We start from the raw sequence: 115343 nt of genomic DNA, 5'->3' as shown, positions 1-115343 counted from the left end.
CAGCCCCATGCCGATCCCCATGGCGAGCATGCCGGGAAGAACGGAGAGGTAGCCGCCGTCGACGGAGACGAAAGTGGCCATGAGGGCGAGACCGGCGCCGGCCAGGAGGATTCCCGTCGCCATGGTGGACCGGCTGCCGATGCGTGCGGCCGGCCGGGGGGCGAGGCCGGAGGCCATCATCATGAGCACGGCCATGGGCATGAGCGCCAGGGTGGACAGCAGACCGGACCAGCCGAGCACGGCCTGGAAGAACGGGAAGAGGACCACGAAGATGCCCGCCTGGACACCGAAGACCACCAGGAGCGTTATCGAGCCGCCGGCCAGAGAGCGCTCGCCGAAGAGGCGCATGTCCAGGAGCGAGGCATCCCCGCGGCGCAGTTCCCAGGCCACGAAGCCGACGGCGGCGATGGCACCGACGACGAGACCGAGCAGGGTCACGGGGGCGGTCCAGCCTCGCTCGGGTCCCTCCTGCAGGACGAAGATGAGGCCGGCCACCGCGACGATGGAGGTCAGCGCGCCGACGGTGTCGAAGGTGTGCCCGGACTTCTCCTGGGAGTTGGGCACGGATCGCACCGCCATGACGAGGGCCACGACGACGAGTGCGACGGGCAGGACGAACAGCCACCGCCAGCTCGCCACGTCGACCAGGGCGGCCGAGAGGAACATGCCCAGGATGCCGCCGCCTCCGGCGACGCCGGTCCACACACCGATCGCCCGTCCGCGCTCCTCCTCCGGGAAGGTCGAGGTGATGACGGCGAGGGTGATGGGCATGATCATCGCCGCGCCCACGCCGCTGAACAGGCGTGCGGTGAGCATGACCTCGGCCGACGGGGCGAGGCCCGCCGCCACGTTGGCGACGCCGAAGATGGTCAGGCCGGCGAGCAGCATGGGCTTGCGGCCCCAGCGGTCGCCGATCGCGCCCAGCGGCAGGAGCAGCGCGGCCAGGCTGAGGGTGTAGATGTTGATGATCCACAGGATCGTGCTCTGCGAGGCGCCGAAGGCGACAGCGAGATCGGGCTGGGCGACGTTCAGCCCGGACACCGAGGCGATGACGGCCATCAACGCGATACAGACGGCCACCAGGATCGTGCGACGCCGGCGCGCGTCCGGCACGCCCTCGCCGGTGGCCCCGCTCGTGTGGGCGGCACTCACCTGTGGAAGCTGGTTCGTACTCATGGATTCCTCTCGAAAAGGGCATGCGGAGATCAGCGCCGGAGCAACAGCCAGGCCAAGGTGATGGGCCGGGAGCCAGGACCGCGCGGTCCTTCCGGGGGGCTGCGTTCACGACGCTAAACACCCCTTGCGGTGAGGGCATACGATGTTGCCTATGACGCAAGACAATGGCGAGCTGGACAGCCTGGTACGCAAACGGATCCGCGCCCTGCGCGTGGCCCAGGGCTGGTCACTGGAGGAACTGGCCGCCCGTGCCCAGGTCAGCCAGTCCACACTCAGCCGCATCGAGAACGGCCGGCGCCGCCTGGCCCTGGACCAGCTCGTCACCCTCGCCCGAGCCCTGGACACCTCCCTGGACCAGCTCGTCGAGACCGCCAGCGACGACGTCGTCACCAGCCCGATGATCGACGGAGCCCATGGGCTCATGCGCTGGCCCGTAAAGGCGGACCCCGGCATGACCGTCATGCGCCAGCGCATGACGAACCCGCCGCCCGACAGCCCTTCACGTATGCGCGCCCATCCGGGCCGCGAATGGCTCGTCGTCCTGTCCGGCACCGCGGTCCTGCTGCTGGGCAACCGGCGCATTCGTGTGGAGACGAACCAGGCGGCGGAGTTCCCCACGATGCTGCCGCACGCCATTGGGGCCGAGGGCGGGCCCTGCGAGATCCTGGGGATCTTCGACCGCGACGCCCGCCGCAGCCACCAGCGCGGTGACGACGCCTACGACAGCGGCAGACCCCGCCGGTGACGCACCGGACGCCCACTCCGCGGGATCACGCCGAGAGGCGGTGCCTCGGCATGCGCTGCCCTCTCCCCAGAGGCAGCCGCTTGCGCGTCCGGCAGTTCATCGGGCCAGTGTCTTGCGTAAACCGGGATCCATGATGCCGCGACGGCATGGTCCTCTTAACGTCCCCTCATGACCCAAGCCTCCCCGCACGCGGCACACGATGGCGCGCACCCCGTTCCCCAGCTCACCCCGGACTCCGACGGCCAAACGGAGATCCTCGACCTGGACGCCGAAGTGCTCGCCGAGCACATCGCCTCCATCACCGCATGGCTGCCCATCGAGAGGGGTCCGCGCCACATCGTGGACCTGGGATGCGGGACGGGGGCCGGCATCTTCGCCCTGCTCGCGCGCTTCCCCGAAGCGGAGGTGACCGCCGTCGACGCGTCGGCCGGTCATCTGCACCGCCTGCGGGAAAAGGCCGAGGCGCTCGGTGTGGCCGACCGGGTGCGTACGGTGCCGGCCGATCTCGACGCGGACTGGCCCGACCTCGGCCGGCCCGAACTGGTGTGGGCGTCGGCGTCGATGCACCACATGGCCGACCCCGGCCGCACCCTGCGCAGGGCCCACGATCTGCTCTCCCCCGGCGGACTGTTCGCCGTTGTCGAGCTGGCCGGCTTCCCGCGCTTCCTGCCCGACGACGCTCCGAAGGAGCGGCCCGGCCTGGAGGAACGCTGCCACGCCGCTCTCGCGCACCATCACGCCGAGCACGTGCCGCACCGCGGTGCCGACTGGGGCCCCAAGCTGGCCGCCGCCGGGTTCACCGTCGAGGGCGAGCGCACGATCACCGTGAACGTCGACGGCTCCCGCAGCGAGGCGGTCGGTCACTACGCGCTCAGCGGCCTGAAGCGTCTGCGCGGCAGCGCCGCCCACGCCCTTACCGCTGACGACCTCACCGTCCTCGACCAGTTGCTCGACACCGAAGGCCCCCTCAGTATCCTGCGCCGCGGCGACCTCGCGGTCCGCACCGAACGCACCGTATGGGCCGCACGCCGCGCCTGACCTGAGCGAGTCGGCGTCGCCGGCCGGCGGCGCCGACGAACGGCTGAGGGCTGCCCCCGGGCAGTCCTGACGGCCAGGAAGCGATCTCAGAGAAGATTGAGGGCGGACACGCCGCCGACCCCGCCCAGCAGCATGAACACCGGCATCAGCACCTTCAGCTCCACCCAGCTGCCGGCCCGGAACCGCATGGCCTTCGGCGGGCCTATCGGGTACCAGCGCTTGCGGCCCAGCGGTATGGGCCAGAGGATCGGGCAGCCCGACACCGTCAGCGCGTCACCGATGTCGTGCACCAGCGCGCCGAGGACGATCGGCAGACCGAGCCAGAGGTACTCCTGTCCCGGCGCGTCGAAGAGCCAGTCCGCGCCGTTGCCCGGCTTGTCCAGGACGCCCGCCAGGATCCAGGCGCTGGTCGCCCCGAGCAGCCAGACCAGGACATCGCTGGAGACCCGGGCGGCCCGCCACAGCAGGCCCTCCACCGCGAGCACCAGATGGACGAAGAGGATCGCGAGCACCCCCCAGCGCCCGGCGGTGATCGCCAGCAGCGACGCACCGCCGCCGATCAGCACCGCCCACAGCCAGGTATGGGTCAGGGTGCGGTGGCCGCCGGTCCTGCGGGGGTCTCCGGGCTTCCTGGTCGCCTTGTAGACGGCGAAGGACAGCTTGTCGACGATCTCGCAGAGCGCCTTGGACACCGGCCCGAACGCCCGGGAGATCGTCGCGGCCTTGTGGTCGAGGTCGGGGGCGAGCGCGGCGCCCGCGGTGATCAGCGCCCCGACCACCAGGACGGGCCACGGCATGGTGTGGCCGGCGGCGGCCGCGGCGGCACCCACCCCCAGCCAGGCCGCTGCCCCTGACAGAGAGTGTGCCGGTCCCATCATGGTCGTACCCGTCCCAGTGCGGTTGTGGTGAAGGCCAGTGTGGCAAGGCCCAGTTGACAGGCCAGCGTATCGTCCGTGATCTTCGGCCCGACGTCCGGTTCCCTGATCGGGGCGGAAGGCAGGCAAGATGGGGGCGTGACCCTTATCGATCAGCTGCCGCCGGATGCCGACCCCGATGCCCTCTTCGAGGCTTTCTCCTCCTGGGCCGAGGGCCAGGGCATCACGCTCTATCCGGCTCAGGAGGAGGCGCTGATCGAGGTGGTCTCCGGGGCCAACGTGATTCTGTCCACCCCCACCGGCTCCGGAAAGAGCCTGGTCGCGGCGGGTGCGCACTTCACGGCGCTGGCGCAGGACAAGGTCACCTTCTACACCGCCCCGATCAAGGCGCTGGTCTCCGAGAAGTTCTTCGACCTGTGCAAGCTCTTCGGCACGGAGAACGTCGGCATGCTGACCGGCGACGCCTCCGTCAACGCCGATGCCCCGGTGATCTGCTGTACGGCCGAGGTGCTGGCCTCCATCGCGCTGCGCGACGGCAAGCACGCCGATATCGGCCAGGTGGTGATGGACGAGTTCCACTTCTACGCCGAGCCGGACCGCGGCTGGGCCTGGCAGATCCCCATCCTGGAACTGCCGCAGGCGCAGTTCATCCTGATGTCGGCGACGCTCGGTGATGTCTCCCGCTTCGAGGAGGACCTGACCCGTCGCACGGGCCGGCCCACCTCCGTCGTACGGTCCGCGACCCGGCCGGTCCCGCTGTCGTACGAGTACCGGCTCACCCCGATCACCGAGACGCTGACCGAGCTGCTGGAGACCAGGCAGGCACCCGTCTACATCGTGCACTTCACGCAGGCCGCCGCCGTCGAGCGCGCGCAGTCGCTGATGAGCATCAACATGTGCACGCGCGAGGAGAAGGACCGGATCGCCGATCTCATCGGCAGCTTCCGCTTCACCACCAAGTTCGGCCGCAATCTCTCCCGCTATGTGCGCCACGGCATCGGGGTGCACCACGCGGGCATGCTGCCCAAGTACCGGCGGCTGGTGGAGAAGCTCGCCCAGGCCGGTCTGCTGAAGGTCATCTGCGGTACGGACACGCTCGGGGTCGGCGTCAACGTCCCCATCCGTACGGTGCTGTTCACCGCGCTCACCAAGTACGACGGCAATCGCGTCCGCACCCTGCGCGCCCGGGAGTTCCACCAGATCGCGGGCCGGGCGGGGCGGGCCGGATTCGATACGGCGGGGCTGGTCGTCGCGCAGGCGCCGGAGCATGTCGTGGAGAACGAGAAGGCGCTCGCGAAGGCGGGCGACGATCCGAAGAAGCGCCGCAAGGTGGTGCGGAAGAAGGCCCCCGAGGGCTTTGTGGCCTGGTCGGACACCACGTTCGAGAAGCTCATCGGCTCCGATCCCGAGCCGCTGACCTCCCGTTTCCGGGTCACCCACACCATGCTGCTGTCGGTCATCGCGCGGCCGGGCAACGCCTTCGAGGCGATGCGCCATCTGCTGGAGGACAACCACGAGCCGCGCAGGCAGCAGCTGCGGCACATCCGGCGGGCCATCGCCATCTACCGCTCGCTGCTGGACGGCGGGGTGGTGGAGCGGCTGGCGACCCCCGACGCCGAGGGCCGTATCGTCCGGCTCACCGTCGATCTCCAGCAGGACTTCGCGCTCAACCAGCCGCTGTCCACCTTCGCGCTGGCCTCGTTCGAGCTGCTGGACCCCGAATCGCCGTCGTACGCCCTGGACATGGTCTCCGTCGTCGAGTCCACGCTCGACGATCCGCGGCAGATCCTCGCCGCCCAGCAGAACAAGGCGCGCGGCGAGGCGATCGGCGCGATGAAGGCGGACGGGATCGAGTACGAGGAGCGGATGGAGCGGCTCCAGGAGGTCACGTACCCCAAGCCGCTCGAAGAGCTGCTCGTGCACGCGTACAACACGTACCGTACGAGCCATCCCTGGGTCGGCGACCACCCGGTGTCACCGAAGTCGGTGATCCGTGATATGTACGAACGGGCGCTGTCCTTCACCGAGTTCACGTCCCACTACGAGCTGGCCCGCACCGAGGGCATTGTGCTGCGCTATCTCGCGGGCGCGTACAAGGCCCTGGAACACACCATTCCGGACGACCTCAAGTCGGAGGATCTGGAGGATCTCACGGCCTGGCTCGGCGAGATGGTCCGGCAGGTCGACTCCAGTCTGCTCGACGAGTGGGAGCAACTGGCCAACCCCGAGGTGGAGACCGCCGAACAGGCACAGGAGAAGGCCGACCAGGTCAGGCCGGTCACGGCCAACGCCCGCGCCTTCCGGGTCCTCGTACGCAACGCGATGTTCCGCCGGGTCGAGCTGGCCGCGCTGGACCAGGTACGCGAACTGGGCGAGCTGGACGCCGAGTCGGGCTGGGACGAGGAGGCGTGGGGCGAGGCGATGGACGCGTACTGGGACGAGTACGAGGACCTGGGCACCGGTCCCGACGCCCGCGGGCCGAAGCTGCTCTCCATCGAGGAGGACCCGGCGCACGGCCTGTGGCGGGTCCGGCAGACCTTCGCCGACCCGAACGGCGATCATGACTGGGGCATCAGTGCGGAGGTCGATCTCGCGGCCTCCGACGAGGAGGGTCTCGCGGTGGTGCGTGTCACGTCCGTGGGCCAGCTCTGAGATTCGCACAGTACCGAGAACGGGAGAACACCGCGCCATGACAAACCCCGCCGAGAGACTGGTCGATCTGCTCGACCTGGAGCGGATCGAGGTCGACATCTTCCGCGGGCGCAGCCCCCAGGAGTCCCTGCAACGGGTCTTCGGCGGGCAGGTGGCGGGCCAGGCACTGGTGGCGGCCGGCCGGACCACGGACGGGGACCGCCCGGTCAACTCGCTGCACGCGTACTTCCTGCGGCCGGGCCGCCCGGGTGTCCCGATCGTCTACCAGGTCGAACGGATCAGGGACGGCCGGTCCTTCACCACGCGCCGGGTCACGGCCGTCCAGCAGGGCCGTACGATCTTCAATCTGACGGCCTCCTTCCACCACCCCGAGGAAGGGGGCTTCGAGCACCAGTTGCCGCCCCGGCTGGACTTCCCCGACCCCGAGTCGCTGCCCACGGTCTCGGAGGAGGTACGGGAACATCTGGGCCAGCTCCCGGAGCCACTGGAGCGGATGGCACGGCGCCAGCCGTTCGACATCAGATACGTGGAGCGGCTGCGCTGGTCGCGCGAGGAGATCAAGGACGCGGACGCGCGCAGCGCCGTCTGGATGCGCGCGGTGGGCCCGCTGGGCGACGACCCGCTGGTGCACACCTGCGCGCTGACGTACGCGAGCGACATGACGCTGCTGGACGCGGTGCGCATCCCGGTCGAGCCGCTGTGGGGCCCGCGGGGCTTCGACATGGCGTCGCTGGACCACGCGATGTGGTTCCACCGTCCGTTCCGCGCGGACGAGTGGTTCCTGTACGACCAGGAGTCGCCGATCGCGACGGGCGGCCGGGGGCTGGCCCGGGGCCGTATCTACGACCGCGAGGGGCGGCTGCTGGTGTCGGTGGTGCAGGAGGGGCTGTTCCGCAAGCTGGCCAGCTGACCTGCGACGATACCGATGGCCGCGCGGCACGCCGTCGGACACCCATGTGACACCACCGGCCGCACACGGCCCGTTGCAGAGGCCCGAGCCTGGAACCCGGGGCCTCGTTGGGGACGGTGAGGTGGGCGGGGGTGTAATCGGCTTTGTGCGGGGCGGCGGTGTGGGCCGTCTGGGAGGTCATCGTCGATCCATGGTTCCGGATCTGTGCCCGCACCTGTGCGCGTGCCTCCGTCCCGGCCAGTGCTTCATCAGCCGTACCACCCGAAATGGCGACGCGTTGCAGCGCTGACCAACGTTCTTTCGTCGTGTGCATCCCGAACACGCTCCCGTGCTGCCGGAAGTGGCTTGACGCACGACGTGCCCGCTGTCGTAGGCCGCGGCTAGGATTCACCACGTCTGTGACGTGACAGAAACGGCACGTAGAGACACGAACGGACAGTGACCGGGGACAGAAGAACCAAGAAGCGGGGACGGCGCATGCGGGAAGGCCGGTGGAGCACGGTCACCGAGTCCGAGTTCGACCACGAGCGCCGTGGCCTGGAAGCCATCCGGGAGAAACTGCCGGACGCCGATCCCTGGCGGGCGTGGTCGAACTTCACGTTCACCGCCCACACCGGTCACGTCCGGGAGGTCGACCTCCTCGTCGTCGCCCCCGGCGGCGTGTACATGATCGAGCTCAAGGACTGGCACGGCTCCGTGACCAGTGAGAACGGCACCTGGGTCCAGACCACCCCCGGCGGTCACCGCCGCCCGCACGGCAACCCGCTCCACCTCGTCAACAAAAAGGCGAAGGAGCTGGCCACGCTGCTCGGCCAGAACGGCAGGCGGGTGTGGGTGGGCGAGGCCGTCTGCTTCACCGACGGCGGCCTGCGTGTCCGCCTGCCCGCCCACGACCAGAACGGTGTCCACAGCGTGGACGAGCTGGTCACCATGCTGAAGCAGCCGCCGCGTGACGAGCGGCGGCGCATCACGGCCGTTGAATCCCGTGAGATCAAGACCGCCCTGGAACGGATCGGCATCCGGCGCAGCGACGCCGAGTACAAGGTCGGCCCGTATCAACTGGACCGAAAATCCTTCGACTCGGGCCCGACCTGGGCCGACTACCAGGCGAACCACAGCGAGCTGCCCGAGGTGGCCCGCGTCCGGGTCTACCTGAGCGAACGCGGATCGGAGGCGTCGATCCGGCGGTCGGTGGAGAACGCGGCCCGTCGTGAGGCGGCGGTACTGCAGCGGTTCAAGCATCCCGGCGTCGTCCAGCTCAAGCAGTACTACCCGTCCGGGCACTCCGCGGGTCCCGCCCTGATCTTCGACTACGACCCGCGCACGCTCCGCCTGGACGAGTACCTGCTCCAGCACGGCAAGGCCCTCGACATCCTCGGTCGGATGGCGCTGGTCCGCCAGCTCGCCGAGACGATACGTTCCGCGCACTCCGCCCGCATCCACCACCGGGCGCTGGCAGCCCGCGCCGTTCATGTGGTCCCCCGCAACCGGGGCCGCCGCGGACAGACGGTCGGGGAGGACGCCGCCTGGCTCACTCCCCGCCTGGAGATCTCGGACTGGCAGATCGCCACCCAGCGCCCTTCCGGCACCGAAGGCGACAGCGGGCAGGGCATGACCCGCTTCGCGCCGACCGCGCTCTCGGCGATGCACCTGGCGGAGGGCTCCGACCCCTACTTCGCACCGGAGCTGACCGCCCTCAAGGCCGACCCGGTCTACCTCGACGTGTACGGCCTCGGCGTCCTGACCTATCTGCTGGTCACCGGCAGGGCCCCGGCCGCGAGCCAGGCCGAGCTGCTGGCACGGCTGGAGGCGGGCGAGGGGCTGCGGCCCAGCTCGCTGGTCGACGACCTCTCCGAGGACATCGACTTCCTGGTGCAGGCGGCGACCGCCTACCGGCCCGGACAACGCCTGTCCTCGGTGGACGAGTTCCTGGAGATGCTGGAGATCGTCGAGGACGGCCTGACCGCCCCGGCCTCGGCGCCCGACCCCGAACCGGCCGAGGACCCCGAGAAGGACCCGCTGGAAGCGGTGGCCGGCGATGTGCTCGGCGGCCGCTGGGAAGTCCGCCGCCGGCTCGGCACCGGCTCCACCAGCCGGGCCTTCCTCGTCCGCGACCTCCAGGCCGAAGCCCGCAAGACCCGGCCGCTCGCCGTCCTGAAGGTGGCCCTCTCGGACAGCAGGGGCCAGGTACTGGTCCACGAGGCCGAGGTGATGAACCGGCTGCGCCCCGACTCCCGGGTGATCCGGCTCGTCGAGCCGGAACCCCTGCGGATCGGCCCCCGTACGGTCCTCGCCCTGGAGTACGTGGGCGACGAACGTGAGGCAACCGATCAGGGCGCCGAGACCGCCGACTCCGGCACCGGCACACGCACCCGCCGCCGCGAGGAGACCGTCGCCCGCCAGCTGCGCGAGCACGGCCGGCTGAAGATGGACCAGTTGGAGGCGTACGGCGACTACCTGTTCGGCGCCGTGGACTTCCTGGAGGGCGAGAGCGTCTGGCACCGCGACATCAAGCCGGACAACATCGCCATCCGTATCCGCCCCAACCGCACTCGCGAGTTGGTCCTCATCGACTTCTCCCTGGCCGGCTATCCGGCGAAGGACTACGAGGCGGGCACCGACGGCTACCTCGACCCGTTCATCGGCACCCTGACCCGCACCGCGTACGACTCGCACGCCGAGCGGTACGCCATCGCCGTCACACTGCACCAGATGGCCTCGCGCGAGCTGCCGAAGTGGGGCGACGGCTCGGTGCCGCCCCGGATGACGGACCCGAAGGAGTTCCCGTACCCGACGGTCCAGGCCGACGCCTTCGAGCCCGCCGTACGGGACGGTCTGGTCGCCTTCTTCCGCAAGGCCCTGCACCGGGACGCGGCGAAGCGCTTCGCCGAGCTGAAGCCGATGCGGGACGCCTGGAAGAAGATCTTCCTCGACGCCTCGCAGACGGTGCCGTCCAGCCACCGCTCCCGCCACCCCGAGCCCGCGCCGCAAGAAGCAGTGGCGGGTGAGCACGCGGCGACGATCGCGGACGCCGAACCGCTCACCGCCGACGAGCAGCGCGAACGCCTGGCGGCAGTGGTCACCCGCGACACCCACCTGTCGGCCGCCGGTCTCACTCCGGCCGCCGAGTCCTTCCTCTACGGCCTCGAGATCACCACCGTGGGCGGCCTCCTCGACTACAGCCGGAGCAAGCTCCTCAACGCGCCGGGCCTCGGCACCAAGACCCGCACCGAGGTCCAGCGCCGTCAGCGCCAGTGGGGCAGGCTGCTGCGCGAGGCACCGCTCTCTCCGCTCACCCCGAAGGGCCGCGCGGAGGCGAAAGAGGAACTCGCCCAGCTCACCGCCACCGAGTCGGCGGTCGCCGGGGCCCTGGCCTTGAGCGAGGGAGCGGCGGGTCTGAGCGAGTCCGCGTTGCGCTCGGTGAGCCTCGACCTCCTCGCCACGCTCTTCGTCCCGGAGCTGAACAACAACCGCTCCAACAGCAACAAGGTCGACATGGTACGGCTGTTGCTGCGCCTGCCGGACGAACGTGGTGAGCTGCCCGGCATCGGCGTCTGGCCCAAGCAGAAGGACGTGGCGGAAGCCCTCGGCCTGTCCGCCGGGCGCATCCCGCAGATGCTGAAGGAGGAGCGCAAGCGCTGGAAGAAGCACCCGGCGGTCCAGGCGCTGCGGGACGAGATCGTCGGTCTGCTGGTGGGCCTCGGCCGGGTCGCCTCCGCGGTGGAGATCGCCGATGCCCTCGCCGTACGGCGCGGTACGCAGCTGGCGGGACGCGAACAGCGGCGCGCGCTGGCTCTGGCGGCGGTACGAGCTGTCGTGGAGGTGGAGCAACTCCAGCCGGAGGTGGCGGAGTTCCAGCACCAGGCCAACCGCAAGGCCACGGAGGACGTCCTGGCGGCGGGCCTGCTCGCGCTGGACGTGCGGGAGGACGACGCTCCGGACACCCCGACGGCTCCGGGGCTTCTCGACTACGCGACCCGCCTGGGCAAGACCGCCGACCGCCTGACCCGCCTGGAGACCTTGCCGACGGCCACGACGGTGCTGAGCGAGCTGGGCGCGCTGACCCCGCCGCCCGGTGTCGTGGACTGGGACGAACGGCGACTGGTCGAACTGGCCGCCGCCGCGTCCGTGAACGCGGCGGCCACGCCCCGCCTGGAGATCTACCCGCGTGACCTGCCCCTGGTACGGGCCCTGCGCCTCACCCAGGCCGGCCTGGTACGGCTGATCCCGGGCGTTCCGGAGGCACGGCAGCCCGGTCTGACGGGCGAGGACGTCCACGAGCGGGTACGGGCCCGCTTCCCGGAACTGGTCATCAGGGACGGCCGGGGCACCAGCACGCACGAGCTGCCGACCGGCGGCCCGCTGACCAAGGCGCTGCGCGAGGCCGGCTTCGACCTCACCCTGTCGACGCGCGAGGGCACCGGGACGCTCCGGTATCTGCCGACGCGGATGGACGACGCGTCCACCTATCTGACTCTGCCGGGCGGGAGCTGGCGCCAGTCGACGCAGGCCGGCACAGTGACACGCTACTCCGACGACCCACTGGTGGCGGGCGGGGTCCGCGCGGACGAACGGCTGCTGGCCTCGGCCCGGCGGGACGGCTACCGGGTCCTGACCGTGCACCACGCCCGTACGGCCGAGGCGATACGGAGACTGGCGGGACACCGCATCGGCGCGCAGGCGGTGTCCGTGACCGAACTCTTCCTGGAGTCGATGCACGCCCTGGTCCCCCCGGGTACGAAGCCGACGTGGGAGACGCTGCTCAAAGCGGATGTGGCCGAGCCGGGCTCACGGGGCGCGCTGAAGTTCGGTGAGTACGCACGGACCGCGTGGGGCACGGTGGAGCCGCGGGTGCGGGAACTACTCGCCCCGGGCGCCGGTTCGGGCCCTGTCCTGCTGAACGAGGTGGCAGTGTTCGCCCGGTACGACGGGATGGGCGTCCTCGACCGGCTGGCGGAGGCAGCCCGCCAGGGCGGGCGCGGACTGTGGCTGCTGGTGCCGCAGGCGGACCCGGCGCGTGAGCCGAAGCTGGGACACACGGCGGTGGCGTACCAGGCCGGCCTGGGCGAATGGATCGACCTGCCGGACTCGTGGGTGAAGAAGGACTACCTGTCCGGTGTGACGGACGTGGGTGTCGTGGGTGTGAACGGTAACGAGGGAGACGACAAGTGATCGACCGCAAAGCCCTGTTGGAGGACCTGAAGCAACAGGTCAAGGCGGTCGAGACCGACCTCGGCAAGCAGGTCAAGGTGGTGGCCGAGGGCGAGAAGCTCCGCGCCGAGTACGACCGTGCGCGCAAGCTGGGCCGTACGGCCGCCACCTGGAACTCCTGGCTGGACGAGCGGGTCACGCAGGTCGCGGTGGCGTGGGTGCTGGGGACGGTCTTCGTCCGCTTCTGCGAGGACAATGGCCTGATTCCGGAGCCGTACCTGACGGGGCCGGAGGGCGATCGGCGTGACCTGGCGCTGGCTCGCTTCGAGGAGTACGTCGCGCGGTCGGAGGATCCGACGTACCGGGGCTGGCTTGAGCAGGCGTTCGAGGAGCTGGGAGCAGGGCAGGCGGGGCGGCTGCTGTTCGACCGTCGACACAACCCGCTGTTCCAGATCCCGTTGTCGCACGACGGTGCACGGGAGTTGGTGGACCTCTGGCGCAGGCGGGATGAGCACGGTGTTCTCGTCCACGACTTCACGGATGCGTTGGAGGAGGACGGGGACGGTACGCGGGGGTGGGACACTCGGTTCCTGGGCGACCTGTACCAGGACCTGAGCGAGGCGGCCCGGAAGACGTACGCGCTGCTTCAGACACCGGAGTTCGTGGAGGAGTTCATCCTCGACCGGACGATGGACCCGGCGGTGCGGGAGTTCGGCTACGAAGGCTTGAAGATGATCGACCCCACGTGCGGGTCGGGGCACTTTGTGCTGGGGGCGTTTCGGCGGCTGGTGCGGCTGTGGGGGGAGGGTCGGCCCGGTAAGGACGTGCACGAGCGGGTGCGGGAGGCGCTGGACTCGGTCCACGGGGTGGACTTGAACCCGTTCGCGGTGGCTATTGCTCGGTTCCGGTTGCTGGTGGCGGCCATGGCTGCCAGTGGGGTGCGGACGCTGGGGGAGGCGGCCAAGTACGAGTGGCCGATCCATCTGGCGGTGGGCGACTCGCTCATCAAGCACCGGCACAAGCAGGGGAACCTGTTTGACGGCTTGGAGGAGGAGGGGGCTGATGAGTTGGCCGACTTCAAGTATGAGACTGAGGATGTGCACGAGCACCCGGATATTTTGAAGCCGGGGCGGTATCACGTGGTGGTGGGGAATCCGCCGTATATCACGGTGAAGGACAAGAAGCTTAACGAACTCTACCGGGGGCTGTACGACGCGTGTTCAGGGACGTATGCATTGTCCGTGCCGTTCGCCCAGCGGTTCTTCGAGCTCACGAAGGTCGGGGACTCGGAGAGCGGGCTCGGGTACGGCATGGCGGGCCAAATCACAGCGAATTCATTTATGAAACGAGAATTCGGCACACAACTAATTGAATCTTACTTTGGTCACGAGATAGAGCTGACCGAAATCATCGACACGTCTGCAGCACACATCCCTGGACACGGCACGCCAACTGTCATCCTAGTCGGGAGACCACGAGGCGGACAGCATCGTTCTCAAAGCATTCGAACCGTACGAAGCATCCAGGGCGAACCCTCAGCTCCGAAAAATGCAGAAGACGGGTTCGTCTGGAGAGCAATTGCAAACCAGGTCGATGATCCTGGGTCTCGCACCAAATGGGTATCAGTTGATGATCTAGACCGCAAGAATTATTTCAGCCGACGCCCTTGGATTTTGGCGGACGGCGGCCTAGAACTAGTTTCAGCGATCAAGATTGGCTCAACCGCCTCCCTTGGGGAGATTGCCCGATCAATTGGCGCGGGAGCAGTGACTCGCGAGGACGATGCTTACATGATCGGTGCCGGATACGCACGTCGAAGCGGCATCCCGGCAGGAGAACTGCGACCGATTGTTGAGGGGGTGCAGGTACGCGACTACTCGCTATGGAACCCCATCACTTCGATCTGGCCATACAAGGAAAGCACCTTGAAGGCGCACGCCTCGGAACCCACTCAGCGTGTTCTATGGATGTACCGTAAGACGCTACAAGAAAGAGTAGCTTTCAGTAAGACGCAACTAGAGCGTGGCCTCACCTGGTTCGAATATTCCATGTTCTTCACCGACCGCTATAGAGCACCACTCTCCCTCACCGTCCCAGAGACCACTACCGTCAACCACTTCGTACTAGACCGAGGCGGAAAGGTTTTCAAAGACACAGCTCCAGTTATCAAACTTAACGAAAACGCAAGCGAAGAGGAATATCTCAAGATCCTGGGGGTCCTGAACAGCTCGACAGTCTGCTTCTGGCTAAAGATGAACTGTCACGACAAGGGCAGCCAGTCCGGGACAGGCGGATTTATGCATGATGAGTGGGAGAGATTCTACCAAATCAAGGGAGCAAACCTGGGACGCATTCCGCTCCCTAAGCCTTCCTCGACTTCCATGCCCTCTACCCTTGATACCTTGGCTCGCGAGAACCTCGACCACCATCCCACTGCACTTGCGGCCACGACCACCCCCACAGCCGCTTCCCTCCAAGCCGCTCGCTCAAAATGGCACTCTAACCGAGCCCAGATGATCGCCATCCAAGAGGAAATGGACTGGTTGGTCTACTCGCTGTACGGTTTGCACTCTGAAGACCTAAGCACTGAAGACCTCGCCATCGTCCCGGAACTTGCTCTAGGTGAGCGTGCGTTTGAGATCGTTCTGGCCCGACGAGAAAGCGCAGGAACCACAGACACCGTGTGGTTCGAACGTCACGGATCCACACCCATCACCCATATCCCCATCCACTGGTCGGCCGCTTACCGCGAGGTCGTCCAGAAGCGGATCGATGCCATCGAGTCGTCCCGGGCCATCGGCATGGTCGAGCGGCCGGAGTACAAGCGACGTTGGGCCACTGAAGGGTGGGACTCGCTCCAGGAGAAGGCGCTGCGGGGCTGGCTGCTCGACCGGATCGAGGACCGTGCGCACTGGTTCGACGAGAACGGGATGCCCTCCCTCGTCACCCTCTCCCGCCTCACCGACAACCTCTCTCGCGACGAGGACTTCGTCTCCGTCGCCAAGATCTACGCGCCCCACAAGGAACTGCCCTCCGTGGTCTCCGAGTTGATGACCGACGAGCACGTTCCCTTCCTCGCCGCCCTGCGCTACAAGCCCGCCGCCCTCAAGAAGCGCGCTGACTGGGAGAACGTCTGGGATCTTCAGCGGCAGGAGGACGCCGCTCCGGACGAGCCGGCCAAGCGGAAGATCCGGGACACCATCCCCGTACCGCCCAAGTACACCTCCGCCGATTTCCTGCGCCCCTCGTACTGGCGAGCGCGCGGCAAGCTGGATGTGCCCAAGGAACGCTTCATCTCGTACGCACGGGCCAACGTGGCCACCCCCGACCTGTACGGCTGGGCAGGTTGGGACCACCGGGAGCAGGCGCTCGCGCTCGACACGTACATCGCCACTCACGAGGGCCTGACCACCGAAGAGGTCACGCCGCTCCTGGCCGGGCTGCTGGAACTCCAGCCGTGGCTGAACCAGTGGCACAACGAGCCCGACCCACTCTTCGCCCCGACCCCCGCCAAGTTCTTCGACGGCGACCGACAGATGGAGCAGGGCAAACACGGCCTCACCGACGACGACCTGCGTGCCTGGCGCCCGGCCGCCGCGACCAGAGGTCGCCGTACCACCAAGAAGTAACCCGCCAACTACGCCAACGGCCCCGCGATCAGAACGGATCGCGGGGCCGTTGCCTTGCCTGATCAGTGGCTCAACTGCCCGCCCGCCACTGCCGAGACGAAGGATGTCCACCCGCCAGCAGCGAACACAAGCACCGGCCCGTGGGAAACCTTGCTATCCCGCACCGGGACGACAGTGGCGAAGTCGTCAGAGACCTCGACGCAAGCGCCACCATCCGAGTTGCTGTATGAGCTCTTGCGCCATTTCACGACACTCAGGTCGATGGATCGCACGGCACTTCCTCCAACATGCGCAGGACGAACTTCCGCGACTCGGCCGGGGTCAGCGCCAGGTCACGAACTGCATCGTAAGCACCTTGCAGCTTCTCGACCGCCGCGCTGTCTTCGATCAGGTCGCCGCGGTGCGCGTTCTCCGTGTATGCCACCGTACGTCCCTGCGGCAGACGTAGAAACCACACGTCAGTGCTATCAAGCCCGTAAGGGCCAGCGCTGAACGGCAGCACGTGGACGACGATGTTCGGGCGTTCCGCCATCTTGGCCAAGTACTCCAACTGCCCGTGCCACTCAGCAGTGTTCAGCAACGCCGTGCGCAGGACCGCCTCAGAAAGAATGGTCCGGAACCGGGGCGCATCCTCGCCCTCCAGCAACTCCCGCCGCCCCATCCGTGCCTCGACCTGCTGCTCAAGCTCCTTCCCCTTGAGCCCGCCCGCCGCCAGCACCTCCCGCGCATACCCCGGCGTCTGCAACAACCCCGGCAGGACGCTCACCGCGAAGTGCCACAAGCTCACCGCCTCCGCCTCCAGCGCCATGTACCGCCGGTATCGCTCCCGGAACTGCGTATGGTCCCCGGCGGCCAGCTCCCACAGCGCCAGCAACAGCCCCGGCGTCCCGTAGTGCGTGTCGAGGGCCTGGACGACCTCCGGGCTGCCCAGCGTCTCGCCCTTCTCCATCTTGCCGAACAACGACCAGTCCCAGCCCAGCCGTTCGCCGAGCGCCCGCAGGCTCGTCCCACTGCCAGTTCGCAGGGTCCGCAGTTCCTCGGCGAACCGCTGACGGGGTTCCTGGCTGCGGCCGGTGATGACGCGTCGTTGCGGCATGCCGCTCCTTCCGGGACGTTCGTGCGTTCGTGCGTTCGTGTGAGCGACGTGGAATCAGTGGAACCACCTCCGCGCGGCGGTGAACCACGGTCCCGTCCACAGCGCGGTCACCCACATCCGGCCGCATCCTCGTAACGACCGGACTACGCAGCGTAATTCACGCAGCACAATCAGGTCATGGAAACAGCGGAACCGTACCGACAACCGCACCGACGAGGACCCATATGACCCCCACGCCGCACGTTCCCCGCACCTCCAAGTTCCAGGAAGCCCTCGATGCCCGCGACGCCCTCGCCTCCGCCCTCTCCCAGGCCGGCATCCAGCTCCCCGCGATGGACATCCGCACCCCCTGGGCCGACGACCGCAAGGCCGAAGCCCAGTACGCGCTGGTCCACCTCGGCGTGTGCTCGGCCCCGGTCGCCCTCCTGCTCGCGGACGTGATCACGAAGGGGATCGCCGGGTGACGGAGGACACCGACGGGCCCCCCACCGTCGGCGAGACCGTCCACGACAGCGCGCGTAACCGCGTCGGACGGGTCATGGACCACGTGGGCCCGTACATCCAGTTGCGCCCACTCGCCGGTGGCCGTGAATGGGACGCCGACCCCGACCACCTCCGCGCCCTCACCCGGGCCGAGCTGTTGAGCGCCCTCGTCGCCGAAGCGAACGCCCGGAGCAGGCACCGCAGATGACGGTGCCACTCCCCGTCCGAAGCCGTGCCCCGACACCCACCCGCCCCGGCTTGGCCGACTCCGTGCCGATCCCCTCCCCCGTGATCAACACCCTCATCTCAGGGTCTCTCGTAGGATGGCGGGAACCAATCTCAGCGGCCCGACGGGCTTCCTGATCCGCCTCGCGAGAGCGCACGGCGGACCTCGAAGGACATGCCCCCACCCGCACGAGTTTTCTTCGTGCTGCCTGGGGGCATCTCCTTGCTGTTCCGTGAGTCCGCGGCGTCCGTGGCCGCCCGCATCCTCGAAGGGTCGCTGGCGCTGCATCTGACCGAGAACTTCGTCCATCTGCACGGCCGGAACGCCGGACAGTCGGAAGTCACGTCCTGGGAACGCAGCCTCCCGGCCCTCGTCAACGCCCTCATGGACGCGGGGCTCGGCGATGTCGAGGTGCTTATCGAGTACGGCCTGCCCCTCACCAGCAAGCGCGCCGACGCCGTACTCGCCGGCGTCCATCCGACCACGGGCGAGCCGTCGTATGTCGTGGTCGAACTCAAGCAGTGGAGCGCGGCCTACCCGGAGGAGGACGAGCCGCTGCTGTGCCGGATCGACGCGTACGCGAACGCCGTGCTCAACCCGATCGAGCAGGTCCGGGGCTACTGCGAGTACCTGCTGTCGTTCAACGGCGCGCTGGAGCGGATGCCGAAGTCGCTCGCCGGAGTGGCGTTCCTGCACAACGCCACCGAAGCCCGTATCGCGGGTCTGCGAGGCGTCGAGGAGCACCAGCACGGCCGCCTGTACACCGGCGAACAGCGCGGCGCCTTCCTGGACTTCCTGCGCTCACGGCTCGCCTCGAAGCCGGGCGCCCAGGCCGCCGACGTACTGCTGGGCGGCAAGATCCGGCCGTCGAAGCAGCTGATGGCCGTCGCGGCGGCGGAGATCCGCGACCGTGAGCAGTTCGTGCTCATCGCCGAGCAGCGGGTGGCCTACGAGAAGGTGATGTCCGCCGTACGCAAAGCCAAACGGTCCAACCACAAGCAGGTCATCGTGGTGACCGGTGGTCCCGGCTCCGGCAAGAGCGTCGTCGCGCTGTCGGTGCTCGGCGAGCTGTACAGGCGCGGGGTAACGGCTCTGCACGCCACCGGGTCCGCGTCGTTCACCAAGACCATGCGCAAGGTCGCCGGGGCGCGGAAGCCCGCCGTGCAGAAGCTGTTCATGTACTTCAACAGCTTCATGGATGCCGAGCCGAACGACCTCGACGTGCTGATCTGCGACGAGGCCCACCGGCTGCGCAAGACCTCCGCCAACCGGTACACCAGGGCGGAGCTGCGCACCGGCCGTCCCCAGGTGGCGGAGCTGATCGACGCGGCCCGGGTGCCGGTGTTCCTGCTCGACCAGCATCAGGTGGTGCGGCCCGGGGAGATGGGCACCAGGGCGGAGATCCAGCGGGCCGCCGCCGCGCAGGGCCTCGACTGCACGGTGGTGGAGCTGGACGGGCAGTTCCGGTGCGGTGGCAGTGACGCGTACGAGAAGTGGGTCGTCGACCTGCTCGGGCTGGAGGGTGGCGCGCCCGGCCCGTGGGAGCCGGACGGCAAGTTGGAGCTGCGGACCGCCGAGAGCCCACAGGAACTGGAGGACTTCCTGGTCGCCCGCCGGGCGGACGGCTACGGCGCGCGGATGTCGGCCGGCTACTGCTGGAGGTGGACCACCAAGGTCACCCCGGACATGACCGAGCTGCCCACGGATGTCGTCATCGGGCAGTGGGCACGGCCCTGGAACGTGTATGGCGACCGGTCCGTCCTCGGCGCCCCGCCCGCGCCCCTGTGGGCCACCGAAGCGTCCGGCTTCGGGCAGGTCGGCTGCGTCTACACCGCGCAGGGCTTCGAGTACGACTGGTCGGGCGTGATCATCGGGCCCGATCTGGTGTGGCGTACGGACCGTTGGGTCGTGGACCGGTCGGCGTCGAAGGACCCGATCTTCACGAAGGCGACGCCTGACAGCGAGATCGACCGGCTGATCCGCAACACCTACAAAGTGCTGCTGACGCGTGGCATGGTCGGCACGATCATCTACTCGACGGATCCGGAGACGCGCGACAAATTGCGCTCGCTCGTGCATCCGGCGTCCGGGGCGCGGGCGCCGGCTCTCGTGTAGCCGGGCATATGCGGAAAGTGGTTATCCGTTGTCAGTGGTACGCCATACGATCGGACGAGTCCGCGCAGCCGCCCGTCGGAGAGTGATCGTTCATGGTCCAGCAGCCGCCCCTGCTCCGCGATGTCATCGACATCAAGGAGTCCATCTCCACGTCGGACTTCGTCCTCCAGCTCTCGGAGGCGACGACCCCTCAGGGCGCCGAGCGCGCGCTGCGGGACTACGTGGTCACGGAACGGCTGCTGGAGAACTTCGACGAGGCGCTCGGGCTGATCCGGGCCGCACTCGACGGGCACACCTCGAAGGCGGCCTACCTGCACGGGTCGTTCGGTTCCGGTAAGTCGCACTTCATGGCGGTGCTCCACGCGCTGCTCAGCGGGGCCCCGGCGGCCCGCGGGCGGACGGACCTTGACCCGGTGCTCACCCAGCACGAGTGGCTCGGCACGGAAGGGAAGCGGTTCCTGCTCGTGCCGTACCACATGCTCGGGGCGAAGGCCCTGGAGCAGCGGATCCTCGGCGGGTACGTCAGCCACGTCAAAAAGCTGCACCCCGAGGCGCCGACGCCTCAGGTGTACCGGACGGACGCCCTGTTCGAGGACATCCGGGCGATGCGGTCCCGTATGGGCGACCAGGCGGTGATCGGTGGCCTCACCTCGGTGGACGGCGGTGACGGCGCGGCCGACGAGGAGGACGAGTGGGGCGAGGCGTTCGGCTGGACGCCTCAGTTGCTCGACACCGCCCTCGGCGCCGAGGAGGTCCACGAGGGCGGCCAGGCGCTCAACCTGGTCAGTCCGTCGACGCCTGCCGAGCTGCGGGCGCGGCTGGTGCAGGACGCGAGCACGCACCTGCTGCCGGGCTTCGCGAAGAACGCGGCCGAGGACGAGCACGGGTTCGTCTCGCTCGATGCCGGTCTGTCCGTGATCGCCGAGCACGCCAAGGCGCTCGGTTACGACGGGCTGATCCTCTTCATGGACGAGCTGATCCTGTGGCTCGCGACCCTCATCCACGACCAGAAGTTCGTGGCCCGGGAAGCCGGCAAGATCACGAACTTCGTGGAGGGCGGCGACGCCCGCCGTGCCGTGCCGGTGATCTCGTTCATCGCCCGTCAGCGCGACCTGCGCGAGTTGGTCGGCGAGGAGGTGTCGGGGGCAGCCGAGGCGTCCATCCAGGACACGCTCAACCTCGCCTCCGGCCGGTTCGACAAGATCACGCTGGAGGACCGCAACCTTCCGCAGGTCGCCCATGCCCGCCTCCTCAAGCCCAAGGACGACGAGTCCGCCGCCCTCGTCACCGCGGAGTTCGAGAAGACCCGCAGGATCCGCCAGGAGGTGTGGGACACGCTCCTGGGCTCCGACCGCGGTGCGGACGGCGTCGGCGCGGACGAGGAGAGCTTCCGGCTGACGTACCCGTTCTCGCCCGCGTTCATGGACACCCTCGTGCACGTGTCGTCCGCGCTCCAGCGCAACCGGACCGGCATGAAGCTGATGGGGCAGCTGCTCGCCGACCACCGGGCGGAACTGCGGCTGGGCGACCTGATCCCGGTCGGCGACCTGTACCCGCTGATCACGGCGGGCGGCGACAAGCCGTTCACCGACAGTCTGAAGGTGGTCTTCGAGGCGGCCGACAAGCTGTACCGGACGAAGCTGCGGCCGTATCTCATCCTCACCCACAACGTGTCGGAGGAGGTCATCGAGCAGTACGCCCACCGGCCCGACAGCATCACCGACCCGGACCTGCGCACCCGGATCAAGCAGTTCGTCGGTGACAACCGGATCGTCGGCACGCTGCTGCTGTCGGCGCTCGCCCCGAGCGTTCCGGCCCTGTCCGACCTGACCATCCGCCGTCTGTCCGCGCTCAACTACGGCTCGGTGGTCGCCCCGATCCCGGGCCGCGAGTACGGCATCCTGAAGAACAAGGTCGCCGAGTGGGCGGGCCGCTTCCCCGAGATCAAGGAGACCGGCACCGAGACCAACCCGGGAGTCCGGCTCGAACTGTCCGGCGTCGACGTCGACTCGGTGATCGCCAACGCCAACGTCAACGACAACCCAGGCAACCGCGAGGCCCTCGCCAAGCGGCTCCTCGTCGAGGAACTCGACATCGATCAGTCGCAGTTGATCAACGAGTTGCACTTCGCGTGGCGCGGCACCGAGCGTGGGGTCGAGGTGGTGTTCGGCAATGTCGCCGACGAGGACGCGCTGCCGGATCATGACCTCATGCCCCAGCAGGACGGGCGCTGGCGGATCGTGATCGACCTCCCCTTCGACGAGAGCGAGTGGGGGCCGCGCGAGGACGCCAACCGGATGCAGCGGCTGCGTGAGCGGCAGGGCGAGCCGTCCCGCAGTGTCGCCTGGCTGCCCACCCACCTCTCCAGCCAGCGGTACGCCGACTTCCGCCGCCTCGTCGTCATCGACAAGGCCCTCTCCGACAACCAGCGGTTCGACGGCCAGTACGCGGGCCACCTGAGCCCCGACAACCGGGCCCGCGCCAAGGGACTCCTGGAAACCCAGCGGGAGTCGCTGCTCAAGAACGTGAAGGCGGCCTTCAAGCAGGCGTACGGCCTCGCGGACAAGAAGGCCACCGACGTGGAACTCGGCTTCGGGGACCACCTGCAGTCGCTGCGCGAGGTCGAGGGGCTGACCCTGTCCTTCGGCCAGTCGCTGCGGGACGGCATCCGGCACATCGCCGGCAAGCTGCTCGCGAGCCAGTACCCGGACCACCCGAATTTCGACCCCGACGGCAACGGCCCCGCCGTCAAGCCGGCCGACGCCAGGAAAGTGTTCACGCATGTACGGGCCGCCGCCGAGGCCCGCGACGGACGCGCCGAAGTCCCCGCCCCCGACCGGAGCCTGATGCGGCGGGTGGCCACTCCGCTGCGCCTGGGGCAGCAGAAAGAGGCGTACTTCGAAGTGTCGGAGTACTGGGCGGATCATTTCCGGCAGCTCGCCAGTGGTCAGGGCGTGACCGGCGACCTCAGCCTGATCACGCTCACCGACTGGACGGACCGGCCGACACCGCGCGGTCTGCCCGGCTTCCTCGCCCGGCTTGTCGTGGCCTCGTTCGCCGAGATGGACGACCGGGTGTGGGTGCGCGCGGGTGCGTCGCTGGACCCGGCACCCGCGCTGAACGAGATCAAGGACCATGACGCGCTGCGCAGCCAGCCGCTGCCCTCGGAGGAGGACTGGTCGGCCGCCCGGCAGCGGTTCACGGCGGTTTTCGGCGTGCCGGCCCCCACGCTGCGGCGTGGCCGCATGGTCAACCAGCTCGCCCGGCAGATCGCCCAGCAGGCGGGCGCCCACGTGGAGTCGGCCCGTGAGCTGGTGACCCAGCTGGAGAGGCACGCCGGCTTCCTCGGGCTCGACGAGACCGCCGAGGGTGGGCGTCTCGCCCTCGCGCGGCGGGCCGTCGAGCTGCTCCAGGAGCTCACGCGCTCGACCGGTCAGGGCGCCGCCGGAGCCCGGAAGACCGTCGAGGCCCTGGCTTCCTTCGACTTCGGCGAGGTCGGCGCGGACCGGTTCGGGACCTCGGTCAAGCAGGCCCGTGCGGTGGCGCAGGCTCTGGACTCGGCGTCCTGGACCACTCTCGACCTGGCCACCTCGGAAGGTCCGGAGGGAGAGGCGCTGCTGGAGTCCCTGCGCAACGCCGCGCACAGCGACCAGCGGACCAACGACCTGAAGGAGGCGCTGGCCCGGACGCAGCGCGAGGTGCTGGCGCTGGTGAAGCGCAACCGCGCGACGCCGGCTCCGCCGCCCGCTCCCCCGGCCCCGCGTCCCGGGGACGTGCCGCTCGACACGCCGACGAGTCACCCGCCGGTCCCCGAGCAGACACCGAGCGCGGGCCCGTCCGCGTCGGGACGAGTGAAGCGCTCGGGCGGCGGACGGACGACCGCTGCAAGGGCGGTGGCCGAACTCCAGGCGGAGATCGCGGAGCTGGCGGCACGCGAACCCGGTACCGCGGTGGAGATCACCTGGCGGGTCGTCGAAGGATGAGCACGGCGACGACCAGCACGGTGGCGGCGCGGCTCAACCTCGCGACGATCACCCAGTACCTGTCGGCCCAGAGTTCACTCGCCGACACCCTCGCGGGCCGGGACCAGCGGCGGGCCGTGCTGCTGCGCTCCGCGCCGCAGTGGGACGGACCCGCCGAACACGGCTGGGACGACGGGCTGTCGGCCCGGGTCGCCGCGGCGCCCTCCCCGCTCGCCGTGCACGAACTGCTGCTCGGCCACCTGTCGGACACCGCGACCGGCCCCGCCCTGCTCGTCGTCCTGACCGACCGCGAACAGAACGAGCTCGACCCCGCCATCCTGGCCCGCGCCCACAAGAAGCGCGTCGACACGGTGGACAGCTGGGACGTGGTACGGGACGCGTTCGGGGCGCATCAGGTCGACCAGCGACTCAGGGACGACAAGTGGGCCGCGGAGGCCCTGCTGGACGCGGCGCCGCCGAGGGGCGGCTGGCCCAGGCTGGGCGGGGGCATCCTGTCGCGCGGCACCGCGCTGTCCGCCCTCGCGCTGCGACGCATGAGGCTGGGCAGCTACCAGGACGAGGCGGCCCGTCAGGATCACACCGCGGCTGCCGATCGCCTCGACACCCACGCGCTGCTGGGCTGGTCCCTGCTTCCGGGGCGTCCGGAGCGCTTGCTGGCGCTGCGCGGCCCCGAACGCGCCGGCCTGGCGGAGTTCCTCGGCGAGGACGACCGAGCCGGACTCGCGGGGCGGGCACTCCTGGCCCTGGTCGAGGCCGAACACGGACCGGACGCGGTGGCCTTCGGACTCGTCTGCGCCGCGCTGTGGTGCCATGCCGAACCGGACGCGGCCGTCTACACGGCGCGCGGTCGCGCGGAGCGCTGGTTCGGAGAGCGCCCTCCGGCGCAGGGCGAGCAGCTCGACGCCATGGCCGCCGCCTTCGGCCGGGCCTCGGAGGACTACGTCGGCACGCTCCTCGCCGCGGCCGTCAGGGACGCTGTCGCCGGCTCGGAAGAAGCCCGCGCCGCCCGCCGGACCAGCGACACGGTGCTGGAGCGTGCCTCGGTGCTGGCGCGTCAGTTCGGTGCGGAAGCCGCCGCCAGGACCAGTCCCCTCCTGCCGGCCGGACTGGACGCCAGGTTCACCGCGGTCGGGGCGGCTCTGGCAGCCGGTGAGCCGGGACCACTCGACACGGCCGTGCGCTCCTTGAGCAGGCATCGGCGTGCACAAGGGCCGGAGGTCCAGTCACGGATCGAGCGGACCCGCATGGCCCAGCGGCTCGTCGGGTGGCTGGCCACCGAACCGGCGGTGGAGGCACCTCACGCCGGCGCGGCCATAAAGCGCCATGTCGACGAAACCGCATGGGTCGACCGGGCCCTGGAACACATCGAAGCCGGCGGGGACCCCGACGACCGGCTGAGGACCTCCTACGACGCGCTGGCCGAACGCGTACGGAAACGCCGACACGAGATCGACCGCGACTTCGCCGGCGTTCTGGCCACCTGGACCGCGGCGGGCACCGATCCCCGCGGGATGCTCACGGTGGAGACGTTCCTGGAGCGGGTGGTGAAGCCGGTGGTGCGGGGCAGCGACCGACGCGTGCTGCTGATCGTCCTGGACGGGATGAGCGCGGCAATCGCCACCGAACTCGGCGAGGAACTGCGCGCCTCCTGGGCCGAGTTCGATCCGGTTGCCACCGACGGCCCTCCGCAGCGCCGCGCCATGGCAGCGGCTCTTCCCACCCTCACCGCCGTGTCCCGTACATCGCTCTTCGCGGGCAGGCTGACGCAGGGATCGCAGAAGGACGAGGCACAGCTGTTCCCCGCCCTTCCGCTCTGGGGCGGGGCTCCGGCAGCTGTGTTCCACAAGGACGATCTGCGGGCCGACAGCACGGGAGACACGTTCGGGCCCGCGCTCACCGAAGCGCTCATGGACGGCCGTACGCATGTCGCGGTCGTCCTCAACGCGATCGACGACCGGCTTGCCAAGGAACAGAAGCTGGGGGACGGTGCCTGGCGGGCCGAACACATCCCGGGCCTTCCGGACCTGCTGCGGATCGCCGCCTCGCAGGGGATGGCGGTGGTCGTTACCAGCGACCACGGGCATATCGTCGACCGGCACGGAGTGAAGGTGGACACCGACTCGCCGCTGTCCGCCCGCCACCGCACCCCGAACGGCCAGACGGGCCCCACCGAGGTCGCGCTGCATGGCACCCGAGTGGTCGCGCCACAGCCAGGATGTTCGATCGTCGCCCTGTGGGACGCCGACTCGCGGTACACGGCTCGCAAGGCCGGATACCACGGTGGGGCCTCTCTCGCCGAGTTCACCATTCCGGTCCTGGCCTTCCTGCGGTTCGAGGCGTCACCTCCCCCGGCCTGGCGGGAGTTGGGGGATCAGCGACCGACCTGGTGGCTCCTGGAGGAGCCCGTACCTCACCCCGCCAATGTCCCAGCCGCCCCGTCTGCCGCCACGAAGCGACCGACGCGGCAGAAGCCGACCAGGGTCCAGGCCCAACTGGCGTGTACGCACAACTCGTTGTTCGAGGTCGCGGTGGTCCCGGCGTCCGACGACGAGGAGACACTGGTGACCGCGACCGTCGTCAGTCCCGACGACACCCTCGTCTCGGCTCTCTTCGCCTCGGAGGTGTTCCGGGGGCAGATCGGCCTGCTCGCGCGCAAGCCCCCCATGGACAAGGTCGAAGGGGCGATCCGGACGCTGCTCGACGCCGGCGGCACCCTTCCGGTGACCGCACTCGCTCAGCGTGTCTCCTACCCGACCACCCGCGCCGACGGGTTCGCGGCCATCCTGCGCCAACTACTCAACTACGACGGAGTACAGGTCCTGGAGACACTGCCGGACGGCCGGACCGTCCGTCTCGATCTCTCCTTGCTCCGCATGCAGTTCGATCTAACCTGACGTCACATCAGCCCTGTCGCCCACCTATGAGCCGGGAGCCATGAGCGCCAACGACCGTGTGTTGATCAACCAGATGATCGAGGATCGCCGCAACACCCGCGCCGTCCCTCTCTCGTTCGACGCAGCCTTCGAGCGGTTCGCCGGCGAACACGCCCTGCACGGCTTCGGCCTCTCGGAGGAGGAGATCGAGGCCGGTGTGATCGGAGGCGCCAACGACGGCGGCATCGACGGAGCCTACGTCTTCCTCGGCGGGCGTCTCCTGCACGAGGACAGCGAGATCTTCCAGCAGCACTCCGCTGTCACGAACGTGGAACAGGGAACCCAGCTGACACTCTGGCTCATCCAGGCCAAGACCAGCTCCGGCTTCTCCGAAGTCGCCCTGGACAAAGCGGCGTCCACATGCGCGAACCTGCTGGACATGGAAGTCGACGAGGCAACCGTCGGTGTGTTGTACGCCGAAGACCTCCTGGCCCGCTTCAGGCTGTTCAGGACGGCGTTGACGCGGCTCCTCTCCCGTCATCCGACCGTGCTGATCAAGTTCTCGTACGTGACGCGTGGCGAGGCGAGCGAGGCGCATCCCAAGGTCCAGGCGAAGGCCAAGATCCTGGAGGCACAGTTCTCCAAAGCCTTCGCCATCTCCACGGGCGAGGTCGAGTTCCTGGGCCCGGCGGAACTCTGGCAGCGCGCGAGCACTCTCCCCTCGTACACCCTGGAGTTGCCCTACCGGGAGAGCATCACCCACGGCACCAGTCACATCGCTCTCGTCGGTCTGGGCGAGTACATCGACTTCCTCAGCGACGAGACCGGGGCGATCAAGTCCCACATCTTCGACTGGAACGTCCGTGACTACCAGGGCAACGTGGAAGTGAACCGGGAAATCACGGCGTCCCTCCAGAACCCCGAAGCGCCCGAGTTCTGGTGGCTCAACAACGGCATCACCATCGTGTGCTCGCAGGCGACCTCCATCGGGAAGCGGCTCAGTCTCTCGGACGTGCAGATCGTCAACGGTCTCCAGACCTCGTACACCCTCCACGAGACGCTGCGCGCCCTTTACCTGACCGAACCGGCCGACCCGGTCTTCGACAGGCTGGTGCAGGTACGCATTCTCGTCACCGTGGACCAGGCCGCCCGTGACTCCGTCATCCGCGCCACCAACCGGCAGACCAGCGTGCCGGTCGCCTCCCTCCGGGCCACGGACGACATTCAACGGCAGATCGAGTCGTACTTCCTCGAACACGACTGGTTCTACGACCGGCGCAAGAACTTCTACCGGAACCAGGGCAAGCCGGCCGACCGTATCGTCAGCATCCCCCTGCTAGCACAGTCCGTGATGGCCATGGCACTGGGGCAGCCCGACTACGCCAGGGCCCGCCCTTCCAGCCTGCTGAAGTCCGACACCGACTACCGGCGCGTCTTCTCCGCCAACACCGAACTCCCTGTCTATCTGTGGCTGGCCAAGGCCCAGCGCCAGGTGGACGAGTTCCTCCAGTCGACAGCGGACCCCATCTCCCGCTCACTGCAAACGAACCTCCACTTCCACCTGGCCATGCTCGGCGCCGTCGATCTCATGGACCGCGTGTTCAGCAAGCCGGAGACTCTGGACAACGCCGCCCGCGAGAAAGTCTTCCCCAGCACCGCTCGCCTGGCGTCGCTGTGGGAATCGCTCCAGGAACAGTTCGAGAACTTCCAGCGGGAAAACCGGTGGGGTCCCGACAAGACCGCGAAGAGCGGCGAATTCGTCACCTACCTCACCACCAACCTCGGCTACGGCAGCCTCCGCCGCAGGTGATCTCGGAGCACAGTCCGCGGCGCGGCGCGGATGGGACAATGAGCGGGTGATCGATCCTCGCCCTTCTCCCATCTCCGCCGTCCGGCGGCGCGCCGCCCTCGACGCACTCCGGCGCGGTGCGGTTCCCGAGAGCGGCCTGGATCTCCTGGCCACCGGTCTCGACCGTTTCGAGTCCGCGCTCGACGCGGAACTCGACGCGGTCGCCTCGGGAGCCTCGGTCTTCAAGGCCGTGCGAGGTGAGTACGGTTCCGGCAAGACGTTCTTCACCCGCTGGCTCGGAGAGCGGGCCAAGCAGCGCAACTTCGCCGTCTCCGAGATCCAGGTCTCGGAGACGGAAACCCCGTTGCACAAGCTGGAGACCGTCTACCGACGCCTCACCGAGCGGCTGTCCACCACGAGCTTCCCACCCAGCGCGCTCCGTCCCGTGGTGGACGCCTGGTTCTACGCCCTGGAGGAGGACGCCCTCGCCGCGGGGGCGGACGAGCACGATCTGAGCGGCACGGTGGAGCAATTGCTGGCCGCCCGGCTGACCGAGGTGTCGCGGCACGCCCCGTCCTTCGCGGCCGCGCTGCACGGGTACCGGTCCGCGCTCGCCGAAGGCGACGAGCCGAGGGCGGCTGCCGTCCTCGCCTGGCTCGGCGGCCAGCCCCATGTGGCGGCGGCGGCCCGCCGGTCCGCGGGGGTACGCGGCGACCTGGACCACTTCGGTGCCCTGGGCTTCCTGCAAGGGCTGCTCACCGTCCTGCGGGACTCCGGCCACCGGGGGCTGTTCGTCGTACTGGACGAGGTGGAGACCCTGCAGCGCGTGCGGTCGGACGCCCGCGACAAGGCACTCAACGCGCTGCGGCAACTGATCGACGAAGTCCACTCCGGCCGATTCCCCGGCCTCTATCTGGTCATCACCGGAACACCCGCCTTCTACGACGGTCAGCAGGGGGTACAACGGCTCCCGCCGCTCGCCCAGCGACTCGCCACGGACTTCACGACCGATCCGCGGTTCGACAACCCCCGGGCGGTCCAACTGCGCCTGTCCGGATTCACCCTGGAGTCGCTGACCGGCCTCGGGGTGACCATCCGTGATCTCTACGCGTCCGGGGCCGACTCACACGACCGGATCAAAACGCTGGCGGACGACGCGTACATCGCCGATCTGGCGCGTGCGGTGGGCGGGGCCCTGGGTGGCAAAGTCGGCGTGGCACCCAGGCTCTTCCTCAAAAAGCTGGTCGGCGACGTCCTTGACCGTATCGATCAGTTCACGGACTTCGACCCACGGCAGCACTACCGGCTCACGGTGGGCGGCAGCGAACTCACGGACGTCGAACGGAACCTGGCCGGATCATCGTCGGCCGACGACATCGATCTGGAGCTGTGATGACTCCGGCAGCGGACCCCGTCGACCGGCTGGACCCCGTCATCCTGCACCACGTGGTCAACACGCTCGGCTGGCCGGATCTGCGCCCACTGCAACGGGCCGCGATCGACCCGGTGATGGACGGCGACGACGCCGTACTGCTCGCGCCCACCGCGGGAGGCAAGACCGAGGCAGCCTGCCTTCCGGTCCTCTCGGCCATGTCCGCCCAGGGCTGGACCGGCACCTCGGTGCTGTACCTCTGCCCGCTCAAGGCACTTCTCAACAACCTGGTGACCCGTGTCGACGGATACGCGCAGTGGCTCGGACGCAGCGCGGCCCTCTGGCACGGGGACACGAAGGAGTCACAGCGCCAACGCATCCGTACCGACAGACCCGACATCCTTCTGACGACGCCCGAGTCGCTGGAAGCCATGTTGATCGGTGTGAAGACCGACCACGCACACCTGCTGGGCGGAATCCGCGCCGTCGTCGTCGACGAGGTGCACGCGTTCGCGGGCGACGACCGAGGCTGGCACCTCCTGGCAGTGCTCGAGCGTCTGCAGAGGGTCTCGGGGCGCCCGATTCAGCGGATCGGGCTGTCCGCGACCGTCGGGAATCCACACGAGCTACTCGCCTGGCTCCAGGGGTCGGGCTCCGGCCGACGCCCGGGCCGGGTCGTCGCTCCGGGACTCACCGATCCGCCCGGGCCCTCGTCGGGCCAAGTGCCGACGGCAGGGGTGACCGAGCCCCCACCGGGAGACATCGAACTCGACTACGTGGGTTCCCTTTCCAACGCGGCCAAGGTCCTCTCAGTCCTGCACAAGGGCGAGAAACGGCTGGTGTTCTGCGACTCCCGACGGCAGGTCGAGGAACTGGGTGCCGCGCTCCGGGCGCGCGACGTCACCGTGTTCCTGTCACACGCTTCGCTCTCGGCCGACGAGCGAGCCCGGTCCGAGCAGGCTTTCGCCGAGGCTCGCGACTGCGTCATCGTCGCCACTTCCACCCTGGAACTGGGCATCGACGTCGGCGACCTGGACCGGGTCGTCCAAATCGATTCACCCGCCACCGTCGCCTCGTTCCTCCAACGCATCGGCCGCACCGGACGCCGCGCGGGAAGCACCCGCAACTGCCTGTTCCTGGCCACGCGCAAGGACACCCTCCTGCAAGCTGCCGGTCTCCTGCTCCTCTGGGGCCGCGGCTGGGTCGAGCCGGTCGTCCCACCACCTGAGCCGCGCCACCTCGTCGCCCAGCAGTTGCTCGCCGCCACACTCCAGGAACACAAGCTGGGCGACCAGCTCTGGCCCGAACAGTGGAACGGCCTCGCACCCTTCGACCGTTCCGCCGCTCCCATCCTGCGTCACTTGACGGAGCAGGGCTTCCTGGACACCGACGGCGGCATGCTGTTTATCGGTCCAGAAGCCGAACGCCGTTTCGGTCGCAGGCATTTCATCGAGCTGACCGCCTCCTTCACCGCGCCACCGCAGTTCACTGTGCTGTCCGGGCGCACCGAGATCGGCCGGATGGATCCGTCCGTGCTCACCGAGGAACGTCCGGGCCCACGACGCCTGCTGCTGGCCGGCCGTAGCTGGCAGGTGACATTCATCGACTGGGGACGGAAACGGGTCTTCGTGGAGCCTGTCGAGAGCGGCGGTGTCGCCAAGTGGTCCGGAGGCTCCGTCGGACTGTCGTACGTGCTGGCACGCGCCATGCGGGAGGTCCTCCTGGGCACCGACCCGGAAGCCTCCCTGACCAGACGAGCCGAGATCTGCCTCCAGGAATGGCGTGACGAGGAGGCTCCCCATCTGGTTCATCCTGGTGGAACGTTGGTCGCTCGGCGCGGCAACGATGTCCGCTGGTGGACATGGGCGGGTTACCGTGCCAATGCCACGTTGTGCGCGACACTGCCGTCGATCGCCGATCCGGTTCAGCGCCCGACGGACTGCTACCTGCGTCTGCGAGAGGATCTGAGCCCGGACATGTGGCGCACCGCGCTCGAAGCCACACAGGACGGACCGGCACTTGTCCTCCCGGACGTCGACCAACGAGCAGTGCGCGGGCTCAAGTTCTCGGCAGCACTCCCGCAGCGACTGGCCGTGGCCACACTATCGGCGAGACTCGCCGACTTCGAAGGCGCACGCACTGTTCTGTCCGAACCGAAGCGCTTCTCCACCGGGCCAACGGCTTGAGCTCTGTTTTCTGCCCTGCGCACGTCCTGTCGCGCCGGGAAGTCAGCGGCGCAGGCTGTGCACGACGTACGTCATGTGCTGTGCGTTGCCGACCCAGAGCCACGTGGTGAAGTTGCCCGTACCGGCACCGAGGTCATCCGCGCAGGCACGAATCCAGGTTTCGGCACTACCCGCTGCCGCCCCGCGGAAGCCGCGATGATCGACGATTTGTCGTGCGACGGAACGGTTGTGCGCCACACGGTCGGCTCCTCGGGCGAGCATCTTGCCCAGAATGAAGGAGCGGTCCGTGGTGTACCGCAGAACCCCCCAGGAGGGCCCCCCTTTCCGGGGGCGCGGGGTACGGGAAATGGCAGCAACGGGCTGAATCCCGTAGTCGCCGTAGCTGAGTGCCCGAGTATATCCCCGGCCACCTGCCGTGATCTCGTTCCATACCTGCCAGTCCATACGGGACTCTTCGTACGGACCCTCCTCCAACATGTCGGCGGTAACCTGCGGAAACCCACTTGCCAGGACAGCCACCGTCCGCCAGTGCCTGAGAGGAACCAGGGCGTCGAGGGCCCGCAGCGTCTCCTTTCCGGCATCGGGCCGATCGGCCCGCACAGCAGCCAGATCGAGAAGGAGGTCCGCTCGGACAGCCGTCCCGACTCTCGTGAGCAGGTCGCGGACGGAATCAGCCGTGCCGCTCTCCCATTCCCCCGGCACCTGGACGCGGATGCCCAGCGAATTACCGGAAAGGCGAGCGGTGGTCAGCACCGCGGTTTGCTGAACCTCGGGCCGACTCGGTCCTGTCACGGGGCACAGGGGGCCGAGCGAACAGACCTCTGGCAAGAGTTCAGCGAATACGGACGCTTCCGTTTCATCCGCGAATGGAGCATCAATCCACGCCGGGCAGTAGCGCTGAGACTTGATAACCAATGCCAGATCCCTGCGGATATCGGCAGTAACCACCGCACGCGGCACACCATGACGCGGCGGAAGGGTCCAGAGCGGTGCAACCGCATTCTGGATGTCCGGCCTGAGACGCCGATACGCATCGGCCGCGTGAGGTCGGGTCGGTAACACAGGTACGTACAGCGGTCCGGACATGGCGGCCCCCTGGCACTGTCTTCACACTTCCACCCTTGGTTCAAGGGTGCGGGAAGTTGATGCGGCGAGAAAGGACGCCGTTCCGGCCGGAGTGGCAGAAAAGAATACAAAGCAGGGTCGTTCCGCACTGCCATGGTTGCTCTGAAGCCGCACCTCCCCCCGCCGAAAAATCAGGCAGCACCGCGCGTACGACGAGGACCTCACGCTGTACCAAGAGAAGTTCCGTCGTCAGATCCCCGGGAGCGGGTCCTGTTCGGCCTCGCGCCGCCGGGTCCTGATGTCCGGCGCGGGCGGATGGAGTTTGGCGTCACAGGCGGGGCCGAGGCCGGTACGGCGCGATGCCGTACCGGTGAGCGGCCTGCCGCACATCCCGCACCGGACCGGCCGGTGCGTGGGGTCGTCCGGTTCCGTGCCGGGCAGCCGGTCGTCGTGGAGCTCTGGGGGGCGCGGTGATTCCTGCACGGTCCCAGCTGTACCAGCCCTGCTCGCCGGAGTGGTCATCCACGGGTCCACAATGAGCTGAGAACACCGGATACCGAGGAGATCTTGATGACTCTGTACGACATTCCGCTGAACACTCTGACCGGTGAGCCCACCTCCCTGGCAGCGTACGAGGGCAAGGCGGTGCTGCTGGTGAACGTCGCCTCCAAGTGCGGTCTCACTCCGCAGTACGCCGGTCTGGAGCGGCTCCAGCAGCAGTACGGCGACCGGGGCTTCACGGTTCTCGGCGTGCCGTGCAACCAGTTCGCGGGCCAGGAGCCCGGCACGGCGGAGGAGATCGGTACGTTCTGCTCGGCGACGTACGGGGTCACGTTCCCGCTGCTGGAGAAGACGGACGTGAACGGGGAGACCCGGCACGCGCTGTACACCGAGCTGACGAAGACGGCCGACTCCGAGGGCGAGGCCGGCGATGTGCAGTGGAACTTCGAGAAGTTCCTGATCTCCCCCAAGGGCGAGGTCGTCGGCCGTATCCGGCCGCGTACGGAGCCGGAGGCCCCGGAGGTCGTCGCGGCGATCGAGGCGCAGCTGCCGGCCTGAGCCATGGCCGCCGAGCGGGCCCGCCCTTCGTCGCGCGGGCCCGCTCGGCGGTAAGCGGTCCTAGCGGATCGGCATCCCCGAGAGCGTGCGGGCGATCACCAGGCGCTGGATCTCGCTCGTCCCCTCGAAGATCGTGTAGATCGCTGCGTCCCGGTGCATCCGCTCCACCGGGTACTCACGGGTGAAGCCGTTGCCGCCGAGGATCTGTACGGCCTGCGCCGTGACCTTCTTCGCCGTCTCGCTCGCGTACAGCTTGGACATGGAGCCCTCGGCCGCGGTGAACGGCCGGCCCGTGGTCGCCATCCAGGAGGCCCGCCACACCAGCAGCCGGGAGGCGTCGATCCGGGTGCGCATATCGGCCAACTGGAAGGCTATGCCCTGGTTGTCGATGATCGGGCGGCCGAACTGGCCGCGGGTCTTCGCGTAGTCGAGGGCGACCTCGTACGCCGCGCGCGCGGTGCCCACCGCCATCGCGCCGACCGCCGGGCGTGAGGCCTCGAAGGTGGCCATGGCCGCGTTCTTCACCCGCTCGCCGCCGGGCGCCTCGGCCCGCTGCCGGGCCCGCGCCAGCCGTTCGTCGAGCTTCTCCTTGCCGCCGAGCAGACAGTGGCCGGGGATTCTGACGTCCTCCAGGACCACCTCGGCGGTGTGGGACGCGCGGATGCCGTGCTTCTTGAACTTCTGGCCCTGGGAGAGACCGGGGGTGCCCGGCGGGACGATGAAGGAGGCGTGGCCCTTGGAGCCCAGTTCGCTGTCGACGACGGCGACCACCACATGGACGTTGGCGATACCGCCGTTGGTCGCCCAGGTCTTGGTGCCGTTGAGCACCCACTCGTCCTTCGCCCCGTCGTACACGGCGTGGGTACGCATCGCGGCCACGTCGGAGCCCGCGTCGGGTTCGGAGGAGCAGAAGGCGGCGACCTTCACATCGTCCGCGTCGCCGTACATCTGCGGAATCCAGGTGCCGATCTGTTCCTCAGTCCCGTTCGCGAGGACACCGACGGCCGCCAGGCCCGTACCGACGATCGACAGGGCGATGCCCGCGTCACCCCAGAACAGCTCCTCCATGGCCATCGGGATGCCGAGGCCCGTGGGGTCGAAGAACTGCTGTGCGTAGAAGTCCAGGGAGTAGATGCCGACCTTGGCGGCCTCCTGGATGACCGGCCACGGCGTCTCCTCACGCTCGTCCCACTCAGCGGCGGCCGGGCGGATGACATCCGCGGCGAAGCCGTGGAGCCAGTCGCGTATCTGCTTCTGGTCGTCGTCGAGATCGAGCGTGAACTCGGCCATGTTCCCCTCCAGCACTGCGCGACCGCTGAGCCGTCGCCGATGTTACCTGCGGTAACTCTAGCCTGTTACCGGCAAGTAGGAAATGTCAACGGGCCATGGCCTGATCAGCGTCGATGACGGGGAGGGTGTTACGTTGCCGGGGCGTCGGGCAATCGCAGGGGCGGGGAGACAGACCTATGGAGACCACACAGCAGGCCGAGCAGCAGCGGTCGGCGCGGGCGCGGCGACGCCAGCTTCTGGAGGCCGCGGACCGAGTGGTGCTCAGGGACGGGCCTCAAGCATCCATGAACGCCATCGCCGCCGAGGCGGGCATCACCAAACCCATTCTCTACCGTCACTTCGGCGACAAGGGCGGCCTCTACCGCGCGCTCGCCAAGCGCCATACCGACGCGCTGCTGGACGCCCTGCGGACCGCGCTCGACGCCCCCGCCGAGCGGCGCCGGCGCGTCGAGGCCACGCTCGACACGTATCTCGCCGCGATCGAGGCACGCCCTCAGGTCTACCGGTTCCTGATGCATCCGGCCGAGGACGCGCAGCTGCCCGAGGCGGGCTTCGACGTCGGCCGCCACTCCGCGCCGCTGCTGCGCCGACTCGGCGAGGAACTCGCCAAGGTCATAGAGGAGCGGGTCGACCTCGGCCCCGACAGCGAACAGCTCTCCCGGGTCTGGGGCCATGGCATCGTCGGCATGATGCACGGCGCCGGTGACTGGTGGCTCGGTGAACGGCCCTGCTCACGGGAGCAGTTGGTACGCAGCCTGGCGGATCTGCTGTGGGGGCGGCTGGCCGATGTGAGTGACCGCGCGGGCGGCCCCGGCTTCTGAGGAATCGCGGGAGCGCACCCAGCGCCCCGCATCCAGCACCCCGCGCGTCGCGCGTCGCGCGTCGCGCGTCGCTCGGAAGCCGCGCGGCACTCAGGAGCCGCGCGGACTCGGGAACCAGCGCGCTACGGACTCGTGGCCCAGGGCGCCTTGCGCGCGGCCCGCAGTGTCCTGGCGCGCCGCCAGCCGGAGAGCCGGTCGGGATAGACCAGACCCTCCAGATGGTCGCTCTCGTGCTGGAGACAGCGCGCGAAGAACCCCGAGCCCTCGATCCGCGCCGGCACGCCGTCCCGCGTGACACCCTCGGCCACGGCGTGGTCGTACCGCTCCGTGCCGGCCTCGAGGCCGGGCAGCGAGAGACAGCCCTCGGGGCCGCGCAGCACAACCCCGTCCGCCTCCGTGAGCCGCGGGTTGACGAGGTGTCCGAGATGACGTACGTCCTCGTCGTCCGGACAGTCGTAGACGAACACCCTGAGCGGTACACCGATCTGGTTCGCGGCGAGCCCGACCCCCCGGGCGGCGTACATCGTCGCGAAGAGATCCTCGATCAGTTCCGCGAGCGCGGGACCGAAGTCGGTGACGGGCTCGCAGGGGGTGTGCAGCACGGGATCACCGAGCATTCGCATGGCTCGTACTCGCCCGGTGCTGCCGGGGATCGGACGGTTTCGCATGACGGTCAGGGTACGGTCCGTGGTGACCCCCGCCTTCTGCCCGGTGCCGCGGTTCGGGCCCCTGGCCGGATCTCGATAGGCTGACCCACGGACCGACGCAAGGAGGATCAAGGCGATGTCAGGCAACACGGACCCGCTGACGCCGCGGGCCAAGCTGGCCGTGACGGCGGGCAAAGCCGCGGCGGCGGTGTCGCGCGCCGCGGGCCGCGGCAGCGGATCGGTGATCGGCGGGAAGGTCGCGCTCAGACTCGACCCCGATCTGCTCGGACGGCTGGCGCAGCATCTCGACGTCATCCTCGTGTCGGCGACCAACGGCAAGACCACCACGACGCGGCTGATCGCCGAGGCGCTGCGGGCCGCGGGGCCCGTGGTCTCCAACGCTCTCGGCGCCAATATGCCGGCCGGTATCACCTCGGCCCTCGCGGGCGGTTCGGACGCCAAGTACGGCGTGATCGAGGTCGACGAGAAGTACCTCGCCGGGGTGGCACAGGACACGACCCCCAAGGCGATCGCCCTGCTCAATCTCTCCCGCGACCAGCTCGACCGCGCCGCGGAGACCCGGATGCTCGCCGAGAAGTGGCGCGAGGGCCTGGCCGGCACGAAGGCCGTCGTCATCGCCAACGCCGACGACCCGCTGATCGTCTGGGCCGCCTCCTCCTCGCCCAATGTGGTCTGGGTCGCGGCGGGACAGGAGTGGAAGGACGACGCCTGGTCCTGCCCCGCCTGCGGCGGTGTGATGCAGCGCCCCGGCGACGACTGGTTCTGCGGTGACTGCGGATTCCGCAGGCCGCCCCCCAGCTGGGTGCTGCACGGCGACCATGTCCTCGATCCGCACGGCTCCGCCTGGCCGATCCACCTCCAGCTGCCCGGCCGCGCGAACAAGGCGAACGCCGCCACCTCCGCCGCCGTCGCGGCGACCTTCGGGGTGCCGCCGCAGGTGGCGCTCGAGCGCATGTACCAGGTGCAGGCAGTGGCCGGCCGGTACGACGTGGTGTCGTTCCTCGGCCGCGATCTGCGGCTGCTGCTCGCGAAGAACCCTGCGGGCTGGCTGGAGACCTTCTCCCTCATCGATCCGCCGCCGACCCCGGTCATCCTCGCCGTCAACGCCCGTGGCGCGGACGGCACCGACACCTCCTGGCTGTGGGACGTCGACTACACCCGGCTGTCCGGCCATCCGATCTTCGTCATCGGGGACCGGAAGCTGGACCTCGCGGTACGCCTCGAAGTCGCCGGCCTCGACTTCCGGGTCTGCGAGACCCCGGACGAGGCCGTGCAGATGGCGCCGCCGGGACGGATCGAGGCGATCGCCAACTACACCTCGTTCCAGGACCTGCGCCGCCGTGTCGGCAACTGACCCGATGCCGGCAGACCTGACCCTCGGAACCCTGAAGGACGAGCGAGAATGAGCGAAAACAGCCTGCGTCTGGTGTGGATCTACCCGGACCTGCTGAGCACCTACGGGGACCAGGGCAACGCCCTGGTGGTGGAGCGCCGGGCCCGCCAGCGCCGTCTGAACGTCACCCGCGTCGACGTACGGAGCGACCAGCCGGTGCCGACCTCGGGCGACATCTATCTGATCGGCGGCGGTGAGGACCGGCCGCAGCGACTGGCCGCGGAGCGGCTGCGCCGCGACGGCGGGCTCAGCCGGGCCGTCTCGAACGGCGCGATCGTGTTCTCGGTCTGTGCCGGCTACCAGATCCTCGGGCACGAGTTCGTCAACGATCTGGGCGAGCGCGAGGCCGGTCTCGGGCTGCTCGATGTGGTCTCGACCCGCGGCGAGGGCGAGCGGTGTGTCGGTGACGTACTGGGCGACATCGACCCGCAGCTGAACCTGCCGCAGCTGACGGGGTTCGAGAACCACCAGGGCATCACGCACCTGGGCCCGACGGCCCGGCCGTTCGCGCGGGTACGGCTCGGCCGCGGCAACGGCACGGGCGACGGTACGGAGGGCGCGTACAACGGGACCGTCTTCGGCACGTACATGCACGGTCCGGTCATGGCCCGCAATCCGCAGATCGCGGACCTGCTGCTGAAGCTCGCCCTCGATGTGAACGCGCTGCCGCCGACCGACGACCGCTGGTACGAGGCGCTGCGCGCCGAGCGGGTCGCCGCGGCGACCCAGCCCGCCTGACGCCGTTCCGAGGTCCGTATACCCCCGCTCCCCGGCGGGGCCTGCCGATGGACCTGCCGATGGGGCCTGTCCAGCAGGCGGACGCCGGGTTTCGGTCCCCCCACCGCCCGCCGGTAGGGTGGCGGCGACCTGGCCGGACGATGGGGTCCGGCCGTCGGCCCACGAAGCGAAGGTATTGCGGGCAATGCGAATTGGTGTGCTCACCTCAGGCGGCGACTGCCCCGGCCTCAATGCCGTGATCAGGTCCGTCGTACACCGCGCCGTCGTCGACCACGGCGACGAGGTGATCGGCTTCCATGACGGCTGGAAAGGCCTCTTGGAGTGCGACTACCGCAAGCTCGACCTGGACGCGGTCGCCGGCATCCTCGCCCGCGGCGGCACAATCCTGGGCTCGTCCCGGGTGCAGCCCGCGCATCTGCGGGACGGGGTGGAGCGCGCCCGGGGGCACGTGGCCGACCTGGGCATCGACGCGATCATCCCGATCGGCGGTGAGGGCACCCTCAAGGCCGCCCATCTGCTCTCCGAGGCCGGGCTGCCGATCGTCGGCGTACCGAAGACCATCGACAACGACATCGCCTCGACCGATGTGACCTTCGGCTTCGACACGGCCGTCGGGGTCGCCACCGAGGCGCTCGACCGGCTGAAGACCACCGCCGAGTCCCATCAGCGCGTGCTGATCGTCGAGGTCATGGGCCGGCACACCGGCTGGATCGCCCTGCACTCCGGCATGGCCGCGGGCGCCCACGCCATCGTCGTACCCGAGCGGCCCTTCGACATCGGCGAGCTGACCGAGCTGGTCGGCAAGCGCTTCTCGGCGGGCAAGCGGTTCGCGATCGTGGTGGTCGCGGAGGGCGCGAAGCCGCGCGAGGGCTCGATGGAGTTCGACGCGGGCGGCAAGGACATATACGGCCACGAGCGCTTCGCGGGCGTGGCCCGGCAGCTTTCGATCGAGCTGGAGGAGCGGCTCGGCAAGGAGGCCAGGCCGGTGATACTCGGCCATGTACAGCGCGGTGGCACCCCCACGGCGTACGACCGCGTCCTGGCCACCCGCTTCGGCTGGCACGCCGTCGAGGCCGCGCACCGCGGCGAGTTCGGGATGCTGACGGCGCTGCGCGGCACGGACATCGTGATGGTGCCGCTGGGCGAGGCCGTCGAGACGCTCAAGACGGTGCCCGCCGAGCGGTACGCCGAGGCGGAGTGCGTGCTCTGATCCGCGACGATCCTCGATGAACCTCGGCAATCCTCCATGAACATCGATGAACCGCCCCCGGTCGCAGCGGCGACCGGGGGCGGTTCTAGTCTGGTGCGGACAATCGACGCGATTCCGGGAGCACACGGATGGACCACAGCGGGCACGGCATGACCATGGATCTGCCGCCGTTCACGCTGGGACGAGCACTGGAGTTCTCCCCGGACCTCTTCTTCCTGATCGGCTGTCTGCTGGGACTGGTCCTGTACGGCTGGGGCGTACTGAGGCTCCGGCGACGCGGCGACAGCTGGCCGGTGGGCCGTGTCATCGCGTTCGTGCTGGGTGTGCTGACCGTGGCGCTGGTGATGTGCACCAAGCTGAACGACTACGGCATGGTCATGTTCAGCGTGCATATGGTCCAGCACATGATCATCAGCATGGTCTCGCCGATCCTGCTGCTGCTCGGCGCCCCGGTGACACTGGCGCTGCGCGCGCTGCCGGTCGCCGGACGCGGCCGCAAGGGTCCGCGCGAGCTGCTGCTCGCTCTGCTGCACAGCCGGTACGTACGGATCCTCACGCACCCCGCCTTCACCATCCCGCTCTTCATCGCGAGCCTGTACGGGCTGTACTTCACGCCCCTCTTCGACTTCCTGATGGGGTCCAGGACCGGGCACATCGCGATGATGGTGCACTTCCTCGGGGTCGGGCTGGTGTTCTTCTGGCCGATCATGGGCGTCGACCCGGGTCCGCACCGGCCCGGTTATGTGATGCGGATGCTGGAGCTCTTCGCCGGGATGCCGTTCCACGCGTTCTTCGGGATCGCGCTGATGATGGCGAGCGCGCCGATGGTCGACGCGTACCGCGACCCCCCGGCCTCGCTCGGAATCGACGCGCTGACCGATCAGAACGCGGCGGGCGGTATCGCCTGGGCGTTCAGCGAGATCCCGTCGGTGCTGGTCCTGATCGCGCTGGTCTTCCAGTGGTACCGCTCGGACCAGCGGCAGGCGAAGCGCTCGGACCGGGCCGCCGACCGGGACGGTGACAAGGAACTGGCCGCGTACAACGCCTATCTGGCCTCACTCCAGGCCCGGGGGCAGTAGCGCGAACCCCTGGTCCCGGGCGACGATGGGCGTCATGGCACCGGCCAGGAGGAGGACACACATGTCCGGATCCACCAAGACCATGAGTGTGGTGACCGTCGGCGCGCTGGTCGTCGTGACGGGCTACACCGCGGTGCTCGGCAGTAACGGCTGGCTGTGGTTCGGCTGGGTGGTGCTGGCGCTGATCACGATCGGTATGGCGGCCTCACGCGGCCGCTGAACCGTGTCGCGCAACCCTCGGGTTGCATCATTGGACGAGCAGTGCAACCATCGAGTTGCACGTTAGTTCCGATCGGCGGAAGGTTCCCCTCATGTCCACATCCGATGACCGTATCGAACGGGAAATCACCATCGCGGCGCCCATGGAACGCGTCTGGGCGGTGCTGACAGAACCGGAGCATGTCGGGCAGTGGTTCGGCCAGGGCCAGCCCGCCCCCATCGACCTGCGGCCGGGCGGCATCATGCACCTGGACCACGGCCAGTACGGCCAGTTCCCGACGACGATCGTGAAGGTCGATCCGCCGCACTACTTCTCGTACCGCTGGGCGAGCGCGTATCCCGGCCAGGTGGCCGACGAGGGCAACTCGACCCTCGTGGAGTTCACGCTCACCCCGGAGGGCGACGGAACCAGGCTGCGTGTGGTCGAGACCGGCTTCGCCGATATCGTGATCCCGGAAGACAGGAAGGACGTCGCCTCGAAGGAGAGCCACACGGGTGGCTGGACGGAGATGGTCGTCAACATCCGGGATTACGTGGAGCGACTCGACGCATGACGGCAGAAGCCGACCGGGACACCGTGGCGGAGGTCCTGTCCGCGCTGGCGGATCCGACCCGGCGCCGGATACTCGACGCCCTCGCCGCGCACGGCGAGGCGACCGCCACGGTCCTGGCCGGGGAACTGCCGGTCAGCCGCCAGGCGATCGTCAAACACCTCGCGGTCCTCGACCGGGCCGGTCTGGTCTCCGCTCACCGGGCGGGCCGCGAGGCACGGTACGTGGTACGCCCCGCCCGGCTCAGTGCCACCGCCCGGTGGATGGACCGGGTCGCCGCGGACTGGGACTCCCGGCTCTCGGCGATCAAGCGTCTCGCCGAGGACGCGTCCGACGCCAAGGCCCCGGACCGGTCGTAGAACCTGTCCGGGGCCCTGTGGGCGGAGGGGCCTGCGCCCGGTGGATGCCGTTACTTGGATTCGGTGACGCGGAGCGCGGGCTTCCGGTTCACACCGGTAGGGGTCGCGCCGGACTCCTTGGTGCCGTCCGTGGAGCCCTTGAGCGAGTTCAGGATGGCCATGCCCTGGCCCACCAGACCCGCCGCCATGTCGTTGACGCCGTCGGTGCCGTTCAGGACGGTGAGGTTCGCACCCGACATGCCCCGGGCAGCCGCGTCGGCCAGCGCCGGCAGATTCTCCACGATGCGGTTGGCCGCGATGAGTTCCTGATTGCCGTCCTTCAGGGAAGCAGCGCGCGCGGTGTTCGCGTCGGCCTGGGCCTGGGCGAGCGCGCGCTCGCTGTACGCGTTGCCGTCCGCCTCGAACTTCGCCCGGTCACGGCCGGCTTCCGCGAGCGTCCGCTGCCGGTACGCCTCGGCGTCGGCCGGGCGCCGTACCTCGGCCTCCAGCCGCTGCGCGGCCAGTCGCGCCTGACGCTCCGCCAGCGCCGTCTGCTGCTCGATGGTGTCCTGTGAGGCCCTGGCCTCGGCCAGCGGTCCCGCCTGCGCGGCACGCGCGTTGACCTGCTCCGTCTCCGCGAGGAAGCCGGCCCGCTTGATCGCGGTGTCCCGTTCGTACTCGGCCTTGAGCGCGGCGGCCTGCTGCTCGCGTTCGGAGGCTTCCTGGTCCGCCTTCGCCTGGGCGATCCGCGCTTGGCTCGCGACGGCGGCGGCGTGCGGCGCCGCCAGGTTGTTGATGTATCCGGTCGCGTCCTCGATCTCCTGGATCTGGAGGGCGTCCACGACGATGCCGAGCTTCTCCATCTCGCTGTGGCTGCCCTGCTTGACCTCCTGGGCCACCCGGTCGCGCTCGCGGATGATCTGTTCCACGGTCAGTCCGCCGACGATGGAGCGCAGGTGACCGGCGAAGATCCGGCCGACCAGCTCTTCCATGTGTTCCTGTTCCGTCAGGAAGCGCCGGGCCGCGTTGGCGATCGACACGGCGTCGTCGCCGACCTTGAACACGGATACCGCGCGGACCTTGAGCCGGATGCCCTGCTGGGTCACACAGTCCTCGACGATCTCCGCCTCCCGCAGCGCGAGTGACAGCATGCGGGCCTTCTGTTTGATGGGCATGACGAAACTGCCGTGCCCGGTGACGATCCGGAACTGCGTGTCCTGTGCCTGCCGTTTGGAACCGGATATGAGCATCGCCTCGTTGGGCGCGGGAACATGCCAGAACAGCATGGGGTACTCCTGTCGAACTGCCTGCTTCGCTGTGATTCAGGAAGGGTTCAGGACGGAAAGGGCTCCACGATCACCGAACGCGCCGAGATCGACTCGACGACGATCACCCGGAGGTTTCTGCCGATCGGGTGGTCCGCCCAGGCCGCGTAGGCCTCGGATCCGCCCCGTACGGACACCAACACCTCGCCGGGACCGTCGGCCGGGATCGGGACGGTGACCCGCCCGATCGCACCGACGGGGCTCTGCGCGGAGTCATCTGCCACGGACATACGTCGTTGCTCCACCCGTCTCCCTCGTGGCGGCGCGCCGGGCCCCGGCGGACGGAGTCACTCCACGGTGCACATGGACCCACGTCCGTACGGTCACCGCGTCAGTCGCGATCATGGCGATCACGCTCCTGGAGGGCCGCGCCTCCGACCTCGTCCATCATCGAGGACGCCCCCGGCAAAACGGCCGACGGCGACACACCCTCGATCTCTTCACAGTACTCCGGAGGGGGTCGCGGGAGCATGGCAGACGCCGGGAGCCGCCATCCCTCGGGGCCGTAACGCGCAGGCTCCCGATCCCCTCGTTCCCGCCCGGCTCAGCCGTATACCACCGACCAGGGCCGGGGTCCCGGCCGGTCCCGCGGGTCGCCCGGGTCCCCTGCGTCCCGCAGGGCCCCCGGCGGCTTCTCCCCGGGGGATCCGGGCTCCCCGGACTCCCCGGGTGGGCGCAGGGCGGGCGGGCGGTCGCGGGCGAGGACACCCGTCACGAGCTCCGCGAAGGTCCGGGCCGCCGGATGGGCCGCCCGGGTGGGCCGTACGGCCACGATCCGCTGGGTGAGCGGGCGGCCCGCCAGCGGCCGCCAGACCACGCGCGGCTCCTTGCGGGCCACGGGGCCGGGATCGAAGGCGATCCCCTGGCCCGCGGCCACCAGACCGATCAGGAACTCGGGGGTTCGGGCGTGCTGGATCCGGGCCGGGACGAAGCCGCCCCGGCGGCAGCTGTCCAGCGTGCTGTCGTAGCGGCCGGGGGCGGTCGCCCGGGGAAACAGCACGAGATCGTGGCCGGTCAGCTCGCCGAGCGCGACCTCGGGCGACCCGGCCAGCGGCGAGGTACGCGGCAGCACCACACCCAGCTCCACGGAGACCTCGGGCCCCCGGACCAGACCGGTGGTGTCGGACGGCTGATAGAGCAGCCCCACATCGAGCCGGCCGGAGGCGAGCAACCGCAACTGCTCCTCTGTCGTTACTTCCCGCAGGTCGACCCGGAGGTCCGGCGCCCGCTCCGCACAGGCGGCGAGCAGCGCGTGCAGCACCGATGCCGGGGTGTCCGGCGGGACGCCCGCCCGCAGTGTGGCGGGATCGCCCTCCCCCGCGCGGCGCACCAGCGCCCGCAGCCGCTCCTCCCGTACGAGCAGGTCCCGTGCCTCCTCCAGCAGGACCGCGCCCGCCGCCGTCAGCCCTACCTGGCGTCGTGAGCGGTCGAAGAGTTCCGTGCCGAGCTCCTTCTCCAGCCGGCGGATCGCCTGGCTGAGCGGTGGCTGGGCCATGCCCAGGATGTCCGCGGCCCGGCTGAAGTGCAGTTCTTCGGCGACGACGGCGAAAATACGGAGGTGGCGCAGGAGATCCACGCCATGAGCCTATGCGAGGGGGCGGCGAGCGGGATGCCGGTCGAGGAGAGAGTCGGAGCGGTGTTCGCGGCGGCGGGGGCGGGGGCGCGGTTGCACGCGGTGGCGATCGGGCCCGGCCCGTCGGTCCCGCACGGGGCGCCGCACGGGGCGAGTTCGGCGGCCCGCGCCGAGGTCGCGATCGGCGCGGACGAACCGGTCGTGCTGGCGTCGGTGTTCAAGGTGCTGCTCGTGCTGGAGTTCGCGCGACAAGTGGCGGCGGGCCAACTCGACCCGAGGGAACGGGTATGGGTGACGGCCGACGACCGGCTCGGCGGGTGGGGCACCGCGGGGTGTCTGGACGACATCGGGGTGTCGCTGCGCGATCTGGCCCACTTCGCCATGTCGGTGAGCGACAACTCGGCGGCCGATCTGCTGCTGGCGCGGGTCGGTACGGACACGGTCCGGCTGCTCGCCGAGGAGTTGGGGCTCGACCGCACCCGGATCCTGGGCGGGCCGCGCCAGTTGCTGGAGACGATGCTCGCGGAGGTGGGGGCGCGCGACGAGCGGGAGTTCGCCGCCATCTACCCGTCGCTGTCGGCCGAGCGGCTGCGCGGGCTGAGCGTGCTGGATCCGGAGCGTACGAGCGCGAGCACCCCGCGCGAGATCACCCGGCTCCTGGAACTCATCTGGCGGGACGAGGCGGGCCCACCCGAAGCCTGCGCACAGGTGAGAGAGTTGATGGGACGTCAGATATTTCGGCACCGGCTCGTCTCGGGCTTCCCCGACGAGGTGCGCGTCGCCGCGAAGACGGGCACGCTGCCGGGGCTCCATGCCGAGGCGGGGGTCGTCCACTATCCCGACGGCGGGCGCTACGCGGTCGCCGTCTTCGCACGTACCGGCGATCCGGTCGCCAACCGCACCGCGGTGGATTCGGCCATCGGCGCGGCGGCCCGGATCGCTGTGGAGTCGTTGCGCGACGGACGCGGATGACACAGCGCGGATGGCATGAGGCGAAGGGCGCGCGCGGGCGCCGTATACGCGCGTGACCTGGGGTCATACGTCACCGGATATGGGAGATGCGCCGCTTCGGTCTTGGACGGCGGCGGGTCCGCGCTGATCTCCTGCCGTCATGAACTCCGATCACACACAGCGAATCCCCCGGCCCGGCCGTCGTACGGTCCTGAGAACCGCCGTGCTCGGCACGGCCGCCGGACTGGCGCTGCCCACGGCCGCGTCGGCGGCGTCCCCGGCGGGCACGACGTCCCGCCCGGCGTCCGGCATGGCCTCCGGCATGGCGTCCGGCCCGGCGGACTCGGTGTCCTTGCGCTGGCTCGGCACATCGGGCTGGCGCACGGACCTCGGCGGCCGGACCGTGCTCTTCGATCCGTATGTCACCCGCTTCCCCACCGGCCTGTTCGACGGCGCGTTCAACGCGGACACGGAGCTGGAGACGGACGAGGGTCTCGTCGACCGGCACGCGGGCCGTCCCGAAGTCATCCTGGTCAGCCACAGCCACTGGGATCATCTCAACGATGTCCCGTACCTCGCGAAGACGACGGGCGCTCGGGTCGTCGGTACGGAGACGACCTACCACGTGCTGTGCTCGCTGGGCGTCGACCCGGCTCAGCTCTCCGTGGTCAGGGGCGGGGAGGTACTGGACTTCGGCGGATACACCGTCGAGGCCGTGGCGTCCGTCCACAGCCGCAACAAGAACCACTCCTACTTCTCCCCCGGCACCCTCAACGCCCCGCCCGCCACCACGCCGACGACCATCGGCGAGCTGCCGGAGGGTGACACCCTCGCCTTTCAGGTGACGTTCGGGAACGGGCCGTCGGTCTTCCTGATGGGCGGGAGCGACTTCGTCGAGCGTGAGGTGACGGGGCTGCGGCCCGACATCGCCATGGTCGCGGTCCCGTCCAGCACGGCGACGTACCGGTACGTTCCCCGGCTGTTGCGGGCGCTCGGCTCGCCCGGCGTGGTCGTGCCGGTCCACTGGGACAACTTCGAAGTGCCCCTGGGCGGACCGCCGCTGAGGGATCCCGGCGCGGATCTGGACGGTCTGGTGGCCGGGGTGCGTGCCGCGAGCCCCGCGACCCGTGTCGTCGTTCCGGACTACCGGACGCTCTACGGGCCGGACATGCGGCCCCGAACGTAGGGCCCGTACCCGGACACCCCGTACCCGGACACCCCGTACCCGGGCAGAAAGCTCGCCGCGCGCGGGTTGCCCCACGGTGAGATCGCCGAGCCGCCGGTGCTGTCAGAATCGACCATGAAGACCTATGTCAGCCGGGTGCTGACAAGGATCGGCGCCCATGACCGTGTACACACTGTCATCATCGCTGATGAGACCGGTATCGCCCGGACGGACCGGCCCCCGTCCCGGTGACGGAGACCAGGGGCTTCGGCCTCGGCATCGGCATCGGCGGAACGGAGGGACGCGCCTGATGAATACGATCACCAACTGGCTCGGCGATCTCTCCGGCCCCGTGATCTACGCCGTGGTCGGCACGCTCGTGTTCTGCGAGGACGCCCTCTTCTTCGGCTTTGTGCTCCCCGGCGAGACCGCCGCCGTACTGGGCGGGCTGCTGGCCGCCCAGGGCGAGGTGTCGGTGTGGTGGCTGACGGTGGTCGTGGTGGTCGCCGCGATCCTGGGCGACAGCGCCGGTTACGCGGTGAGCCACCACTTCGGCGACCGGATCCTGGCGACCCGGAGCCTGCGCAAGCGCCAGAACCAGGTCGAACGGGCGCGCGAGATGATCCGGGTACGGGGCGCCTCGGCGGTGTTCCTGGCCCGCTTCATCGCGTTCCTCCGCGCGCTGATGCCGGCGCTGGCGGGGCTCTCGGACATGCCGTACCGGAAGTTCCTGCTGTTCAACGCGCTGGGCGGGTTGTGCTGGGGCGTGGGGTCCACGGCGGTCGGCTACTTCGCCGGGGCGGCGTTCACCAGGATCGAGTCACAGGTGGGGCGGATCGCCGGGGCCGTGATCGGAGGGGTGGTCATCCTCGCACTGGTCGTGTGGGCGTACCGGCAGCACCGCCGGACACGCCCACCGCACCAGTGACCGGGCCGGACCAGCTCGTCCGGACCCCGGACCCCGGACCCCGGGCCGTCCGGCCTCAACGGCCCTGGAGCGCCTTGACGTTGTTCCCGAAGATCCAGCCCTTCGACCCGTCCCAGTTGAGCGACCAGGTCATCAGGCCCTTCAGCCCGTTGCCGTAGGTGTTCCAGGCCTGCGACACCAGGTTCGGCGCCATATAGCCGCCCCCGGCGCCCGGCTGCGCCGGCAGTCCCGGCACCTGCTTGTCATAGGGGACCTTGATCGTGGTGCCCTGGACGACCAGCCCCCTGTTCAGGCAGTCCGTCTGCGCGGTGAACCCCTGGACCGTACCGGCGGAGTACGAGTCGCCGGAGCATCCGTACATGCTGCCGTTGTAGTACTGCATGTTCAGCCACCAGAGCCGACCGTTGTCGGCGTACTTCTTCACGATCGGCAGATACGCGCCCCAGATCGAGCCGTACGCCACACTGCCCCCGGTGACATATGCCGTCTCGGGCGCCATCGTCAGGCCGAAGTTCGAGGGCATCTGGGCCAGTACGCCGTCGATGATGCGGATGAGGTTGGCCTGCGAGGCCGACAGTGTGTTGATGTTGCCACTGCCGACGAGCCCGGTCTCGATGTCGATGTCGATGCCGTCGAAGTTGTACTTCTTCAGGATCGGTACCACTGTCGCGACGAACCGGTCGGCGACGGCGCTGGAGCTGAGGTCGATCCCGGCCGTGGCGCCGCCGATGGACATCAGGGTGGTGAGACCGGAGGCCTTGGCCTGGCACATCTCGGCCGGGGTCGCGACCTTCACCGTCGCGTCCATCCCGTCCTCCCACAGGACGGTGCCGTCCGAGCGGATGACCGGGAACGCCGCGTTGATCACGTTGTAACCGTGGTCGCGGATACGGGAGTCCGTGATCGGGATCCATCCGAGCGGCGGGTGTACGCCGTTCGCCGCGCCGTCCCAGTTCTCCCAGTACCCCTGGAGCACCTTGCCGGTGGGTTTCGACTTGACCGCGCAGGTGTCGGCGGCCGGGGCCGCGCCGGGCGCCGCCGCGGCGACCAGCGTCTGCATGACGAAGGCCATGGCCAGGCCGACCCCCAGCACGCGCGATATTCGGCGGATCATGCTGTGCTCCCTTCCGACCATGCCCGCCCGCGACCGCTCCCGGTGCGGCGGACTGGGAACGTACGCCGGGTAGTTGGGGGAACCGTAGAGTGGTCCAGACCTACCGTCAATAGGTCTGGACCAACTGGGGCGAGCGGCTCGATCCCCTTATGACCCCCTCGTCCTGACGTCGAAAGCCGGGATGTCGAAAGCCGCTACCTCCGGAGCCGGGGTGCCGGGTGCCGGGGCGTCGGGTGCCTGGACGGGACGCCGCTCGACGACGCCTTCGGCGGGGATGCCACTCCATCTCGTGCCCGGTGTGAGGTGCTCGCCCTTCATGAGCAACGACAGCGCGCCGAGCTGAACGTTCTCCCCGACAACGGAGTCGTAGAGCACGACAGCGCGGGTGCCGACACTCGCGCCGTCCTCGACCGTGACCAGCGACATCTTCATGACACGGTCTTCGAAGAGATGTGTTTGCAGCGATACGCGCAGTCCGATCGCGGCGTTGTCCCCGATGTCGACGAGGTCGAACTCCGTGAGGAGGGTGGTCCCGATCCAGGTGCCTCGTCCGATGCGCGCCCCGAACCGGCGCAGGATCACCGGCAGATACGGCGTTCCGGTCAGGAAGCCCACCCCGGCCGGTACCGCCGCCGACTCGAAGAGGCCGGTGACGAACTCGGTGCGGCGTACGAACAGACTCCACAGCGGTTCGACCCGGGGCCGGTAGACCCCGATCACCACCCGCTTGACCGCCGCGCAGTACGAGATCACCACGAGGCTCGCGGCCATCACGAGGACCGGCGCCACGAGCACGGGCACCAGCAGGCCCGGACGGCGGGTCAGCCAGGACAGCGCCACCAGGTACAGGTAGGCGCTCACGGCCAGTACCGACGAGGGCATCGTGATGCGGAGGAACTCGATGCCCAGGCGTTGGAGTACGGCCTCGCGGGTCGGCCGGAACGTCAGTTCCTCGGGGAACGATCCGCTGCTCTGGCGCACCGGCAGACGTATCGCGGGCGAGCCCAGCCAGGTGGTGCCGTCGGGCACATCACCCTGCGGCGGGACCGTGCCCACTCCGATCAGTGAGCCGGGTCCGGTCCGCGTTCCGGCGAGCAGGAGCGCGGAGTTGCCGATGAACGCGCGCTCGCCCACCTCGGTGGGGCCGAACGCCACCTGGCCGGCCGCGAAGGTGGCACCACCGACGTTGGCCAGGTCCGCGACGAAGCTGCCGTCGCGGAGAGTGAGCAGGTCCGGGTCGATGTGCGAGACGGTCGAGACCTCGGCGCCCCGGCCGATCCGCGCGCCGAGCAGCCTGAGCCAGGGCACGGTGTAGAGGGTGGCGTACAGCGAGTTGGTGAAGGTGAGGCTGATCTCCAGGAGCTTGTCGGACATCCACTTGCGTACGCCGAGCGAGGAGCGCACCGGATGGATACCGACCGGCACTCTCGGCAGGGTCAGCCGCTTGCCGACGGCGACCACACAGCAGACCGTGACCACGAACACCGGACCTGACAGCGCGGTGGCGACGATACCGGCCGCGATGCCCCAGGTCAGCGTCGCCCACCAGAACAGCGCGATCCCCGGCACGGTCGTCACCACCGCGGCGGTCTCCAGCAGCACCAGCCCGACGAGCGCGGCAGCGAGATGGCGCGGCCTCCATTCGTCCGTACCCCGGCGAGCACGCGTCATGGCCTCGACTCCGGGAGCGAGCGAGTCCACCGGGCGCGGCGGCGATCCGGCCCGGCGCGCGCCCGCGGGTATCGCCTCGTCCTGGCCGATGACGGACTGTTCGCCGAGGCCGGCCCCCGCTCCCATGCGTGAGCCGGGTTCGAGGACGGCGTTGGCTCCCACGAAGGCGTGTGGCCCGATCTCGATCGGGGCGACCGTCACCCAGCCGTCCGCCACCCGCCACGGATTGACGGAGACGCCGTAGCCGATCGAGGTGTCACCGCCGACGCGCAGCATGGCGGGCAGTGTGATCGTGCTGGTGGCGATGGTGGTGCGCGGTCCGATACGCGCGCCGAGCAGCCTCAGATAGACCGCCATCATGGGCGAACCGCTCAGCACCGGCAGCGGGCCGAAGCGCAGCAGCAGATGCACCGCCCAGAGCCGTACGTAGACCGAGCCCCACAGCGGATAGCGGCCCGGCCTGATGCCCGCCGACAGCGGGCGCACGAGAGCGACCGGCAGGAGCCAGCGCGCGGCCAGATAGCTGAGATACACGCCGACCGTCGCCTGCGCCGACGCACGGACCGAGATGCGACCGCCGTGCCGGCTGTACACATACACCGCCGGCAGGGTGAGCACGAGCAGCAGCAGGTAGATCACACCCGCCTGGGCCGCTCCCGCGCCCGCGATACGGCCGCTGGTGTGACGGATCGGCGCGGGGCGGGGTCGCGCGGACCGCTGTCCGGTGTTCTCCGCGGCGCTCAGCCGGGCCGCCAGGCCCCGCACGGTCGGATGGGCGTAGAGGTCGCGCAGCGCGGTGTTCGCGCCGATGTCCCGGCCGCGCAGCACCGATACGACCCGGGCCGCCAGGAGTGAGTGCCCGCCGAGGTCGGTGAAGAAGTCCGCCTCGGCCGACAGCACCTCCGGGTCGATCCCGAGGACCTCGGCCCAGGCGTCCCGTATCCGGGTCTCCAGCTCGCCTTCGGCCGCGACCAGCCGGCCGCCTCCCACCAGCCGCCGGCCGGTCGGGGCGGGCAGCCGCTTACGGTCCACCTTGCCGCTGGCCATGGAGGGGAGACCGGGGAGGATGTCCAGGAACGACGGCACCATGTACGCGGGGAGTCTGCGCCGCAGAGTGTCGTGCAACCGGGTGATCAACGCGTCTTCCTCTTCCACGCTGCCGGGCGCGCGGACCACGTAGGCGCACAGTTCGCCGCCTCCCCCGCCCGCGCCGCGGTCCGGTGCGGCCGTCAGTGCGGTGACCGCCTCGGCCACGCCGGAATCCTCCAGCAGGACGCTGTCGATCTCGCCGAGATCGACCCGGAATCCCCGGATCTTCACCTCGTCGTCGGCCCGGCCCAGGAACTCGACCTCGCCGTCCCGGGTCATCCGGCCGAGGTCCCCGGTGCGGTAGAGCCTGCTGCCCCGGGGGGCCAGCGAGTGCTCGATGAACCGGGCGGCGGTCAGCTCCGGCTGCCCGACGTAGCCGTCGGCGACCCCGGGGCCGCCGATACAGATCTCACCGACCTCGCCGTCGGCGACGGGCCGGAGCTTTTCGTCGAGCAGCACCACCGAATAGGTCGGCAGCGGCTTTCCGATCGTCACGGCCCTGCCCGGCGTCAGTTCCGCCCAGGTCGCGGTGACGGTGGCCTCGGTCGGGCCGTAGGTGTTGAGCATGCGCCGCCCCGGTCTGCTCCAGCGCTCGACGAGCTGACCGGGGCAGGCCTCGCCGCCGACGACGATGCTGCGGATGTACGGCAGCTCCGCCGGGATCGTCTCCAGCAGCGTCGGCACGCAGTACAGCATCGTGATCCGCCGGCTGTGCAGGAACTCACCGAGTTCCGCGCCGAGATGACCGGCGCCGTCCGGACCCGCGACGAGCGTCGCGCCGACCGACCAGGTCGGCCAGATCTCCTCGATGGAGAAGTCGAAGGAGATCGTCATGCCCTGGTACACCCGGTCGTCCGGCCGCACGTCATAGACCTTGGGCACGACGTCGAGGAAGTTGCAGATGCTCGACTGTGCGACCCGCACCCCCTTGGGCCTGCCGCTCGACCCGGAGGTGTACATGATGTACGCGGCGGGGTCACCACCGTCGGGGCCGGGCTCGGGCCGGTCCGGGAGCGGCCGGGTGGTGGGTACGCCGGCGACTTCGCGACCGTACGACTCCCACTCGACCACCCGGCACGTGAGGCCGCCCAAGGCCGGTGCGAGAGCGGACGTGGTCAGCACCAGATCCACAGCGGCGTCCTCCATGATGAAGGCGAGCCGGTCGGGAGGCGATGCCGGATCGATCGGCACGAACACCGCGCCGGCCTTCCCCACCCCGAGCAGGGACACGTACACCTCCACCGACCGCGGTATCAGGATCGCGACCCGGGATCCCGGGCCTGTCCCGAGACCGCGGAGGAAGTGCGCGAGCTGGTTGGCGCGCGCGTCGAGTTCGGCGTAGGTGAGCGTGTGATGCGCACACTCAAGTGCCGTGGCCGAGGGGGTACGGTCGACGGCGGCCTCGAAGAGGTGGTGCAGGCGCCGGTCCGCCCCTCCCGACGGTATTCCACGCGCGGAATCGAGCAATCTCATGACGTCTGTCCTTCATCGCGGCGCACGGCGGGACTACGGGGGTGAGGGACCGAATCCCGGGATGTCATACGACAGGAGAGCCACCAGCCCGGACGGGGGGGAACGGTCCCACCCCGGTCCGGCGAATCGTTCGATCCAGCGATCGATCAAGCCGCTTCACCAGTGAAACGGCATCCGCTCGATTCGGCATCCCGAGCCGGCGAACCGACGGATCCCCGAGGTCGGGGTCAGTGCGCTCACGTCGGCTGCGGCCGGCCGAAGAGGAGGTCGTAACCCGGCGGGAGCTGGAGAAGGACCCTGCGCATCAGTTCCTCGTCCGCGGCGTCGGCCACCACGCTCAGGACGGCGCCGACGTCCCACTTCGCGGTCTCCTCGGTCGCTCCCTCGATCCACGCGGCAGTGGCCCGGACGAACCGCTCCGGGGTGAGCGGTTCGGCGGCCGGGAGCGGGTCGAGGAGCACCAGGGCACACGATTCCGGCAGCCGGGCGGCCAGCTCGGCCCGCTCGGCTCCCACCACGTGGGCACCCAGCAGGGCCAGCACGACACGGACCGCCCGTTCGGCTTCCTGCGGCACGGAATACTCACCGCGTTCCTGGACCACGGCCAGGAACGCGTCCCACCGCATCACCATGGCGGCCGCACCTCCTCCTCAGCGCTTACCCCGACGGGAAGCCCGCGGCTCCGGGGCGCTACGTCGAGGACACGCCCCAGCCGTGTCGCGACCGGCAATGTCTGCGCGACGGGGCAAACGTTGCCGGGAGGGGCACTAGACCGGGCGCGCCCGGACCGATGCCTTGAGGTCCTGGTGCCCGCCACTGGCGACCATCCGTACCTCGTCCTGGTCGCTGATCTCCGCCAGCACGATGCCGGTCTCGTCCGCGTACAGCGCGTGCCCGCCCGGCCCCAGCCGATCCGTCCGGTGTACCACCACGACATCCTCGTCGTCCGGATCGGTCGCGGACGCGTCCGGATACGCGAAGACCAGCGTGTACGTGTCCGACATTCCCATGCGGCCTCCTGGAACAGCTCACCTCTCACGGAGAGCGGTGCCCCGTGGCATCGGGAGCCCGTAGTCACAACGAGCCGGAGCCCACCACCGGGCGGGCCCCACCACCGATGTAACCAAACGGACCCGACAGCCGCATCCTGGAGCACCAAGCCGCCGGCCACTCATCCCTTGCCATGCTCATGCCATAGCTGGAACCTGTCGGAGCCCTTCATCTGTTCTCCTCGCCAACGTCACCACCCGTTCCCCCAAGTGACAGCAGCCTAAGGACGGGCCCGGGCCCAAACGCAGCGCCCACGGACCCAGTCGAGGGCCCAGCGACCGCCCCGCACTCGGCGGGCGCTGCGATCGGGCAACGGCCCCGTACACGGTCGTGGGATCACCGCCAGGCCGAGCGGGAAGTGAATACGGCAGAATTCCGGGGCACGGGCCTGCCCGGCGGCGTCCGGCACGCACGCTCGCCGCGTTGTCGGGATCACCCAGCAACCCGAGCACCAGGTGTTGACAACGCTCGTGATCAATACACCTAGCGGCCCGCCCGCGCCGCCTGTCCTCGCCCCTTCAGTACAGCTCAGTTGGTGGTGCCTCGGGGGCAGGTCGGGTGGAGCAGGATTTGGGGGTGGGGCGGACGCTTGGAGTGGAAGTGGTGGGTGAGAATCCAGGCACCGACGCGGTGGCCGGCGTGGCAGCCGGCCAGGTCTGCCGCGCGGGAGTGGATTCCGGCCCAGACACGGGCGTTGATCATGTCCCGGTTGAGCCGGTCGGCGTACTCGTAGTGGCGCGTGGTGCCGGTGATCTCGGAGGGGATGTCGAGGTCGATGCGCGTGGTGCCGAGGAGCCCGGTCAGGGTTCGGGTCACGGCGGCGGCGACCGTGGTGTGACCGCTGACGTAGTCGGGATGCGGTGGTGTGGTGAGCAGCGGCTGCCACCGCGGGTCTGCCTCGGTAGCGGGGTTGCCGTCGGTGTCGGCGAGTTGGACGGCGGTGATCGGCCGCCAGAATCCGAAGTGGAGTTTGGCGTCCCACGCGGTGACGACGGCGTCGGTCGCTGACGTGTTCACCGCGGCGAACATCCGTGCCGTCTCGGCGATGCCCACTTGGTGCCGGGCGGTGTGGTCACGGAGCGCCGTCTGGAACTGCACGATCAGATTGCCCCCGAAGAACTGGGCGGTCTCTGTCTGGAGCGGTGTACGGGACGAGCCGGTCGCCGTTCCCATGTTCTTCACCTCGTTCACGTCCTGGGCGTAGCGGGCCGAGGACAGCGCCGGCGGCGCCCCGGGACGGAACTGGGCTGGGGAGTCGAGTGACATCGGTCGCAATCTGGCGAGCCAGGGGTCGATGAAGGGCAGACGGTTGGGCGGGGTGGGCCGCCAGACGCCGGGCGCGGGCGGGGCGTTGAACTCCACTGTCGCGAACCGGCCGTCCCCTTCGCGCAGTTCGACGATGTGGTCGGCGGCGCGTTTCCCGAACGCCACGCCCTGCCTCTTGGCGCTGCCGTCGGGAATCCCGGCGAGGGAGTCGGCGTACGCGGCGTCGAGCGGGGTCCGTGAGGCGGGGAAGTAGGTCAACAGTACGCGGTGCGCGGCGGTCACGGCCGCCGCCTCGGGCGATGCGTCAGCGGGCCCGCGCAGCCGCCACTTGTACGGGGCGTAGCCGCCCTGGATGCCGACCACGGCGTTGTAGACGGCGGCCGACACGAATCCGTGCCAAATGGCCGCCTGCCCGGACGGACGGGTGGCGCCGACATTGGCGCTGATGGTGTCGGTGGCGATGGCGTTCCAGTCACGGACGGCCGCGGGGTCCGCCGAAGGCGGCCGCTCACTGTCGGCGGTGGCCGCGGGGCCGGCCACCGCCGTGACGGCGAGGAGCAGGAGTGCTGCGGCGGAGCCGACGACGGCCCGTCTGCCGGTACGAGGGGTGAACATAACGAACTCAACGGTCAAAGCTCCTGGACGGTCACGCCGATTCACCACCGCCCGCTCCTCCGCACCACCCGTACCGCCCGCGGCCTCGGCACACCGCCGACGATCGGGGAAGGAGACGCTGGACGGCGCGGTGGTCCGGGAACTCGGCGAAGAAACGGGGACCGGGGGCAGGTCTGTATCCAGCGCTCCATGAGGAGTTCATTCGCGGCATCTGGATGCCGGTGGAGACGACTTTCAGTCCGGCGTCGGTCGGCAAGGCGTCGAGGGCCTGCGTGAACTTGGAGTCGCGGTCGCGGATCAGGAACCTGCCCCCTGACCAGTGGTTTCGCATCATCGATCCACGCTTCGGCATAGGGTCATGATGGTTCTTCAGGAATCCTGAAGAACCATCATGACCAGACGGGCGACCCTTTTCCCGTCGTTGGTTCGTTCTCAGCCGCCGGACGGGCTGAGATCAGTCTGCGCGGCGACTGGACGAACCGAGCACGGACAGCGAGACGACCCGAGCGTCACGGGGACGCCGGCTCGGGATGTCAAGGGCCACGTAGCGGGCGGTGATCTCCGTACTGAGCGTGGCCTCACGGCGCCTGGTCCGCAGCCTTCCGGCCTCCTCGTACGTGAGGCCGTCGGCGCTGAACTCGACCGTCGCCGAGGGAACGTGCCCGCCCGTCCAGACCACCCGGACCTCGCCCACCGGTAGCTGCGCTCCGAGGTCGACCACCATCCGGCCGCCCGCCCCGGGGGTCCAGGACGTGTGCGGGTCGCCGTCGACAGCTGCCGCCGGGTCCGACATGCCGGAGGGCAGCGGTGACGTCGGGAAGGTGATCCGCCCCAGAGCGGCGTCGGGAATCGAATGGCTCGGCGCGCCAGGCACGGACACCTGCTCCGTGCGGCCGTGACGGACGCTGACGTGTATGTCGTCGCGGCCCGGTGCTGTGACGACGAGACGGCAGGACGGCCCCGTCAGCCGCAGAGTGGCCGCGTCGACGACCTCGGCTCGCAGTCCGGCCGGAACCCGCCCGCCCGTGTTCGAGCGCAGCGTGAAGCGAGCCGGTGCCACTGCGGCGCGGGCCGCCGCGAGTTCGGCGTCGTAGTCGGTGCCGGTGGCGGTCACGGTCTGCGTGCCCGCGTACAACTGGAGGCGCCGCGTGTCCTGCGGGACACCGACGGTGGTGGTCACCGCAGCGCCGGACAGGTTGAAGAGGCTGAGGTGGCCCCCCGCGGTGCTGGCGGCCACGACCGCGTTCCGCGCCTGTGGCGCCCTCCCAGCGGCAGCGGCCTTCAGTCCGGACACGTCAGCGCACACCAGCCCCTCGACCAGGATCGCCTCGGCGGGCCCGTCCGAGAGGACGACCGTGTCCCCGTAGACGGCAAGCGGATTCCGCGCGCCCCGCACGACGAGCCCGGCCCTGCCGTCGACGGAGAGCCAGCCGCCGGTGCTGGTGAGGTTGGCGTGCGGATACCGCGCGAGGTCCGTCCAGGTCTCCCCGTCCGCCGAGCCTTGGAGGACGTACGCACGTCCGGCGGCGGCCTCCCAGCGCAGGGTGGCCCGGTCGGACTCCCTGGCCTCCCCCAAGTCGACGGTGATCCAGCTGCCTGCCTTGGTGCGGTCGGCGACCGAGACGGCCCAGCGAGTGGTGGGATCGCCGTCGACGGCCAGCGGCGCACCCTTGCCCGTGTCAGCGGACGACGCGGTGGCGGTCGCGCCCCGCGCGAGGTCGGGGCCGTCGGCGCCGTCGCGGATCTCGATGGCATACAGCGAGTACCCGTATTTCGGGTCGGGGGTGACACCTTGCATCCGCAGTCGCCGGAACGAGCCTCTGGCAAAGGTGATGTCGTCGGTGCGCCCGGTCGCGGGAGGCCCCGGGGTGGCGCCGCCGCCGTCCTTGGCGGCGACGGTGACCTCGCCCTCGGCGGTGGTGTACGTGCGGCCGCCGTCCAGGCCCGCGACGCCCGACATAGTGAAGTTGTGCACTTCGAGATGGCCCTCGCCGGGCCCCGTGCCGCTGGTCGCGTAGACCACGGCGCCGGAGGGGAGGGTGGTGAATCCGGCGAAACCGGTGCCGAGGGTGAAGAGAGTGGCGCTGCCGTCGAAGCCGTCGCTGAGCACGCTGTACGTGGCGACGGAACGGGCGTTCACCTTGCCCGTGGTCGCGGGCAGGAACATGGGGGTGGCGCCACTGATTGCGAACAGCCAGTCGTCGTGCGCCGGTTGCCAGGCGAACTTCACAAACCCCGTCTTGCTGACGGCCGCCGCCCAGGCCGCCGTCGACTGGTGCGCCAGCAGGCCAGGGCCCGTGCCGAAGTCCGTCACACGGCTGGCCAGCGTGAACAGTTCCGTGTCGGTGAGGGGGCGTACGGCCTTGCCGTGCGCGGCGCGCCACTCGTGCAGCAGATAGCTGATTGCGATCTCGGCGCGTGCCTCCGGCTCGTACTTGGGCTCACCGGAGAACTTCGTGAGCCGGTTCACCGGCGGGTACGCCTGGTAGGCGTCGAGGCGTTCGGCCAGGGCCGCTTCGGCGCGGGCGGCGGCCCGGTCGCCGAGGACCTGCGCGAGAAAGGCGAGCGGGACTACGTCCCGTCCGTACAGATGCTCCCGGTCATTGACCATCGGCATCAGGGGCTCACCGGAATCACTCATCACGGTGAGCAGCGTGTCCCAGAGCAGCCCGGCGTTCGGCTGGGAAGTCAGTACCTCGGGCATCGGACGGTCGGCGACGATGAAGTGCGCGGCGTTGCGGGCCGACGTGCGCCACAGCTCGGCCTGGTAGTGCGGGCCGAAGGAGTTGTGGTTCTCCACGATGAACGTGTCGTACAGATTCCGTGCGATGTTGTCGCTGATCGGCACGCCGTCGACGAGGGCGGGGTTGGCGAGGTCGGCGACGGGCAGCCCGGTCTCGTTACGGCTCCACCGGCCGAAGGCGTCGCTCCACGACGGGTACCGTGCGTCGTCAGGAGCCCAGGCGAGACCGGGTGCGAGCGACTGTGCGTAGACGCCCATCTCCTCCAGCTTGGTGTCACCGACGAACCCGCCGGTCAGGCCGTGCGGTGTCCAGCCGGCGGAGTTGGGGTCGTCGGCCGTGCCGAGCCCCGTGGTGTACGTAGCCTGTTCGCGCACGATGGTGTCGATGTGCGTCCGCGTCGCGTCGTCCAGCTGGTCCCACAGAAGGCGCGCGGCGAGTACGAAGTAGAGCTGGAAGGTGGTGTCGAAGAAGAGGGTGCGTCCCCACTCGGCGCCGCCGGTAAGGCGGTTCGACGCCGCGAAGTGCTTGATCGTGGCGAGGGTATGGGAGCGGAGGGTCTCCTTGTCGATCCCGGCCCGCTCGGCGTCGTACGTGCCCCGCGTGAGCAGGAGCGCATTGCCGAGGACAACGGCGAAGCCGAAGTCCGTGACGGTGTAGTGGCCCTTGGCCGTGTCCCACTGGGTCTCGGACCAGCGGGTGTGGGTGAGCAGGGCCTTGTAGTACGTCTCGGCAATCTCGTCCGGGCCGGCGGCCCGGTGCGTGTTGCCGGAGGCCGTTGCCGGCGTGACCGCGAGCGAAAGCGGCGCTGCCGTCAACGCCGCGGTGACTCCCGCCAGTTGCACGAATCGACGCCTGCTGGGCCCGGCCGGGTGGTGGTTCACGTGGAGCGCCTCCTGAGATCGCGCCTGACAACGTTGTCCAGGCCCGGCCATTCTTGGTTTTGGAGCCGAAAGCGTCAAGAGCCGCGTCAGCACGCTCATGCTGAGACCCTGGATGTCGCGACGGGTCGGCGGTCTGCCGGGTTGTGTGCGGCGGGATGCGACGGCGTGGCGACAGAGTATGAAGTCGCGGTGTCACCGCGGGACCGTGTCCGGGGAGACGATCGGGTGCAGCCCGCCGCAGCTCGGGCCTGGGGAGCCGGTGGAGGAGCGCAGCAAGGAAAGCGCGCTCCGCCGCGGTGACCCGTGGTCTGTCGATCTGCCGCTGCGGGACGGCCAACCGGTGGCGCGGCGTACCCGATCAGGGGTGCCGCTCATACTGGAAGGCATGGACCAAAGCGCCGAGCTCGGGGAGCTCCTGCGGTCGCGCCGGGCGCGGCTGAGCCCGCAGGACGCGGGAATTGCGGGGACGGCGACCACCCGCCGGGTACCGGGGCCGATCACTGACTTCGACGCGCCGACGCACCGGGGCGCGCGATCTGCCGCGGTTCATGTTCCTCGTCGTCGACCTGAACGCCTACCTCTCGCCGCTGAAGCCGGACGGCGTCCTGGCGAACATCGGTGCGCCCGAGGACCCCGGCTCCCTCCACCTGTTCTCACTCGTCATGGGCGGCAAAACGCCAGCCGGATCGCTGATCGGCGGGACCAGGGAGACCCAGGAGATGCTGGACTTCCGCGCGGAGCACGGCTTCGGTGCCGACATCGAGGTCATCAACGCCAACCAGATCAAACGAGGCGTACGAGCGCGTCGTCGCCGGCGATGCCCGTCACCGCTTCGACATCAACATCGCTTCCCTGCGCAACTGAGATACACGGCTGAAACCTTAGGGAGATCATGCGCTACGTAAAGCTCGGCTCGACCGGCCTTGACGTCTCACCGCTCGTGCTCGGATGCATGAGCTACGGCACGCCCCATCGCGGTAACCACGAATGGACCCTGGACGAGGAGGCGTCCCGCCCCTTCATCCGGCGGGCGGTCGAGGCGGGGGTCAACTTCTTCGACACCGCGAACGTCTACTCGGACGGCACCAGCGAGGAGATCGTCGGGCGCGCGCTCGGCGACTTCGCTCGCCGGGACGAGATCGTACTGGCGACCAAGGTGCACGGTGCCATGCGTCCAGGACCCAATGGAGGCGGGTTGTCCCGCAAGGCGATCTTCACCGAGATCGACAACAGCCTGCGGCGGCTCGGCACCGACTATGTCGACCTTTACCAGATTCACCGCTGGGACCCGAACACGCCCATCGAGGAGACGCTGGAAGCGCTTCACGATGTCGTCAAGGCCGGCAAGGCACGCTACATCGGGGCGAGTTCGATGTATGCCTGGCAGTTCTCCAAGGCACTCCACATAGCGGAGCGGCACGGATGGACGCGTTTCGCCACCATGCAGAACCACTACAACCTCCTCTACCGTGAGGAAGAGCGCGAGATGATGCCGCTCTGCGCGGACCAGGGCATCGGGGTGATCCCTTGGAGCCCTCTCGCGCGAGGCAAGCTCACCCGGGACTGGGACGAATCCAGCGCCAGGAGCGAGAGCGACAACTTCGGGAAGACGCTCTACAAGGACGATGACCGGGTCATCGTCGAGCGTGTCGCGCAGATCGCCGTCGAACGAGGCATCCCGCGGGCGCAGTTGGCGCTCGCCTGGCTCGCCCAGCAGCCTGGGGTGACGGCACCGATCGTCGGGGCGACCACACCGCACCATCTCGATGACGCGCTGGCCGCGCTTGATGTGCGGCTGACCGAGGAGGAATTGACGCGGCTCGACGAGCCCTACACTCCGCACGCGGTGTCAGGCTTCTGATCCGAAAGTAGCGTTTGGTTCGGGGCAGATCCGGGCATGGCGGGAAGCCGGTCTGGCGACTCGATGTCGCCGGACCGATGCTTGGCGGTGGTCGGGACCGGGCCGGTGATCGGGGATGGGGCAGGCAGCCTGGGTGAGTTCGGCCCGCTGGCCGAGCCGGTGCGGTTGGGCGATGGCGCGGCGTTCGGCGTGGTCGGGGTCGCGGTCGGGGTCGCGGTCGCGCTTGTCGAACGGGACGGCGCTGCGCGCCTGGCTGGTGATACCGCGCCACGCCTGCGCCGCCACCCCCGCGCCACTACTGCTGTGGGTGCACGGCGGCCCGCAGACCAGTTCGATCACTTCGCGGGTCGCCAGATCGATGACAATCCCCACGTACCGTCGGCCCATGACTGTCCGCGGAAGGAGACAGCGCCCAGGGCGACCGACATCACGAGTTCACGTTCAATCGGTGAGCGTGTCCGCGAAGGCCGTCACCGTGGCGACCGCCGCCTGCTCCACGATCTGGATGCCCGCCTCTTGAGTGCTGCAGCCGTTCAAAAGCACCGCCATGAAATAGACCCGGCCGTCCTTCTCGATCCTACCGATGCTGTTGACGTCCCACTTCTTGGTCTGGCTCCGCTGGAGCCAGCCGTTCTTGAGGGCGGTCGGCCTCTCCGCGTCCGCCGCCGCGGTCACGCCCCAGTCCTGGCTCGCGGCTATGTGGTACATCAGGTCCTGGATGTAGTCGCGTGAAGCGGTGCTGAGTGGCGACTTGTCACCGAAGACGGCCTGGAGCAGCCGAATCTGGTCCCGTGCGGTGGTCTGGGTCACGCCCCATACGGTGCCGTCGCCACCTGTGGTCTCCGACAGACCGAGACGCTCGTTGGCCGCGTCGAGCCCGGTGGCACTTCCGATCTCGGTCCACAGCGCGCTCGTCGAGTCGTTGTCGCTGTTCTGAATCATGGCGGCGGCGTAGGCGCGCTCCTGCGCCGTCAGCTCCCGGCCGGTGTCCTGTGCCTGGAGCAGAAGCGTGGCGAGAATGTTCACCTTGACGATGCTGGCCGTGTCGAAGGCGCCCTCGCCGTACGTGGCCGATTCGCCACTCGTGGTGTCCAGTATCGCCACGGACATCCTGTTGTCACTGAAAAGCGCCGTCACGCGCGAGAGCGCCGACTCAAGATCCATCGGCACCGGAGGTGCGGACGTGGCCGGCTGCGATTCTGTTGTCGTCCGCGGTGCGTGTGCCGTCTGCGGTGCGCGTGCCGTTGGCGCGCTCGCTCGGCCGGAGTAGAGCCGAGCGGCAGTATACGTGGCGGAGGCACCGAGCAGGACGGCAGCCGTGGTCACCGCCCACATCATGCGCCGCCTCCTGGCCTTCCGGCGACGCCGTTGCTCCCTGCGGGAGCGGCCGCCCCGGCGAGATGGGTTCTCATGCACGCGTTCGATGATAATTGGACAGGAGTTCGAAGTGCTTGGGTGGCTCCTCCCTACGTCGCGAGGCCGGGGTACCGGGCGGGGGGCAAGCGGTTCCGGGCGTTCGATCCGCACCAGGTGCCGCCGCTGCCGCACGGCCGACTGCCCGCGGACCACCCGGCCCGGTTCGTCGTCAATCTGGTCGACGAGGTGCTCAACCTCGCGACGGTACCGGAGAAGGCCGACAGACAGGCCGCCCGCCCGCGCGACGGAGCACGCGGCGGACGGCCACCGGGCTTCGACGAAGAGCGGTACAAGAAACACAACACCGTCGAACAGGCCATCAACAGGCTGGAACAGCACCGGGCCGTGGCCACCCGATACGACAAGCGCGGCTACGTCTTCCTCGGCACCGCACCACCGGCAGCCCTCTCGTCAGATCATTCAGCCGGCCTCCGACGTTGGCAACACAGAACTGTCCCCGGCAGACGAACGCGACGAGGACCTGGAGACTGTCCGGGGTCCGGCGGTTCTCCAGCTGACGTCGCGACAGAACATCAGACTCTTTGGTCTTATTCTTCACGTAAATCCGCACGCTACCCGCGCCAACCAATTCGGCCTACGGCTACCAATCCGGCGGAGAATTCACAAGTGCCGTCCTCGATGTACACGAAATGCAGGAGGCAGCGCCGACTCATACCGAGTGCCGTTGCACGCACCGCAGAGCGAATGCACGCAATACACGCAAGCACGTCAACGATCTCACCGATGAGTCATCATCGACCTGCCCGGAGAAGGTCACAACCGCCGACACCTGCACATACACTTGCGTCCGCCGGAATCCCCGTTGACCTGGGACAACTCCGTCCTGGAGCCGGTCGGGCCAGTGAGGAGCGCACTCCGTGTTCTATTACGTACTCAAATATGTGCTACTGGGGCCCCTGTTGCGGCTGCTCTTCCGGCCCCGGATCGAGGGGCTCGAACACATACCCGCCGACGGCGCCGCGATCATCGCGGGTAACCATCTGTCGTTCTCCGATCACTTCCTGATGCCGGCCATCCTCAAGCGGCGTATCACCTTCCTCGCCAAGGCCGAGTACTTCACCGGACCCGGGCTGAAAGGGCGGCTGACGGCCTTCTTCTTCCGCGGTGCCGGGCAGATCCCGGTGGACCGGTCGGGGAAGGAGGCCGGGCGGGCGGCGATTCGGGAAGGGCTCGGGGTGCTGGCCAAGGACGAGTTGCTGGGGATCTATCCGGAGGGCACCCGCTCGCACGACGGCCGGCTCTACAAGGGCAAGGTCGGGGTCGCCGTGATGGCGATCAGGGCGCAGGTGCCGGTGGTGCCGTGTGCCATGGTCGGCACCTTCGAGATCCAGCCGCCGGGCCAGGTCGTCCCGCGGATCAAGCGGGTGACGATCCGGTTCGGTGAGCCGATGGAGTTCGCGCGCTACGCGGGTCTGGAGAACGAGAAGGCGGCGGTCCGCGCGGTCACCGACGAGATCATGTACGCGATCCTCGGGCTCTCCGGACAGGAGTACGTCGACCGCTACGCGGCCGAGGTGAAGGCGGAGCAGGCGAAGGCGGCGTCGGCCGGGAAGTTCCCGCGGCTGCGTCGCTGAGAGCAGATTCGCGACCGGCGAACGCCCCTGGGCGCGAGGGTTCCCGTACCTCTAGCGTCCCCCGTATGACCAGGGGACACGTAGTGGTGATCGGTGCGACAGGACAGACGGGGCGGGTCGCCGTGCGGGCGCTCGCCGAGGACGGCTGGGAGGTGCGCGCGGCCTCGCGCGGCGGCGGCCGGGACGAGCACTGGCCGCAGGACGTACGGGCGGTACGGCTGGACCGCGAGGATGACGCGGCGCTGGCCGCCGTGATCGGCGACGGCTGCGATGTGGTCGTGGACATGGTCGCGTTCGGGCGGACACACGCCCGACAGTTGACGGGGCTCGCCAGCCGGATCGGCTCGGCGGTCGTGATCTCCAGCGGCGCGGTGTACGAGGACGATCGGGGCCGGGGCTTCGACACCCAGGACGAGCCCGACGGCGGCCCGCGCTATCCGGTGCCGATACCCGAGACACAGCGGACCGTGGCTCCCGGCGAGGCGACGTACGGTACCCGAAAGGTGCTGCTGGAGCGCGAGTTGCTGGCGGCGGGCGACGCGCTGCCGGTGACGCTGCTGCGGGCGGGCGCGATCCATGGCCCGTACTGCCGCACCCCGCGTGAGCTGTACTTCGCCAAACGGCTGCTGGACGGCCGACGGCGGCGCGTACTGGCGTACGGCGGCCGGAGCCGCTTCCATCCGGTCCATGTCGCCAATCTCGCCGAGCTGATCAGGCTGGCGGCGGCGCGCCCCGGCTCTCGCGTGCTCAACGCCGGTGATCCACAGGCTCCGACCGTCGCGGAGATCGGCGCGGCGATCGACAGGGTGCTGGACCGCGAGACCGAGACGGTACCGGCCGAGGGGGCGCCGGAGGACGGCGTCGGCGATACGCCCTGGAGCCTGGAGCATCCCGTGGTCTACGACATGGCCGCCGCCGAGCGGGAGTTGGGGTACCGGCCGGTCACGGGCTATGCCGAGTCCCTGCCCGCGACCGTCGCCTGGCTCACCGACCGGCTGTGCGGCCGGGACTGGGCGGACGCGTTTCCCACGATGGTCCGGAACTACGGACGGGACCGGCTCTTCGACTACGCGGCGGAGGATGCCTGGCTGGCGCGGTACGACCGGGAAGCCGGTTCGTAACCGGCTGGGAGTCGGCGGACGGGGGCGACCGGCGGACCGGCCACCCCCGTCCCGGGGTCTTACGGCTTGGGCGTGGCGTGCGGAGCGCACGTCACATCGGCGCTGTCCAGCGCCCCCGTCAGCAGGTAGGACTCGACCCGGTCGTTGATGCACGGGTTCAGCAGATTCGTGATGCCGTGCGAACCGGCGTCGCGCTCGGTGATCAGACGCGATCCCGCGAAGCGCTTGTGCAGCTCGACGGCGCCCCCGTACGGCGTGGCGGCGTCCCGCGTGGACTGGGTGATCAGCACCGGCGGCAGCCCCTTGCCGGTCTTGACCTCCACCGGGGTCTGCTGCTTGGCGCCCCAGGTGGCGCACGGCAGGTTCAGCCAGGCGTTGGACCAGGTGAGGAACGGGTGGTCACGGTGGAGCCGGGTGTTGTCCCGGTCCCACTGCTTCCAGCTCGTCGGCCACTTGGCGTCGGCGCACTCGACGGCGGTGTAGACCGCGTTGCCGTTCTCGGCCTGGGCGTTGCCCGCGGTGTCGGACATGTCGGGGGCGGCCGCGTCGATCAGCGCCTGGGTGTCACCGGCGAGGTACTGGCTCCAGACCGTGGCGACGGGCACCCAGCTGGAGTCGTAGTACGGAGCGCTCTGGAACAGACCGAGCAGTTCGGCCGGTCCCACGACGCCGCCGATGGGGTTCTTCTTGGCCGCGGCGCGGAGAGTCTCCCACTGCTTCTCGACCTGGGCGGCGGTGGTCCCGATGTGGAAGGACGCGTCGTTCTCGGCGACCCACTCCATCCAGTCCTGGAAGCGGGATTCGAAGGCGACGTCCTGGTCCAGGTTGGCCTGGTACCAGATCTTCTCCTTCGAGGGGTCGACCACACTGTCCACGACCATACGGCGCACATGCGCCGGGAAGAGCGTGCCGTAGACCGCGCCGAGGTAGGTGCCGTAGGAGACGCCGACGTAGTTGAGCTTCTTGTCGCCGAGCGCGGCCCGGATGACATCCAGATCGCGTGCGGTGTTGGGCGTCGTCATCTGCGGCAGCATCCAGCCGCTGCGCTCCTGGCAGCCGTCCGCGTACTCGGCGGCCAGCTTGCGCTGGGCGCGCTTGTCGGCCTCGCTGTCGGGGACCGGGTCGAGCTTCGGCGCCTTGACGAACTCCTGCGGGTCGACGCAGGAGATGGGCGTGGAGTGGCCCACGCCACGCGGGTCGAACCCGACGAAGTCGTAGGCCTTCGCGGCATCGGCCCAGATCGCGTTCTTGGTGACGACGCGGCGCGGGAACGCCATGCCGGAGCCGCCGGGACCGCCCGGGTTGTAGACCAGGGAACCCTGACGCTCCTGCTTGCCGCCGGTGTTGCCGATCCGGTCGACGGCTATCTTGATCTGCCGGCCGTTGGGCTTCGTGTAGTCGAGCGGGACGCTCACCCAGCCACACTGGATGGGCTTCTCCAGTGCCCAGTCGGCGGGGCAGTCCTGCCAGTCGATGCCCTTTTTCGCGGCGCGCTCGGCGGCGACCGTGGCGCCGTACGCCGCCGGGTCACTCTGGTGGCGGCCCTCGGCGGTCGCCGCCGGGGCGGCTATCGCGCCCGCTATGAGCGTTCCCGTGAGCAGCGTGCCGGCCGAGGCGAGCACTGCGGTGCGTCTCAAGTGGAACCTCCCCCTCTGTGGTGCGCTGCCTGCGGCAACGCGTTCGATCGGACTCCCCGGGATCATTTCGTCTGTGTGGCGGCTGAGAACAGGCCACCCGGCCATTTCTTTACCGAACCCATAACCGGTACGCGCCGTCCCGCTCAGCGGTACGCGGAGACGGATCCGTGGGTCAGGTGCGCGCGCAGCACCTCGTCCAGGACCCGCCGCAGCCGCAGGGCGTCCGGGGCGAGCGCCGTGACGAGCGCCGCGGGTCCGGCGAGCGGGGTGAGTACGGCGGTGTCGCCCAGCAGCCGCGATTCCACCGGATTCGCCTCGAACTCCAGCCCCACGAGGAGGAGTTGGCCGACGGCCCGATGACCGCCGAGGACCGCTCCGCCGTCCCAGCCGCCGGCCGCGCCGGGTCCGTGGGCGAGTTCCTGGTCGAGCAGCGGGCGTCCGGCGCGGTGCACGGTGAGCCGGGTCAGCAGCGTGCCGGGGCCTTCGCCGTGCCGGCCGAGGATCTGCTCGTCGCGCAGCACCAGCCGGGCGGTGGCGGCGAGCTCGACGCGGGTGCGCATCCGCAGATCGCTGCCGTACGCCGAGATGACCTGCTCCGGAAGCCAGTGCAGCTCCGCGCCCTCCCCCACGGTCAGCCGTACGTCGTAGTGGGCCGGTCCGGCAGCACGTCCGGGCAGGGCGACGGTCGCCGCCGTCGCGTCCACGGTGAGCCGCGCGCCGTCCCGTACGTCGGCCTCGATCGCGAGCCGGTCGCCGCCGAGCGGTGCGCTCATGGCGCCGACGACGGTGACCCGGGCGCCTGCCCCGGTGGCGCGGGTGCGGCGCGGCACCAGCGGTCCCTCACCGGTCAGTACGGGCAGCCCGGCGCGGGTGGCGACGATACGGGCGGTGGCGTGGACGCTCATGCGGTCCAGGCGGCGAGCCGCGCCAGTACCCAGTCCGTGACCGGCGCCACCCCGTCCTCACCCGTCAACGAGGTGAAGACGACGGGAAGTTCACCGCGCTGCTCCTTGGCGTCGCGGGCCATCCGGCCGAGGTCGGAGCCGACGTACGGCGCGAGGTCCGTCTTGTTGATCACGAGCAGATCGGCGGTGGTGACACCGGGCCCGCCCTTGCGCGGGATGTCGTCGCCGCCCGCCACGTCGATGACGAAGATCTGGGCGTCCACGAGGCCCTTGGAGAAGGTCGCGGTGAGATTGTCGCCGCCGGACTCGACGAGGATCAGATCGAGCCGGCCGAGGGCGTGCTCCAGATCCTCGACGGCTTCCAGGTTGGCGGAGATGTCGTCGCGGATCGCGGTGTGCGGGCAGGCGCCGGTCTCGACCGCCTGGATGCGCTCGGGGGGCAGCACCGCGTGCCGGAGCAGGAACTCGGCGTCCTCGCGGGTGTAGATGTCGTTGGTGACGACGGCGAGTGACAGCCGGTCGCGCAGGGTGCGGCAGAGCGCGGCGACGGTCGCGGTCTTGCCCGAGCCGACGGGTCCGCCGAGGCCGATACGGAGAGCGCGCCGCCTGCCGTCGGGGCGCAGGGCGTCGGCGCTGACGGCGGCCGGGCCCGAGTGGCTGTGGTCGAGATGCATGGTGCGGCTCCTGTCGGGGCGGTACGGGGCGAGGATGCGGGGGTCCGGGAGGCGGGGACGGGGGCCGGAGGAGGATGCGGGGGCGGGGCGGGTCTCACGAGGCGAACAGCCGCACCGGCCAGGCCGCGTGCGCCTCCGCGGTGATGTCGAGCAGCGGCGCCGAGGCGGCCGGCAGCGCGTCGAGGCCGTCCCGCGCCGCCCGTTCCGCCAGCTCCGCGGCCCGCCCGGCGACCCGGTCCAGCTCGGGCGCGAGGCGGGCGAGGACGGCGGTGGCCTCGAAGGGGTCGAGACCAAGCAGCCGTACGGCCGCGGTCGCGGGGCCGCTGACCGTTTCGTATCCCGCGCAGTACGCGGCGTCCTCGGGGGCGAGCCCGGCGGAGCGTGCGGTGAGGCCGAGGACGACGGGCTGGTGCGCGCCGCGCGGCCGGGCGGCGGCGAGCGCGTCCAGCTCGCCGCTGGGCCAGGTGGCGCGGGCGGCGCGCATCAGCTGTCGGCCGAGCTTGCGCGCGGTCGCCCGGAGCGCGGGTGAGGGCGTACGGGCGTCGGCGGCCTCGTCGAGTTCCAGTGGGTCGAGGCCCCCGGCCGCCGCCGCGGCGAGGGCCGCCGCGGTCAGCCCGGTGGTGTGCAGCCTGCCCCGGCAGAACGCGGCCAGGCTGGGGGCGTCGTGGATCCGCCCCGCCCTGACGGCCGGCTCGGCCCCGCCCGAGTGGGCGTGACCGCCGGCGGGGAACCGGCCGTCGGCGAGTACGAGCAGTGCGGCGCGGTTCATCAGAACAGGAAGTAACGCTGCGCCAGCGGGAGTTCGGTGACGGGCGCGGGCTCCACCGGCTCGCCGTCGATGGTCACCGTGAAGGTGTCCGCGTCGACGTCGACGCGCGGCAGTGCGTCGTTCTCCCGCATGTCCGCCTTGGTGACCCCCCGGGTGTTGCCGATCGGCGTGAATCTCTTCGCCAGGCCGAGACGCTCGGGCAGGCCGTCCTCGATCGCCGCCTCCGCGACGAAGTTGACCGAGCCCGCCGCCGCCGCACGGCCCAACGCGCCGAACATCGGCCGCGGGAGCACCGGTTGCGGGGTGGGGATGGAGGCGTTGGCGTCGCCCATCTGCGCGTAGGCGATCTGCCCGCCCTTGAGGACGAGTTGCGGCTTGACACCGAAGAAGGCCGGGTCCCAGAGCACCAGATCGGCGAGTTTGCCGGTCTCGACGGACCCGATCTCCCGGTCGAGTCCCTGGGCGACCGCCGGGTTGATGGTGTATTTGGCGACATAGCGGCGGGCGCGGTGGTTGTCGGCGCGGCCGTCGCCGGGCAGTGCGCCGCGGCGCTTCTTCATCACGTGCGCGGTCTGCCAGGTGCGCATGATCACCTCGCCGACGCGCCCCATGGCCTGGGAGTCGGAGGAGATGATCGAGATGGCTCCGAGGTCGTGCAGGATGTCCTCGGCCGCGATGGTGGAGGGCCGGATACGGGACTCCGCGAAGGCGAGATCCTCGGGCACGGCCGGGTTGAGGTGGTGACAGACCATCAGCATGTCGAGGTGTTCCTCGATGGTGTTGATGGTGTGCGGCCGGGTCGGGTTGGTGGAGCTGGGCAGTACGTACGGCTCGCCGACCACGGTGATGATGTCGGGGGCGTGCCCGCCGCCCGCTCCTTCGGTGTGGTACGCGTGAATGGTGCGGCCCGCGATGGCGGCGAGGGTGTCGCCGACGAAGCCCGCCTCGTTCAACGTGTCGGTGTGGATGGCGAGTTGGGCACCGGACTCCTCGCACACCCGTAGACACGCGTCGATGACGGCGGGGGTGGCGCCCCAGTCCTCATGGATCTTGAACCCCAGTGCTCCGCCGCGCAGTTGGGCGCGCATCGAGTCCTGGGACATCGTGTTGCCCTTGCCGAGCAGCCCGATATTGACGGGGAACGTCTCCAGCGCCTCGAACATCCGCGCGAGATGCCAGGCTCCGGGGGTGACGGTGGTGGCTTTGGTGCCCTCGGCCGGTCCGGTGCCGCCGCCGACGAGAGTGGTGACTCCGCTCGCCAGCGCCTGGTCGACGATGGTCGGCGAGATGAAGTGGACATGCGCGTCGATCGCCCCGGCGGTGACGATCTTCCCGTTGCCCGCGATGACTTCGGTCTCGGGCCCGATGACCAGCTCGGGATGGACGCCGTCCATGGTGTCGGGGTTGCCGGCCTTGCCGATTCCGGTGATCCGGCCGTCCCGTACCCCGATGTCGGCCTTGACGACGCCCCAGTGGTCGATGATCAGAGCCCCGGTGATCACGGTGTCGGGCGCGCCCTCGGCCCGGGTCGTACGGGACTGGCCCATCGACTCGCGGATGACCTTGCCGCCGCCGAACACCGCCTCGTCCCCGGCGAGCCCCGGCCCGCCGGAGCGGTCCTCCTCGATCTCGACGAGCAGATCGGTGTCGGCGAGACGGATCCGGTCCCCGGTGGTGGGGCCGAACAGATCGGCGTACCCGGCGCGGGACAGCTCAGTCATCGAGGGGACCTCCGGTCTCTCCCCGTAGTCCCGGCACGACGCGCAGACCGGCGAGGGGTACGAGTGCGACTTCGACGGGGATGCCGGGTTCGAAGCGCACGGCGGTGCCGGCGGCGATATGCAGCCGCTTGCCGCGCGCGGCGGCCCGGTCGAACTCCAGCCCCGGGTTGGCCTCGGCGAAGTGGTAGTGGGAGCCGACCTGGACCGGCCGGTCGGCGGTGTTGAGAACGGTGAGCGCGGTGACCTCGCGGCCCTCGTTGAGGGCGATCGGCCCCTCGGCGTACAGGATCTCTCCGGGGATCATCGGCGGCGCTCCCCCGTCACACGATCGGGTCGTGGACGGTGACGAGCTTCGTACCGTCCGGGAAGGTGGCCTCCACCTGGACGTCGTGGATCATCTCGGGGATGCCTTCCATGACATCGTCCCGGCCGAGCACCTCGCGTCCCGAGGTCATGAGCTCGGCGACGGTACGGCCGTCCCTGGCGCCTTCGAGGATGTGCGAGGTGATCAGGGCGACCGCCTCGGGATGGTTGAGCCGCAGTCCGCGCTCCCTGCGCCTGGCCGCCACATCCGCGGCCACATGGATGAGCAGACGTTCCTGTTCGTGCGGGGTCAGTTGCACGCTTCCACCTCATCGTCTCCGGCCCGGTGACGGCCGGGCGCAACGTAAACCCTAGCCAACTTCAACACTCTGTTGAGCCGTGATCGGTATGGTCACAGCCAGGCATCGCACGTTAGGGCGGAAGTTTTTCCAACGCGTTAACTGATCTTTCGCCGACGGCCCCGCCTGTCGGGCGCGACGGCGAACGGCCTCACCTGCCGGGACCCGGAGGCCGGCCACCGCCCTCCGGGCCCTGATGGTCGCGCCGGTGCTCCGCCGCGATCCCGAACCGCCGCCGCTCACCGGGGGCGGACGGCCCGGACCTGATGGCCGAGACCGAGCTGATCACCTGCTCCTCGGCCGCCTCCGGCTCGCTCTCAAGGCGTTCCAGGTCAGCGGCGGAGACCAGCGCGACCAGCGGCTTCCCGTGCCGGGTCACCACCACGCGCTCACCACCGTAGACAACGCGGTTGATCAGATCGGCGAGCTCTGCCCGGGCTTGCGTCACCGGAATCTCGTAGGCCATGCCCCCAGCTTAAGAGGACGACGCGCCCTGGACTTTCGATCGGCTCACGGCACCCACGCACACACCGCCCCGCATCCCCGACTCTGTACGTCCTGTACATTTTTCACAGAGACCTGACAGAGACCGCGAGACGCGCGAGACCCGCGTACGAGGAGAGGCATGCCATGAACCGTCCGTCAGCCCGCTACGTCCTGCCCGAGTTCACCGAGCGGACGACCAACGGGACCCGCACCCTCGACCCGTACTCCAAGCTCCTCGAAGAGCGGATCATCTTCCTCGGCACCCCGGTCGACGACACCGCGGCCAACGATGTGATCGCGCAGTTCATCCACCTCGAATACGCCGCGCCCGACCGGGACATCTCGCTCTACATCAACTCCCCGGGCGGCTCCATCAGCGCCATGTCCGCGATCTACGACACGATGCAGATCGTCACCTGCGACGTGGAGACCATCTGCCTCGGACAGGCGGCCTCGACCGCCGCCGTACTGCTGGCCGCCGGGGCGCCCGGCAAGCGGCTGGCGCTGCCCGGCGCGCGGCTCGTCCTCCAGCAGCCCGCCATCGAGGAGCCGCTCCAGGGCCAGCCGTCCGACCTGGAGATCCACGCCCGGGAGATGCTCCGACTGCGGTCCCTGCTCACCTCCATGCTGGCGCGTCACACCGGGCAGAGCACCGAGCGGATCACCGAGGACATCGAGCGCGACACGATCTTCGACGCGCCCGCCGCCCGGACGTACGGGCTGCTCGATCACGTCGTACAGAACCGCAAGGCTTCCCTCAACACGCCGCACAACGCCTTTGGCGGGCACTGAACACCGGTGCTGGGACGGCGAGTCGTTCCCGTATGGACGCCGCCCATACGGGAACGGCTCGCACGTTCGGCGGATGGACTGTCAGGACGCTTACGGGGGTCCAAGTTGCGCGGAGCGACCGGATCGGCGAAGCGCCCCGGACTCCCTTGCGGGTACGGCCCTCATCGGGCTCACACCCCGGCGCGACACACCCCTTTGCCACCCTTTCGTATCAGTCGTGACGTACTTCACATATAGTCGTTTCGTCTCGGATATCCACCTGTTCCTGCGTCAAGATCCTGGGACGACAAGCCCCCGCCACCGCGGCGGGGCGGTCCGGGCGGACGCCGAGTCCTGCCGCCGCACCGGATGCCTGGTCGACAGGAGTGGATCGGCAGGAGTGGAGGACCCAGGCAGTACGGGACGACGCCCGGTGTGGTCGTCCCTCGGGGTGAAGCCGTGAGAGCGGCCGGGCAACTTCGCCAGCCCGAACCCGACAGGTCATCCTTCACAGGCGGCTGACGAAGGGATGCACATGACCGCGCAGACGAATGCCCCCTCTCTGCTGTCCAGGACCGGTGCGGTTTCGGTCCTCACACTCGCCGCGCTCGGCGGCACGATGCTCGTGCCCGGCGCCACGTCCGAGGCCGAAGCCGCCACACGCGCGGTCAAAGCCCTCAACATCGCCGCCTCGAAGGCGGGCTCGCCGTATCGGTGGGGAGCCACGGGGCCCCATCGCTTCGACTGCTCCGGGCTGACGCTCTACTCGTACAAGAAGGCCGGCAAGCAACTCCCCCGTACGGCCCAGCAGCAGTACAACGCGTCCCGCCCTGTCTCCCCCTCCCACCGACGCAAGGGAGATCTGGTGTTCTTCCACTGGGGCAGCAGCGTCTATCACGTCGGGATCTACGCCGGCAGGGGAAGGATCTGGCACTCGCCTAAGACCGGGGCGCTGGTACGGCTGGAGCGGATCTGGTCCGGGAGCGTCTGGTATGGCCGGGTGCACTGACCCCGGCCGCCCGCACCGGCCCTCCCGCCCCCACAGGCGCCCCCACAGCCCCCGGCCGCACGGACGCTGACGACGCGTCGGAGGGGCCGTCCCCGCCCCGGCGAGGACGGCCCCGGTTCGGCGGGGACGGCCCCGGTCCGGCCCCGGTCAGCTGGGGTCAGCTCACGTCAGCCGGTACCGGGACCGTCCACGGCAGGACGATCCAGACCGTCTTGCCGCCCTCGGCGGTCGGGGTGACGGCGACCTGTCCCCCCTGCTCGGCGGTGAGCGAGCGGACGATCACCATGCCGCGTCCGTTGTCCTGCTGCACGGCCGCGGGCAGCCGTTGCGGCCAGCGCGGATGGCTGTCGGTGACTCCGACACGCAGCCGCTCGTCGCGTTCGAGCCGGATCTCCACGGTGAATGTGGGTGACTGGCCCAAGGTGTGCTGCACCGCGTTGGTGGCCAGTTCCGAGACGATCAGCCGGACCGTCTCGGTCATGTCCTCCCGCGCCGGCAACCCCCACTCGGCCAGCAGGTCCACGACGTATCTTCGCGCCGCGGTGACCGAGGCGGGATCGCTCGGCAGGGTGATGGATGCTTCCTGGTGGTCTGCCATGGCGACGCCGTCCCTTTCCCGCCGGGCCTGGCTCCGGCACAGTGCGGATGACTGCGCGGACGGCCTCGGACCGTGCTTCGCGCCAGCCTGCCACTGATCGTGCCGTTCCCAGGGCCGATCCACGGAGATCTGCATATATCTGTCGCTCAAAGCGGTGAACTCTGCAACGCGAGACCGTATTTGGGCGCCGAAAAGATATCTTCTCCGCCGCGGCGCCCGAGGGGGCGACGAACACAGAGCGGGGAGGGAATCATTCATGCGGCATATTCCAGAGGTGCGCCGGCGCAGGCTGGGTGAGGAATTGCGCAAGTTGCGGCAGGGCGCGGGACTGACGAGCGGCCAGACCGCGCGGCTGCTCGGCTGGCATCAGTCGAAGGTCAGCCGGATCGAGACGGGCGTCAGCGGGGTGAAGGACGAGGATCTGGCCGGGCTGCTCGACGCGCTCGGCATCACCGATCCACAACTACGGCTGCTGCTGGGCGCCTTGGCCGGGACCACCAGCAACGGACAGGGGTGGTGGATGGCGTACGGCGGCGTGATCCCGCCACAGTACCGGGACTTCATCAGCCTGGAGTCCCAGGCCCGCACCGCGCGCACGCTGGAGACTTCCGTGGTCCCGGGGCTGCTCCAGACCCCCGCGTACGCCCGCGCCGTGACCCGCGCCGCGCTCGGCGGAACGCCCTCCGCGACGGTCGATTCCCTGGTCGAGGTGCGGCTCGCCCGCCAGGAAGTGCTGCGCACCGGCATACCTCTGGAGCTGCACGCCGTGCTGGACGAGGCCGTACTGCGCCGTCAGGTGGGCGGGCCCGGCGTGATGCGGGAGCAGCTGCTGCGGCTGTCGGAGCTGGCCCGTCTTCCGCATGTCTGTCTTCAGGTGCTGCCGTTCACGGCCGGCGGCTATGTAGGACTTACCGGCCCTTTCGTTATCTTCTCGTTTCCGCACATTACTGATCTGGATTTGGTCGTTCTCGACCATTTGACGAATAGCCTCTATCTGGAGCGGAAAGAAGACCTTGAGGCGTACTGCGCGGCGTTCGGCACTATGCAGGCGCATGCCCTCTCGACCGAGGATTCATTGGATCTCATCGCCGGGATCGGTGACGGCGCCTAGGGAGCATCATGACCCCCCACCTGACATGGCCATCCGCATGGCATCGGAGCAGCTACAGCACCGGCGCGAACAACTGCGTGGAGTGCGCCCCCAGCGACGCGGGCGGACTGGCCGTACGTGACTCCAAGGAAGTGACCCGACCCCATCTGTTCTTCTCGGCGGGCGCCTGGACCTCGTTCGTGTCCGCGCTGCGCGACGAGGCGCCGGCGCGCTGACCGCTCGGGCCGGTCGGCTCAGCTCGTGTCCCCCGGCGCGAGCGCGACGATCGTGTCCACCGCCGTGCCGATCTGCTGATCCGTCAGATCGGCACGCGCGGTGAGCCGGATCCTGGAGACGCCGTCCGGCACCGAGGGCGGACGGAAGCACCCCACCACCAGCCCCGCCGCGCGGCACTCCGCGGCCCAGCGGACCGCCGCCTCGGGTGACGGCGCCCGTACGGAGACCACGGCGGCGTCCGGTCGTACGGCCGTCAGGCCCGCCCCGGTCAACAGTCCGTGCAGCGTGCGGGCCACCTCGCGCGCCCTTTCCGCTCGGGCGGGCTCCCGGCGCAGCAGCCGCAGACTCTCCAGCGCGCCTCCCACGGCCGCCGGCGCCAGTCCGGTGTCGAAGATGAACGTGCGGGCGGCGTTGACCAGATGGCCGATGACCCGTGCCGGGCCGAGTACCGCGCCGCCCTGGCTGCCCAGGGACTTGGAGAGCGTGACGGTGGCCACCACACCGTCCGCGCCGGCGATGCCCGCCGCGTCCGGGGTGCCCCGGCCCCCCGCGCCGAGCACCCCCAGTCCGTGCGCGTCATCGACGAGCAGAGCCGCGCCGCGGGTACGGCAGACCTCGGCCAGTTCCCCGAGCGGCGCCGCGTCACCGTCCACGGAGAACACCGCGTCGCTCACCATGAGCGCGCGCCGCCCGGCGTGCGCGTCGAGTGTCTTGCGTACGGCCTCGGGCTCGGTGTGCGGTACGACCACGGTCTCGGCGCGCGAGAGCCGGCAGCCGTCCACGATCGAGGCGTGATTGCCCGCGTCGGACAGCAGCAGCGAGTCGCTGGCCGTGAGCGCGGTGAGGGCGGCCAGATTGGCCGCGTATCCGGAGGAGAGGACGAGCGCGGCCTCGAAGCCGCAGAACGCGGCCAGTTCACGTTCGAGTTCGGCGTGCAGTTCGGTGCTGCCCGTGACCAACCGGGAGCCGGTGGCGCCCGCGCCCCAGCGGCGTGCGGCCTCCGCCGCCGCGCCGGTCACCTCGGGGTGGCGGCTGAGCCCCAGGTAGTCGTTGCTCGCCAGGTCCAGCAGCCCGGATTCGGCGGGGCGCGGCCGGAGCGTACGGACCAGACCCGACCGTTCGCGGCGGCGCGCCTCGTCGTCGGTCCAGTCGAAGGGGTCACGCTCCATGGTCCGGTCCTTTTGTAGGCAGCGCACAGACCATATCCGGGCCGCCACCGGGTCAGGGTGTGGTCATACACACACGTCGATCCGACGGTGTTGTGGGGTTCCTCCTTTTCTCGGACGTCCTCGGTGGGCAAGGATCAGCACCATGGACCTGCTGAACACGCTGGTGGAGAAGGGCCTGCGGCGCGAGCTGCCGACCCGCGAAGAAGCGCTCGCCGTGCTGGCGACCTCCGACGACGATCTGCTCGAAGTGGTGGCCGCGGCCGGGAAGGTGCGCCGTCAGTGGTTCGGGCGGCGGGTGAAGCTCAACTATCTGGTCAACCTGAAGTCCGGGCTGTGCCCCGAGGACTGCTCGTACTGTTCGCAGCGGCTCGGCTCCACGGCCGAGATCCTCAAGTACACCTGGCTGAAGCCCGACGAGGCGTCGAAGGCGGCGGCCGCCGGAGTGGCGGGCGGGGCGAAGCGGGTCTGTCTGGTCGCCAGCGGCCGGGGTCCGACGGACCGTGATGTCGACCGGGTCTCGCAGACCATCGAGGCGATCAAGGAGCAGAACGAGGACGTCGAGATCTGCGCCTGTCTCGGGCTGCTCTCGGACGGCCAGGCGGAGCGGCTGCGGGCCGCGGGCGCCGACGCGTACAACCACAACCTCAATACGTCCGAGGGCACATACGCCGACATCACCACCACCCACACCTACGCGGACCGGGTGGATACCGTGCGGCGGGCGCAGAGCGCCGGGCTGTCCGCGTGTTCGGGGCTGATCGCCGGCATGGGCGAGAGCGACGCGGATCTGGTCGATGTCGTCTTCTCGCTGCGCGAGCTGGACCCGGACTCGGTGCCGGTCAACTTCCTGATCCCGTTCGAGGGAACGCCGCTCGCCAAGGAGTGGAACCTCACCCCACAGCGCTGTCTGCGCATTCTGGCCATGACGCGGTTCGTCTGCCCCGATGTGGAGGTCAGGCTCTCGGGCGGGCGCGAGGTGCATCTGCGCTCGATGCAGCCCCTCGCGCTCCACCTGGTCAACTCGATCTTCCTCGGGGACTATCTCACCAGCGAGGGCCAGGAGGGCAGGGCGGACCTGGAGATGATCGCGGACGCGGGCTTCGAGGTGGAGGGCGCGGACACGACCACGCTGCCCGAGCACCGTCGCGACGGGTGCGGTCCGTGTGGAGGGGACGAATCCCGGGAGTCCGCTCCGGCTGAACCGGTCACGGACAACGGGGCGCCCCGTACGGACCTGGTGGCGGTGCGCCGTCGCGGCGCCGGTACCGACCTGGCGCCCAATGCCTGACACGACCCCCGGTGAACTGCTGGCCCTGGACCGGGCCCATGTCTGGCATCCGTACGGCCCCATGCCCGGCCGTGCCGAACCGCTGGTCGTGGAGTCCGCGTCCGGGGTACGGCTGCGGCTCGCCGAACCCGCCCACGGACAGCGCGAGTTGGTCGACGGCATGTCGTCCTGGTGGTCGGCGATCCATGGCTACAACCACCCCGTGCTCAACGCGGCGGCGCACGGCCAGCTGGACCGTATGAGCCATGTGATGTTCGGCGGGCTCACCCATGAGCCCGCCGTGCGGCTCGCGGCGCTGCTCGTCGACATCACTCCGGAGCCGCTGCGCCACGTGTTCCTCGCCGACTCGGGCTCGGTGTCGGTCGAGGTCGCGGTGAAGATGTGTCTCCAGTACTGGCGCTCGGTGGGCCGTCCGGCGAAGCGGCGGCTGCTGACCTGGCGGGGCGGCTACCACGGGGACACCTGGCAGCCGATGTCCGTGTGCGACCCCGACGGCGGGATGCACGACCTCTGGTCGGGGGTGCTGCCCCGGCAGATCTTCGCGGACGCGCCGCCCGCCGGGTACGAGGAGCCGTACGCCGACGGCCTGCGCGCGCTCATCGCCCGCCACGCGGACGAACTGGCCGCGGTCATCGTCGAGCCGGTGGTACAGGGCGCGGGCGGCATGCGCTTCCACTCCCCCGCGTATCTGCGGGTGCTGCGGGAGGCGTGCGACGAGCACGATGTGCTGCTGATCCTCGACGAGATCGCGACGGGGTTCGGGCGTACGGGGACGCTGTTCGCCGCCGAGCAGGGGGGCGTCCCGCCCGATGTGATGTGTGTCGGCAAGGCGCTGACCGGCGGGTATCTCACGATGGCGGCGACGCTGTGCACCTCACGCGTGGCCGAGGGCATCTCGCGCGGCGAGGTCCCGGTGCTGGCGCACGGACCGACGTTCATGGGCAATCCCCTGGCCGCGTCGGTCGCCCGCGCCTCGATCGAGCTGCTGCTCGGCCAGGACTGGGCGGGGGAGGTCAAGCGGATCGAGGCGGGCCTGCGCGAGGGGCTGGCGCGGGCCGCGTCCCTTCCCGGCGTACGGGAGGTACGGGTGCTCGGCGCCATCGGCGTCGTCCAGCTGGACCACGCGGTGGACATGGCGGCCGCGACGCGGGCGGCGGTGCGGGAGGGCGTATGGCTGCGGCCGTTCCGCGATCTCGTGTACACCATGCCGCCGTATGTCACGGACGACCGGGATGTCGAAAGGATCTGCCGCGCGGTGACGGCGGCGGCGAGAGAGGGCTGAAGCATGCCGGTGATGATCGTGACGGGAACCGGGACGGAGATCGGCAAGACCGTCGTCACGGCGGCGGTGGCCGCGGTGGCGCTGGCGCGTGGGCGTACGGTCGCGGTGCTCAAGCCCGCACAGACCGGTCTCGGCCCGGATGAGACGGGTGACGCGGCGGAGGCCGCGCGGCTGGCCGGACCGGTCACCGCCGTCGAACTGGCGCGGTTCCCCGAGCCGTTGGCCCCGGCGACCGCGGCCCGGCGGGCCGGCGCGCCGCCGGTGGGACCGGACGAGATCGCCGTCGCGGCCGAGAAGCTGGCGACCGAGCACGATCTGGTGCTGGTCGAAGGCGCCGGCGGACTGCTCGTACGGTTCGACGAGACGGGCGCGACGCTCGCGGACGCGGCCCGGCTGCTGGGGGCGCGGGTGCTGGTGGTGGCCCCCGCCGGGCTCGGCACGCTCAATATGACCGCGCTGACCGCGGAGGCGCTGCGGGCGAGATCGCTGACGCTCGAAGGGGTCGTGATCGGCCGCTGGCCGGCCGTACCGGATCTCGCCTCGCGCTGCAATCTGGCGGATCTGCCGGAGTCGGCGGGTGCGCCGCTGCTGGGCGCGGTCCCGGAGGGCGCGGGCGCGCTGGCTCCCGCGGAGTTCCGGGAGCGCGCGGGGTCCTGGCTGGCGCCCCTTCTGGACGGACGGTGGGACGCGCGGACGTTCGCGCGGGAAGCGTCGGACGCGGCCGAGGCGGCGGGGGCCGCCGGAGTGGCCGGGGCCGCCGGAGTGGCCGGGGCCGCCGGAGCTCTGTAGGGGTGTCCGGCCGGCCTCAGAGGCTCCAGCCGCGCAGTTCGGTGGCGATGGCATCGATGTCGGTCGTGCCGTCCTTGACCAGTTTCGCCAGGTCCCGGACGCGCTCGGGCGAGGTCACGACCCGCAGCCCGCTCGCCACCAGATAGCCGTAGGCCACGGCGGAGGCGAACAGCGCGTTGGACCGCTCCAGGGCCGGGACGTGGAGCAGCAACTGCAGCAGGGCTGCGGCCCGTGCGTGCGGGTCGCCGTAGACGGGCGTGCCGAATATCTCCGCCTCGTGGCGGCTGACGGCGGCGACCAGCGCGCCCCAGTCGGTGACCTGCGGATCGCCGGGTGTGTTGTGCTCCGCGACCATGAGGAGCCAGGCGAGCTCGATCCGAAGCGTCAACGTGTGCCCGCGCGCTCCGCGCCGAACTCCTCGGTGAAGACCGATTCGTATTGCTTCATGAAGTCGGCGGCGGACTCCACGAACGTACGTCCGGCCTCGCCCGCGTCCTGTTTGACCAGCTCCTCGATATAGCGGTTCACGCTCATCCCCCGCTCGGAGGCCCGCAGGCGCGCGGCCTCCGCGGTGGTCTCGTCCACGCGTACGTTCAGCTGCGTCTTGGCCATACCCCAAAGCTAGCGCGTCAGCGCTAGCAACGGCAAGACGGCGACAGCACGCCCCCTACCCGCTGTGGGGCAGGACCTAGGTCCTGCCCGGCCGATGATGGGATAGCCGGTATGAACCATTTCCGGATACGGGCCGCGACGCCGGCCGACCTCGACGCGGTGCTGGCCTTTTGGAAGGACGCCGCGGAGGGCACCAGCATCACGGACGACCGCGACGGCATCGAACGGCTCGTGGCCCGCGCCCCCGAGTCCCTGATCCTCGCGGAGCGCGACGGCGCGATCGCGGGCACGGTGATCGCGGGCTTCGACGGCTGGCGCTGTCATCTCTACCGGCTCGCGGTCCATCCGGCCCAGCGGCGCCTGGGCATCGGCACGGCGCTGCTGACGGCCGCGGAGGAGCGCTTCGTACGGCTGGGCGGGCGGCGTGGCGACGCGATGGTGCTGAACGGCAACGAACGGGCACACCACGCCTGGCGGGCGGCCGGCTACGGCCCTCAGCCGCAGTGGACCCGCTGGGTGAAGCCGCTGGGGGACGGCTGACTCCTCGGCCCGGCGGGCGACGCCGGACGGCCGACGTCGCGCGGTCCTCCCCCCGCTGACCGATCATGGGACGGAGGTGAATCGATGACCGAGGTGCTTCCGCTCGTCGTGGCGGTGCTGCTGTCGCTCGCCTGCGGGGCCTTCGTGGCGGCGGAATTCTCCCTCACCACCGTCGAGCGCGGGGAGCTGGAACGGGCCGCCGAGCGCGGGGAGCGGGGCGCCGCGGGGGCGCTGAAGGCCGTACGGAGCCTCACCTTCCAGCTCTCCGGCGCCCAGCTCGGGATCACCGCGACCAATCTGATCGTGGGCATGCTCTCCGAGCGGTCCATCGCCAGGCTGATCCGCGGACCGGTCGAGGCCGTGGGGCTGTCCCCCTCCGTCGCCTCCTCGGTGGCGCTGGTGATCGGTACGGCCCTGTCGACCGTCTTCCTGATGGTCGTCGGCGAGCTGGTCCCGAAGAACTGGGCGATCTCCTCGCCGCTGGCCGTCGCCAAGGTGGTGGCCACCCCCCAGCGCTGCTTCACCGCGACCTTCCGTCCCTTCATCGGCCATCTCAACAGCGCCGCGAACCGCATCGTGCGCGGCTTCGGCCTTGAGCCCACCGAGGAGCTGGCCTCCGCCCGCGGCCCGCAGGAGCTGGCCGCCCTCGCACGGCACTCCGCGAAGGAGGGCGCGCTGGAGGCGGACACCGCCGAGCTGTTCGTACGGACGCTCAGCCTGTCCGCCCTGACCACCGAGAACGTGATGACCCCCCGGGTGCAGGTGATGGCCCTCGACGTGCGCGCCACGGTGGAGGACGTCGCCAACGCCAGCCGTGCCACCGGCCTGTCGCGCTTTCCCGTCTACCGGGGCAGCCTCGACACCGTCGTCGGCACCGCGCACATCAAGGACGTCCTGGCGGTCCCCGCCGAGCGGCGGCCCCGGCAGCCGGTGGCCGGTCTGCTGCGCGAACCGCTGCTGGTGCCGGAATCCCTGACCGTGGACCATCTGCTCGACCGGCTGTCGGGCGGCGCCACGATGGCCGTCGTCATCGACGAGTACGGCGGGACGGCGGGCGTCGTGACACTGGAGGACATCGTCGAGGAGGTCGTCGGCGAGGTGCGCGACGAACACGATCCGCAGGAGATCCCCGGTCTGGCGCTGCTGGGCGAGGACGCGGAGGGACATGGGCTCTGGTCGGCGGACGGCGCCGCGCGGGCCGACCAGCTGAGGGCCGTCGGGCTGCGGATGCCGGAGGGGCCGTACGAGACGCTCGCCGGTCTGGTCGCCACGGAGCTGGGCCGTATCCCCGCCGAGGGCGACCGTCTCGAACTGGACGGCTGGGAGCTGGAGGTCGTGGACGCCACGGGCCGGCGCGCCGCCCGGCTGCTGCTGTTCGCGCCCCCCGGCGCGGCCGGTGAGGACAGCGAGGAGGAGGGATGATCACCGCTCTCCAGTTGTTCATCGGTCTGCTGACGCTGGTCGTCAACGCCTTCTTCGTCGCGTCCGAGTTCGCCATGATCTCCGTACGCCGCAGCCAGATCGAGCCGGAGGCGGAGGCCGACGACCGGCGGGCGCACAGAGTCATCTGGGGCCTGGAGCATGTGTCGGCGCTGCTGGCGGCGGCGCAGCTGGGCATCACGCTGTGCACGCTGGTGCTGGGAATCGTCGCCGAGCCGGCCTTCGCGCATCTGCTGGAGCCGGTCTTCGACGCGGTCGGGGTGCCGCACGGTCTGGTGCATCCGATCTCGTTCGTGATCGCGCTCACCGTGGCCACCTATCTGCACATGCTGCTGGGCGAGATGGTGCCGAAGAATGTCGCCCTGGCCGGTCCCGCGCGGGCGGCGCTGCTGCTCGGCCCGCCGCTGGTCGCGCTGGCGCGGGCGCTGCGCCCGGTGATCTTCACGGTCAACGCCTTCGCCAACGCCCTGCTGAGACTGCTCCGGGTGGAGACGAGGGACGAGGTGACCGCCACCTTCTCCGACGACGAGCTGGCCCGTCTGGTCACGGAGGCGGGCCACGCGGGGCTCCTGGACGACCGCGCGGCCGAGCGGCTGCACGACGCGCTGGAGCTGGGCCGCCGGCCGGTGCGCGATGTGGTGATGCCCCTGGAGCGGGTGGTCACCGCGCGGCTCGGGATCACCCCGGAAGGGCTGGAGCGCCTGGCGGCGGAGACCGGATTCTCGCGCTTCCCGGTGGTGGACACCTCGCGCCGGATTCTCGGCTATCTCCATGTGAAGGACGCGCTGGACGTCCTACCGCGCGACGAACCGTTGCCCGTCCAGGGGATGCGGTCGATCGCGCGGGTACGGGCCACGACGCCGATGGACGACGTACTGACGGCGTTGCGCCGCAGCCGTACGCATCTGGCCGCGGTCGAGGACGAGGAGGGCGGGCTCGAAGGGCTGGTGACGATGGAGGACGTACTGCGTGAGCTGGTCGGCAGGCACGCGTAGTCCCACCGGGACGCTTCCGGGGCGTGTCGTCGAAGTCCCGCCCGGGGCCCCTTGAGGAGCTGTCCATACCGAGCGGTACGATCGCCCCGTCATGGAGATGAATGTCAACTACACCAGTTTCGTCGCGGTCGGTGACTCCTTCACCGAGGGCATGTCCGACCTCCTCGCCGACGGCTCGTACCGCGGCTGGGCGGATCTGCTCGCCGCCCGGCTCGCGGCCCGTTCCCCCGGGTTCCGGTACGCGAATCTCGCCGTACGCGGAAAGCTCATCGGCCAGATCGTCGGGGAGCAGGTGGATGCCGCCGCCGCGATGAAGCCGGACCTGGTGACGCTGGTCGGCGGGCTCAATGACACCCTGCGGCCGAAGGTCGACATGGGGCGGGTGCGCGGGCTGCTCACCGAGGCGGTGGAACGGCTCGCCCCGGCCTGCGGACAGCTGGTGCTGATGCGCAGCCCCGGCCGCGACGGTCCGGTGATGGAGCGGTTCCGGCCACGGATGGAGGAGCTGTTCTCCCTCGTGGACGAGCTGGCCGCGCGCCATGGGGCGCTGGTCGTCGATCTGTACGGGGCTCCGGTACTCGGTGATCAGCGACTGTGGGACGCGGACCGGCTGCATCTCACCGCGGAGGGCCACCGCCGGGTCGCCGAGGCCGTCTGGCAGACGCTGGGGCTCGACGGCGAGGACGACTGGCGCGCGGAGCTGCCGCCGGCCGTGCCCGTGGGGTGGCCCGCGCGACGGACGAGCGACATCCGGTTCGCCCGGCAGCACCTCGGGCCGTGGATCATGCGCCGGGTCACGGGGCGCTCGTCGGGGGACGGGCGGCCCGCGAAGCGGCCTGAGCTGCTGCCGTACGAGACACCGCGGCCGGATGCCGGCCCGCGGGAGCTCTCGTAGCGAACCACGAATACGCCCGCGGCGCTGGCCTGCACAAACCGCCTATAGAATCCCTTCACGTGACTGCCAAGCCTCGTATCCCCAATGTCCTTGCCGGCCGCTACGCCTCGACGGAGCTGGCCGTGCTCTGGTCCCCCGAGCAGAAGGTGAAGCTGGAGCGTCAGCTGTGGCTCGCCGTGCTGCGGGCCCAGCGGGATCTCGGGATCGAGGTGCCGGAGTCCGCACTCGCCGACTACGAGCGCGTCCTCGACCAGGTCGATCTGGCGTCGATCGCCGAGCGCGAGAAGGTCACCCGGCACGATGTGAAGGCGCGGATCGAGGAGTTCAACGCGCTCGCCGGCCATGAGCAGGTGCACAAGGGAATGACGTCCCGCGATCTGACGGAGAACGTCGAACAGCTCCAGATCCGGCTGTCCCTGGAGCTGATGCGGGACCGTACGGTCGCGGTGCTGGCCCGCCTCGGCAAGCTCGCCGGCGAGTACGGGGAGCTGGTCATGGCCGGCCGCTCGCACAATGTCGCCGCGCAGGCCACGACGCTCGGCAAGCGGTTCGCGACCGCCGCGGACGAATTGCTCGTCGCGTACGGACGCCTGGACGACCTCCTCGGCCGGTACCCGCTGCGCGGGATCAAGGGCCCGGTCGGCACCGCTCAGGACATGCTCGACCTGCTGGGGGGCGACACCGCGAAACTGGCCGAGCTGGAACGTCGCATCGCCGGTCATCTCGGCTTCGCCCAGGCCTTCACGTCGGTCGGCCAGGTGTATCCCCGCTCGCTCGACTACGACGTGGTGACCGCGCTGGTGCAGCTGGCGGCGGCGCCGTCCTCCGTCGCCAAGACCATCCGGCTGATGGCCGGGCACGAGCTGGTCACCGAGGGCTTCAAGCCCGGCCAGGTCGGCTCCTCCGCGATGCCCCACAAGATGAACACGCGCTCCTGCGAGCGGGTCAACGGCCTCATGGTGATCCTGCGCGGCTACGCGTCGATGACCGGCGAGCTGGCGGGCGACCAGTGGAACGAGGGCGATGTCTCCTGCTCGGTGGTCCGCCGGGTGGCGCTGCCCGACGCGTTCTTCGCCTTCGACGGACTGCTGGAGACCTTCCTGACGGTCCTGGACGAGTTCGGCGCGTTCCCCGCGGTCGTGGCGCGCGAACTGGACCGCTATCTGCCGTTCCTGGCCACGACCAAGGTGCTGATGGGCGCGGTACGGGCCGGGGTGGGCCGCGAGGCGGCGCACGAGGTCATCAAGGAGCACGCCGTGGCCTCGGCCCTCGCCATGCGCGAACAGGGCGCCGAGCGCAACGAACTCCTCGACCGGCTGGCCGCGGACGACCGCATGCCGCTCGACCGGGCCGCACTGGACGCGCTGATGGCGGACAAGCTCTCGTTCACGGGCGCGGCGGAGGACCAGATCGCGACGGTGGTGTCCCGCGTCGAGGAGATCGTGAAGCGCCACCCGGGGGCCGCGGGCTATACACCGGGCTCGATCCTGTGACCTCCGGCTGACGCCCGAGGAACTCCGAGCCGCCCGCGACCGCGTCGTCCCCGACGTGGTCGCGGGCGGCCCGCGTTGCTGTTCCGGGGCATCGACCCGGGCCCGGGGCGGCGCCGGTCGTGCGTCCAGTAGACTTTCACGCGCTGGCAATTGGCTTTCACGCACAGACAATTGACTAGCCGTCAGCTCACCGTGCGGCCGTCGGCTCGTCCACTTGTTCCGTCCACGACGCCGACAATGGCACACACCACTCGCAGCACCGGCGGGCACCGAGTAGCATCCGCCTACACGCGCACGAGCTGGGAGGACACACCGTGGGGCGGCTTACCGGTGGAGACCCTTCGCTTTTGCGGCGGATCAACTCGGCGGTGGTGCTGCACTCCCTGCGCGACGCCGGTGATCTCACGCTGACGGATCTGACACGGATCACGGGGCTCTCCCGGCCGACGGTCGAGGGCGTGGTGGAGGGGCTGATCGAAACGGGCCTGGTCGTGGAGTCCGGGCCGGCGGAGGGCGGGACCCGTAAGCAGGGCCGCCCGGCGCGCCGGTTCCGGTTCCGGGCCGAGGCCGGATATCTGCTGGGCATCGAGATCGGGCCGCACCGCGTGGCCGCGCTGATCTCCGGACTGGACGGCCGGATCATCGGCGCCGGATCGCGCGTGGTCTCGGAGACGGCCGACGCGGACGAACGCCTCGAACGCGTACGGCAGGTCGTCACCGATGTGCTGCGCCGCACCGGGGTGTCACGCGGCTCGCTGCGCGCGGTCGGTGTCGGCAGCCCCGGCATCGTGGAGGCCGACGGGACCGTACGGCTGGGCACCGCGCTGCCGCAGTGGACGGGGCTGCCGCTCGGCGAGCGGCTGCGGCGCTCGTTCCGCTGTCCGGTGCTGGTGGAGAACGACGCCAACGCGGCGGCCGTGGCCGAGCAGTGGAAGGGCGCGGCCATCGACTCCGACGACATCGTCTTCGTACTGGCCGGGCTCAGCCCCGGGGCGGGCGCCCTGATCGGCGGGCGGCTGCACCGCGGCTTCGGCGGGGCCGCCGGCGAGATCGGCGCACTGCATCTGCTGGGCCGCGGCGCGACGCCGGAGACGCTGCTGTCGACGACGGACGAGCCGCTGCATCCGCTCGACGAGCAGGCGGTGGCGAAGGTCTTCGCCGATGCGAAGGGCGGGGACGTCCGGGCTCAGGAGGCGGTCGAGCGGTTCATCCAGCGGCTGGTGCACGATGTGGCGGCGCTGGTGCTGGCGCTGGATCCGGAGCTGGTGGTGATCGGCGGCTGGGCCGCCGGGCTCGACGGCGTACTGGACCCGCTGCGCGACGAACTCTCCCGGTTCTGTCTGCGCCCGCCGCGCGTGACGCTCTCGCTGCTCGGCGAGGCGGCGGTGGCCACGGGCGCGCTGCGGCTGGCGCTCGACCATGTCGAGGAGCAGTTGTTCGCGGTGGAGGGAACGGTGACGGCCCGCCAGCGCTGACGGCCCGCCGCTGGGCGACGGGCCGTACAGATCGTACGAGGTGAACAGGACGGGCCGGACGAGGTGAACGGGGCAGACCGGACGAGGAGAACGGGCTTCAGGACGCGCGGCGCTCCCGCGGCTCCTCGCTGATCTCCAGGTCGCCGGAGTCCCCGAAGGTGAGGCGGCAGGTGTCGGCGCGGTACGTGGCCACCGACACGGCGGCGGTACGACCCGCCACGACATACCGCGTCGTGACGACGAGGACGGGAGCGCCGGGCAGCCGGTCCAGCTCCCTGGCGTCGTCCGCGCGCGCGGAGCCCAGTTCGACGGCGCGGTCCTGGCTGTCGAGACCGAGGCGCTGAAGCTCACGCAGGACGGAGCGGGCGCGCGCCGGTCCCTCGGGCACGTCGATGGCCGACAGCTCAGGCACCGACGAGGCGGGTACGTAGAGCAGCTCCGCCGCGAGGGACTGGCCGTGCGTGGAACGGACCCTGCGGACGGTGTGGACCTCTTCGTCGGCGTTCGTCTCCAGCAGCCTGGCCACCGCGGCGGGCGGGGGCGCCATGGCGCAGTCGACGGCCTGCCAGGCGTCCCGTACGGTGCCCGGCCATTCGTGCTGGGTGGTGGAGACGTCGACGCCCACGCGCGGCGGGGCGACGGTCGTACCGACCCCGCGGCGGCGCTGGAGCCGGCCTTCCAGCTCCAGCTGTTCGAGCGCCTGCCTGAGCGTGGCGCGGGCGACTCCGAAACGGGCGGCCAGATCACGCTCGTTGGGTAGCACCTCCCCCACCGAGAAGTCGGAATCGAGCGCTTCCCCGAGCACGGTCTTGAGGTGCCAGTACTTAGGCTCCGGCACTGCTTCCAGCTGCGTGGTCCCCACCCTGATCCTCCGCAATCGCCGTCTCTCCGGCGGGTTTTCCGTGCCCTTGTTTATTAAAGGTTCCTGCACTAAATAGCGACGATAGGACGGGCCATCCCGTTGGTCAAGACCAATCCTCCGTCGGTCACGGAGAGAAGTCGCTCTCCGACGCAGTGTGTTCACAGTACGTTCGTACGCTGGTGAGGCGCGCGTGACACAGGCCCGGTCGTCCGGATCGGACACCGGGCCGGGTATCGCGGGGAGCGACGAGCAGGGCTTACGCGGAGGGGCGCTCCAGGACGGCTCCACTGAGCTTGTCCGGATTACGCACGATGTAGACGCACCCCACCTTGCCGTCCCTGATCTCCAGTTGGAGGACGAGATCGGGTACTCCGCCGCCGAGGACGAGCACCGCGGGGGCGCCGTTGAACTCCATGATCCGGAAGTCGTACATCGCCCCTTCGCCCGAGACGGCGAACAGGAATCGGCCCACCTTGTCGGCGCCCTCGATGACGCGCAGCGGCGCCTTGGACTTGCCGCCGCTGTCGCCGACCAGCCGTACGTCGGGCGTCAGCAGGGCGAGCAGCGCGTCGAGATCGCCACCGCCCGCGGCGGCCAGGAACCGCTCGGTGAGAGCGCGGCGTTCGGCCGGGTCGACGTCGTAACGCGGCCTGCGTTCCTCGACATGGCGGCGGGCACGGCCGGCCAGTTGCCGGACGGCGGCCTCGCTGCGCTCCAGGGTGGCGGCGATCTCGCCGAACGGGAAGCCGAACGCCTCGCGCAGCACGAACACCGCGCGCTCCAGCGGTGAGAGGGATTCGAGGACGACCAGCACGGCCACGGACACCGAGTCGGCGAGCACGGCACGCTCGGCCGTGTCGGAGACGGCGGGTCCGAAGTCGGTGACGATCGGTTCGGGCAGCCAGGGGCCGACATAGGACTCGCGTCGCGCCTTCGCCTGCCGGAGCCGGTCGAGGGCGAGACGTGTGGTGATCCGTACGAGATACGCGCGCGGCTCGCGGATGTCCGTACGCTCGGCGGCGCTCCAGCGCAACCATGCCTCCTGCACCACGTCCTCGGCGTCGGCGACGCCGCCGAGCATGCGGTAGGCGACCCCGGTCAGTACGGGCCGGTGCGCTTCGAATTCGTCGGTGCTCGCGGTGTCGGTCGCCACGTTCCCATCCCAGCCGATGGGTACACCGCCTGTCCAGGTCATTCAGGTCATGTGGCCGCCGCGCCCGGACCGTACTCGGCCGCTGGGGACAGGCGGGGCGCGCGGCCGGTTGTTCACCCGGGGTTCGCGCTCCGGCCGCCGCCGGGCGTTAGGCATGGCATGACACCCCGGCGCACCATCTGCCCAGGAGACGCATTGATGTCGCTCAATCCCCGCAACGCCTCCACTGCCTCCACTGCCTCCTCTTCCTCCGCTCCGTCCGCCGACGCCCCGACGGCCCCGGGCCGCCGCAGTGTGCTGCGCGGCTCGCTCGCCGCGTCGGCCGTGCTGGCCCTGCCCGGTGCCGCGCTCGCGGCGGGCGCCGCCCCCGCCCAGGCCCTGTCCGGCCGCCCGCGCGCGGCCTGGGGTGTGCAGGCCGGCGATGTCACGTCCTCGTCCGGGCTGGTGTGGGTACGGTCCGACCGGCCCGCCCGCATGATCGTGGAGACCTCGGCCACCGAATCGTTCCGCCGTGCCCGCTCCTGGCACGGTCCGCTGCTCGGCCCCGGTACCGACTTCACCGGTACGGTCCCGCTGCGCGGACTGCCGGCCGGCGAGCAGGTGCACTACCGGGTGATGCTGGCCGATCCCGAGGACCCCCGCCGTACCGGCGAGCCGGTGTACGGCACGTTCCGTACGGCGCCCACGAGGCGCCGTCAGGGCGTGCGGTTCCTGTGGTCCGGCGATATCGCCGGACAGGGCTGGGGCATCAACCCGGACATCGGCGGCTTCACCGTGTACGACGAGATGCGCCGGCTCAACCCCGACTTCTTCCTGTGCAGCGGCGACACGATCTACGCGGACGGCGTGATCGAGCCGAGCGTGACGCTGCCCGACGGCCGTGTCTGGCGCAATGTCACCACTCCGGAGAAGACGAAGGTCGCGGAGACGCTGGCCGAGTACAGGGGGAACTTCCGGTACAACCTGCTCGACGAGAACGTACGGCGCTTCAACTCCGAGGTCCCGTCGATCACCCAGTGGGACGACCACGAGGTGCGCAACAACTGGTACCCGGGCCAGATCCTGGACGACGTGCGCTACACCGAGAAGAACGTGGACGTGCTGGCCGCCCGCTCCACGCAGGCGTTCCACGAGTACTTCCCGATCTCGACGCCGGCCGCGCGCGGGGCGGACCGGCGCGTCCACCGCGTGGTGAACCACGGTCCGCTGCTCGATGTGTTCGTCCTGGACATGCGGACGTACCGCAACGCCAACTCGCCCGGCCGGCAGACCGATGACACCAACGGCATCCTCGGCGCGGAGCAGCTCGCGTGGCTCAAGCGCGAGCTGTCGCGGTCGCGCGCGGTGTGGAAGGTGATCGCCGCCGACATGCCGATCGGTCTGGTCGTGCCGGACGGTACGGCGGACATCGAGGCGATCGCCCAGGGCGACCCGGGCGCTCCGCTCGGCCGGGAACTCCAGATCGCCGAGCTGCTGCGGTACATCAAGCACCACCGGATCACCGGCACGCTGTGGCTGACGGCGGACGTCCACCACACGTCGGCGCAGCACTACACGCCGGAGCGGGCCGCCTTCAAGGACTTCGCGCCCTTCTGGGAATTCGTCTCGGGTCCGATCGCCGCGGGCCAGTTCCCGGCCAGCAAGCTGGACGACACGTTCGGGCCCGACCGGGCCTTCGTCAAGGCGCCGCAGGGTTCGAACCTCTCCCCGATGGAGGTCCCGCCGCTCTTCGGCGAGGTGGACATCGACGGCGCCAGCGGTGAGCTGACGGTCAGGCTGCGGGAAGAGGGCGGGACGGTGCTGTTCACCAAGGTGCTCCAGCCGGGGAAGGTCGGCCAGTAGGAGCCCGCGGCTCCGCCTGCCGGGGTTCGCCCGAAGTCGATTGTCCGTGTCGGAGCGGCTCGCCGCCTGGCTGACCGGGGACGGGACAGCGCTGCCCGCGCGCGCCCGGAGCGGTGGCCCGGCGGGCCGCTCGCTGGGGAGATTCCGTCCGTGGCCGCCGAGTGCTGCTGGCCATATTGCGCCGCTGAAGCGAACACTCCGCGCCAAATTTGACCAAAGACAGGCCAAAAGGGAACAGATCCATCCTTAACCCATCAGTCACAAACCGTTCGTGATCACGCAACACCATTCCGTCAAAGTGAGGTCATGACCAATGTGACTTCTGCGAAGAGTGTCCGCCGCCCGCACCACTGGCGGCGGGACCTCGTTGAGCTGGCCGCGCTGTTCACCGCCGTGGCCGTGGCCGACGCCCTGGCGAACATGATCGCTCATGGACCCGATGGCGCGTTCCTGCTGGTCGCCTCCGCCGTGGCGCTGATCGCCACGGCCACGTTCCACACATGGTGGGCACGAAGGCACGGTCATGCCCCTCCGCCGTCCGGCACCACGGCCCCGCCCGCGCCGGTCGCACGGGAGGGTGCGACCCCGGCCGAACCGGTGGAGACGACGCTCTGGCGGACGCGGACCACCGTCCGGGACGAGCCCGGGAGTCTCGCCGCGCTGTGCACCGCCTTCGCCACGCACCATGTCGACATCCTCACCCTCCAGACGCATCCGCTGGCCGACGGCACCGTGGATGAGTTCCTGCTGCGCGCCCCGTCCGCGCTCCAGGCGAAGGACCTCACCCGGGAGATCTCGGCCGCGGGCGGCAGCGGTACGTGGATCGAGCGCGCGGACGCCCACGATCTGGTGGACACCCCGACCCGGGTGCTCGGTCTCGCCACCCGTACGGCCCTGGACGCCGCCGAACTGCCGCTCTCACTACGCCAGTTGCTCGGCCGTTGCACGATCCGCTCCCGGCCCGCCGGATCCCTCGCCGACCGCTCCGCCGGCGAGAGCGCGCCCGTCGAAGGAGTGCTGGACGGAACGGAGATGCGGCTGGACGACCCGCACGGCGGCAGCATCATCGTCGAGCGCCCCTATCTGCCTTTCACCCCGACCGAGTTCGCGCGGGCCCGCGCGCTGGTCGAGCTGGACGCCCGGCTCGGCCCGCGTATCCCCCGCGGCCAGGATGTGCTCACGCTGCCGGAGGGCGAGGAGATCACCGTCCGCCGCGCCGACCGCGGCGATCTCGACGCCGCGCTCGCCATGCACGCCCGCTGCTCCGAACGGACCCTGGGCCTGCGCTACCACGGCCCGGTCGGAGACGCCGACCGCTATCTGAACCATCTGCTCAGCCCGCGCTTCGGCCGTACGCTCGCGGTCGAGACGGAATCCGGCCGGCTCGTCGCCCTCGGCCATCTGCTCTGGGACGGCGACGAGACCGAGGTGGCGCTGATCGTGGAGGACGCCTGGCAGCGGCGCGGTATCGGTTCCGAACTGCTGGCCAGGCTCGTGGCGCTCGCCGTCGAGGCCCGGTGCGCCAGCGTGTACGCCGTCACCCAGGCGTCCAACACGGGCATGGTCGCGACCATGCGGGACCTCGGTCTGCCGCTGGACTACCAGATCGATGAAGGAACGCTCGTCATCACGGCCCGGCTGGAGCCGACGGCCGCGCGGATGCTGCCTCCGTACGGCGACCCGGAGATGTTCGATCACGACCATGAGCAGGCCGATCGCTGAACGCCCGGCAGAGGACCTGCCCGGTCCGGGAGACCGGACCGGGCGGGTCCGGGGTGGTCCGGGGGCGGTCCGGGGTCGTTCCGGGGCGGTCCGAGGTGGTTCCCGGGTATCGACCGGGCAGGATCTACGTCGTGATCCGGCCAAATTCGGCCCACGAACTCATCTCACCGCCCGAAGTCCCAGGTGGCGACCCTGGTTGGTCTGCCGGCAGAGGGAGCGCGGTCCCCCGACGCCGCCGTCATCGGCCAATCCGCCCGGCCCGGCGGGAACTAAGGATGTGACGCGGAGTTCTCTCTCGGAGAAGATGTCCGCATGTCAGACACATCCGGCAGCGCGCTGCCCCGCCAGGTCGCCGACGCCTACGTCGACGCACTCATCGAACTCGATCCGATCACCGGAACCTATCTCGGCGTCACGGAAAGCTCCCGTCGCCTGCCCGACTTCTCCCCGGCCGGACAGCAGGCTCTCGCCGATCTCGGCCGGGCGACCCTCGCCCGGCTCGATGTGGCCGAGACACTGCCGGGCGCGGACAGCGATGCCGAGCGGCGCTGCGCCCGGCTGCTGCGTGAGCGTCTGACGGCCGAACTCGCCGTCCATGACGCCGAGGAGGGGCTGCGGCAGGTCAGCAACATCCACTCGCCCGTGCACCATCTCCGCGACGTGTTCCCGCTGACTCCGGCCGACACGGACGAGGACTGGTCGGCGATCGCCGAGCGGCTGCGAGCCGTGCCCGCCGCGCTGGCCGGATACCGCGAATCGCTCACCCTGGGTCTGGAGCGCGGGCTGCTGGGCGGTCCCCGGCCCACCGCGACCTTCATCGGCCAGCTGACCGAATGGGTGGGCGAGGAGCGCGGCTGGTTCGAGGAGTTCGTCTCCGCCGGGCCGGACGCCCTCCGCGCGGAGCTGGACGACGCCGCCCGCTCCGCCACCGCCGCACTCGCGGAGCTGCGGGACTGGATGCGCGAGGTGTACACACCCGCCGTCGAGGGCGCCCCGGACACCGTGGGCCGTGAGCGTTACGCCCGCTGGTCGCGGTACTTCAACGGCACCGATCTGGATCTGGACGAGGCGTACGCGTACGGCTGGTCCGAATACCACCGGCTGCGCGCCGAGATGACGACCGAGGCCGAGAAGATCCTGCCGGGTGCGGACCCCTGGCAGGCGCTCGCCCATCTCGACGAGCACGGGGAGCACATCGAGGGGGTCGACGAGGTCAGGGTCTGGCTCCAGAAGCTGATGGACGAGGCGATCGACGCGCTCGACGGCACCCACTTCGAACTCGCCGAGCGGGTACGGCGCGTGGAGTCCCGGATCGCCCCGCCGGGCGGCGCGGCCGCCCCGTACTACACCGGTCCCTCCGAGGACTTCTCGCGGCCCGGCCGCACCTGGCTGCCGACGATGGGCGAGACCCGCTTCCCGGTGTACGACCTGGTGTCGACCTGGTACCACGAGGGTGTTCCCGGACATCATCTGCAGATCGCGCAGTGGACCCATGTCGCCGATCAGCTCTCCCGCTATCAGGCCTCGGTCGGTCAGGTCAGCGCCAACGCCGAGGGCTGGGCGCTCTACGCGGAGCGGCTCATGGACGAGCTGGGGTTCCTGCCGGACGCGGAGCGCAGGCTCGGTTATCTGGACGCACAGATGATGCGCGCGTGCCGGGTGATCGTGGACATCGGTATGCATCTGGAGCTGGAGATCCCGGCGGACTCGCCGTTCCACCCGGGCGAGCGCTGGACGCCCGAGCTGGCGCAGGAGTTCTTCGGGAACCACAGCGGCCGTCCCGCGGACTTCGTGGAGAGCGAGCTGACCCGCTATCTGTCGATGCCGGCCCAGGCGATCGGCTACAAGCTGGGCGAGCGTGCCTGGCTGCTCGGCCGGGAGAACGCCCGAAGGGCGCACGGCGACGCGTTCGACGCGAAGGCCTGGCACATGGCGGCGCTGTCGCAGGGCTCGCTGGGCCTCGACGATCTGGTGGACGAGCTGTCGAAGCTCTGACCCCGCGGCCAGTACGTACGAGGTGCGTACGGAGTGGCTACGAGGTGATCGAGGAGTTGGTCGGCCACGGGTTGGCCACGGGTGACCGCGGGAGTGGCTACGGCGGTGGCCGGGCTCGGCCGAGAGGCATGAGCCCGGCCACCGCCGGCTCCGGTCAGCGGCGGAATCCACCCTCGGAGTCGATGACCTGACCGGTGATCCACTCGGCCTCGTCGGTGGCCAGCCAGGCGATCAGCCGGGCCGGGTCGTCGGGCATTCCCCAGCGGCCGGCCGGGAACAACGCCGCGATCTTCTCGTACGCCGCCCCCGTCAGGTAACCCGTGTCGACGGGCCCGGGGTTGACGGTGTTGACCGTCACCGCCCGCTCCGCGAGCGAGGTGGCCAGCGACCGGGTCGCGGAGGCGAGCGCTCCCTTGGCCAGACCGTACGCGATCTCCCCCGGCATCCCGCCCGCGATGTCCTGGCCGGACGTCATCATGACGACCCGGCCGCCGGGCGTACGGCCGGGAAGAGTCGCGCGCAGCCGGGCGTAGGCCTGGATGAGCAGGATCACCGACCGGGTGTCGGTCGCCCAGTGGGCGTCGAGCATCGCCGCGTCGATCGTGTCGAGTGTGCCGTCGTCACCGCTGAGCGCGTGGTTGGCGACCAGGATGTCGAGCCGCCCGCCGAGGGCTTCGGCGGCGGTGGCGATCAGCGCGGCGGGCGCCTCGGCCCCGGACAGATCGGCGGGTCCGTGCACCACCCGCGCCTCCGGATCCGCGCGCGCCTCCCGTACGGCGACGGCGACGCCTTCGGGACCGTCCGGGTCGGCGCCCCAGGGCTGACCCGCGTCGTGCGGCACATGGTGATGGAGATACACGCTCGCGCCGTACGCGACGAGGCGCCGGGCGACCGCGTATCCGATACCGCCGCGCCGGCTGGCACCGGTGACCAGCGCGGTACGGCCGCGCAGCGGCAGCGGATCACGGCGGAGTGTTTCGGCGGCGGGGGGTTCAAGTGCGGGCATGGGTAGCGATGATGGTCTGCGGGGCGTCTTGTGTCATTCGGTTTCCTCCCCGCCGTGCCCGTGGGGGGGTGGCGGGCGGAGGTCCTCAGGGGGATCCCTGTGTCCCCTGGCGGATCGCCGAGCCGTGCCGGTCCTTGACGATCTCCAGTTGGGTGGGGATGCGGCGGCGCAGGTCGGCGACGTGGCTGACGATGCCGACGCTGCGGTCGCGCTCCCGGAGCGAGTCCAGGACGTCCAGGACCTCGTCCAGCGTCTGGTCGTCCAGGCTGCCGAAGCCCTCGTCGATGAAGAGGGTGTCCAGTCGTACGCCGCCGGCCTCGTCGGTGACGACATCCGCGAGGCCGAGCGCGAGCGCGAGGGACGCGAAGAACGTCTCGCCGCCGGAGAGTGTCGAGGTGTCGCGCGTGTTGCCCGTCCAGGCGTCGATGACCTGGAGCCCGAGCCCCGAGCGCCGCTGGCCGCCCGTTCTGGCGTCGGAGTGGACCAGGGCGTAGCGGCCGGAGGACATGCGCTGGAGCCGTACGGTGGCGGCGGCCGCGACCTGTTCGAGCCGGGCCGCCAGGACATAGGACTCCAGGCGCATCCTGCGTTCGTTGTCGGTGGAGGTGCCCGCGGTGAGACCGGCGAGGCGGGCCACCCTGTCGTACTCGTCGCGCACCGGGCCGAGTACGCGTACCTCCGCCTCGGCCAACCGGGAGAGTCTGCCCAGCTCGGCCCGGCGGCCCAGAGCGGTGGCGGCGGCGGACGACACGTCGCGCAGGGCGCGTTCGGCGGCGCTGTGGGCGGCCTCGGCGGCCTCGGTCCTGGCGGGCGGATGATCCGCGGCGGCCCGGGTCTCCGGTTCCGCGAGCCGGTCGGCGACCGCGGCCGCCTCGGCCCGCCAGTCGTCCAGCCGGCGCTGGAGCACGCGCCGGTCGGTGTCGGTGAGCAGGGCGTCCGCCGCGGCGTCCGGGGTGTCGAAACCGGCCCGGAAGGCGGCGCCCGCGAGCCGGCCGTCGGCCTCCTTGAGCCGGAGCGCGGTGGTTTCGACGGCGCGTACCGCCTCGGCGGCCTCGGCGAGCCGGCCGGCCCGGTCCGCCAGCTGCGCGGCGCGCTCGGCGACGCTGTCCGCGTCTCCCCGGGCGCGGCTCAACTCGGAACGCAGCGCGCTCTGTTCGCCTTCGAGGGCGTCGCGTCGCGAGGTACGGGCGGCGACGCGGCGTTCGGCTTCACGCTGCGCGGTGAGCCTGCCCTCGTACTCACGCTCGGCGCGGCCCAGCGCCTCACGGGCCGCGTGTGTACCGGCGGCTACGTGGCGGGCCTCGGTGTGTTCGCGTTCCAACCGTTCGGTGAGCGTGGCGAGTTCGGCCACACTCGACTCGCCTGCCGCCGCGCGGGCCGCCGCGTGTCGCTCCCGTACCGCCGCGTGTTCGCGCTCGGCGAGTCCGCGGGTCTCGTCGGCGCGCCGGTACGCCGCCAGCGCGGCGTCCTCCACCGCCGGGTCGACGTGCCCGTCGGCGGCCAGCGCGGGGCCGGGGTGCGCGGCGGAACCGCAGACCGCGCAGGGTTCGCCGTCGACGAGCCGGGCGGCCAGCTCGGCCGCCATGCCGGCCAGCCGTCGTCCGCGCAGGTCAAGCCAGTGCTCATGGGCCGTATTGGCGTTTTCCCGGGCCGAGTTGAGCCGCTGCCCGGCCTCGGAGGCCGCCTCGTCCAGGGTGTCACGGCGCCGGGCCGCGGCCAGCCGGTCGCGCGCGGGGTCGAGTTGTCCCGCGAGCTGTTCGGCGCGGGTCGCCGCCTCCTGCGCGGCCTCGATACGGTCCTGGAGGGCACCGCGCCGGGACTCCCACCCGGCGAGCCAGTCGGCCGCTTCCTGGAGGACCTCGTCGTCGGCCCGCGCCTGCCGGTCCAGGTCGGCGCGCTCGGCCGTGATCGCGGCGTCGCGGTGCTCGGCGCGCCGGGCGGCGTCGAGCGCGCCCAGTTCCTGCCGCAGATTCCCTTCCAGCGCGGCGAGTTGTTCCGCTCCGGCGTCCGTCAGACCGGTGGGCAGCAGCGTGCGGGTGCGCGTGTACTCGGCGGTGGCGGAGCGGTGTGCCTGTTCCGCGTCGGCGCGCAGCGAGAGCGCCGACGCGACCAACTCCGCCTTGTGGGAACGCTCCAGCCGGGCCCGCGTCCGCTCATGCTCGGAGCGCTGTTCCTCCAGTGCCTCGGCGCGGCGCCGCGTGTCCGCGAACCGGCTTTGCAGCGTGACCAGTTCACGCTCGGCGTCCAGCGCGCGCCGGGCGGCGGCGGCGCGGCTCTCCGCGGCGGACAGGGCGGATTCCATGATATCGGCCCACTCATGGGCGCCGGAGCGGACGACCGCCGCCCACTCCAGAACCGCCGGGGCGAACCCCGCGTCGCCCGGCCGCAGTTCGGGCAGGGGTGGCGCCGTGGAGTCACCCGGGGACAGCGCGGCCCGGTTGCCCGAGGGTGACGCCGTACGCTCGCGCCGGTCGCCCGGGGGTGACGCCGTACGGTCACCCGCACCCGACTCCTGGGCGAGGCGCTGCGCGACGGCGAGCAGCCGGTCGTCCCCCGCGCGTACCCGGTGCTCGGCCGCGCGCCGCAGCTCGGCGAGGCGCTCCTCGACCGCGGCGAACCTGCGGGTGTCGAAGAGCTTGCCGAGGAGTCTGCCGCGCGCCTCCGCGTCAGCGCGCAGAAAACGGGCGAAGTCGCCCTGCGGCAACAGCACCACCTGGCAGAACTGATCCCTGCTCATCCCGAGCAGTTGGCCGATCTCCTCGCCGATCTCCTGGTGGGAGCGGCTCAGCGCCCGCCATGTGCCGCTCTCCGCGTCGTACTCGCGCAGCCAACTCTGCGCCTTCTCGGTGGTGAACCCCTTCGTCCGCTTCTTCGGCCGGAGCTGTGCGGGCCGCCGGACGATCTCCAGCCGCCGGCCGCCCACGGTCAGATCGAGGCCGATCTCGGTGGGGGTCCCGGCGGGTGCGTGATCGCTGCGCAGAGTGGCCCCGGGGCTCTGGCGGGCGCCCGGCACGGCGCCGTACAGCGCGTAACAGACCGCGTCGAGCACGGAGGTCTTCCCCGCGCCGGTCGGGCCGTGCAGCAGAAAGAGTCCGGCGGCGCAGAGCGCGTCGAAGTCCACTTCCTCGGTGGTGGCGAAGGGACCGAAGGCGGTGATGGTCAGCCGGTGCAGCCTCACGGGGTCACCTCGCGCGCCGTCGCGTCGACCCGTACGTCCTCGAAGGCGGCGCGCAGCACGCCGCGTTCGGGCTCGTCGGGCCCCGATCCGCCCCGTACATGCGCCACGAAGTCCTCCGCGATCTGCTGGTCGGTACGGCCGGCGAGACGCTGCGCGTAGGAGGAGAGCGGGTCGTCGTCCCCCCGCTCCGGGTCGAAGACAAGGCTGAGTGTGTACGGGAAGCGCTCGGCGAGCCGGGCCATGGGCTCGGCGGGCCGTACCGGATCGGTCAGGGTCGCCTCGACCCATGACTCCGTGTGGCGGGCGAGTACGGGATCGTCGAGCAGTTCGTCGAGCGTTCCCCGGATCCTGGCCAGGGCGCGCGGTACCGGACAGTCGATCCGCTCGGCTTCGATCTCGCCCTCCGGGCCCAGCTCCACCAGCCACATCGTCTTGCTATGCGTGGTCTCCGAGAAGGAGTACGCGAGCGGCGAGCCCGCGTAACGGACGCGTTCGGTGAGGGTCTGGGCGCCGTGCAGATGCCCCAGGGCGACATAGTCGACACCGTCGAAGACTCCGGCGGGCACGGCCGCCACACCGCCCACGGTGATGTCACGCTCGCTGTCGCTGGGCGCGCCGCCCGTGACGAACGCGTGCGCGAGGACGACGGAGCGGATGCCCGCGTCGCGTCCCGCGAGGTCGGCCCGTACCCGCTCCATCGCGGCGCCGAGCACCGTCTCGTGACCGGCCTTGGCCACCTTGAACTCGTCCCGCACCAGGGCCGGTTCGAGATACGGCAGTCCGTAGAAGGCCACCTCGCCGTGCGCGTCCTTCAGCAGGACGGGGGTGGCGCAGCCGGCCGGTTCGGTCCGCAGATGGATCCCCGCGCGCTCGACCAGACCGGAGAGAACGCCGAGCCTGCGGGCCGAGTCGTGGTTCCCGGAGATCATCACGGTCGGGACGCCTGCATCGGCGAGACGGTGCAGGGCCCGGTCGAACAACTCCACCGCGCTGAGCGGAGGCACCGCCCGGTCGTAGACATCGCCCGCGACGACGACGGCGTCCACCTCGCGGTCACGGGCCGTGGCCACGAGGTGGTCGAGGAAGGCGGCCTGGGCGTCGAGCATGCTCACGCGGTGGAACGACCGCCCGAGATGCCAGTCCGACGTGTGCAGAATCCTCAAGACCGGCCCTCCATGGGGCGACAGATGTGGGACATACCAGACACGTCGCAGGCGCCGTACACAGCGCGGGCGTTGTACACATCACAGGCGTTGCACACGTCACTGGCGTGGTACTCGTCACTGGCGTGGTACTCGTCGCACAGGGTGTACTCGTCGCACACATCAGGCAAAGGCTTCTCCGCCCAGCTCCAGCACGGCGGTCCCCGCCGTCGTATCGGCCAGCCACGCCCGGAACGCCGGTACCTCGGAGTCCGGGAGGCCGATCTCGATCGTCACCGCCTCGGCGTACCGTACGTCCCGCACCACACGCCCGGTCGCCCGCAGATCGTTCTCCAGCCGACCCGCGCGCTGGTGGTCGACGGTGACGGTCGCCAGCCGGAAGCGCTGCCGGGTGAGGGTGCCGACGGCGTCCAGGGCCTCACCGACGACTCCGCCGTACGCCCTGATCAGACCGCCCGCGCCGAGTTTGACCCCGCCGTAGTAGCGGGTGACGACCGCGGCGGTGTAGCGCACCTCGCGTCGCATCAGCATCTGGAGCATCGGCGCCCCCGCCGTACCGCCGGGCTCGCCGTCGTCACTGGCCCTCTGTACGGAGGCGTCGGCGCCGATCACATAGGCGAAGCAGTTGTGCGTGGCCGTCGGGTGCTCCTTGCGGACGCGGGCGACGAACTCCTGTGCCTCCTCCTCCGTCGCCACGGGCGCCAGCGCGCAGAGGAAGCGTGACCGGTTGATCTCGGTCTCGTGCACGCCCGCGCGGGCGACGGTTCGGTACTGCTCCTGCATCCCCCCACCCTATGCGGGGCACGATCGGCGCTTCGACCGGCGTTCGATCGGGCGGGTGAACCGTGGTCGCGCGGGCGTCGCGCGCGTTTCGGGCAGTGCGGAAACTACTTGTCGGGTTTCGCGCGGTTACCGGAGTATGGGCGAGCGGCGCAGTTCCGCGCCCGTGGTGTCCCCCGTTCCGGGGCGGCCGGACAACTGGACAAGAAGGCAGGACTGTATGACGGCGACGACCACCGAAGCCGGCAAGGCCCCCACGGGCCATCCGCAGCGCTGGCTCATCCTCGGCGTCATCTGTCTCGCCCAGCTCACCGTGCTGCTCGACAACACCGTGCTGAATGTCGCGATCCCGTCCCTCACCAGGGAGCTGGACGCGTCCACGACGGACGTGCAGTGGATGATCAACGCGTACTCGCTGGTCCAGTCGGGCCTGCTGCTCACCGCGGGAAGCGCCGCGGACCGCTACGGCCGCAAGATGATGCTGATCGCCGGTCTGGCACTGTTCGGCATCGGCTCGCTGGTCGCCGGACTCGCCGACTCCACCGCGCAGTTGATCGCGGCGCGCGCGGGGATGGGGGTCGGCGGCGCGCTGCTGATCACGACCACGCTCGCCGTCGTCGTGCAGATCTTCGACGAGACGGAACGGGTCAGGGCCATCGCCCTCTGGGCGACCGTCAACTCGCTCGGATTCGCCGTGGGCCCGCTGGTCGGCGGCGTCATGCTGGACCACTTCTGGTGGGGCGCGATCTTCCTGATCAATATCCCGGTCGCGGTGATGGGACTGGCCGCGGTGACCGCCCTCGTACCGGAATCGAAGACCAAGGAGGGCGACCGGCCCGATCTGCTCGGGGCGCTGCTCTCCACCATCGGGATGACGGGCGTCGTGTACGCGATCATCTCCGGTCCCGAGCACGGCTGGGCCTCCGGGCAGGTGATCACCTCCGCGAGCATCGGCCTGGTCGTCCTGGCCGGGTTCGTGGCGTGGGAGCTTCGGATCCCGTACCCCATGCTGGATATGCGCTTCTTCCGCGACCAGCGCTTCGTCGGGGCGGTCGCGGGCGCGGTGCTGATCGCCTTCGGAATGGGCGGCTCGCTGTTCCTGCTCACCCAGCATCTGCAATTCGTGCTGGGATACGGTCCGTTGGAGGCGGGTCTGCGTACGGCGCCCCTGGCGCTGACCGTGGTGGCCCTCAATGTCGTGGGCGTGGGCGCCCGGCTGCTGCCCAAGCTCGGCACTCCTGTCACCATCGCCGTCGGCATGAGCATGCTCGCCGCCGGTCTCGCCGCGATCGCCTTGCTCGGCGAACACGCGTACTCCGGGATGCTGCTCGGTCTGGTCGTCATGGGAGCGGGCATCGCGCTCGCCTCGCCCGCCATGGCCAACGCCATCATGAGCGCGATCCCTCCGGAGAAGGCGGGCGTGGGAGCCGGCGTCAACGGCACGCTCGGCGAATTCGGCAACGGCCTGGGCGTCGCGACGCTGGGCGCGGTGCTCAACTCCCGCTTCGCGGCCCTGGTCCCGGGAGCGGTGGGCGCGGCGTCGCTGCCGACGGCGCTGGCCGCCGCGCACGACGCGGAGGAGAAGCGGCGTGTCGCCGAGGGCTTCGCGTCGGGCCTGGAGACCAGCCAGCTGGTCGGTGCGGTCGCGGTACTGGCGGGCGGACTGCTCGCCGCGCTGCTGCTGCGACGCGCGGAACGGTCCGACGCGGCGGGTGCCTGAACCGCTGCCGGGGATGCCTGAGGCACCACCTCGGATGCCTGAAGCACCGCCGCGGATGCCTCAATGGCCGTCGCGAGTCCCTTCGCGAGTGCCTGCAGCACCGCCGCGGACGCCTGCCTGAGCCGCCGTCGCGGATGCCCTCGACAGCCGTCGCGAGTGCCTGCTGAAAGCACCACCGCGGCGGCGAAGCCCTTCGCCCGCGCTTCCACCCCTCGCCCGCGCGTACGTTATGGGCACGGGCGAGGCCCGTCCCAAGTCCTCTGAGACGGGACTCCTTACGCGACCGGAACCGGCCGCCCGGATCCGTTCCGCGTCACCGCCGACGGGCATGGCCGCGAACCCGATCCGACCACGCCCTTCTCGGGGCCCTTTCCGGACCTTCTCCGGCCCTCTCCGGACCTTCCCCGGACCTTCCCCGGACCTTCCCCGGGCCTTCCCCGGGCCTTCCCCGGGCCTTCCCCGGGCCTTCCCCGGGCCTTCCCCGGCGTTCGCCGCTGTCGGCTGTCGGCCTGTCGCGGCGTCCCCGTGCATCAGCCCTCCGCGCTCCGCTCCGCGATCTCCCCGAGCGCCCGCGCGTAGGCGGTCGCCAGCCCGTCCACGGTCTCGCGCGCGTACATCGCCGACGAGTACGACCAGCTGACGGCCAGCCGGCCGTCCTGCACCACCGCGCCCACGTCGATCGCGTGCGGGCGCTCCTCGTCCAGGCTGAAGTCCCGTCCGGCCACGTCCAGTTCGGAGCGGATCAGCCCGTCGCCGACACTTCCGCGACCGCTCGCGACATCGAAGCGCCCGAGGTAGTTGAAGCTGATCCGCGGCTCCCGGGCGGCTTCGGCGGCGAGCGTGGCGCCCGGTGAGTCCGGGGCGCTGAACGCGCGCAGCGCCCCGTAGCCGACGCCATGGTCCGGGACCGCCCGCAGCTGCCGCTTGACCGACCTGATCGTCTGGTCCCAGTCGGCGTCCACGGTGGCTTCCAGCGCCACGGGATGAATCGCGGTGAACCAGCCGACGGTGCCGGAGAGATCGATGTCGTCGAACAGATCCTCGCGTCCGTGGCTCTCCAGGTTGACGACGGTACGGTCCCGGCCGGTCCAGGAGGCGAGCACGCGGGCGAGCGCCGCAAGGAGCACGTCGTTGATCTGTGTGCGGTAACGGCCGGGGGCGAGGTTGAGCAGGGCGTGTGTCTGCCCGGCACTCAGCGTCGCCGCGACAGCGTCCAGTTCCGCGCCGGTGTTGGGTGCCCCGGGCCGGTCCACGGGGAGAGGCACGGCGGCGGGGTCGGTGACCGCTCGCCAGTGGTCGAGCTGCGCGTCGAACCCGCCGCCGGCGACCCGCCGGGCCAGGCGTTCCGCCCACTGCCGAACCGACGAGGTCCTCGGCCGCGGTACGACGGGCTCCCCGGCCAGGGCCTGCGCGTAGGCCGCTTCCAGGTCGTCCAGCAGGATGCGCCAGGAGACTCCGTCGACCACGAGGTGGTGTGCGACGACCGTGAGCCAGGGCGACCGGGCCGAGCCACGCGTCCCGAACAACACGCGGAAGAGCGGCCCGGTCTCCAGCCGGAACCCCGCCTGTACGTCGCGGACCAGCGCGTCCCACCGCGCCTCGGGATCGGTGGCGACGGCCAGCTCGTGGACGGTGAACACCGCTTCCTCGCCGACATGTTCCGGCTCCAGGATGCGTCCCGACCAACCCCCCGCGCCGGTCGGCGCGAAGACCGCGCGCAGCATGCCGTGCCGGGTGAGCAGCGCCGCCACTGCCCGGCGCAGGGCCGATTCCTGGGCGTCGGGGGCGAGTTCGAACGACATCGTCATGTCGAAGTGGGCCGGGGCGGTGGTGTGTGTCGCGAAGAACCACTCCGCGACGGGCGTGGGCGGCAACGGCCCCGCCTCGGATTCCTCGCCGGCCGGTGCGGGGGTGGCGGAGCCGCGGGCGGCGTCCATCTCCGCCGCCAGGCCGGCGACCGTCTGTCCCACGAACACATCCCGGGAGTACAGCTCAAGGCCCGCACGGCGAGCTCTGGAGACCACCTGGATACTCAGGATCGAGTCGCCGCCCAGCTCGAAGAAGCTGTCGTGGACGCCGACCTGGTCGATTCCGAGGATGTCCGCCCAGATCCGGCACAGGGTGCGCTCGGTCTCCGTACGGGGCGGGGTGTGCGGGGCGCGGTCCGCGGCCGGGTCGGGCGCGGGCAGCGCGGCGCGGTCGATCTTGCCGCTGGCGTTGACCGGCAGCTCGGGTAGGGTGACGAAGGCGGTGGGCAGCATGTACTCGGGCAATGAGGCGCCCGCGAAGGCGCGCAGCGCCTCAGTCGACAGAGCGTTCGGCAGGGTCTCCTGCGCCGCCGCTGCCGGAAGGGGCTCCGGCGCGGCTTCCGCTTCCGTTCGCTGATCGGGGACCACGTACGCGCTCCCCGGCGCGGCCACCATGTGCGCGCTCCCCTTTTCGGGTACTACGTACGCGCTCCCCGTCTCGGGCACCACGTACGCGACGATCCGTTTGACGCCCGGTCTGTCCTCGCGCACCGTCACCGCCGCCCGCGCGACCGACTCGTGCCGGGCGAGGACCGCTTCGATCTCTCCCAGCTCGATCCGCAGTCCCCGCACCTTCACCTGGTCGTCCGCGCGTCCCACGTACTCCAGTTGGCCGTCGGCCCGCCAGCGTGCCAGGTCGCCCGTACGGTACAGCCTGCCACCGCCGGAGGGGTCGGCCACGAACCGGGACGCCGTCAGTGCCGGCCGCCCCAGGTATCCGCGGGCCAGCACGGCGCCCGCCACATACATCTCCCCGGGCACGCCCACCGGCACCGGACGCAGCCGCCCGTCGAGTACGGACACCGCGGCCCCCGACACCGGCCCGCCGATCGGTGGCGTACCACCGGGCGCGAGCGCGCCGCTCATCGTCGCGACGACCGTGGTCTCGGTCGGACCGTAGGCGTTCACCATTCTCCTGCCGCCACCGGACCAGCGCTCCACCAGGTCGGGGCCGCACGCCTCGCCGCCCGCGAGCAGCGTCCGCAGCTCCGGCGCGCGCCCCCGCGGGATGCTGCCGAGGACGGTCGGCGGCACCAGGGCATGGGTCACCCTGCCCTCCTCCAGCACGCCGGCCAGCTCCTCCCCGGCCAGCGGCCCGTCGACCGCGGGCAGTACAAGTGTGCCCCCGCCGCCGAACGCCATCAGCAGTTCCAGTACGGAGGCGTCGAACCCCGGCGACGCGAGCTGGAGAACCCGGGCGGATCCATCGGCCGCGCAGCCGTCGGCCAGCGTCGCGGCCAGCGAGGTGAGTCCGGTGTGCGCCACGACGACGCCCTTCGGCCGCCCTGTCGAACCCGAGGTGTAGATCACGTACGCCGCCGCCGTCACAGGCACCGCGACCCGAGGGGGCAGGACGGGGTGGAGGGCCAGTTCCTCGGCCACCGCCGGATCGTCCACGGCCACGAGCACCGCGGCGCCGACACCCGGCGGCAAGCCGCGAGCGTACTGACGATCCGTCAGAAGTACGCCCGCGCCGGAGTCTTCGAGAACGTACCGCAGCCGGTCCGTCGGCCACGCCGGGTCCACCGGTACGTAGACGCCGCCGGCACGTACCACCGCGAGGACCGCGACGACCCACTCCACCGACTTCGGCAGCAGTACCGCGACCGGTGACTCGCCGCGCACACCGCGAGCGCGCAGCAGCCGTGCCAGCCGGTTCGCCCGCCGGTCCAGCTCCCGGTACGACAGTTCCTCACCGCCACAGGCCACGGCGGGGGCGTCGGGGTGCTCCGTCGCACGCCGGGCGAACCACTCCCCCAGGGGCTCGGGCCGTGCCGCCGCCACGCCCGTGCCCCAGCGGGCCGCGCGTCGCGACTCGTTCGCCGACAGTGGCGCCACGTCGCCCAGCACACGGTCCGTTCCCGGGGCTGTGCCCGTTCCCGAGGCCATGCCCGTGCCCGTGCCCGTGCCCATGCCCATGCCCGGGGCCGTGTCCGTGTCCGTGTCCATGCCGACGGTCAACTCCTCGACCATCCGGGCGAGATGGGCGGCCAGCCGGTCGGCGGTGGGGGCGTCGAACAGCCCCGGGTCGTACGCCAGTGTCATGCTCAGCCCGTCGTTCGCGCCCGCACCCGCACCCGCACCCGCACCCGCGATCAGGGTGAGTGGGTAGTTCGTCGCCTCGATGGCGTCCACGTCGCGCAGCGCGATGCCGTGCCTGGCGGCCGCCTCACCGTCCACCGGATAGTTCTCGAACACCACCAGGCTCTCGAACAGAGCGGCACCCGGCGGAAGTTCGGTCTCGACGTCGCGCAGCGCCACATACTCGTGCTGTCTGGCCTCGGAGGCCCGCTCCTGGATGTCGCGCAGCCACGCGACGAGCGGACGGTCCGGGTCGACGTCGACACGTACCGGCAGGGTATTGATGAACAGACCGAGGATCTCCTCGGCTCCTGGCAGCTCGGCCGGGCGTCCGGAGACCGTGGCCCCGAAGACCACGTCCCGCACACCGCCGTGGTGTGCGAGGAGCAGCGACCAGGCGCCCTGTACCAGCGCGTTGAGGGTGACCCGATGACGCCGGGCGAACCCGGTGGCGCGGCTCGCCGCCACCGGGGTGAGGGGCACCTCGACCCGCGCGGTGGACCGGCCGCGGTGCGCCCACGCGGCGGGACGGTCGTACGGCAGCGCTACCGGCTCGGTGAATCCGGCCAGCCGTCCGCGCCAGTACGCGCGTCCCTCGGCGTGGTCGCGGTCGGCCAGCCACGTCAGATAGTCGCGGAACGGACCGCGCGGCGCCGCCGGGAGGGCCGACTCGGGTGCGGTGTCGAGTGACGCGTACTCGGCGATCACGTCGGAGAGCAGCGCGGCGCTGCTCCACCCGTCGAGCAGCAGATGGTGGAACGTCCAGACCACCTGCGTCCTCCCGCCGGGAAGACGTGCCAGCAGGATCCTCGTCAGCGGGGCCGTCCCCAGGTCCAGACCGCGTTCCCGCTCCTCGGCGAGCACCTCGGCCACCTTGGCCGCGCGCTCCGCCTCCGGGCAGCCGGTCCAGTCCACCACTTCTACGGGCAGCCGGACATGGCGGTGCACCACCTGTGCGGGCCGCTCCACCTCCTGCCAGGCCACCGAGATCCGCAGCGCGTCCGACCGGTCCACGACCCGCTGCCAGGCGCGGGCCAGCGCGTCCGGGTCCGTCACACCGTCGAGCACGCAGGCGAACTGTTCGAGGTACGCCGCGGCGTCCGGTTCGGCGAGGGTGTGGAACAGCATTCCGGCCTGAAGCGGTGTCAGCGGATAGACATCCTCCACGTCACGGCCGTCCCCGGCGAGCCGGTCCACCTCGTCCTGGGTGAGGGAGACCAGCGGGAAGTCGGCAGGGGTGCATCCGCCGGCGCCGGGCTCCGCGCAGTGCGCGACGAACCCGGCCAGTTCGGCGGCGAAGGCGTCGGCGAGGTGCCGTACCGTCTCCTCGCGGTGCAGCCCCGGCGAGTACGTCCAGGCGAAGGTCAGACGTCCGTCCTGGATTCCGCCAACGACGTCCAGGAGATGACTGCGGCGCTCGCGACCGCTGCGGTCTCCGCCCGCGTCGGGGAGTTCGGCGCGGTACAGGCCGCTGTCGTCGTCCCGGCCGCTGTCGTCGTCCCGGCCTCCGTCGCCGTCCCGGCCCACCACATCGAACTGGCCGTGGTAGTTGAAGGAGATCCGCGGGCCGGGCAGCGCGCGGAGCGCGTCCGCGGAAGTGGCGCCGACTCCGGTGCTGGTGCCGGTGCCGGTGCTGGTGCCGGTGCCGGTGCTGGTGCCGGTGCCGGGAGCAGCGGACGCACCGAGGGCGCGCAGCGCCCCGTAGCCGATTCCACGGTCGGGTACGGCGCGGAGCTGCTCCTTGACGGAGGTGATGCTCCCCCTCCAGTCCTCCCCCGGCGGCAGGGCGAGCGCCACCGGATACAGCGAGGTGAGCCACCCGACGGTACGGGTCAGGTCGATGTCGTCGAAGAGTTCCTCACGGCCATGGCCCTCCAGATCGACGGCGACGCGATCGCGCCCGGTCCAGCCGCGCAGTGTGCGTGCGAGAGCGGCGAGCAGCACCTCGTCCGTACGGGTGCGGTACGCGGCGGGCACGCGGTGCAGAAGCGCTTCGGTCTGCTCGGCGCTCAGCGCGCACATGACCATCGCCTCGTCGCCGACGGCGTCGGCGCCCCCCGGAGTGTCCACCGGCAGTTCGGTCACGGCGCCGTCCAGTACCGATTCCCAGTAGCCGGTCTGCGCGTCGAAGCCACCGGACGCGACATGCGCGGAGAGGCGGTCCGCCCACTGCCGTACGGAGGTGGTTTTCCGGCCGAGATCGATCCGGCGGCCGGCGAGTGCCTGCCGGTACGCCGTCTCGATGTCGGCCAGCAGGACACGCCAGGAGACGCCGTCGACCACCAGATGGTGCGCGGTGAACTGCACCCGCGCGTGACGCCCGGCACCCAGCCGGCCGAGGGCCACCCGCAGCAACGGCCCGTCATCGAGCCGGATCCGGGCCGCGATGCCTGCCGCCAGCTCCTGCCACGCGACGTCCGGGTCGGGCGCGCCGGACAGGTCGTGCTCCGCGAACACCTCATCGATGTCGATACCGCTGACGGGGAGAATCCGGCCGGTGGTTCCGAAGGTGGAGCGCAGTGCGTCGTGCTGGGCGAGGACCGCCTGTACAGCGGAGCGCAGGGCAGCCGTATCGGTCCCTGTCGTCAGCTCGAAGGCCATCGACATGGCGAAGTGCCCCGGATCCACCGGATGGGTGGTGAAGAACCATTCGCGGATCGGAGTGGTTCCCACCGTGCCATGCGACTCGCCCTGCTCCGCGAGCACTTCGGGGCCCGCGGGACGGCCTGCCGAGGCCACGGCGGCGAGGGCCGCGACGCTCTGCCTGGCGAACACATCGCGTGAGGAGATCTCCACTCCCGCGCGGCGCGCCTTGGCGACGAGCTGGATGCTCAGGATCGAATCGCCGCCCAGGTCGAAGAAGTTGTCGTACGCGCCGACCCGTCCGGCACCGAGCACCTCGGCCCAGATCCCGGCGAGCACTTCCTCCACGCCCGCGCGGGGCGCGACATACCCGGCGCCCCTCTCGGCGGCGGGGTCGGGGTCCGGCAGCGCGGCGCGGTCCACCTTCCCGTTGGCGTTCAACGGAATACGGTCGAGCGCGACGAACGCCGAGGGCACCATGTAGTCCGGCAGCGCGGCGGCGGCGTGCTCCCGGAGCGCGGCCGGGTCCACACCACCGGGATCCGCCGACCCGGCCTCGGACGCCGACCACGTCCCGGACGCGGGTGCGGACGCGGACCCCGTCCCGGACGCGGGCACCACGTAGGCGACGAGTCGTGATCCGCCGGGCGGGACGTCGACCGTCACCTGGCCGACCGACTCGTGCAGGGCCAACACGCTCTCGATCTCGCGGGGTTCGATCCGGAAGCCGCGTACCTTCAGCTGATCGTCGCGGCGCCCGACGTACTCCAGTCCGCCGTCCGCACGACGGCGCACCACATCTCCGGTGCGGTAGAGGCGGTCGCCGGAGCCGAACGGGTCGGCGACGAAGCTCCCCGCCGTCAGCCCGGGACGGTTGAGATAGCCCCGGGCGAGGGCGCGCCCGGCAACGTACAGCTCGCCGGCCACCCCGGCGGGGACCGGGCGCAGCCAGGCGTCCAGCACATAGGTCCTGGTGTTGGCGATGGGGGCGCCGATGGGCGGCGTCCCGGCGGCGCCCGCGCGCAGTTCGGTGCTCATCGTGGCGCATACGGTGGTCTCGGTCGGCCCGTACGCGTTGACCATCGTCCGGCCCGGGGCGCAGCGGTCCACCGTCTCCGCGGGGCATGCCTCCCCCGCGACCACCAGCACAGGCGGCAGATCGGCCGTGTCCAGTGCCGCGACGAGGGCGGGCGGCAGCGTGGCGTGGGTGACGCCCGCCGAGGCGACAAGGGGCCCGAGCCTGGCGCCCCAGTCGGCAGTCTGCCCGTCCGGTCCGGCGTCCGGCTCGTCCACCACGAGTGTCGCGCCGGTGAGCAGCGCCATGGACAGTTCCCACCAGGAGGCGTCGAACCCGGGCGAGGCGAACTGGAGGACCCGGGCGCCGGGCCCGGCGCCCAGCCGCTCCGCCTGGGCCGCGGCCAGACTCGCCAGCCCGGAGTGAGTCACCAACACGCCCTTCGGGCGGCCGGTGGAGCCGGAGGTATAGATCACGTACGCCCCGGCGGAGAGCGGCACCTCGGCTGCCACCTCGGCTGCGTCCTCGGCTGCCTCCTCAGCGGCGCCCCCGGAGGTCTCGCGCGTACCGGGGGCGTCCGCCGCGGCGGCACCCGACAGAGCGCGGACGGTCTCCGGTGCGTCGACCGCGAGGACCGGAAGCCCTTCGGGGAGGGGCAGTTGGGCAGCCCGCGCCTGACGGGTAATCAGAAACTCAGCGCCGCAGTCCGCGAGGATGTACGCGATCCTGTCCGCCGGATAGGACGGGTCCACCGGGACGAACACCGCCCCCGCCCGGAGCACTCCCAGCACGGCGACCACCTGGTCGACGGAGCGGGGCAGTACGAGGGCGACGCGGGACTCCGGACCGATCCCGGCGTCGCGCAGGTGGCCGGCCAGCCGGGCGGCCCGCGCGTCGAGTTCGCGGAAGGTGAGTGCGGAGCCGTCCGCACGCAGGACGGCGGGGGCGTCGGGTGTCGTCGCCACCCACTTCCCGAACAGGGCCGGGGCGGAGAGGGCCGGCACATCGACCGCCGTACGGTTGTGCCCGCGGGTCGCGGCTTCGCGCTCCGTGGCGGCGAGTGTGTCGATGCTGTGCAGCGGCGCGGCCGGAGCCGCGAGTACCGCCTCCGCCAGATTCAGCCAGTGCCGGGCGAGCCGCTCGATGGACGCGGCGTCGAACAGGTCGGTGCTGTACTCGATGCCCGCCGCCATGCTCCCGTCGTGGTCCCGGAACCCGAAGGTGATGTCGAACTGCGCCGTCTCGCGGGGCACCCGCACCGGAGCCACCTGGAGTCCGAGCAGGTCGAACGACTCGTCGGGGGTGTTCTGGAGGCTCACCATCGCTTGGACCAGAGGAGTGCGACTGGTATCGCGGTCGGGAGCGAGATCATCCACCAGCACGCTGAACGGTACGTCCTGGTGCGTAAAGGCTTGAAGGACCGTCTCGCGCGCCTCGGCGAGCAGATCGGTGAAGGAAAGCGACTCGTCGACGCGCGTGCGCAGTACGAGAGTATTGACGAAGAAGCCGACCAGATTCTCCAGTTCGGCCCGTTCCCGTCCGGCGACCGCCGTACCCAGCGCGATGTCCCGCTGACCGGTCCACCGGGACAGGAGAAGCTGGGTGAGGGCCGTCAGCGTCATGAACAGACTTGTCCCCTGCCCCTGCCCCTGCCCCTGTGCCTGCTCCTGCCTCTGGCCCTGGACCTGGCCCCGTTCATGGCCCGCCTCCCGCAGACGGCGGGCCAGCGAGTCGGGGACATCGAAGGAGTGCAGCGAACCGACCGAGGTACGGACAGCGGGACGCGGCCGGTCGATGGGCAGGTCGAGCGTTTCGAGTCCGGCCAGTTGCCCACGCCAGTACGGGAGTTGGCCGGTCAGCGGGGCGGCGCGCTGCCAGGCGGCGAAGTCGGGGTACTGCACGGGAAGGTCGGGAAGCGCAGGGTCCGCTCCTCGTACCGCCGCGGCGTAGAGGGCGCTCAGCTCGCGGGTGATGACGCCCATCGACCAGCCGTCGGTGACGATGTGATGCATCGACAGTACGAGGACGTGCGTGGAGTGCTCGTGCCGGCCTGTGTCGGCGCTCGGCCGGGACGTGGGCTCAGGCGTCCGCATCCGTAGCAGCAGAACCCGTATCAGCGGTCCGGTGCGCAGGTCGAAGGGTCTCGCGCCCTCCGCACGCAGTACGTCATCCAGCTCGGCCGAGTCGCTCACCTCGGCGGCACGGATCGGGACGTCCGCCGACGCGTCCACCGCATCACGCACACGCTGCACACCCCGTCCTTCGACGGAGTCGAAGGTGGTACGCAGCGCCTCGTGCCGCGCCACCAGCGCCGACACCGCCGAGCGCAGCGCATCCACGTCGAGAGCCCCGGTCAGCCGGAGCGCGTCCACGACGTTGTACTCGACGCTGCTCTTGGCGAACTCGTCGAGAAACCAGAGCCGTTCCTGTGCATAGGAGAGCGGCAGCTCACCGTCCCGGGGAACGGGGACGACCGTACCTCCGAGAGCGGTCGCGGACGAAGAGCGCTCTTCGGCGACGGCAGACGCCAGACCGGCCACGGTGGGGCGGTCGAACAGGGCGCGCGGCGACAGCGCGACCCCACAGGCATCCCGTATTCGGGAGACGACCTGGAGGCTGGAGATGGAGTCCCCGCCGCGAGAGAAGAAGTTGTCGTTGACGCCGATCCGTTCGATGCCGAGGACGTCGGTCCACACGGCGGCGACAGCGCTTTCGGTCTCGGTACGCGGGGGCACGTACTCCTCGGCGGCGTCCAGATCAGGCGCGGGCAGGGCCCGGCGGTCGACCTTTCCGTTGGCAGTCAGGGGCAGCGCGTCCAGTACGACGAAGGCCGACGGCACCATGTACTCGGGCAGAAGCGCGGCGGCGTGCTCACGTAGGCCGGTGACGTCCAGGTCTCCGGACGGTACGAGGTACGCGACCAGGCGCTTCGATCCCGGACGGTCCTCGCGGACGATCACCGAGACCCGCCCTACGGCAGGATGACGCGACAGTACGGACTCGATCTCACCGAGCTCGATACGAAAGCCCCGCACCTTCACCTGGCTGTCGTTCCGGCCAAGGAAGTCCAGCCGGCCATCCGACCGCCACCGCACCACATCACCCGTGCG

At 70.3% G+C, this 115343-nt stretch carries 84 protein-coding genes, 4 pseudogenes and 1 riboswitch (1 of these 89 running past the window's edge); of the genes and pseudogenes, 49 read left to right on the top strand and 39 right to left on the bottom strand.

Going from position 1 to position 115343, the window contains the following annotated elements; all coding sequences use genetic code 11:
• On the bottom strand, positions 1–1176 hold the 5' portion of the coding sequence (locus tag ACIRQP_RS17505; RefSeq protein ID WP_403890296.1) for an MFS transporter. It extends 429 nt beyond the left edge of the window; the window shows 1176 of its 1605 coding nt (coding positions 1–1176); the start codon lies at positions 1174–1176; its stop codon lies beyond the left edge, outside the window.
• 151 nt (positions 1177–1327) lie between these two features.
• Between ACIRQP_RS17505 and ACIRQP_RS17500 the strand changes: the two genes are divergently transcribed.
• Entirely contained in the window at positions 1328–1921 is a 594-nt protein-coding gene (locus ACIRQP_RS17500) for a helix-turn-helix domain-containing protein (protein WP_403890293.1), read from the top strand.
• A 168-nt stretch (positions 1922–2089) separates the two neighbouring features.
• Positions 2090–2959 carry a class I SAM-dependent methyltransferase gene (locus ACIRQP_RS17495; RefSeq protein WP_403890290.1) on the top strand — a complete coding sequence of 290 codons (870 nt, stop codon included), beginning with the start codon at positions 2090–2092 and terminating at the stop codon, positions 2957–2959.
• An 86-nt stretch (positions 2960–3045) separates the two neighbouring features.
• Here the strand turns inward: ACIRQP_RS17495 and ACIRQP_RS17490 are convergent, their stop codons facing one another.
• Positions 3046–3837, bottom strand: coding sequence for a metal-dependent hydrolase (locus ACIRQP_RS17490; RefSeq protein ID WP_403890287.1), 792 nt, complete (start codon positions 3835–3837; stop codon positions 3046–3048).
• A gap of 75 nt (positions 3838–3912) precedes the next feature.
• Here ACIRQP_RS17490 and ACIRQP_RS17485 point away from each other — a divergent pair, with 75 nt between their 5' ends.
• From ACIRQP_RS17485 to pglX, 4 genes are all read left to right on the top strand, one after another.
• Positions 3913–6486 (top strand): DEAD/DEAH box helicase, encoded by a 2574-nt coding sequence (locus ACIRQP_RS17485; protein WP_403890284.1) that lies wholly within the window; start codon positions 3913–3915, stop codon positions 6484–6486.
• A 37-nt stretch (positions 6487–6523) separates the two neighbouring features.
• Positions 6524–7396: an acyl-CoA thioesterase gene (locus ACIRQP_RS17480; RefSeq protein WP_403890281.1), complete on the top strand. Its 873-nt coding sequence runs from the start codon at positions 6524–6526 to the stop codon at positions 7394–7396.
• A gap of 477 nt (positions 7397–7873) precedes the next feature.
• Positions 7874–12568, top strand: coding sequence for a BREX system serine/threonine kinase PglW (gene pglW / locus ACIRQP_RS17475; RefSeq protein ID WP_403890278.1), 4695 nt, complete (start codon positions 7874–7876; stop codon positions 12566–12568).
• Positions 12565–16176: a BREX-2 system adenine-specific DNA-methyltransferase PglX gene (pglX, locus tag ACIRQP_RS17470; RefSeq protein WP_403890275.1), complete on the top strand. Its 3612-nt coding sequence runs from the start codon at positions 12565–12567 to the stop codon at positions 16174–16176. Before pglW ends, pglX begins: the two co-directional genes overlap by 4 nt.
• Before the next feature lie 62 nt (positions 16177–16238).
• Here pglX and ACIRQP_RS17465 read toward each other — a convergent pair whose 3' ends face one another.
• Both ACIRQP_RS17465 and ACIRQP_RS17460 read right to left on the bottom strand, forming a co-directional pair.
• Entirely contained in the window at positions 16239–16448 is a 210-nt protein-coding gene (locus ACIRQP_RS17465; RefSeq protein ID WP_403890272.1) for a DUF397 domain-containing protein, read from the bottom strand.
• Positions 16430–17272 carry a helix-turn-helix domain-containing protein gene (locus ACIRQP_RS17460; protein WP_403890269.1) on the bottom strand — a complete coding sequence of 281 codons (843 nt, stop codon included), beginning with the start codon at positions 17270–17272 and terminating at the stop codon, positions 16430–16432. Before ACIRQP_RS17460 ends, ACIRQP_RS17465 begins: the two co-directional genes overlap by 19 nt.
• A gap of 224 nt (positions 17273–17496) precedes the next feature.
• Between ACIRQP_RS17460 and ACIRQP_RS17455 the strand changes: the two genes are divergently transcribed.
• The 8 genes from ACIRQP_RS17455 to ACIRQP_RS17420 all read left to right on the top strand — a co-directional run bounded on the left by ACIRQP_RS17455 (position 17497) and on the right by ACIRQP_RS17420 (position 32299).
• Positions 17497–17736, top strand: a complete 240-nt coding sequence (locus ACIRQP_RS17455) for a hypothetical protein (protein ID WP_403890266.1) — start codon at positions 17497–17499, stop codon at positions 17734–17736.
• The gene (locus ACIRQP_RS17450) at positions 17733–17963 is read left to right on the top strand and encodes a hypothetical protein (protein ID WP_403890263.1); all 231 of its coding nucleotides are present in this window, start codon (positions 17733–17735) and stop codon (positions 17961–17963) included. Before ACIRQP_RS17455 ends, ACIRQP_RS17450 begins: the two co-directional genes overlap by 4 nt.
• Positions 17964–18182: 219 nt before the next feature.
• On the top strand, positions 18183–20096 hold the full coding sequence (locus ACIRQP_RS17445; protein ID WP_403890260.1) for a DNA/RNA helicase domain-containing protein: 1914 nt from the start codon (positions 18183–18185) through the stop codon (positions 20094–20096).
• A 92-nt stretch (positions 20097–20188) separates the two neighbouring features.
• On the top strand, positions 20189–24079 hold the full coding sequence (locus tag ACIRQP_RS17440) for a phage resistance protein (RefSeq protein ID WP_403890257.1): 3891 nt from the start codon (positions 20189–20191) through the stop codon (positions 24077–24079).
• Positions 24076–26973 carry a BREX-2 system phosphatase PglZ gene (pglZ, locus tag ACIRQP_RS17435; protein WP_403890254.1) on the top strand — a complete coding sequence of 966 codons (2898 nt, stop codon included), beginning with the start codon at positions 24076–24078 and terminating at the stop codon, positions 26971–26973. Before ACIRQP_RS17440 ends, pglZ begins: the two co-directional genes overlap by 4 nt.
• 40 nt (positions 26974–27013) lie before the next feature.
• Positions 27014–28762 carry an AIPR family protein gene (locus ACIRQP_RS17430; protein WP_403890251.1) on the top strand — a complete coding sequence of 583 codons (1749 nt, stop codon included), beginning with the start codon at positions 27014–27016 and terminating at the stop codon, positions 28760–28762.
• A gap of 46 nt (positions 28763–28808) precedes the next feature.
• Positions 28809–30134, top strand: coding sequence for a BREX system ATP-binding protein BrxD (gene brxD / locus ACIRQP_RS17425; protein ID WP_403890248.1), 1326 nt, complete (start codon positions 28809–28811; stop codon positions 30132–30134).
• A complete protein-coding gene (locus ACIRQP_RS17420; RefSeq protein ID WP_403890245.1) occupies positions 30134–32299 on the top strand; it encodes a DEAD/DEAH box helicase in 2166 nt (721 codons plus the stop codon). Before brxD ends, ACIRQP_RS17420 begins: the two co-directional genes overlap by 1 nt.
• A 42-nt stretch (positions 32300–32341) precedes the next feature.
• On the opposite strand, the gene ACIRQP_RS17415 is transcribed toward ACIRQP_RS17420, so the two are convergent.
• Together ACIRQP_RS17415 and ACIRQP_RS17410 are read right to left on the bottom strand one after the other, a co-directional pair.
• Positions 32342–33385, bottom strand: coding sequence for a hypothetical protein (locus ACIRQP_RS17415; RefSeq protein WP_403890243.1), 1044 nt, complete (start codon positions 33383–33385; stop codon positions 32342–32344).
• Between the two features lie 228 nt (positions 33386–33613).
• Positions 33614–33886 (bottom strand): DUF6011 domain-containing protein, encoded by a 273-nt coding sequence (locus ACIRQP_RS17410; RefSeq protein ID WP_403890240.1) that lies wholly within the window; start codon positions 33884–33886, stop codon positions 33614–33616.
• Positions 33887–33934: 48 nt separating this feature from the next.
• On the opposite strand from ACIRQP_RS17410, the gene ACIRQP_RS17405 reads away from it, so the two are divergent.
• On the top strand, positions 33935–34423 hold the full coding sequence (locus ACIRQP_RS17405) for a glutathione peroxidase (RefSeq protein WP_356517046.1): 489 nt from the start codon (positions 33935–33937) through the stop codon (positions 34421–34423).
• A gap of 60 nt (positions 34424–34483) precedes the next feature.
• On the opposite strand, the gene ACIRQP_RS17400 is transcribed toward ACIRQP_RS17405, so the two are convergent.
• Positions 34484–35713 carry an acyl-CoA dehydrogenase family protein gene (locus ACIRQP_RS17400; protein ID WP_403890237.1) on the bottom strand — a complete coding sequence of 410 codons (1230 nt, stop codon included), beginning with the start codon at positions 35711–35713 and terminating at the stop codon, positions 34484–34486.
• Positions 35714–35889: 176 nt separating this feature from the next.
• On the opposite strand from ACIRQP_RS17400, the gene ACIRQP_RS17395 reads away from it, so the two are divergent.
• Complete coding sequence (locus ACIRQP_RS17395; protein WP_403890234.1) at positions 35890–36534, top strand: TetR family transcriptional regulator; 645 nt, start codon at positions 35890–35892, stop codon at positions 36532–36534.
• Positions 36535–36656: 122 nt separating this feature from the next.
• Here ACIRQP_RS17395 and def read toward each other — a convergent pair whose 3' ends face one another.
• A complete protein-coding gene (gene def, locus ACIRQP_RS17390) occupies positions 36657–37202 on the bottom strand; it encodes a peptide deformylase (protein WP_403890231.1) in 546 nt (181 codons plus the stop codon).
• Between the two features lie 115 nt (positions 37203–37317).
• Here def and ACIRQP_RS17385 point away from each other — a divergent pair, with 115 nt between their 5' ends.
• From ACIRQP_RS17385 to ACIRQP_RS17355, 7 genes are all read left to right on the top strand, one after another.
• On the top strand, positions 37318–38556 hold the full coding sequence (locus ACIRQP_RS17385) for a MurT ligase domain-containing protein (RefSeq protein WP_403890228.1): 1239 nt from the start codon (positions 37318–37320) through the stop codon (positions 38554–38556).
• A 48-nt stretch (positions 38557–38604) separates the two neighbouring features.
• On the top strand, positions 38605–39333 hold the full coding sequence (locus ACIRQP_RS17380; protein ID WP_403890226.1) for a type 1 glutamine amidotransferase: 729 nt from the start codon (positions 38605–38607) through the stop codon (positions 39331–39333).
• A 184-nt stretch (positions 39334–39517) separates the two neighbouring features.
• Positions 39518–40543, top strand: a complete 1026-nt coding sequence (locus tag ACIRQP_RS17375) for a 6-phosphofructokinase (RefSeq protein WP_403890223.1) — start codon at positions 39518–39520, stop codon at positions 40541–40543.
• Between the two features lie 128 nt (positions 40544–40671).
• Complete coding sequence (locus ACIRQP_RS17370) at positions 40672–41622, top strand: cytochrome c oxidase assembly protein (RefSeq protein WP_403890220.1); 951 nt, start codon at positions 40672–40674, stop codon at positions 41620–41622.
• Between the two features lie 61 nt (positions 41623–41683).
• Complete coding sequence (locus ACIRQP_RS17365) at positions 41684–41842, top strand: hypothetical protein (RefSeq protein ID WP_403890217.1); 159 nt, start codon at positions 41684–41686, stop codon at positions 41840–41842.
• 91 nt (positions 41843–41933) lie between these two features.
• Positions 41934–42395, top strand: a complete 462-nt coding sequence (locus ACIRQP_RS17360) for an SRPBCC family protein (protein WP_403890215.1) — start codon at positions 41934–41936, stop codon at positions 42393–42395.
• Positions 42392–42751 carry an ArsR/SmtB family transcription factor gene (locus ACIRQP_RS17355; RefSeq protein WP_403890212.1) on the top strand — a complete coding sequence of 120 codons (360 nt, stop codon included), beginning with the start codon at positions 42392–42394 and terminating at the stop codon, positions 42749–42751. Before ACIRQP_RS17360 ends, ACIRQP_RS17355 begins: the two co-directional genes overlap by 4 nt.
• Positions 42752–42801: 50 nt before the next feature.
• Here the strand turns inward: ACIRQP_RS17355 and ACIRQP_RS17350 are convergent, their stop codons facing one another.
• From ACIRQP_RS17350 to ACIRQP_RS17340, 3 genes are all read right to left on the bottom strand, one after another.
• Complete coding sequence (locus tag ACIRQP_RS17350; protein ID WP_403890209.1) at positions 42802–44016, bottom strand: SPFH domain-containing protein; 1215 nt, start codon at positions 44014–44016, stop codon at positions 42802–42804.
• A gap of 47 nt (positions 44017–44063) precedes the next feature.
• Positions 44064–44285, bottom strand: a complete 222-nt coding sequence (locus ACIRQP_RS17345; RefSeq protein ID WP_030349781.1) for a hypothetical protein — start codon at positions 44283–44285, stop codon at positions 44064–44066.
• A gap of 314 nt (positions 44286–44599) precedes the next feature.
• Complete coding sequence (locus ACIRQP_RS17340) at positions 44600–45631, bottom strand: LysR family transcriptional regulator (RefSeq protein ID WP_403890205.1); 1032 nt, start codon at positions 45629–45631, stop codon at positions 44600–44602.
• Positions 45632–45634: 3 nt separating this feature from the next.
• Here ACIRQP_RS17340 and ACIRQP_RS17335 point away from each other — a divergent pair, with 3 nt between their 5' ends.
• The 4 genes and pseudogenes from ACIRQP_RS17335 to ACIRQP_RS17320 all read left to right on the top strand — a co-directional run bounded on the left by ACIRQP_RS17335 (position 45635) and on the right by ACIRQP_RS17320 (position 48672).
• Entirely contained in the window at positions 45635–46600 is a 966-nt protein-coding gene (locus ACIRQP_RS17335) for a serine hydrolase (protein ID WP_403890202.1), read from the top strand.
• Positions 46601–46739: 139 nt separating this feature from the next.
• Positions 46740–47765: an MBL fold metallo-hydrolase gene (locus tag ACIRQP_RS17330; protein WP_403890199.1), complete on the top strand. Its 1026-nt coding sequence runs from the start codon at positions 46740–46742 to the stop codon at positions 47763–47765.
• Between the two features lie 63 nt (positions 47766–47828).
• Positions 47829–47996 (top strand): annotated as a pseudogene (locus tag ACIRQP_RS17325) (LuxR C-terminal-related transcriptional regulator); the annotation flags it as partial.
• 58 nt (positions 47997–48054) lie between these two features.
• Complete coding sequence (locus tag ACIRQP_RS17320) at positions 48055–48672, top strand: DedA family protein (protein WP_403890196.1); 618 nt, start codon at positions 48055–48057, stop codon at positions 48670–48672.
• Positions 48673–48727: 55 nt separating this feature from the next.
• Here the strand turns inward: ACIRQP_RS17320 and ACIRQP_RS17315 are convergent, their stop codons facing one another.
• The 7 genes and pseudogenes from ACIRQP_RS17315 to ACIRQP_RS17285 all read right to left on the bottom strand — a co-directional run bounded on the left by ACIRQP_RS17315 (position 48728) and on the right by ACIRQP_RS17285 (position 60575).
• Positions 48728–49786, bottom strand: a complete 1059-nt coding sequence (locus tag ACIRQP_RS17315) for a chitinase (protein WP_403890193.1) — start codon at positions 49784–49786, stop codon at positions 48728–48730.
• Positions 49787–49933: 147 nt separating this feature from the next.
• Positions 49934–54019, bottom strand: a complete 4086-nt coding sequence (locus ACIRQP_RS17310; protein ID WP_403890191.1) for a Pls/PosA family non-ribosomal peptide synthetase — start codon at positions 54017–54019, stop codon at positions 49934–49936.
• A gap of 236 nt (positions 54020–54255) precedes the next feature.
• Positions 54256–54651 carry a DUF2267 domain-containing protein gene (locus tag ACIRQP_RS17305; protein ID WP_403890188.1) on the bottom strand — a complete coding sequence of 132 codons (396 nt, stop codon included), beginning with the start codon at positions 54649–54651 and terminating at the stop codon, positions 54256–54258.
• Between the two features lie 135 nt (positions 54652–54786).
• Positions 54787–55029, bottom strand: a complete 243-nt coding sequence (locus ACIRQP_RS17300; RefSeq protein ID WP_403890185.1) for a DUF6296 family protein — start codon at positions 55027–55029, stop codon at positions 54787–54789.
• Positions 55030–55597: 568 nt separating this feature from the next.
• A complete protein-coding gene (locus ACIRQP_RS17295) occupies positions 55598–56950 on the bottom strand; it encodes a vanadium-dependent haloperoxidase (RefSeq protein ID WP_403890182.1) in 1353 nt (450 codons plus the stop codon).
• Positions 56951–57111: 161 nt separating this feature from the next.
• A pseudogene (locus ACIRQP_RS17290) lies at positions 57112–57266 on the bottom strand (integrase); the annotation flags it as partial.
• A 138-nt stretch (positions 57267–57404) separates the two neighbouring features.
• On the bottom strand, positions 57405–60575 hold the full coding sequence (locus tag ACIRQP_RS17285) for a discoidin domain-containing protein (protein ID WP_403890179.1): 3171 nt from the start codon (positions 60573–60575) through the stop codon (positions 57405–57407).
• A 560-nt stretch (positions 60576–61135) separates the two neighbouring features.
• On the opposite strand from ACIRQP_RS17285, the pseudogene ACIRQP_RS17280 reads away from it, so the two are divergent.
• Positions 61136–61439: pseudogene (locus ACIRQP_RS17280) on the top strand (alcohol dehydrogenase); the annotation flags it as partial.
• A gap of 28 nt (positions 61440–61467) precedes the next feature.
• Entirely contained in the window at positions 61468–62436 is a 969-nt protein-coding gene (locus ACIRQP_RS17275) for an aldo/keto reductase (protein ID WP_403890176.1), read from the top strand.
• On the opposite strand, the gene ACIRQP_RS17270 is transcribed toward ACIRQP_RS17275, so the two are convergent.
• Both ACIRQP_RS17270 and ACIRQP_RS17265 read right to left on the bottom strand, forming a co-directional pair.
• Positions 62425–62823 carry a hypothetical protein gene (locus ACIRQP_RS17270; protein WP_403890173.1) on the bottom strand — a complete coding sequence of 133 codons (399 nt, stop codon included), beginning with the start codon at positions 62821–62823 and terminating at the stop codon, positions 62425–62427. The genes ACIRQP_RS17275 and ACIRQP_RS17270 overlap by 12 nt on opposite strands.
• A 54-nt stretch (positions 62824–62877) precedes the next feature.
• Positions 62878–63852 carry a serine hydrolase gene (locus tag ACIRQP_RS17265; protein WP_403890170.1) on the bottom strand — a complete coding sequence of 325 codons (975 nt, stop codon included), beginning with the start codon at positions 63850–63852 and terminating at the stop codon, positions 62878–62880.
• Positions 63853–64730: 878 nt separating this feature from the next.
• Between ACIRQP_RS17265 and ACIRQP_RS17260 the strand changes: the two genes are divergently transcribed.
• Together ACIRQP_RS17260 and ACIRQP_RS17255 are read left to right on the top strand one after the other, a co-directional pair.
• Positions 64731–65447 carry a lysophospholipid acyltransferase family protein gene (locus ACIRQP_RS17260; protein WP_403890167.1) on the top strand — a complete coding sequence of 239 codons (717 nt, stop codon included), beginning with the start codon at positions 64731–64733 and terminating at the stop codon, positions 65445–65447.
• A 65-nt stretch (positions 65448–65512) separates the two neighbouring features.
• Positions 65513–66568, top strand: a complete 1056-nt coding sequence (locus ACIRQP_RS17255; protein ID WP_403890164.1) for an NAD-dependent epimerase/dehydratase family protein — start codon at positions 65513–65515, stop codon at positions 66566–66568.
• A gap of 59 nt (positions 66569–66627) precedes the next feature.
• Here the strand turns inward: ACIRQP_RS17255 and ACIRQP_RS17250 are convergent, their stop codons facing one another.
• The 8 genes from ACIRQP_RS17250 to ACIRQP_RS17215 form a co-directional block, all read right to left on the bottom strand.
• A complete protein-coding gene (locus ACIRQP_RS17250) occupies positions 66628–68205 on the bottom strand; it encodes an alpha/beta hydrolase (protein ID WP_403890162.1) in 1578 nt (525 codons plus the stop codon).
• Positions 68206–68348: 143 nt separating this feature from the next.
• Positions 68349–69110, bottom strand: a complete 762-nt coding sequence (locus ACIRQP_RS17245; protein WP_403890159.1) for an urease accessory protein UreD — start codon at positions 69108–69110, stop codon at positions 68349–68351.
• Positions 69107–69784, bottom strand: coding sequence for an urease accessory protein UreG (gene ureG / locus ACIRQP_RS17240; protein WP_403890157.1), 678 nt, complete (start codon positions 69782–69784; stop codon positions 69107–69109). Before ureG ends, ACIRQP_RS17245 begins: the two co-directional genes overlap by 4 nt.
• Positions 69785–69878: 94 nt before the next feature.
• Positions 69879–70553 carry an urease accessory protein UreF gene (locus ACIRQP_RS17235; protein ID WP_403890154.1) on the bottom strand — a complete coding sequence of 225 codons (675 nt, stop codon included), beginning with the start codon at positions 70551–70553 and terminating at the stop codon, positions 69879–69881.
• Positions 70553–72274, bottom strand: coding sequence for an urease subunit alpha (locus ACIRQP_RS17230; RefSeq protein ID WP_403890150.1), 1722 nt, complete (start codon positions 72272–72274; stop codon positions 70553–70555). The genes ACIRQP_RS17235 and ACIRQP_RS17230 overlap by 1 nt, the downstream gene beginning before the upstream one ends.
• The gene (locus ACIRQP_RS17225) at positions 72267–72578 is read right to left on the bottom strand and encodes an urease subunit beta (protein WP_403890148.1); all 312 of its coding nucleotides are present in this window, start codon (positions 72576–72578) and stop codon (positions 72267–72269) included. The genes ACIRQP_RS17230 and ACIRQP_RS17225 overlap by 8 nt, the downstream gene beginning before the upstream one ends.
• Positions 72579–72594: 16 nt before the next feature.
• Positions 72595–72897, bottom strand: a complete 303-nt coding sequence (locus ACIRQP_RS17220) for an urease subunit gamma (protein ID WP_403890145.1) — start codon at positions 72895–72897, stop codon at positions 72595–72597.
• Positions 72898–73087: 190 nt separating this feature from the next.
• Entirely contained in the window at positions 73088–73402 is a 315-nt protein-coding gene (locus tag ACIRQP_RS17215) for a type II toxin-antitoxin system Phd/YefM family antitoxin (protein WP_403890142.1), read from the bottom strand.
• A 164-nt stretch (positions 73403–73566) separates the two neighbouring features.
• On the opposite strand from ACIRQP_RS17215, the gene ACIRQP_RS17210 reads away from it, so the two are divergent.
• Together ACIRQP_RS17210 and ACIRQP_RS17205 are read left to right on the top strand one after the other, a co-directional pair.
• Positions 73567–74214 carry an ATP-dependent Clp protease proteolytic subunit gene (locus tag ACIRQP_RS17210; protein ID WP_403890141.1) on the top strand — a complete coding sequence of 216 codons (648 nt, stop codon included), beginning with the start codon at positions 73567–73569 and terminating at the stop codon, positions 74212–74214.
• A 314-nt stretch (positions 74215–74528) separates the two neighbouring features.
• A riboswitch (cyclic di-AMP (ydaO/yuaA leader) is annotated at positions 74529–74726 on the top strand.
• Between the two features lie 2 nt (positions 74727–74728).
• Positions 74729–75202: a C40 family peptidase gene (locus ACIRQP_RS17205; RefSeq protein WP_403890139.1), complete on the top strand. Its 474-nt coding sequence runs from the start codon at positions 74729–74731 to the stop codon at positions 75200–75202.
• A gap of 157 nt (positions 75203–75359) precedes the next feature.
• On the opposite strand, the gene ACIRQP_RS17200 is transcribed toward ACIRQP_RS17205, so the two are convergent.
• Positions 75360–75800: an ATP-binding protein gene (locus ACIRQP_RS17200; protein WP_403890136.1), complete on the bottom strand. Its 441-nt coding sequence runs from the start codon at positions 75798–75800 to the stop codon at positions 75360–75362.
• 256 nt (positions 75801–76056) lie between these two features.
• Here ACIRQP_RS17200 and ACIRQP_RS17195 point away from each other — a divergent pair, with 256 nt between their 5' ends.
• Both ACIRQP_RS17195 and ACIRQP_RS17190 read left to right on the top strand, forming a co-directional pair.
• A complete protein-coding gene (locus ACIRQP_RS17195; RefSeq protein ID WP_403890134.1) occupies positions 76057–76911 on the top strand; it encodes a helix-turn-helix domain-containing protein in 855 nt (284 codons plus the stop codon).
• A gap of 8 nt (positions 76912–76919) precedes the next feature.
• Entirely contained in the window at positions 76920–77126 is a 207-nt protein-coding gene (locus ACIRQP_RS17190) for a DUF397 domain-containing protein (protein WP_403890131.1), read from the top strand.
• 18 nt (positions 77127–77144) lie between these two features.
• Here ACIRQP_RS17190 and ACIRQP_RS17185 read toward each other — a convergent pair whose 3' ends face one another.
• On the bottom strand, positions 77145–78296 hold the full coding sequence (locus tag ACIRQP_RS17185; RefSeq protein WP_403890128.1) for an 8-amino-7-oxononanoate synthase: 1152 nt from the start codon (positions 78294–78296) through the stop codon (positions 77145–77147).
• 142 nt (positions 78297–78438) lie between these two features.
• Between ACIRQP_RS17185 and bioB the strand changes: the two genes are divergently transcribed.
• The 3 genes from bioB to bioD are packed head-to-tail and all read left to right on the top strand — an operon-like array spanning position 78439 to position 81655.
• A complete protein-coding gene (gene bioB / locus ACIRQP_RS17180) occupies positions 78439–79584 on the top strand; it encodes a biotin synthase BioB (protein ID WP_403890125.1) in 1146 nt (381 codons plus the stop codon).
• Positions 79577–80866: an adenosylmethionine--8-amino-7-oxononanoate transaminase gene (locus ACIRQP_RS17175; RefSeq protein WP_403890123.1), complete on the top strand. Its 1290-nt coding sequence runs from the start codon at positions 79577–79579 to the stop codon at positions 80864–80866. The genes bioB and ACIRQP_RS17175 overlap by 8 nt, the downstream gene beginning before the upstream one ends.
• A 3-nt stretch (positions 80867–80869) precedes the next feature.
• Positions 80870–81655, top strand: a complete 786-nt coding sequence (bioD, locus tag ACIRQP_RS17170; protein ID WP_403890120.1) for a dethiobiotin synthase — start codon at positions 80870–80872, stop codon at positions 81653–81655.
• Between the two features lie 16 nt (positions 81656–81671).
• Here the strand turns inward: bioD and ACIRQP_RS17165 are convergent, their stop codons facing one another.
• On the bottom strand, positions 81672–82043 hold the full coding sequence (locus ACIRQP_RS17165; RefSeq protein ID WP_403890117.1) for a fic family toxin-antitoxin system, toxin component: 372 nt from the start codon (positions 82041–82043) through the stop codon (positions 81672–81674).
• The gene (locus ACIRQP_RS17160; protein WP_403890114.1) at positions 82040–82267 is read right to left on the bottom strand and encodes an antitoxin; all 228 of its coding nucleotides are present in this window, start codon (positions 82265–82267) and stop codon (positions 82040–82042) included. The genes ACIRQP_RS17165 and ACIRQP_RS17160 overlap by 4 nt, the downstream gene beginning before the upstream one ends.
• Before the next feature lie 111 nt (positions 82268–82378).
• Here ACIRQP_RS17160 and ACIRQP_RS17155 point away from each other — a divergent pair, with 111 nt between their 5' ends.
• The 7 genes and pseudogenes from ACIRQP_RS17155 to ACIRQP_RS17125 all read left to right on the top strand — a co-directional run bounded on the left by ACIRQP_RS17155 (position 82379) and on the right by ACIRQP_RS17125 (position 89105).
• Positions 82379–82807 (top strand): GNAT family N-acetyltransferase, encoded by a 429-nt coding sequence (locus tag ACIRQP_RS17155; protein ID WP_403890111.1) that lies wholly within the window; start codon positions 82379–82381, stop codon positions 82805–82807.
• Positions 82808–82891: 84 nt separating this feature from the next.
• The gene (locus tag ACIRQP_RS17150) at positions 82892–84229 is read left to right on the top strand and encodes a hemolysin family protein (protein WP_403890108.1); all 1338 of its coding nucleotides are present in this window, start codon (positions 82892–82894) and stop codon (positions 84227–84229) included.
• Complete coding sequence (locus tag ACIRQP_RS17145) at positions 84229–85242, top strand: hemolysin family protein (protein WP_403890656.1); 1014 nt, start codon at positions 84229–84231, stop codon at positions 85240–85242. The genes ACIRQP_RS17150 and ACIRQP_RS17145 overlap by 1 nt, the downstream gene beginning before the upstream one ends.
• Positions 85243–85333: 91 nt before the next feature.
• Positions 85334–86137, top strand: a complete 804-nt coding sequence (locus ACIRQP_RS17140) for an SGNH/GDSL hydrolase family protein (protein WP_403890105.1) — start codon at positions 85334–85336, stop codon at positions 86135–86137.
• A 59-nt stretch (positions 86138–86196) separates the two neighbouring features.
• Positions 86197–87630 (top strand): adenylosuccinate lyase, encoded by a 1434-nt coding sequence (purB, locus tag ACIRQP_RS17135; RefSeq protein WP_403890102.1) that lies wholly within the window; start codon positions 86197–86199, stop codon positions 87628–87630.
• A gap of 7 nt (positions 87631–87637) precedes the next feature.
• Positions 87638–87729 (top strand): annotated as a pseudogene (locus ACIRQP_RS17130) (mismatch-specific DNA-glycosylase); the annotation flags it as partial.
• 215 nt (positions 87730–87944) lie between these two features.
• The gene (locus ACIRQP_RS17125) at positions 87945–89105 is read left to right on the top strand and encodes an ROK family transcriptional regulator (protein ID WP_403890099.1); all 1161 of its coding nucleotides are present in this window, start codon (positions 87945–87947) and stop codon (positions 89103–89105) included.
• Positions 89106–89202: 97 nt separating this feature from the next.
• On the opposite strand, the gene ACIRQP_RS17120 is transcribed toward ACIRQP_RS17125, so the two are convergent.
• Positions 89203–89967, bottom strand: a complete 765-nt coding sequence (locus ACIRQP_RS17120) for a GntR family transcriptional regulator (RefSeq protein WP_403890096.1) — start codon at positions 89965–89967, stop codon at positions 89203–89205.
• A 256-nt stretch (positions 89968–90223) separates the two neighbouring features.
• Positions 90224–91120: an RNA polymerase sigma factor SigJ gene (gene sigJ / locus ACIRQP_RS17115; protein ID WP_403890093.1), complete on the bottom strand. Its 897-nt coding sequence runs from the start codon at positions 91118–91120 to the stop codon at positions 90224–90226.
• A gap of 198 nt (positions 91121–91318) precedes the next feature.
• Here sigJ and ACIRQP_RS17110 point away from each other — a divergent pair, with 198 nt between their 5' ends.
• The 3 genes from ACIRQP_RS17110 (at position 91319) to ACIRQP_RS17100 (ending at position 96679) form a co-directional block, all read left to right on the top strand.
• Complete coding sequence (locus tag ACIRQP_RS17110; protein WP_403890090.1) at positions 91319–92962, top strand: alkaline phosphatase D family protein; 1644 nt, start codon at positions 91319–91321, stop codon at positions 92960–92962.
• 306 nt (positions 92963–93268) lie between these two features.
• On the top strand, positions 93269–94684 hold the full coding sequence (locus ACIRQP_RS17105) for a GNAT family N-acetyltransferase (protein WP_403890087.1): 1416 nt from the start codon (positions 93269–93271) through the stop codon (positions 94682–94684).
• Between the two features lie 312 nt (positions 94685–94996).
• Positions 94997–96679: a DUF885 domain-containing protein gene (locus ACIRQP_RS17100; protein WP_403890084.1), complete on the top strand. Its 1683-nt coding sequence runs from the start codon at positions 94997–94999 to the stop codon at positions 96677–96679.
• Positions 96680–96833: 154 nt separating this feature from the next.
• Here ACIRQP_RS17100 and ACIRQP_RS17095 read toward each other — a convergent pair whose 3' ends face one another.
• The 4 genes from ACIRQP_RS17095 to ACIRQP_RS17080 form a co-directional block, all read right to left on the bottom strand.
• Complete coding sequence (locus ACIRQP_RS17095; RefSeq protein ID WP_403890081.1) at positions 96834–97685, bottom strand: SDR family oxidoreductase; 852 nt, start codon at positions 97683–97685, stop codon at positions 96834–96836.
• An 85-nt stretch (positions 97686–97770) separates the two neighbouring features.
• Positions 97771–100863 carry an AAA family ATPase gene (locus ACIRQP_RS17090; RefSeq protein WP_403890078.1) on the bottom strand — a complete coding sequence of 1031 codons (3093 nt, stop codon included), beginning with the start codon at positions 100861–100863 and terminating at the stop codon, positions 97771–97773.
• Positions 100860–102026: an exonuclease SbcCD subunit D gene (locus ACIRQP_RS17085; protein ID WP_403890075.1), complete on the bottom strand. Its 1167-nt coding sequence runs from the start codon at positions 102024–102026 to the stop codon at positions 100860–100862. Before ACIRQP_RS17085 ends, ACIRQP_RS17090 begins: the two co-directional genes overlap by 4 nt.
• Positions 102027–102188: 162 nt before the next feature.
• The gene (locus ACIRQP_RS17080; protein WP_403890072.1) at positions 102189–102809 is read right to left on the bottom strand and encodes a YigZ family protein; all 621 of its coding nucleotides are present in this window, start codon (positions 102807–102809) and stop codon (positions 102189–102191) included.
• Between the two features lie 217 nt (positions 102810–103026).
• Between ACIRQP_RS17080 and ACIRQP_RS17075 the strand changes: the two genes are divergently transcribed.
• Positions 103027–104526 carry an MFS transporter gene (locus ACIRQP_RS17075; protein ID WP_403890069.1) on the top strand — a complete coding sequence of 500 codons (1500 nt, stop codon included), beginning with the start codon at positions 103027–103029 and terminating at the stop codon, positions 104524–104526.
• 530 nt (positions 104527–105056) lie between these two features.
• Here the strand turns inward: ACIRQP_RS17075 and ACIRQP_RS17070 are convergent.
• Positions 105057–115343 (bottom strand): amino acid adenylation domain-containing protein (locus ACIRQP_RS17070; protein WP_403890066.1); only part of this gene is annotated, 10287 nt, incomplete at its 5' end.

This window comes from Streptomyces sp. NPDC102274 (assembly GCF_044766385.1).
Classification (GTDB): Bacteria; Actinomycetota; Actinomycetes; order Streptomycetales; family Streptomycetaceae; genus Streptomyces.
The sequence above is the reverse complement of the archived record's forward strand: the minus strand, read 5'-3'. Positions and strand labels throughout refer to the sequence as shown.

Coding starts and splice junctions, on each gene's coding strand:
- ACIRQP_RS17360 (WP_403890215.1), top strand. CDS start 41,934: ATGTCCACATCCGATGACCGTATCGAACGGGAAATCACCATCGCGGCG.
- ACIRQP_RS17345 (WP_030349781.1), bottom strand. CDS start 44,285: ATGTCCGTGGCAGATGACTCCGCGCAGAGCCCCGTCGGTGCGATCGGG.
- ACIRQP_RS17095 (WP_403890081.1), bottom strand. CDS start 97,685: ATGCCCGCACTTGAACCCCCCGCCGCCGAAACACTCCGCCGTGATCCG.
- ACIRQP_RS17490 (WP_403890287.1), bottom strand. CDS start 3,837: ATGATGGGACCGGCACACTCTCTGTCAGGGGCAGCGGCCTGGCTGGGG.
- ACIRQP_RS17500 (WP_403890293.1), top strand. CDS start 1,328: ATGACGCAAGACAATGGCGAGCTGGACAGCCTGGTACGCAAACGGATC.
- ACIRQP_RS17195 (WP_403890134.1), top strand. CDS start 76,057: ATGCGGCATATTCCAGAGGTGCGCCGGCGCAGGCTGGGTGAGGAATTG.
- ACIRQP_RS17270 (WP_403890173.1), bottom strand. CDS start 62,823: ATGGGCCGACGGTACGTGGGGATTGTCATCGATCTGGCGACCCGCGAA.
- ACIRQP_RS17335 (WP_403890202.1), top strand. CDS start 45,635: ATGAGCCTATGCGAGGGGGCGGCGAGCGGGATGCCGGTCGAGGAGAGA.
- ACIRQP_RS17350 (WP_403890209.1), bottom strand. CDS start 44,016: ATGCTGTTCTGGCATGTTCCCGCGCCCAACGAGGCGATGCTCATATCC.
- ACIRQP_RS17255 (WP_403890164.1), top strand. CDS start 65,513: ATGACCAGGGGACACGTAGTGGTGATCGGTGCGACAGGACAGACGGGG.
- ACIRQP_RS17300 (WP_403890185.1), bottom strand. CDS start 55,029: ATGGGAATGTCGGACACGTACACGCTGGTCTTCGCGTATCCGGACGCG.
- ACIRQP_RS17175 (WP_403890123.1), top strand. CDS start 79,577: ATGCCTGACACGACCCCCGGTGAACTGCTGGCCCTGGACCGGGCCCAT.
- ureG (WP_403890157.1), bottom strand. CDS start 69,784: ATGCATCTCGACCACAGCCACTCGGGCCCGGCCGCCGTCAGCGCCGAC.
- ACIRQP_RS17245 (WP_403890159.1), bottom strand. CDS start 69,110: ATGAGCGTCCACGCCACCGCCCGTATCGTCGCCACCCGCGCCGGGCTG.
- pglW (WP_403890278.1), top strand. CDS start 7,874: ATGCGGGAAGGCCGGTGGAGCACGGTCACCGAGTCCGAGTTCGACCAC.
- ACIRQP_RS17080 (WP_403890072.1), bottom strand. CDS start 102,809: ATGCAGGAGCAGTACCGAACCGTCGCCCGCGCGGGCGTGCACGAGACC.
- ACIRQP_RS17355 (WP_403890212.1), top strand. CDS start 42,392: ATGACGGCAGAAGCCGACCGGGACACCGTGGCGGAGGTCCTGTCCGCG.
- ACIRQP_RS17075 (WP_403890069.1), top strand. CDS start 103,027: ATGACGGCGACGACCACCGAAGCCGGCAAGGCCCCCACGGGCCATCCG.
- ACIRQP_RS17150 (WP_403890108.1), top strand. CDS start 82,892: ATGACCGAGGTGCTTCCGCTCGTCGTGGCGGTGCTGCTGTCGCTCGCC.
- ACIRQP_RS17210 (WP_403890141.1), top strand. CDS start 73,567: ATGAACCGTCCGTCAGCCCGCTACGTCCTGCCCGAGTTCACCGAGCGG.
- ACIRQP_RS17495 (WP_403890290.1), top strand. CDS start 2,090: ATGACCCAAGCCTCCCCGCACGCGGCACACGATGGCGCGCACCCCGTT.
- ACIRQP_RS17370 (WP_403890220.1), top strand. CDS start 40,672: ATGGACCACAGCGGGCACGGCATGACCATGGATCTGCCGCCGTTCACG.
- ACIRQP_RS17410 (WP_403890240.1), bottom strand. CDS start 33,886: ATGACCACTCCGGCGAGCAGGGCTGGTACAGCTGGGACCGTGCAGGAA.
- ACIRQP_RS17420 (WP_403890245.1), top strand. CDS start 30,134: ATGACTCCGGCAGCGGACCCCGTCGACCGGCTGGACCCCGTCATCCTG.
- ACIRQP_RS17380 (WP_403890226.1), top strand. CDS start 38,605: ATGAGCGAAAACAGCCTGCGTCTGGTGTGGATCTACCCGGACCTGCTG.
- ACIRQP_RS17205 (WP_403890139.1), top strand. CDS start 74,729: ATGACCGCGCAGACGAATGCCCCCTCTCTGCTGTCCAGGACCGGTGCG.
- ACIRQP_RS17225 (WP_403890148.1), bottom strand. CDS start 72,578: ATGATCCCCGGAGAGATCCTGTACGCCGAGGGGCCGATCGCCCTCAAC.
- ACIRQP_RS17215 (WP_403890142.1), bottom strand. CDS start 73,402: ATGGCCTACGAGATTCCGGTGACGCAAGCCCGGGCAGAGCTCGCCGAT.
- ACIRQP_RS17100 (WP_403890084.1), top strand. CDS start 94,997: ATGTCAGACACATCCGGCAGCGCGCTGCCCCGCCAGGTCGCCGACGCC.
- ACIRQP_RS17330 (WP_403890199.1), top strand. CDS start 46,740: ATGAACTCCGATCACACACAGCGAATCCCCCGGCCCGGCCGTCGTACG.
- ACIRQP_RS17140 (WP_403890105.1), top strand. CDS start 85,334: ATGGAGATGAATGTCAACTACACCAGTTTCGTCGCGGTCGGTGACTCC.
- ACIRQP_RS17185 (WP_403890128.1), bottom strand. CDS start 78,296: ATGGAGCGTGACCCCTTCGACTGGACCGACGACGAGGCGCGCCGCCGC.
- ACIRQP_RS17430 (WP_403890251.1), top strand. CDS start 27,014: ATGAGCGCCAACGACCGTGTGTTGATCAACCAGATGATCGAGGATCGC.
- ACIRQP_RS17305 (WP_403890188.1), bottom strand. CDS start 54,651: ATGGTGATGCGGTGGGACGCGTTCCTGGCCGTGGTCCAGGAACGCGGT.
- bioD (WP_403890120.1), top strand. CDS start 80,870: ATGCCGGTGATGATCGTGACGGGAACCGGGACGGAGATCGGCAAGACC.
- ACIRQP_RS17455 (WP_403890266.1), top strand. CDS start 17,497: ATGACCCCCACGCCGCACGTTCCCCGCACCTCCAAGTTCCAGGAAGCC.
- ACIRQP_RS17460 (WP_403890269.1), bottom strand. CDS start 17,272: ATGCCGCAACGACGCGTCATCACCGGCCGCAGCCAGGAACCCCGTCAG.
- ACIRQP_RS17190 (WP_403890131.1), top strand. CDS start 76,920: ATGACCCCCCACCTGACATGGCCATCCGCATGGCATCGGAGCAGCTAC.
- ACIRQP_RS17385 (WP_403890228.1), top strand. CDS start 37,318: ATGTCAGGCAACACGGACCCGCTGACGCCGCGGGCCAAGCTGGCCGTG.
- pglZ (WP_403890254.1), top strand. CDS start 24,076: ATGAGCACGGCGACGACCAGCACGGTGGCGGCGCGGCTCAACCTCGCG.
- ACIRQP_RS17480 (WP_403890281.1), top strand. CDS start 6,524: ATGACAAACCCCGCCGAGAGACTGGTCGATCTGCTCGACCTGGAGCGG.
- ACIRQP_RS17155 (WP_403890111.1), top strand. CDS start 82,379: ATGAACCATTTCCGGATACGGGCCGCGACGCCGGCCGACCTCGACGCG.
- ACIRQP_RS17105 (WP_403890087.1), top strand. CDS start 93,269: ATGACCAATGTGACTTCTGCGAAGAGTGTCCGCCGCCCGCACCACTGG.
- ACIRQP_RS17275 (WP_403890176.1), top strand. CDS start 61,468: ATGCGCTACGTAAAGCTCGGCTCGACCGGCCTTGACGTCTCACCGCTC.
- ACIRQP_RS17395 (WP_403890234.1), top strand. CDS start 35,890: ATGGAGACCACACAGCAGGCCGAGCAGCAGCGGTCGGCGCGGGCGCGG.
- ACIRQP_RS17295 (WP_403890182.1), bottom strand. CDS start 56,950: ATGTTCACCCCTCGTACCGGCAGACGGGCCGTCGTCGGCTCCGCCGCA.
- ACIRQP_RS17160 (WP_403890114.1), bottom strand. CDS start 82,267: ATGGCCAAGACGCAGCTGAACGTACGCGTGGACGAGACCACCGCGGAG.
- ACIRQP_RS17320 (WP_403890196.1), top strand. CDS start 48,055: ATGAATACGATCACCAACTGGCTCGGCGATCTCTCCGGCCCCGTGATC.
- ACIRQP_RS17235 (WP_403890154.1), bottom strand. CDS start 70,553: ATGAACCGCGCCGCACTGCTCGTACTCGCCGACGGCCGGTTCCCCGCC.
- ACIRQP_RS17405 (WP_356517046.1), top strand. CDS start 33,935: ATGACTCTGTACGACATTCCGCTGAACACTCTGACCGGTGAGCCCACC.
- ACIRQP_RS17200 (WP_403890136.1), bottom strand. CDS start 75,800: ATGGCAGACCACCAGGAAGCATCCATCACCCTGCCGAGCGATCCCGCC.
- ACIRQP_RS17440 (WP_403890257.1), top strand. CDS start 20,189: ATGGTCCAGCAGCCGCCCCTGCTCCGCGATGTCATCGACATCAAGGAG.
- def (WP_403890231.1), bottom strand. CDS start 37,202: ATGCGAAACCGTCCGATCCCCGGCAGCACCGGGCGAGTACGAGCCATG.
- ACIRQP_RS17230 (WP_403890150.1), bottom strand. CDS start 72,274: ATGACTGAGCTGTCCCGCGCCGGGTACGCCGATCTGTTCGGCCCCACC.
- ACIRQP_RS17415 (WP_403890243.1), bottom strand. CDS start 33,385: ATGTCCGGACCGCTGTACGTACCTGTGTTACCGACCCGACCTCACGCG.
- ACIRQP_RS17375 (WP_403890223.1), top strand. CDS start 39,518: ATGCGAATTGGTGTGCTCACCTCAGGCGGCGACTGCCCCGGCCTCAAT.
- ACIRQP_RS17315 (WP_403890193.1), bottom strand. CDS start 49,786: ATGATCCGCCGAATATCGCGCGTGCTGGGGGTCGGCCTGGCCATGGCC.
- bioB (WP_403890125.1), top strand. CDS start 78,439: ATGGACCTGCTGAACACGCTGGTGGAGAAGGGCCTGCGGCGCGAGCTG.
- ACIRQP_RS17365 (WP_403890217.1), top strand. CDS start 41,684: ATGTCCGGATCCACCAAGACCATGAGTGTGGTGACCGTCGGCGCGCTG.
- ACIRQP_RS17310 (WP_403890191.1), bottom strand. CDS start 54,019: ATGAGATTGCTCGATTCCGCGCGTGGAATACCGTCGGGAGGGGCGGAC.
- ACIRQP_RS17400 (WP_403890237.1), bottom strand. CDS start 35,713: ATGGCCGAGTTCACGCTCGATCTCGACGACGACCAGAAGCAGATACGC.
- ACIRQP_RS17110 (WP_403890090.1), top strand. CDS start 91,319: ATGTCGCTCAATCCCCGCAACGCCTCCACTGCCTCCACTGCCTCCTCT.